Source organism: Pseudomonas sp. MYb13, from assembly GCF_002980075.1.
Taxonomy (GTDB): Bacteria; Pseudomonadota; Gammaproteobacteria; order Pseudomonadales; family Pseudomonadaceae; genus Aquipseudomonas; species Aquipseudomonas lurida.
The window spans coordinates 397,578-509,040 of record NZ_PCQI01000001.1 but is presented as its reverse complement, the minus strand read 5'-3'; the positions used below and the strand labels follow the sequence as shown (position 1 = coordinate 509,040).

General features: G+C 61.3%; 111 protein-coding genes and 1 other RNA gene (2 of these 112 only partly in view). 45 read left to right on the top strand and 67 right to left on the bottom strand.

Annotated elements, in window-relative coordinates:
* Positions 1-665, top strand: the 3' portion of a protein-coding gene (gene hemW, locus CQ002_RS02380) for a radical SAM family heme chaperone HemW (protein ID WP_034109961.1). It extends 538 nt beyond the left edge of the window; the window shows 665 of its 1,203 coding nt (coding positions 539-1,203); its start codon lies beyond the left edge, outside the window; the stop codon is at positions 663-665.
* Between the two features lie 17 nt (positions 666-682).
* The gene (locus CQ002_RS02375) at positions 683-1,006 is read left to right on the top strand and encodes a DUF3392 domain-containing protein (RefSeq protein ID WP_016972961.1); all 324 of its coding nucleotides are present in this window, start codon (positions 683-685) and stop codon (positions 1,004-1,006) included.
* Positions 1,007-1,144: 138 nt separating this feature from the next.
* Here the strand turns inward: CQ002_RS02375 and trmB are convergent, their stop codons facing one another.
* The 4 genes from trmB to CQ002_RS02355 form a co-directional block, all read right to left on the bottom strand.
* The gene (gene trmB, locus CQ002_RS02370; RefSeq protein WP_034109962.1) at positions 1,145-1,870 is read right to left on the bottom strand and encodes a tRNA (guanosine(46)-N7)-methyltransferase TrmB; all 726 of its coding nucleotides are present in this window, start codon (positions 1,868-1,870) and stop codon (positions 1,145-1,147) included.
* A 9-nt stretch (positions 1,871-1,879) separates the two neighbouring features.
* The gene (locus CQ002_RS02365) at positions 1,880-2,674 is read right to left on the bottom strand and encodes a thiazole synthase (protein ID WP_034109963.1); all 795 of its coding nucleotides are present in this window, start codon (positions 2,672-2,674) and stop codon (positions 1,880-1,882) included.
* Between the two features lie 52 nt (positions 2,675-2,726).
* Positions 2,727-2,927: a sulfur carrier protein ThiS gene (gene thiS / locus CQ002_RS02360; protein WP_015886354.1), complete on the bottom strand. Its 201-nt coding sequence runs from the start codon at positions 2,925-2,927 to the stop codon at positions 2,727-2,729.
* A gap of 91 nt (positions 2,928-3,018) precedes the next feature.
* Positions 3,019-3,396 carry a DUF423 domain-containing protein gene (locus CQ002_RS02355; protein ID WP_105163008.1) on the bottom strand — a complete coding sequence of 126 codons (378 nt, stop codon included), beginning with the start codon at positions 3,394-3,396 and terminating at the stop codon, positions 3,019-3,021.
* Between the two features lie 74 nt (positions 3,397-3,470).
* Between CQ002_RS02355 and mtgA the strand changes: the two genes are divergently transcribed.
* On the top strand, positions 3,471-4,193 hold the full coding sequence (gene mtgA, locus CQ002_RS02350) for a monofunctional biosynthetic peptidoglycan transglycosylase (RefSeq protein WP_105163009.1): 723 nt from the start codon (positions 3,471-3,473) through the stop codon (positions 4,191-4,193).
* A gap of 119 nt (positions 4,194-4,312) precedes the next feature.
* Here the strand turns inward: mtgA and rpoH are convergent, their stop codons facing one another.
* From rpoH to ftsY, 4 genes are all read right to left on the bottom strand, one after another.
* Positions 4,313-5,167, bottom strand: a complete 855-nt coding sequence (rpoH, locus tag CQ002_RS02345) for an RNA polymerase sigma factor RpoH (protein ID WP_003176698.1) — start codon at positions 5,165-5,167, stop codon at positions 4,313-4,315.
* Positions 5,168-5,296: 129 nt separating this feature from the next.
* A complete protein-coding gene (gene ftsX / locus CQ002_RS02340; RefSeq protein ID WP_034109968.1) occupies positions 5,297-6,322 on the bottom strand; it encodes a permease-like cell division protein FtsX in 1,026 nt (341 codons plus the stop codon).
* On the bottom strand, positions 6,319-6,990 hold the full coding sequence (gene ftsE, locus CQ002_RS02335) for a cell division ATP-binding protein FtsE (protein ID WP_034109970.1): 672 nt from the start codon (positions 6,988-6,990) through the stop codon (positions 6,319-6,321). Before ftsE ends, ftsX begins: the two co-directional genes overlap by 4 nt.
* Positions 6,987-8,378, bottom strand: coding sequence for a signal recognition particle-docking protein FtsY (gene ftsY / locus CQ002_RS02330; RefSeq protein ID WP_105163010.1), 1,392 nt, complete (start codon positions 8,376-8,378; stop codon positions 6,987-6,989). The genes ftsE and ftsY overlap by 4 nt, the downstream gene beginning before the upstream one ends.
* A gap of 232 nt (positions 8,379-8,610) precedes the next feature.
* On the opposite strand from ftsY, the gene CQ002_RS02325 reads away from it, so the two are divergent.
* From CQ002_RS02325 to CQ002_RS02310, 4 genes are read left to right on the top strand one after another with little or no spacing between them, the layout of a single operon-like run.
* Positions 8,611-9,966 carry a pitrilysin family protein gene (locus tag CQ002_RS02325; protein ID WP_034109974.1) on the top strand — a complete coding sequence of 452 codons (1,356 nt, stop codon included), beginning with the start codon at positions 8,611-8,613 and terminating at the stop codon, positions 9,964-9,966.
* Positions 9,959-11,449 carry a pitrilysin family protein gene (locus CQ002_RS02320; RefSeq protein ID WP_098467520.1) on the top strand — a complete coding sequence of 497 codons (1,491 nt, stop codon included), beginning with the start codon at positions 9,959-9,961 and terminating at the stop codon, positions 11,447-11,449. Before CQ002_RS02325 ends, CQ002_RS02320 begins: the two co-directional genes overlap by 8 nt.
* Complete coding sequence (rsmD, locus tag CQ002_RS02315; RefSeq protein ID WP_034109978.1) at positions 11,449-12,057, top strand: 16S rRNA (guanine(966)-N(2))-methyltransferase RsmD; 609 nt, start codon at positions 11,449-11,451, stop codon at positions 12,055-12,057. The genes CQ002_RS02320 and rsmD overlap by 1 nt, the downstream gene beginning before the upstream one ends.
* A 39-nt stretch (positions 12,058-12,096) precedes the next feature.
* Entirely contained in the window at positions 12,097-13,092 is a 996-nt protein-coding gene (locus CQ002_RS02310) for a hydrolase (RefSeq protein ID WP_034109979.1), read from the top strand.
* A 120-nt stretch (positions 13,093-13,212) separates the two neighbouring features.
* Here the strand turns inward: CQ002_RS02310 and CQ002_RS02305 are convergent, their stop codons facing one another.
* Both CQ002_RS02305 and CQ002_RS02300 read right to left on the bottom strand, forming a co-directional pair.
* Positions 13,213-14,067 carry a sulfurtransferase gene (locus CQ002_RS02305; RefSeq protein WP_034109981.1) on the bottom strand — a complete coding sequence of 285 codons (855 nt, stop codon included), beginning with the start codon at positions 14,065-14,067 and terminating at the stop codon, positions 13,213-13,215.
* Positions 14,068-14,100: 33 nt separating this feature from the next.
* Positions 14,101-14,772, bottom strand: coding sequence for a TetR/AcrR family transcriptional regulator (locus CQ002_RS02300; RefSeq protein WP_034109983.1), 672 nt, complete (start codon positions 14,770-14,772; stop codon positions 14,101-14,103).
* Positions 14,773-14,918: 146 nt separating this feature from the next.
* Here CQ002_RS02300 and CQ002_RS02295 point away from each other — a divergent pair, with 146 nt between their 5' ends.
* The 5 genes from CQ002_RS02295 (at position 14,919) to CQ002_RS02275 (ending at position 19,675) form a co-directional block, all read left to right on the top strand.
* Positions 14,919-16,346 (top strand): coniferyl aldehyde dehydrogenase, encoded by a 1,428-nt coding sequence (locus tag CQ002_RS02295; protein ID WP_034109985.1) that lies wholly within the window; start codon positions 14,919-14,921, stop codon positions 16,344-16,346.
* Between the two features lie 28 nt (positions 16,347-16,374).
* Positions 16,375-16,920 carry a twin-arginine translocation pathway signal protein gene (locus tag CQ002_RS02290; RefSeq protein WP_105163011.1) on the top strand — a complete coding sequence of 182 codons (546 nt, stop codon included), beginning with the start codon at positions 16,375-16,377 and terminating at the stop codon, positions 16,918-16,920.
* A 148-nt stretch (positions 16,921-17,068) separates the two neighbouring features.
* Positions 17,069-18,664 (top strand): GMC family oxidoreductase, encoded by a 1,596-nt coding sequence (locus tag CQ002_RS02285; RefSeq protein ID WP_105163012.1) that lies wholly within the window; start codon positions 17,069-17,071, stop codon positions 18,662-18,664.
* A gap of 114 nt (positions 18,665-18,778) precedes the next feature.
* Entirely contained in the window at positions 18,779-19,258 is a 480-nt protein-coding gene (gene coaD / locus CQ002_RS02280; RefSeq protein WP_003176711.1) for a pantetheine-phosphate adenylyltransferase, read from the top strand.
* Between the two features lie 165 nt (positions 19,259-19,423).
* Positions 19,424-19,675: a YfhL family 4Fe-4S dicluster ferredoxin gene (locus CQ002_RS02275; RefSeq protein ID WP_003195146.1), complete on the top strand. Its 252-nt coding sequence runs from the start codon at positions 19,424-19,426 to the stop codon at positions 19,673-19,675.
* Between the two features lie 94 nt (positions 19,676-19,769).
* On the opposite strand, the gene mutM is transcribed toward CQ002_RS02275, so the two are convergent.
* The gene (gene mutM, locus CQ002_RS02270) at positions 19,770-20,582 is read right to left on the bottom strand and encodes a bifunctional DNA-formamidopyrimidine glycosylase/DNA-(apurinic or apyrimidinic site) lyase (protein WP_034109992.1); all 813 of its coding nucleotides are present in this window, start codon (positions 20,580-20,582) and stop codon (positions 19,770-19,772) included.
* A 21-nt stretch (positions 20,583-20,603) separates the two neighbouring features.
* Positions 20,604-21,416, bottom strand: coding sequence for an HDOD domain-containing protein (locus tag CQ002_RS02265; protein ID WP_174555888.1), 813 nt, complete (start codon positions 21,414-21,416; stop codon positions 20,604-20,606).
* A 277-nt stretch (positions 21,417-21,693) separates the two neighbouring features.
* Between CQ002_RS02265 and CQ002_RS02260 the strand changes: the two genes are divergently transcribed.
* From CQ002_RS02260 to ilvD, 3 genes are all read left to right on the top strand, one after another.
* Positions 21,694-22,890 carry a class I SAM-dependent rRNA methyltransferase gene (locus CQ002_RS02260; RefSeq protein WP_003195152.1) on the top strand — a complete coding sequence of 399 codons (1,197 nt, stop codon included), beginning with the start codon at positions 21,694-21,696 and terminating at the stop codon, positions 22,888-22,890.
* 204 nt (positions 22,891-23,094) lie between these two features.
* Complete coding sequence (locus CQ002_RS02255; RefSeq protein ID WP_105163013.1) at positions 23,095-24,294, top strand: MFS transporter; 1,200 nt, start codon at positions 23,095-23,097, stop codon at positions 24,292-24,294.
* 304 nt (positions 24,295-24,598) lie between these two features.
* Positions 24,599-26,440: a dihydroxy-acid dehydratase gene (gene ilvD, locus CQ002_RS02250; protein WP_034109998.1), complete on the top strand. Its 1,842-nt coding sequence runs from the start codon at positions 24,599-24,601 to the stop codon at positions 26,438-26,440.
* Between the two features lie 119 nt (positions 26,441-26,559).
* On the opposite strand, the gene CQ002_RS02245 is transcribed toward ilvD, so the two are convergent.
* Complete coding sequence (locus CQ002_RS02245; protein ID WP_034110000.1) at positions 26,560-27,618, bottom strand: hypothetical protein; 1,059 nt, start codon at positions 27,616-27,618, stop codon at positions 26,560-26,562.
* Between the two features lie 241 nt (positions 27,619-27,859).
* Here CQ002_RS02245 and CQ002_RS02240 point away from each other — a divergent pair, with 241 nt between their 5' ends.
* Entirely contained in the window at positions 27,860-29,251 is a 1,392-nt protein-coding gene (locus tag CQ002_RS02240; protein ID WP_034110002.1) for an L-cystine transporter, read from the top strand.
* Positions 29,252-29,345: 94 nt separating this feature from the next.
* Here CQ002_RS02240 and CQ002_RS02235 read toward each other — a convergent pair whose 3' ends face one another.
* Positions 29,346-29,858, bottom strand: coding sequence for a dihydrofolate reductase (locus tag CQ002_RS02235; RefSeq protein WP_105163014.1), 513 nt, complete (start codon positions 29,856-29,858; stop codon positions 29,346-29,348).
* Between the two features lie 69 nt (positions 29,859-29,927).
* Here CQ002_RS02235 and CQ002_RS02230 point away from each other — a divergent pair, with 69 nt between their 5' ends.
* On the top strand, positions 29,928-31,307 hold the full coding sequence (locus tag CQ002_RS02230; RefSeq protein WP_069078492.1) for a DUF2868 domain-containing protein: 1,380 nt from the start codon (positions 29,928-29,930) through the stop codon (positions 31,305-31,307).
* On the top strand, positions 31,300-32,667 hold the full coding sequence (locus tag CQ002_RS02225; RefSeq protein WP_105163015.1) for a DUF3482 domain-containing protein: 1,368 nt from the start codon (positions 31,300-31,302) through the stop codon (positions 32,665-32,667). Before CQ002_RS02230 ends, CQ002_RS02225 begins: the two co-directional genes overlap by 8 nt.
* On the opposite strand, the gene CQ002_RS02220 is transcribed toward CQ002_RS02225, so the two are convergent.
* The 7 genes from CQ002_RS02220 to CQ002_RS02190 all read right to left on the bottom strand — a co-directional run bounded on the left by CQ002_RS02220 (position 32,664) and on the right by CQ002_RS02190 (position 41,570).
* Positions 32,664-33,218 carry a phosphonate degradation HD-domain oxygenase gene (locus tag CQ002_RS02220; protein ID WP_105163016.1) on the bottom strand — a complete coding sequence of 185 codons (555 nt, stop codon included), beginning with the start codon at positions 33,216-33,218 and terminating at the stop codon, positions 32,664-32,666. The genes CQ002_RS02225 and CQ002_RS02220 overlap by 4 nt on opposite strands.
* Positions 33,218-34,351 (bottom strand): TIGR03364 family FAD-dependent oxidoreductase, encoded by a 1,134-nt coding sequence (locus tag CQ002_RS02215; RefSeq protein WP_034110012.1) that lies wholly within the window; start codon positions 34,349-34,351, stop codon positions 33,218-33,220. Before CQ002_RS02215 ends, CQ002_RS02220 begins: the two co-directional genes overlap by 1 nt.
* Before the next feature lie 126 nt (positions 34,352-34,477).
* Positions 34,478-35,500, bottom strand: a complete 1,023-nt coding sequence (locus tag CQ002_RS02210) for a putative 2-aminoethylphosphonate ABC transporter substrate-binding protein (RefSeq protein ID WP_034110014.1) — start codon at positions 35,498-35,500, stop codon at positions 34,478-34,480.
* A gap of 18 nt (positions 35,501-35,518) precedes the next feature.
* Entirely contained in the window at positions 35,519-37,225 is a 1,707-nt protein-coding gene (locus CQ002_RS02205) for a putative 2-aminoethylphosphonate ABC transporter permease subunit (protein ID WP_105163017.1), read from the bottom strand.
* A gap of 1 nt (position 37,226) precedes the next feature.
* On the bottom strand, positions 37,227-38,291 hold the full coding sequence (locus CQ002_RS02200; RefSeq protein ID WP_105163018.1) for a putative 2-aminoethylphosphonate ABC transporter ATP-binding protein: 1,065 nt from the start codon (positions 38,289-38,291) through the stop codon (positions 37,227-37,229).
* Positions 38,292-38,437: 146 nt separating this feature from the next.
* Positions 38,438-39,301, bottom strand: coding sequence for a LysR family transcriptional regulator (locus CQ002_RS02195; protein WP_034110021.1), 864 nt, complete (start codon positions 39,299-39,301; stop codon positions 38,438-38,440).
* 16 nt (positions 39,302-39,317) lie between these two features.
* Complete coding sequence (locus tag CQ002_RS02190; RefSeq protein WP_069078498.1) at positions 39,318-41,570, bottom strand: heavy metal translocating P-type ATPase; 2,253 nt, start codon at positions 41,568-41,570, stop codon at positions 39,318-39,320.
* An 85-nt stretch (positions 41,571-41,655) separates the two neighbouring features.
* Between CQ002_RS02190 and cadR the strand changes: the two genes are divergently transcribed.
* A complete protein-coding gene (cadR, locus tag CQ002_RS02185) occupies positions 41,656-42,096 on the top strand; it encodes a Cd(II)/Pb(II)-responsive transcriptional regulator (protein ID WP_034110025.1) in 441 nt (146 codons plus the stop codon).
* Between the two features lie 134 nt (positions 42,097-42,230).
* On the opposite strand, the gene CQ002_RS02180 is transcribed toward cadR, so the two are convergent.
* The 3 genes from CQ002_RS02180 to CQ002_RS02170 all read right to left on the bottom strand — a co-directional run bounded on the left by CQ002_RS02180 (position 42,231) and on the right by CQ002_RS02170 (position 44,787).
* Positions 42,231-43,064 carry a thymidylate synthase gene (locus tag CQ002_RS02180; RefSeq protein ID WP_034110026.1) on the bottom strand — a complete coding sequence of 278 codons (834 nt, stop codon included), beginning with the start codon at positions 43,062-43,064 and terminating at the stop codon, positions 42,231-42,233.
* A 51-nt stretch (positions 43,065-43,115) separates the two neighbouring features.
* The gene (lgt, locus tag CQ002_RS02175; RefSeq protein ID WP_034110028.1) at positions 43,116-43,928 is read right to left on the bottom strand and encodes a prolipoprotein diacylglyceryl transferase; all 813 of its coding nucleotides are present in this window, start codon (positions 43,926-43,928) and stop codon (positions 43,116-43,118) included.
* 76 nt (positions 43,929-44,004) lie between these two features.
* Positions 44,005-44,787, bottom strand: coding sequence for a sulfite exporter TauE/SafE family protein (locus CQ002_RS02170; protein WP_034110030.1), 783 nt, complete (start codon positions 44,785-44,787; stop codon positions 44,005-44,007).
* A gap of 120 nt (positions 44,788-44,907) precedes the next feature.
* On the opposite strand from CQ002_RS02170, the gene CQ002_RS02165 reads away from it, so the two are divergent.
* On the top strand, positions 44,908-45,654 hold the full coding sequence (locus CQ002_RS02165) for an NRDE family protein (protein ID WP_105163019.1): 747 nt from the start codon (positions 44,908-44,910) through the stop codon (positions 45,652-45,654).
* A 98-nt stretch (positions 45,655-45,752) separates the two neighbouring features.
* Here the strand turns inward: CQ002_RS02165 and ptsP are convergent, their stop codons facing one another.
* Positions 45,753-48,032 (bottom strand): phosphoenolpyruvate--protein phosphotransferase, encoded by a 2,280-nt coding sequence (gene ptsP / locus CQ002_RS02160; RefSeq protein WP_034110035.1) that lies wholly within the window; start codon positions 48,030-48,032, stop codon positions 45,753-45,755.
* Positions 48,033-48,054: 22 nt separating this feature from the next.
* Positions 48,055-48,534 (bottom strand): RNA pyrophosphohydrolase, encoded by a 480-nt coding sequence (locus CQ002_RS02155; RefSeq protein WP_003176750.1) that lies wholly within the window; start codon positions 48,532-48,534, stop codon positions 48,055-48,057.
* Between the two features lie 143 nt (positions 48,535-48,677).
* Between CQ002_RS02155 and CQ002_RS02150 the strand changes: the two genes are divergently transcribed.
* Positions 48,678-49,334: an HAD family phosphatase gene (locus tag CQ002_RS02150; protein ID WP_069078501.1), complete on the top strand. Its 657-nt coding sequence runs from the start codon at positions 48,678-48,680 to the stop codon at positions 49,332-49,334.
* Positions 49,335-49,435: 101 nt separating this feature from the next.
* On the opposite strand, the gene CQ002_RS02145 is transcribed toward CQ002_RS02150, so the two are convergent.
* Together CQ002_RS02145 and ilvA are read right to left on the bottom strand one after the other, a co-directional pair.
* A complete protein-coding gene (locus CQ002_RS02145) occupies positions 49,436-49,858 on the bottom strand; it encodes a DUF2269 family protein (RefSeq protein WP_105163020.1) in 423 nt (140 codons plus the stop codon).
* 41 nt (positions 49,859-49,899) lie between these two features.
* Positions 49,900-51,414 carry a threonine ammonia-lyase, biosynthetic gene (gene ilvA, locus CQ002_RS02140; protein ID WP_034110040.1) on the bottom strand — a complete coding sequence of 505 codons (1,515 nt, stop codon included), beginning with the start codon at positions 51,412-51,414 and terminating at the stop codon, positions 49,900-49,902.
* Positions 51,415-51,550: 136 nt separating this feature from the next.
* On the opposite strand from ilvA, the gene rpiA reads away from it, so the two are divergent.
* Positions 51,551-52,222: a ribose-5-phosphate isomerase RpiA gene (gene rpiA, locus CQ002_RS02135; protein ID WP_034110042.1), complete on the top strand. Its 672-nt coding sequence runs from the start codon at positions 51,551-51,553 to the stop codon at positions 52,220-52,222.
* A 19-nt stretch (positions 52,223-52,241) separates the two neighbouring features.
* On the opposite strand, the gene CQ002_RS02130 is transcribed toward rpiA, so the two are convergent.
* The 4 genes from CQ002_RS02130 to CQ002_RS02115 form a co-directional block, all read right to left on the bottom strand.
* Positions 52,242-53,156: an SdiA-regulated domain-containing protein gene (locus CQ002_RS02130; RefSeq protein ID WP_105163021.1), complete on the bottom strand. Its 915-nt coding sequence runs from the start codon at positions 53,154-53,156 to the stop codon at positions 52,242-52,244.
* Between the two features lie 120 nt (positions 53,157-53,276).
* Positions 53,277-54,203: an SdiA-regulated domain-containing protein gene (locus tag CQ002_RS02125; RefSeq protein ID WP_034110047.1), complete on the bottom strand. Its 927-nt coding sequence runs from the start codon at positions 54,201-54,203 to the stop codon at positions 53,277-53,279.
* Between the two features lie 244 nt (positions 54,204-54,447).
* A complete protein-coding gene (locus CQ002_RS02120; protein ID WP_034110048.1) occupies positions 54,448-55,113 on the bottom strand; it encodes a fumarylacetoacetate hydrolase family protein in 666 nt (221 codons plus the stop codon).
* Positions 55,114-55,135: 22 nt separating this feature from the next.
* A complete protein-coding gene (locus tag CQ002_RS02115) occupies positions 55,136-56,530 on the bottom strand; it encodes an FAD-binding oxidoreductase (RefSeq protein WP_034110050.1) in 1,395 nt (464 codons plus the stop codon).
* A 346-nt stretch (positions 56,531-56,876) separates the two neighbouring features.
* Between CQ002_RS02115 and serA the strand changes: the two genes are divergently transcribed.
* The gene (gene serA, locus CQ002_RS02105; RefSeq protein WP_003195214.1) at positions 56,877-58,106 is read left to right on the top strand and encodes a phosphoglycerate dehydrogenase; all 1,230 of its coding nucleotides are present in this window, start codon (positions 56,877-56,879) and stop codon (positions 58,104-58,106) included.
* 63 nt (positions 58,107-58,169) lie between these two features.
* Here serA and CQ002_RS02100 read toward each other — a convergent pair whose 3' ends face one another.
* Positions 58,170-58,610, bottom strand: coding sequence for a DUF4399 domain-containing protein (locus CQ002_RS02100; RefSeq protein WP_034110052.1), 441 nt, complete (start codon positions 58,608-58,610; stop codon positions 58,170-58,172).
* A gap of 134 nt (positions 58,611-58,744) precedes the next feature.
* Here CQ002_RS02100 and CQ002_RS02095 point away from each other — a divergent pair, with 134 nt between their 5' ends.
* The gene (locus CQ002_RS02095; protein WP_034110055.1) at positions 58,745-59,239 is read left to right on the top strand and encodes a transporter substrate-binding domain-containing protein; all 495 of its coding nucleotides are present in this window, start codon (positions 58,745-58,747) and stop codon (positions 59,237-59,239) included.
* Positions 59,240-59,359: 120 nt separating this feature from the next.
* Here CQ002_RS02095 and CQ002_RS02090 read toward each other — a convergent pair whose 3' ends face one another.
* Both CQ002_RS02090 and CQ002_RS02085 read right to left on the bottom strand, forming a co-directional pair.
* Positions 59,360-59,854, bottom strand: coding sequence for a DUF523 domain-containing protein (locus CQ002_RS02090; protein WP_105163022.1), 495 nt, complete (start codon positions 59,852-59,854; stop codon positions 59,360-59,362).
* A 2-nt stretch (positions 59,855-59,856) separates the two neighbouring features.
* Positions 59,857-60,489 (bottom strand): 2OG-Fe(II) oxygenase, encoded by a 633-nt coding sequence (locus CQ002_RS02085; RefSeq protein WP_034110059.1) that lies wholly within the window; start codon positions 60,487-60,489, stop codon positions 59,857-59,859.
* Positions 60,490-60,620: 131 nt separating this feature from the next.
* Here CQ002_RS02085 and CQ002_RS02080 point away from each other — a divergent pair, with 131 nt between their 5' ends.
* On the top strand, positions 60,621-61,373 hold the full coding sequence (locus tag CQ002_RS02080; RefSeq protein ID WP_034110061.1) for a DUF2059 domain-containing protein: 753 nt from the start codon (positions 60,621-60,623) through the stop codon (positions 61,371-61,373).
* Positions 61,374-61,416: 43 nt separating this feature from the next.
* Here CQ002_RS02080 and CQ002_RS02075 read toward each other — a convergent pair whose 3' ends face one another.
* Positions 61,417-62,358, bottom strand: coding sequence for an alpha/beta hydrolase (locus CQ002_RS02075; protein ID WP_105163023.1), 942 nt, complete (start codon positions 62,356-62,358; stop codon positions 61,417-61,419).
* A gap of 99 nt (positions 62,359-62,457) precedes the next feature.
* On the opposite strand from CQ002_RS02075, the gene CQ002_RS02070 reads away from it, so the two are divergent.
* Positions 62,458-63,033 carry a DUF6436 domain-containing protein gene (locus CQ002_RS02070; protein WP_105163024.1) on the top strand — a complete coding sequence of 192 codons (576 nt, stop codon included), beginning with the start codon at positions 62,458-62,460 and terminating at the stop codon, positions 63,031-63,033.
* A gap of 31 nt (positions 63,034-63,064) precedes the next feature.
* Positions 63,065-65,419 (top strand): penicillin acylase family protein, encoded by a 2,355-nt coding sequence (locus CQ002_RS02065; protein ID WP_105163025.1) that lies wholly within the window; start codon positions 63,065-63,067, stop codon positions 65,417-65,419.
* A 54-nt stretch (positions 65,420-65,473) separates the two neighbouring features.
* Here the strand turns inward: CQ002_RS02065 and CQ002_RS02060 are convergent, their stop codons facing one another.
* On the bottom strand, positions 65,474-66,376 hold the full coding sequence (locus CQ002_RS02060) for an AraC family transcriptional regulator (RefSeq protein ID WP_034110069.1): 903 nt from the start codon (positions 66,374-66,376) through the stop codon (positions 65,474-65,476).
* A 101-nt stretch (positions 66,377-66,477) separates the two neighbouring features.
* Between CQ002_RS02060 and CQ002_RS02055 the strand changes: the two genes are divergently transcribed.
* Complete coding sequence (locus CQ002_RS02055) at positions 66,478-66,831, top strand: carboxymuconolactone decarboxylase family protein (protein WP_105163026.1); 354 nt, start codon at positions 66,478-66,480, stop codon at positions 66,829-66,831.
* Here CQ002_RS02055 and CQ002_RS02050 read toward each other — a convergent pair.
* Positions 66,809-67,774: a GlxA family transcriptional regulator gene (locus CQ002_RS02050; protein WP_105163027.1), complete on the bottom strand. Its 966-nt coding sequence runs from the start codon at positions 67,772-67,774 to the stop codon at positions 66,809-66,811. The genes CQ002_RS02055 and CQ002_RS02050 overlap by 23 nt on opposite strands.
* 275 nt (positions 67,775-68,049) lie before the next feature.
* Between CQ002_RS02050 and CQ002_RS02045 the strand changes: the two genes are divergently transcribed.
* Positions 68,050-68,691: an HD domain-containing protein gene (locus CQ002_RS02045; protein WP_034110076.1), complete on the top strand. Its 642-nt coding sequence runs from the start codon at positions 68,050-68,052 to the stop codon at positions 68,689-68,691.
* Between the two features lie 132 nt (positions 68,692-68,823).
* On the opposite strand, the gene CQ002_RS02040 is transcribed toward CQ002_RS02045, so the two are convergent.
* The 7 genes from CQ002_RS02040 to CQ002_RS02010 all read right to left on the bottom strand — a co-directional run bounded on the left by CQ002_RS02040 (position 68,824) and on the right by CQ002_RS02010 (position 77,247).
* The gene (locus CQ002_RS02040; RefSeq protein WP_003195236.1) at positions 68,824-69,708 is read right to left on the bottom strand and encodes an ABC transporter permease subunit; all 885 of its coding nucleotides are present in this window, start codon (positions 69,706-69,708) and stop codon (positions 68,824-68,826) included.
* Positions 69,705-70,625: an ABC transporter permease subunit gene (locus CQ002_RS02035; protein WP_034110078.1), complete on the bottom strand. Its 921-nt coding sequence runs from the start codon at positions 70,623-70,625 to the stop codon at positions 69,705-69,707. Before CQ002_RS02035 ends, CQ002_RS02040 begins: the two co-directional genes overlap by 4 nt.
* Positions 70,622-71,764: an ABC transporter ATP-binding protein gene (locus CQ002_RS02030; protein WP_033897564.1), complete on the bottom strand. Its 1,143-nt coding sequence runs from the start codon at positions 71,762-71,764 to the stop codon at positions 70,622-70,624. The genes CQ002_RS02035 and CQ002_RS02030 overlap by 4 nt, the downstream gene beginning before the upstream one ends.
* 73 nt (positions 71,765-71,837) lie before the next feature.
* Positions 71,838-72,932, bottom strand: a complete 1,095-nt coding sequence (locus CQ002_RS02025; protein WP_034110080.1) for a polyamine ABC transporter substrate-binding protein — start codon at positions 72,930-72,932, stop codon at positions 71,838-71,840.
* A 242-nt stretch (positions 72,933-73,174) separates the two neighbouring features.
* Positions 73,175-74,269: a polyamine ABC transporter substrate-binding protein gene (locus CQ002_RS02020; RefSeq protein WP_069078777.1), complete on the bottom strand. Its 1,095-nt coding sequence runs from the start codon at positions 74,267-74,269 to the stop codon at positions 73,175-73,177.
* A 195-nt stretch (positions 74,270-74,464) separates the two neighbouring features.
* On the bottom strand, positions 74,465-75,829 hold the full coding sequence (locus CQ002_RS02015; RefSeq protein ID WP_034110083.1) for an aspartate aminotransferase family protein: 1,365 nt from the start codon (positions 75,827-75,829) through the stop codon (positions 74,465-74,467).
* A gap of 59 nt (positions 75,830-75,888) precedes the next feature.
* Positions 75,889-77,247 (bottom strand): glutamine synthetase family protein, encoded by a 1,359-nt coding sequence (locus CQ002_RS02010; protein WP_034110085.1) that lies wholly within the window; start codon positions 77,245-77,247, stop codon positions 75,889-75,891.
* A 609-nt stretch (positions 77,248-77,856) separates the two neighbouring features.
* On the opposite strand from CQ002_RS02010, the gene CQ002_RS02005 reads away from it, so the two are divergent.
* On the top strand, positions 77,857-79,233 hold the full coding sequence (locus CQ002_RS02005) for a glutamine synthetase family protein (RefSeq protein ID WP_010207341.1): 1,377 nt from the start codon (positions 77,857-77,859) through the stop codon (positions 79,231-79,233).
* Here CQ002_RS02005 and CQ002_RS28085 read toward each other — a convergent pair.
* Positions 79,230-79,454 carry a hypothetical protein gene (locus CQ002_RS28085; RefSeq protein ID WP_034110088.1) on the bottom strand — a complete coding sequence of 75 codons (225 nt, stop codon included), beginning with the start codon at positions 79,452-79,454 and terminating at the stop codon, positions 79,230-79,232. The genes CQ002_RS02005 and CQ002_RS28085 overlap by 4 nt on opposite strands.
* On the opposite strand from CQ002_RS28085, the gene CQ002_RS02000 reads away from it, so the two are divergent.
* A complete protein-coding gene (locus CQ002_RS02000) occupies positions 79,453-80,094 on the top strand; it encodes a TetR/AcrR family transcriptional regulator (protein ID WP_105163028.1) in 642 nt (213 codons plus the stop codon). The genes CQ002_RS28085 and CQ002_RS02000 overlap by 2 nt on opposite strands.
* A gap of 119 nt (positions 80,095-80,213) precedes the next feature.
* Here the strand turns inward: CQ002_RS02000 and CQ002_RS01995 are convergent, their stop codons facing one another.
* From CQ002_RS01995 to CQ002_RS01960, 8 genes are all read right to left on the bottom strand, one after another.
* Positions 80,214-80,429: a molybdopterin-binding protein gene (locus tag CQ002_RS01995; RefSeq protein ID WP_003213899.1), complete on the bottom strand. Its 216-nt coding sequence runs from the start codon at positions 80,427-80,429 to the stop codon at positions 80,214-80,216.
* Positions 80,430-80,457: 28 nt separating this feature from the next.
* Positions 80,458-81,264, bottom strand: coding sequence for an aliphatic sulfonates ABC transporter ATP-binding protein (ssuB, locus tag CQ002_RS01990; RefSeq protein ID WP_034110092.1), 807 nt, complete (start codon positions 81,262-81,264; stop codon positions 80,458-80,460).
* Positions 81,261-82,049 (bottom strand): aliphatic sulfonate ABC transporter permease SsuC, encoded by a 789-nt coding sequence (ssuC, locus tag CQ002_RS01985; RefSeq protein ID WP_034110094.1) that lies wholly within the window; start codon positions 82,047-82,049, stop codon positions 81,261-81,263. The genes ssuB and ssuC overlap by 4 nt, the downstream gene beginning before the upstream one ends.
* 9 nt (positions 82,050-82,058) lie before the next feature.
* Positions 82,059-83,207 (bottom strand): FMNH2-dependent alkanesulfonate monooxygenase, encoded by a 1,149-nt coding sequence (gene ssuD / locus CQ002_RS01980; RefSeq protein ID WP_003176786.1) that lies wholly within the window; start codon positions 83,205-83,207, stop codon positions 82,059-82,061.
* 25 nt (positions 83,208-83,232) lie between these two features.
* Complete coding sequence (locus tag CQ002_RS01975; RefSeq protein ID WP_105163029.1) at positions 83,233-84,201, bottom strand: sulfonate ABC transporter substrate-binding protein; 969 nt, start codon at positions 84,199-84,201, stop codon at positions 83,233-83,235.
* 94 nt (positions 84,202-84,295) lie between these two features.
* Positions 84,296-84,889, bottom strand: coding sequence for an NADPH-dependent FMN reductase (gene ssuE / locus CQ002_RS01970; RefSeq protein ID WP_034110099.1), 594 nt, complete (start codon positions 84,887-84,889; stop codon positions 84,296-84,298).
* Positions 84,890-85,183: 294 nt separating this feature from the next.
* Positions 85,184-85,822, bottom strand: a complete 639-nt coding sequence (locus CQ002_RS01965) for a peroxiredoxin (protein ID WP_034110101.1) — start codon at positions 85,820-85,822, stop codon at positions 85,184-85,186.
* 291 nt (positions 85,823-86,113) lie between these two features.
* The gene (locus CQ002_RS01960) at positions 86,114-87,484 is read right to left on the bottom strand and encodes an OprD family porin (RefSeq protein WP_105163030.1); all 1,371 of its coding nucleotides are present in this window, start codon (positions 87,482-87,484) and stop codon (positions 86,114-86,116) included.
* Positions 87,485-87,853: 369 nt separating this feature from the next.
* Between CQ002_RS01960 and tauA the strand changes: the two genes are divergently transcribed.
* The gene (gene tauA / locus CQ002_RS01955) at positions 87,854-88,840 is read left to right on the top strand and encodes a taurine ABC transporter substrate-binding protein (protein WP_105163031.1); all 987 of its coding nucleotides are present in this window, start codon (positions 87,854-87,856) and stop codon (positions 88,838-88,840) included.
* 110 nt (positions 88,841-88,950) lie between these two features.
* On the opposite strand, the gene argA is transcribed toward tauA, so the two are convergent.
* Complete coding sequence (gene argA / locus CQ002_RS01950) at positions 88,951-90,252, bottom strand: amino-acid N-acetyltransferase (protein ID WP_034110104.1); 1,302 nt, start codon at positions 90,250-90,252, stop codon at positions 88,951-88,953.
* Between the two features lie 135 nt (positions 90,253-90,387).
* On the bottom strand, positions 90,388-91,536 hold the full coding sequence (argE, locus tag CQ002_RS01945) for an acetylornithine deacetylase (RefSeq protein WP_098467542.1): 1,149 nt from the start codon (positions 91,534-91,536) through the stop codon (positions 90,388-90,390).
* Between the two features lie 158 nt (positions 91,537-91,694).
* On the opposite strand from argE, the gene CQ002_RS01940 reads away from it, so the two are divergent.
* Positions 91,695-93,062 carry an inorganic triphosphatase gene (locus CQ002_RS01940; RefSeq protein WP_105163032.1) on the top strand — a complete coding sequence of 456 codons (1,368 nt, stop codon included), beginning with the start codon at positions 91,695-91,697 and terminating at the stop codon, positions 93,060-93,062.
* 67 nt (positions 93,063-93,129) lie between these two features.
* On the opposite strand, the gene CQ002_RS01935 is transcribed toward CQ002_RS01940, so the two are convergent.
* A complete protein-coding gene (locus CQ002_RS01935; RefSeq protein ID WP_034110110.1) occupies positions 93,130-93,600 on the bottom strand; it encodes an Lrp/AsnC family transcriptional regulator in 471 nt (156 codons plus the stop codon).
* Positions 93,601-93,727: 127 nt separating this feature from the next.
* Between CQ002_RS01935 and CQ002_RS01930 the strand changes: the two genes are divergently transcribed.
* The 6 genes from CQ002_RS01930 (at position 93,728) to CQ002_RS01905 (ending at position 98,988) form a co-directional block, all read left to right on the top strand.
* Entirely contained in the window at positions 93,728-94,066 is a 339-nt protein-coding gene (locus CQ002_RS01930) for a hypothetical protein (RefSeq protein ID WP_034110112.1), read from the top strand.
* An 84-nt stretch (positions 94,067-94,150) separates the two neighbouring features.
* Positions 94,151-95,830 carry a GspE/PulE family protein gene (locus CQ002_RS01925; RefSeq protein ID WP_105163033.1) on the top strand — a complete coding sequence of 560 codons (1,680 nt, stop codon included), beginning with the start codon at positions 94,151-94,153 and terminating at the stop codon, positions 95,828-95,830.
* A 77-nt stretch (positions 95,831-95,907) separates the two neighbouring features.
* On the top strand, positions 95,908-96,828 hold the full coding sequence (locus CQ002_RS01920; RefSeq protein WP_010207363.1) for an SPFH domain-containing protein: 921 nt from the start codon (positions 95,908-95,910) through the stop codon (positions 96,826-96,828).
* Positions 96,829-96,838: 10 nt separating this feature from the next.
* Positions 96,839-97,285: an NfeD family protein gene (locus tag CQ002_RS01915; RefSeq protein ID WP_034110117.1), complete on the top strand. Its 447-nt coding sequence runs from the start codon at positions 96,839-96,841 to the stop codon at positions 97,283-97,285.
* Between the two features lie 69 nt (positions 97,286-97,354).
* Positions 97,355-97,669 (top strand): DUF2388 domain-containing protein, encoded by a 315-nt coding sequence (locus CQ002_RS01910; RefSeq protein WP_003176799.1) that lies wholly within the window; start codon positions 97,355-97,357, stop codon positions 97,667-97,669.
* Positions 97,670-97,845: 176 nt separating this feature from the next.
* Positions 97,846-98,988, top strand: coding sequence for a DegT/DnrJ/EryC1/StrS aminotransferase family protein (locus tag CQ002_RS01905; RefSeq protein ID WP_069078521.1), 1,143 nt, complete (start codon positions 97,846-97,848; stop codon positions 98,986-98,988).
* A 127-nt stretch (positions 98,989-99,115) separates the two neighbouring features.
* On the opposite strand, the gene gcvH is transcribed toward CQ002_RS01905, so the two are convergent.
* The 9 genes from gcvH to CQ002_RS01860 all read right to left on the bottom strand — a co-directional run bounded on the left by gcvH (position 99,116) and on the right by CQ002_RS01860 (position 108,696).
* Entirely contained in the window at positions 99,116-99,499 is a 384-nt protein-coding gene (gene gcvH, locus CQ002_RS01900; protein ID WP_034110119.1) for a glycine cleavage system protein GcvH, read from the bottom strand.
* A gap of 53 nt (positions 99,500-99,552) precedes the next feature.
* Complete coding sequence (gene gcvT / locus CQ002_RS01895; RefSeq protein ID WP_034110121.1) at positions 99,553-100,635, bottom strand: glycine cleavage system aminomethyltransferase GcvT; 1,083 nt, start codon at positions 100,633-100,635, stop codon at positions 99,553-99,555.
* A 156-nt stretch (positions 100,636-100,791) separates the two neighbouring features.
* Entirely contained in the window at positions 100,792-102,408 is a 1,617-nt protein-coding gene (locus tag CQ002_RS01890) for an iron ABC transporter permease (RefSeq protein ID WP_034110124.1), read from the bottom strand.
* A gap of 163 nt (positions 102,409-102,571) precedes the next feature.
* Positions 102,572-103,576, bottom strand: a complete 1,005-nt coding sequence (locus CQ002_RS01885; RefSeq protein WP_034110126.1) for an extracellular solute-binding protein — start codon at positions 103,574-103,576, stop codon at positions 102,572-102,574.
* A 327-nt stretch (positions 103,577-103,903) separates the two neighbouring features.
* Positions 103,904-105,124, bottom strand: coding sequence for a 2-octaprenyl-3-methyl-6-methoxy-1,4-benzoquinol hydroxylase (locus CQ002_RS01880; RefSeq protein WP_164403475.1), 1,221 nt, complete (start codon positions 105,122-105,124; stop codon positions 103,904-103,906).
* Between the two features lie 9 nt (positions 105,125-105,133).
* A complete protein-coding gene (locus tag CQ002_RS01875; protein ID WP_034110130.1) occupies positions 105,134-105,619 on the bottom strand; it encodes a DUF4442 domain-containing protein in 486 nt (161 codons plus the stop codon).
* Complete coding sequence (gene ubiH, locus CQ002_RS01870; protein WP_034110132.1) at positions 105,612-106,799, bottom strand: 2-octaprenyl-6-methoxyphenyl hydroxylase; 1,188 nt, start codon at positions 106,797-106,799, stop codon at positions 105,612-105,614. The genes CQ002_RS01875 and ubiH overlap by 8 nt, the downstream gene beginning before the upstream one ends.
* Positions 106,796-108,118, bottom strand: coding sequence for a Xaa-Pro aminopeptidase (gene pepP, locus CQ002_RS01865; protein ID WP_034110134.1), 1,323 nt, complete (start codon positions 108,116-108,118; stop codon positions 106,796-106,798). The genes ubiH and pepP overlap by 4 nt, the downstream gene beginning before the upstream one ends.
* Positions 108,119-108,138: 20 nt before the next feature.
* Positions 108,139-108,696 (bottom strand): YecA family protein, encoded by a 558-nt coding sequence (locus CQ002_RS01860; protein ID WP_025857400.1) that lies wholly within the window; start codon positions 108,694-108,696, stop codon positions 108,139-108,141.
* A 138-nt stretch (positions 108,697-108,834) separates the two neighbouring features.
* On the opposite strand from CQ002_RS01860, the gene CQ002_RS01855 reads away from it, so the two are divergent.
* The 4 genes from CQ002_RS01855 to CQ002_RS01840 all read left to right on the top strand — a co-directional run bounded on the left by CQ002_RS01855 (position 108,835) and on the right by CQ002_RS01840 (position 110,254).
* Complete coding sequence (locus tag CQ002_RS01855; RefSeq protein WP_007982902.1) at positions 108,835-109,044, top strand: TIGR02449 family protein; 210 nt, start codon at positions 108,835-108,837, stop codon at positions 109,042-109,044.
* Positions 109,041-109,358, top strand: coding sequence for a cell division protein ZapA (locus tag CQ002_RS01850; protein ID WP_010207385.1), 318 nt, complete (start codon positions 109,041-109,043; stop codon positions 109,356-109,358). Before CQ002_RS01855 ends, CQ002_RS01850 begins: the two co-directional genes overlap by 4 nt.
* Before the next feature lie 30 nt (positions 109,359-109,388).
* Positions 109,389-109,567, top strand: a non-coding RNA gene (gene ssrS / locus CQ002_RS01845) — 6S RNA.
* Between the two features lie 57 nt (positions 109,568-109,624).
* Positions 109,625-110,254 (top strand): 5-formyltetrahydrofolate cyclo-ligase, encoded by a 630-nt coding sequence (locus tag CQ002_RS01840; RefSeq protein WP_034110138.1) that lies wholly within the window; start codon positions 109,625-109,627, stop codon positions 110,252-110,254.
* A gap of 7 nt (positions 110,255-110,261) precedes the next feature.
* On the opposite strand, the gene CQ002_RS28270 is transcribed toward CQ002_RS01840, so the two are convergent.
* Positions 110,262-110,411 carry a hypothetical protein gene (locus tag CQ002_RS28270; protein WP_010207387.1) on the bottom strand — a complete coding sequence of 50 codons (150 nt, stop codon included), beginning with the start codon at positions 110,409-110,411 and terminating at the stop codon, positions 110,262-110,264.
* Between the two features lie 195 nt (positions 110,412-110,606).
* Here CQ002_RS28270 and CQ002_RS01835 point away from each other — a divergent pair, with 195 nt between their 5' ends.
* The gene (locus CQ002_RS01835) at positions 110,607-111,056 is read left to right on the top strand and encodes an EVE domain-containing protein (protein WP_034110140.1); all 450 of its coding nucleotides are present in this window, start codon (positions 110,607-110,609) and stop codon (positions 111,054-111,056) included.
* A gap of 69 nt (positions 111,057-111,125) precedes the next feature.
* Positions 111,126-111,463, top strand: the 5' end (the start) of a protein-coding gene (locus CQ002_RS01830) for an HlyD family secretion protein (RefSeq protein WP_105163034.1). It continues 628 nt past the right edge of the window; the window shows 338 of its 966 coding nt (coding positions 1-338); its start codon is at positions 111,126-111,128; its stop codon lies beyond the right edge, outside the window.

The following is a 111,463-nucleotide window of genomic DNA, read 5'->3' as shown; positions in this document are numbered from 1 at the left end:
ACTTCAACCTGGACCTGATGCACGGTTTGCCCGATCAGTCACTGGATGACGCCTTGGGTGACCTGCGCCAGGCCATCGCGCTGAAGCCAACGCACCTGTCGTGGTACCAACTGACCCTGGAACCCAACACCGTGTTCTGGAACCAGCCGCCCGCGCTGCCGGAAGACGACACGCTCTGGGACATCCAGGAAGCCGGCCAGGCGCTGCTTGCCGAACACGGCTATGCACAATATGAAGTGTCGGCCTATGCCCAACCGGGTCGCCCTGCGCGACATAACCTCAATTACTGGAGCTTCGGTGACTTCATTGGCATCGGCGCAGGCGCCCACGGCAAGCTCAGCCATCCTGATGGGCGCATCGTGCGCACCTGGAAGACCCGCGCACCGAAGGACTACCTCAACCCGGCTAAAAGCTTTCAGGCCGGCGCGAAGGAACTGACCAACGAAGAACTGCCATTCGAGTTCCTGATGAACGCCCTGCGCCTCACCGAAGGCGTCGACGCCAGGCTCTACGCCGAGCGTACCGGCCTCGACCTGGCAAGCCTCGATGAAGGCCGACGCGAGGCAGAACAAAGTGGCTTAATGCAGGTCGAACCGTCACGCCTGGCGGCGACCGACCGCGGGCAACTCTTTCTCAATGACCTGTTGCAGAAGTTTTTGAGCTGACGCTCTAAGGAAATCGAATGGATTTGGTACTCGACCTGCTCGCCACCGTATCCCGCTGGAGCCGTAGCAACCTGTCGGAAATCTCCCTGGCTCTCGTCGGCTGCCTGCTGGTGCTGTTTGGTGCCGATATCAAAGGTTGGGTGGAAGCGCGCTTGGGCAGCATCGCGGGTGCGTTGCGCGTACCGTTGATGGCATTGGTGTGCATGATCGGCAGCGGCGCGGCGTTGATCTATGCCACGCCGTGGATTGTGCGGGGGTTGAGCCAATTCAATAACTACAGCCTGGCACCGGTGTTGGTGGTGGTGCTGGTATTGATTGGCGTCGTTGCCGACCGTCGCTGACCCCAGGCACACCACAAAACAAACGTGGGAGCTGGCTTGCCTGCGATAGCATCACCTCGGTACCACTGATGCACCGAGGTATCCGCATCGCAGGCAAGCCAGCTCCCACACTGGATCGTATTTCAAGTCAGTGGCGAATTAAGCCAGCTTCTCGAACTTCAGATCCCACACCCCATGCCCCAACCGCTCGCCGCGACGCTCAAACTTGGTGATCGGGCGCTCAGCCGGGCGTGGCACGCACTTGCCGTCTTCCGCCAGGTTGCGATAGCCAGGGGCGACGTTCATCACTTCCAGCATGTATTCCGCGTACGGTTCCCAGTCGGTGGCCATGTGCAGGATGCCGCCGACCTTGAGCTTGCTGCGCACCAGCTCCGCGAAGGAGGCCTGGACGATGCGACGCTTGTGGTGACGGGCTTTGTGCCATGGGTCGGGGAAGAACAGCATCAGGCGGTCGAGGCTGTTGTCGGCGATGCAGCGGTTAAGCACTTCGATGGCGTCGCAGTCGTAGACCCGCAGGTTGGTCAACCCTTGGGTCAACACGCCATTGAGCAGAGCGCCAACACCAGGGCGGTGGACTTCCACGCCGATGAAGTCCTGGTCCGGCGCGGCAGCGGCCATCTCCAGCAGGGAGTGGCCCATGCCAAAACCGATTTCCAGAGATCGCGGGGCCGAACGGCCGAACACCTGGTCGTAATCCACCGGCGCATCGGCCAATGGCAGCACGAACAGCGGCGTACCTTGCTCCAGGCCCTTTTGCTGGCCTTCGGTCATGCGACCGGCGCGCATCACAAAACTCTTGATGCGGCGGTGCTTGGACTCGTCGCCTGCGTCCACGGTGTTCGGCGTTTCGTTTGATTCAGTCATCAATGGCTCTTACTTGATCAGACCATCCAGCGGCGAGGAGGCGCTGGCGTAGAGTTTTTTCGGCATGCGACCGGCGAGGTAGGCCAGGCGGCCCGCGACGATGGCGTGGTTCATGGCTTCGGCCATCAGGATCGGTTGCTGGGCATGGGCGATGGCCGAATTCATCAGCACCGCGTCGCAGCCCAGTTCCATGGCGATGGTCGCGTCGGAGGCAGTGCCCACGCCGGCATCCACCAGCACCGGGATCTTCGCTTCTTCGAGGATGATCTGCAGGTTGTACGGATTGCAGATACCCAGGCCGGACCCGATCAGACCCGCCAGCGGCATCACGGCGATGCAGCCGATTTCCGCCAGTTGGCGCGCGATGATCGGGTCATCGCTGGTGTAGACCATCACGTCGAAACCTTCTTTGACCAGCGTTTCAGCGGCCTTGAGGGTTTCAATCACGTTGGGGAACAGGGTTTTCTGATCAGCCAGCACTTCCAGCTTCACCAGGTTGTGGCCGTCGAGCAGCTCACGAGCCAGGCGGCAGGTGCGTACGGCTTCGATGGCGTCGTAGCAACCGGCAGTGTTCGGCAGGAAGGTGTAGCGATCCGGCGACAGCACTTCGAGCAGGTTCGGCTCGCCTTCGATCTGGCCGAGGTTGGTGCGGCGTACGGCGAAGGTGACGATCTCTGCGCCCGAGGCTTCGATGGCCAGGCGGGTTTCTTCCATGTCGCGGTACTTGCCGGTGCCGACCAGCAGACGGGACTGGTAGGTACGACCGGCCAGGACGAAGGGCTTGTCGTTACGAACGATGCTCATGGGAAATCCTCGAAATGGGGTGAGGTTCTGCAGAATTCAGGAAGCTGCGCGATCAGCCGCCACCAATGGCGTGGACCACTTCGACCTGGTCACCTTCGGTGAGCGCAGTCTCGGCGTGCAGGCTACGCGGGACGATATCCAGGTTGAGTTCCACTGCGACGCGACGCCCGGTAAGGTCCAGGCGGGTCAGCAGGGCCGCAACGGTTTCACCGTCGGGCAGTTCAAAGGATTCGCCGTTCAACTGAATGCGCATGCCACGGGCCGCCATCGTTTTTAGGGGCCAGCATTCTAGCGTGATCGGCGGTGATGACCCAAGTCCTCCGGTCCGCTTCAAACAGAAAGCTTCAGGCCGCTTGAAGGCGCCACGCCGCCAAGCCAAGGAAGAACCAACCCAACAGGAACGCCAGGCCACCGAACGGCGTGATGATCCCGAGCTTGCTGATCCCGGTCATGGTCAACACGTACAGGCTACCGGAGAACAGCAGGATACCGACGACAAACGAAATACCCGCCCAACCGACCAGCCGGCCAGGGATATGTGCCGCCAGCAGCGCCACGCCGAACAGCGCCAGGGTGTGCACCAGTTGGTAGGTCACGCCGGTGTGGAAGATCGCCAGGTACTCGGTGCTCAGGCGGTTTTTCAGCCCGTGAGCGGCGAAGGCGCCAAGGGCAACGCCGGTGAAGCCGAAAAAGGCAGCCAACATCAGAAAGCCACGCAGCATGATGAACTCCAGTCAGACTCAAAGGGCCGGGTCTGTATAATGGCCCGCTCAACGGGTTCGGCCAAGCCATCTCTATGCTGCGTCTCATCTTCAAACGCTTTCTCAACGTCGTGAAATGGTTTGCCATCGGCAGTGTGCTGCTGGTGCTGCTGTTTCGTGTCGTCCCGCCCCCCTTCACCGCGCTGATGGTTGAGCGCAAGGTCGAATCCTGGTTCGACGGCGAACCCATTGACCTGCAGCGCAGCTGGGTGCCGTGGGACGAGATCTCCGATGACCTCAAGGTGGCGGTGATGGCCGGTGAAGACCAGCGGTTCCCGCAGCATTGGGGTTTTGACTTCGGTGCGATCCAGGCCGCCATCCTGCACAACGAACGCGGTGGCTCGATTCGCGGCGCCAGCACGTTGAGCCAGCAGGTGTCGAAGAACCTGTTCCTGTGGGCGGGCCGCAGTTATTTGCGCAAGGGCCTAGAAGCCTGGTTTACCGGCCTGATCGAGGTATTGTGGCCCAAGCAACGGATCCTTGAGGTCTACCTCAACAGCGTTGAATGGGATGAAGGGGTGTTTGGCGCGGAAGCGGCTGCACGGCATCACTTTGGGGTCAGTGCCAAGGGCCTTTCACGGCAGCAGGCCAGCTATCTGGCGGCGGTATTGCCGAACCCGCGGGTGTGGAGTGCCAGCCATCCGACGGCGTATGTGGCACGGCGGGCGGCGTGGATTCGCCAACAGATGAGTCAGTTGGGTGGTGATGGCTACCTGATGGAGCTGAACAATTCCCGCAAGGCTCCCTGGTCCGACTGATACAGCACAAAACAAAAGTGGGAGGGGGCTTGCTCCCGATAGCGGTGGATCAGTCACTGTGATGTCGACTGATACTCTGCTATCGGAGGCAAGCCCCCTCCCACATTTTCAGGCGGTGTTTAGGCCGCGATCGACAGTTTCAGCTTGTTCATCGCGCTTTTCTCGAGCTGACGAATCCGCTCGGCCGACACGTTGTACTTCTGCGCCAGGTCATGCAGCGTGGCTTTTTCTTCCGCCAGCCAGCGCTGGTAGAGGATGTCACGGCTACGGTCGTCCAGCACTTCCAGCGCTTCGTGCAGGTTGTGGTTGGAGTTGTCGCTCCAGTCAGCGTCTTCCAGTTGACGCGCCGGGTCGTACCGGTGGTCTTCCAGGTAGTTGGCCGGCGATTGGAAGGCGCTGTCGTCGTCCGCTTCGGCGGCCGGGTCGAAGGCCATGTCATGGCCGGTCAGGCGGCTTTCCATCTCGCGCACTTCACGGGGTTCCACGCCAAGGCTTTCGGCCACGCGGTGGACTTCCTCGTTGTTCAGCCACGCCAGGCGTTTTTTCTGGCTGCGCAGGTTGAAGAACAGTTTGCGCTGGGCCTTGGTGGTCGCGACTTTCACAATGCGCCAGTTGCGCAGGATGAACTCGTGGATTTCCGCCTTGATCCAGTGCACGGCAAACGACACCAGGCGCACACCCATCTCAGGGTTGAAGCGCTTGACAGCCTTCATCAGGCCGACGTTGCCTTCCTGGATCAGGTCAGCCTGGGCCAGGCCGTAGCCGCTATAGCTACGGGCGATATGTACAACAAAACGCAGGTGGGCGAGCACCATCTGCCGAGCCGCCCCCAAATCCTGCTCATAGTAGAGACTCTCGGCCAGTTCACGCTCCTGCTCGGGCGTCAGCAATGGGATGCTGTTTACCGTGTGCACATAGGCTTCCAGGTTCGCACCCGGGACCAAGGCATAAGCAGGTTGCAAAGAAGTGGTCATACGAAAAAACCTCCGACTCACATAACTCGTGCAGTGAAGCACTGCGAAAATTGACCGGGAACCGTAGGACAAGTTCCCTAAACCACCAATACGGTCAATACAAACGAAACCACATTAATCTGACATTAACTACTTCGGTGCCAGCTCACGTAAATGCCGTGCGACCGCAATCCAGGCACCGATATACCCCAACAATACCGCGCCAAGCAAGAGACTCAGACCATCGGCTACCGGCACACCGGCCAGCGCGAAATCACTGCCGTAGAGTCCGGCAAGCCCGACAACCGCGTCGTTCAGCCAGTCCAGGCCAAATGCCAGCACGCCCCAGGACAAAATCCCGGCACCAAAGCCATAAAGCGCGCCCATGTACAGAAAAGGACGACGCACATAGCTGTCCGTGCCGCCGACCAGTTTAATCACTTCTATCTCGGTGCGGCGGTTTTCAATATGAAGACGAATGGTATTACCTATCACCAAAAGTAATGCAGACACCAACAGCACTGTCAGGCCGAACACAAAACGGTCGCCCAGCTTGAGGATGGCCGCCAAGCGCTCTACCCAGACTAGATCAAGCTGCGCCTGCTGTACCTTGGGCATCTCTGCGAGTTTTTGCCGCAGGGCTTCCAAGGCGGCCTTGTCGACTTCATTCGGCGTTACCAGCACGACGCCCGGCAACGGGTTCTGCGGCAGCTCCTTGAGCGCCTCGCCCAGGCCGGACTGTTGCTGGAACTCTTCCAGCGCCTGGTCACGGCTGATGTACTCGGCCTGCGCCACGCCCGGCAGGTTCTTGATGTCATCGCGCAGGGTTTCGCCGTCTTTGGCACTGGCATCGATGTTCAGGTACAGCGAGATCTGCGCTGCGCGCTGCCAGGAACCGCCCAGTCGCTCCACATTGTTAAGCAGCAGCGACAGGCCCATCGGCAGGCTCAGGGCCACTGCCATCACCAGGCACGTGAAGAAGCTGCCAATCGGCTGCTTGCCCAGGCGCCGCAGGCTGTCGAGCAGGCTCGCACGATGGCTTTCGATCCAGGCGCGCAGCAAGGTGCTGAAGTCCGGGCCGTCATCATCGTGATCGTGCTTTTTCTTTTGGGGTTGCGGGTCGGCCGGTTTCGGCGCCACGCGCTCGGAAACTTTAGGGCTGCGTGTAGCACTCATGCGCCGGCCTCCCCGTCACCGATCAGGCGGCCGCGTTGCAGGGTCAGCATGCGATGGCGCATGCGGGCGATCAGTGCCAGGTCGTGACTGGCGATCAGCACGCTGGTGCCCAGGCGGTTGATGTCTTCGAACACCCCCATGATCTCGGCCGCCAGGCGCGGGTCGAGGTTACCGGTCGGTTCATCCGCCAGCAGCAGTGCCGGGCGGTGGACGATGGCGCGGGCAATGCCGACGCGCTGTTGCTGGCCGGTGGAGAGGTCGCCGGGGTAGAGATCGGTCTTGTCCGACAACGCCACGCGCTCCAGGGCCGAATCCACGCGCTTGACGATCTCGGCCTTGGACAGCCCGAGGATCTGCAACGGCAGTGCCACGTTATTGAACACGGTGCGATCGAACAGCAGTTGGTGATTCTGGAACACCACGCCGATCTGGCGGCGCAGGAACGGGATTTGCGCGTTGCTGATGGTTGCCAGGTCCTGGCCCGCCAGCAGCAGTTTGCCGGTAGTCGGGCGCTCCATGGCCAGCAGCAGGCGCAGCAACGTACTTTTGCCGGCACCGGAATGCCCGGTTACAAACAAGAATTCGCCGCGACGCACTCGAAAGCTCAGCTCATGCAAGCCGACATGCCCGTTGGCATAGCGTTTACCGACCTGTTCGAATCGAATCATGAACGCTCCCGCTCGGCAAACAGTGCCTGTACAAAGGGTTCGGCCTCAAAGGTGCGCAGGTCGTCGATGCCTTCACCGACGCCGATATAACGAATCGGCAACCCGAACTGTTTGGCCAGGGCGAAGATCACGCCGCCCTTGGCCGTGCCGTCGAGCTTAGTCAATGCCAGGCCGGTCAGTTGTACCGTCTGGTTGAATTGTTTGGCCTGGCTGATGGCGTTCTGGCCGGTCCCGGCGTCTAGCACCAAGAGAACCTCGTGCGGCGCGTCTGCGTCCAGCTTGCCGATCACGCGGCGGACCTTTTTCAGCTCTTCCATCAAATTGTCTTTGGTGTGCAGGCGACCGGCGGTATCGGCGATCAGCACGTCGATGTTCCGGGCCTTGGCGGCTTGCACGGCATCGAAGATCACCGAGGCGGAATCGGCACCGGTGTGCTGGGCGATAACCGGGATCTTGTTGCGCTCGCCCCAGACCTGCAGCTGTTCAACCGCAGCGGCACGGAATGTATCACCCGCCGCCAGCATGACTTTCTTGCCCTCGGACTGCAGCTTTTTGGCCAGCTTGCCAATGGTGGTGGTCTTGCCGGCGCCGTTGACGCCCACCACCAGGATCACAAAGGGTTTTTTCGGGGTGATCACCAGAGGCGCTTCCACCGGCTTGAGCATGGCAGCCAGCTCAGCTTGCAGGGACTTGTACAGTGCATCGGCGTCGGTCAGCTGCTTGCGCGCGACCTTCTGGGTGAGGCTCTGGATGATCACGGCGGTGGCTTCGACGCCTACGTCGGCGGTGAGCAAACGGGTTTCGATGTCTTCCAGCAGTTCGTCATCGATGACCTTTTTGCCCAGGAACAGGCTGGCCATGCCTTCGCCGATACTGGCGCTGGTCTTGCTGAGGCCTTGTTTGAGACGGGCGAAGAAGCCGGTCTTGCCGGTTTCAACAGGGGCAGCAGGTTCTTCGATGATGGCGGGAGCAGCCATCACTGGCTCGACCGCCACGGGTGCTGGTGCTGGTGCTTCAGCGACAACCGGCTGCGGCTCAATGACCACCGGAATCGGCGGAACCACATGCTCGGCCTGCACATCTTCAACCAGTGCCACGGGCTCTTCAGCTACCGGCAGTTCCGGCCACGGCTTGTGCGCGGGTTCCGGCTCAGGTTCAGGCTCTACCTCGGCGAGCGGCTGCAGAACCGGCTCAGCCATCGGCAACACCACCGGCGCAGGCGTTTCGGCGACCGGTTCGGCTTCTACTATAGGTTCAGGGACCGGTTCAGTTTGAACCTGTGGCTGTTCGTCGACGGTTTCCTGCGGCTTTTTGCGCAGCCATCCGAACAGGCCTTTTTTCTCGCCAGCCGCAGCTGGGGTCTTCTTGTCGTCGTTGGAACCAAACATGGAGACGGCTATCTCAAGGTAGCGACGCGCCACGGGGCGCGTCGGTAAATAAAATTCGATGCGTAACAGACTGTTTTTTAGCCAGCTCGTTCATGCGCAACATTTTGTAAGGCCAAAATGGGGCCTTAACAGGACAGCCGCAGTGGCCGTCCCTAAGTCGGATCAGTATCCTAGCACCTCCTCGCCCGCCGACGCTAAGACCAAGCGGGCAGCCCAACAGGTTTAAAAACGAATGAATGCTCTAGCCCGCCGCGCCGCAGGCCTGCTGTTCAGTACAGTTTGTCTGCCTCTTTCAGCCTTGGCTGCCGACCCACAACCCACCCACGAATTCACCCTCGACAACGGCCTCAAGGTCGTCGTACGTGAAGATCATCGCGCGCCGGTGGTGGTTTCCCAGGTCTGGTACAAGGTCGGTTCGAGCTACGAAACCCCGGGCCAGACCGGTTTGTCCCACGCCCTGGAGCACATGATGTTCAAGGGCAGCGCCAAGGTCGGCCCCGGCGAAGCCTCGCTGATCCTGCGCGACCTGGGCGCTGAAGAGAACGCCTTCACCAGCGACGACTACACCGCTTACTACCAGGTACTGGCCCGTGACCGCCTGGGTGTCGCCTTCGAGCTGGAAGCCGATCGCATGGCCAGCCTGCGCCTGCCGGCCGACGAGTTCAGCCGCGAGATCGAGGTGATCAAGGAAGAGCGCCGCCTGCGCACTGACGACAACCCGATGTCCAAGGCCTACGAGCGCTTCAAGGCCATGGCGTTCCCGGCGAGCGGCTACCACACGCCGACCATCGGCTGGATGGCCGACCTGGATCGCATGAAAGTCGAAGAACTGCGCCACTGGTACCAATCCTGGTACGTGCCGAACAACGCCACCCTGGTGGTGGTCGGCGACGTCACCCCGGACGAGGTGAAAAACCTGGCCCAGCGCTACTTCGGCCCAATCCCCAAGCGCGACGTGCCACCGGCAAAGATCCCGATGGAACTGGCCGAGCCCGGCGAGCGCCTGCTGACCATGCATGTGCAGACCCAACTGCCGAGCGTAATCCTGGGTTTTAACGTCCCTGGCCTGGCCACTGCCGAAGACAAACGCTCGGTGCAGGCCCTGCGCCTGATCTCGGCCTTGCTGGACGGCGGCTACAGCGCACGCATCTCCGAGCAGCTGGAACGCGGTGAAGAACTGGTCTCTGCCGCGTCGACCAACTACGACGCCTATACCCGCGGTGACACCCTGTTCATGCTGACCGCGACGCCCAACCAGCAGAAGAAAAAGACCGTTGCCCAAGCCGAAGCAGGCCTGTGGCGCCTGCTGGAAGAGCTGAAGACCAAGCCGCCGACCGCCGAGGAACTGGAGCGCATCCGTGCCCAGGTCATCGCCGGCCTGGTCTACCAGCGCGACTCCATCACCAGCCAGGCCACGGCCATTGGCTCCCTGGAGACCGTCGGCCTGTCCTGGAAATTGATGGACACCGAGCTTGCCGACCTGCAAAGCGTGACACCGGAAGATATCCAGAAAGCCGCGCGCACCTATTTCACCCGCGAACGTCTCAGCGTCGCCCATGTCCTGCCTGAGGAGACCGCTCATGAGTGATCGCAAAAGCAGCCGCCTGATCTTCCCCGGCCTGATCGCAGTCACCCTGATCGCCGCCAGTGCCGTGTACTTCCTGCGCCCGAGCGAGTCCGTCGCCAGCCCGGCGCTGGAAAAAGCCCAATCGAGCAACAAGCTGCAATCCCTGGCTGAACTGGACGGCAAGGCGCCGACCAATCGCACGCTCGACGTGCAGACCTGGACCACCGCCGAGGGCGCCAAAGTGCTGTTCGTCGAGGCCCATGAACTGCCGATGTTCGACGTGCGCATCCTGTTCGCCGCCGGCAGCAGCCAGGACGGCAACGTCCCAGGCCTGGCGCTGATGACCAACGCCATGCTCAATGAAGGCGTGCCGGGCAAGGACGTGAGCCAGATCGCCCGTGACTTCGAAGGCCTGGGCGCGGACTTTGGCAATGGAGCGTACCGCGACATGGCGCTGGTGTCCCTGCGCAGCCTCAGCGACAGCGACAAACGCGACGCCGCGCTCGCGTTGTTTGACGATGTGATCGGCAAACCCACCTTCCCGGCCGACTCCCTGGCACGGATCAAGAACCAGATCCTCGCCGGCTTTGAGTACCAGAAGCAGAACCCTGCCAAGCTGGCGAGCCTTGAGCTGTTCAAGCGCCTGTACGGCGACCACCCTTACGCGCACCCGACCGAAGGCACACCGGAGAGCGTCCCGAAGATCACCCTGGCGCAATTGCAGGCATTCCACGCCAAGGCTTACGCAGCGGGTAACGCGGTGATTGCAGTGGTTGGCGACCTGACTCGTGCCGAAGCCGAAGCCATGACGGCCAAGGTGTCCGCATCGCTGCCCAAGGGCCCGGCCCTGCCAAAAATCGCCCAACCGACCGAACCCAAGCCTGGCTTGAGCCGTATCGAGTTTCCGTCCAAGCAGACGCACTTGCTGTTCGCGCAACTGGGCATCGACCGCGCCGACCCGGACTATGCCGCCTTGTCGCTGGGTAACCAGATCCTCGGCGGCGGTGGTTTCGGCACCCGCCTGATGAGCGAAGTGCGCGAGAAACGCGGCCTGACCTACGGCGTGTACTCCGGCTTCTCGCCGATGCAGGTACGCGGCCCTTTCATGATCAACCTGCAGACCCGCGCCGAAATGAGCGGCGGCACCTTGCGCCTGGTCGAGGATGTCGTGGCCGACTACCTCAAGACCGGCCCGACGCAAAAAGAGCTGGATGACGCCAAGCGCGAGCTGGCCGGCAGCTTCCCGCTGTCGACCGCCAGCAACGCCGATATCGTCGGACAGTTGGGCGCCATGGGTTTCTATAACTTGCCGCTGAGCTATCTGGAAGATTTCATGAAACAATCCCAGGCCCTGACTGTAGAGCAGGTCAAGGCTGCATTGAACAAACACTTGAGCGCCGACAAGATGGTCATCGTGACCGCCGGCCCGACGATTGCGCAAAAGCCACTACCGCCCCCCACTGATAAACCTGCCGAGCAGCCGCTCGGGGTTCCGGAGCATTAATGGCCAGTTCATCTCGCCCGAAAAAACCTGTCCACAACGTCCATAACGGCGTGGGCCAGCTGCGCATCATTGGCGGCGAATGGCGCAGCCGCAAGCTGAGCTTCCCCGACGTCGTAGGCCTGCGCCCGACGCCGGACCGCGTGCGTGAAACCCTGTTCAACTGGCTTGCGCCCTACATTGCAGGCGCCAAGGTACTGGACCCGTTTGCCGGCAGTGGCGCGCTGTTCCTGGAGGCGCTGTCCCGTGGCGCCGCCCTGGGGCAGGCGCTGGACGCCAGTAATGTGGCGGTTTCCAGCTTAAAGGAACACCTGGGCACCCTGCGCTGCACCACCGGCCAGGTGCAAACCGCCGATGCGTTGCGCTACCTGGAAACCCAGCCTGCCAGCGAGTTCGACGTCGTATTCCTCGACCCGCCGTTCAACCAGAACCTGCTGCCGACCGTGTGCGCATTGCTGGAAGAACGCCAATGGCTGGCGCCGGATGCGTGGATCTACACTGAAAGCGAGACGGCGCCCTCCACCCTGGGCTTGCCGGCTTCATGGCGCCTGCACCGGGAGCAGAAGTCCGGGCGGGTGTACTACGCGTTGTGGCAACGCAGCGCCGCCTGACCTGCAGGCGAGAGCTTTTGTGGTACCACCGAGATCTGCATGAACCCTTGCGCTAACAACTTCACCCCCGCCTTTGGCCTCGGCAACCCTCACCTGCAAACGCTGTGGGGGCCGCTGTGGCGCCCCACCACCCACATCGAACGCCAACGCGAACGCCTGTGGCTGGCGGATGGCGACTTTCTCGATATCGACTGGCACGGCCCGCATGACGCGCAAGCGCCATTGGTGCTGGTGCTGCACGGGTTGACCGGCTCCTCCAACTCGCCCTACGTGGCCGGCCTGCAAAAGGTACTTGCCGCTCAAGGCTGGGCCAGCGCCGCGTTGAACTGGCGCGGCTGCTCGGGCGAACCGAATCTGTTGGCACGCAGTTATCACTCCGGCGCAAGCGAAGACCTGGCTGCGACGATTGCCCACCTGCAGGCCAAGCGGCCGTTGGCCCCCCTGTATGCCGTGGGTTATTCACTGGGCGGCAATGTGCTGCTCAAGCATCTGGGAGAAACCGGCGCGGCCTCCGGGCTCAAAGGCGCGGCGGCCGTGTCGGTGCCCTTTCGCCTCGACCAGTGTGCGGACCGTATCGGCCTGGGCTTTTCGCGGGTTTACCAGAAGCATTTCATGCGTGAAATGCTGGCGTATATCCGCGTCAAGCAAAGCCGTTTTCTGCAGGACGGGCGGGCAGATGGGCTCAAGACCCTCGAAGCCCTGGGCTCACTGGAGAAAATGCGTACGTTCTGGGACTTCGACGGTCGGGTCACTGCGCCGTTGCACGGATTCTTGAGTGCCGAGGACTATTACCGCCGCGCGTCGAGCCGCTATTACCTGGGTGACATCCGCGCGCCAACCCTCATCATCCAGGCGGCCGATGACCCGTTTGTGTTTGCCCACAGCCTGCCCGAAGCGAGTGAACTGTCGGCGTGCACTGAGTTTGAGTTGCTGGCAAAGGGGGGGCACGTGGGGTTTGTGGAGGGTTCGTTGAGACGCCCGGGTTACTACCTGGAACGTCGCATTCCTCAATGGCTGCTGGCACAACACGGTTAAACAATGTGCACGCTGGCCTGCCTGCGATGAGGGAGTGCCAGCAAGCTCATGGTTGGCTGACACGCCGCTATCGCAGACAAGCCAGCTCCCGCCTTTGATTGGGTCTACCCCTCAATCGACTCAGTCGCCTGTGGCGATTTCACGCTGTGGATCGGTAATCCACTCGCTCCACGACCCCGCATACAACTTGCCCAACGGATATCCCGCCAGGCTCAGGGCGAACAGGTTGTGACACGCCGTCACGCCCGAACCGCAATACGCCACCAGATCATCCGGCGAGCGCCCCTGCAATTGAGCGACGAAGCGTTGCTTGAGCTGCTCGGCTGGCAGGAAGCGGCCGTCACTGCCGAGGTTTTCATTGAAAGCCGCGCACTGCGCACCCGGAATGTGGCCGGCAACCGGGTCGATGGGCTCCACTTCCCCGCGAAAGCGCGGTTGGGCGCGGGCATCGATCAGGGTCAAGCCAGGTTGGCCCAGGCGTTTTTGCAGATGCTCGGCATCCAGCACCAGGCGATTGTCCGGTGTACCGACAAAGCTGCCCGGCTCGATCACCGGCGCGTCCAGGCTCAACGGAAAACCCGCCGCGTGCCAGGCCTTGAGGCCGCCATCCAGGATAAACACGCCGTCACGCTTGCCCAGCCAGGCCAGCAACCACCAGGCGCGGGCGGCATAGGCGCCGGGGCCGTCATCGTAGAGCACCACGTCGGTGTCGGCGTTGATACCCCAGGCGCGCAATTGCCCGGCGAAGGTGTGGGCGGCTGGCAACGGGTGACGGCCAGTCACGCCCTTGGTCACCGGGCCGCTGAGGTGGCGCTCCAGGTCGGCATACTGCGCGCCCTCGATATGCCCTTCGGCATAGCTGCAGAGTCCGTAATCCGGGTCCTCCAGGGCAAAACGGCAATCCAGTATCACCCACCCGCCGGCCTTCTGGCGTTCGGCCAGTTGCTGGGGGCTGATCAGTTGGGCAAGCGGCATGACGGACTCCTATGAACAGATTCGGGAAAGGTCCTACTTCACTTCTTCCAATGCCTGATTCAACGGCACGTAAAATTCTTTGAACAAGGCATCCACTGCATCCTTCGCCTGGGGCGTGACGAAACCCGCCTCCAGTACCAGCACCTGATACACCCCACGCTTGATCGCCTCGGCGCTCAAGTGAGCGGAATTTTCATTGGTGGTGCACAAAAAACGCACCCAGGAGGTGAGGATGATCCAGGCATTGAGGGTCAGGGCCTCGGTTTGCACCGGGTCCATGTTGAGAATGCCGGCGTCGACAAACCCTTGGTAGATAGCGCCGCCCTGGACCAGGCAGCGCTGGGAAAAACGCCGATAGCCGGTAGCCAGTTCCGGGTCGCTTTCCAGCAGGTGCTCAAGGTCGCGATGCAGGAAGCGGTAGCGCCACATGCCGGCCAATACCGCCTGCAGATAGAAGCGCTTGTCTTCGACCGTGACCGCGCGGCCCTGGGGCGGGCGCAGGAAACTGTCCACCAGGGCTTCGTATTCGCGAAACAACACGGCGATGATCGCCTGCTTGTTGGGGAAGTGGTAGTACAGGTTGCCCGGCGAAATTTCCATATGGGCGGCAATATGGTTGGTGCTCACACTGCGCTCGCCCTGCTGGTTAAAAAGCTCCAGGCTGGTTTGCACAATGCGCTCGCTGGTCTTTACTCGTGGTGCCATAGGGGATCAGCTTCTGTACACGTGATGGGGCATCTTACGGGCTATTCTTGCAGGGATAAATCCGCATATCGGCGTAATGCCATTTGACAATTTAGAGTATTAACTCTAAAAATCCAGGCAGACCTATAACAATCGGGAACGCCGCCATGTCTGCCAACGTTGCCTACCTGCAAGATTCACAGGCGCTGGATCAACTCCAGGCCCTGTTCGACACCCAGCGTCGTGCCTACGCTGCCAACCCCATGCCGCCGGCCGCACAGCGCCAGCAATGGCTCAAGGCCCTGCGCGACCTGCTCAGCGACGAGCGCCAGGCGCTGATCAATGCGATCAGCCAGGATTTCAGCCACCGCAGCGCAGACGAAACCCTGTTCGCCGAACTGATGCCCAGCCTGCACGGCATTCACTATGCCAGTAAGCACCTGAAGGGCTGGATGAAACCCTCCCGGCGCGCTGTAGGCATCGCCTTCCAACCCGCTTCGGCCAAGGTTATCTATCAACCGTTGGGCGTGGTCGGGGTGATCGTGCCCTGGAACTACCCGTTGTACCTGGCCATTGGCCCATTGGTCGGCGCCCTCGCCGCCGGCAACCGGGTGATGCTCAAGCTCAGCGAATCCACCCCCGCCACCGGCGAGTTGCTCAAGTCACTGCTGGCAAAAATCTTCCCCGAGGACCTGGTGTGCGTGGTGCTGGGTGAAGCCGAAGTGGGCATGGCCTTCTCCAAGCTGCCCTTCGATCACCTGTTGTTTACCGGCGCCACCAGCATTGGCAAGCACGTGATGCGCGCGGCGGCAGAACATCTCACGCCGGTCACTCTGGAGTTGGGCGGCAAGTCGCCCGCCATCGTGTCTGCCGATGTACCGCTCAAGGACGCCGCCGAGCGTATCGCCTTCGGCAAGGCGTTGAATGCAGGCCAGACCTGCGTCGCCCCCGACTATGTGCTGGTGCCGGAAGACCGTGTCGACGCGTTCGTTGAGGCCTACACCAACGCTGTTCGCGGGTTTTACCCGACCCTGGCGGACAACCCGGACTACACCGCTATCATCAACGAACGGCAACTCTCGCGACTGAATGCCTACGTCAAGGACGCCACCGATAAAGGCGCCACCCTGATCCCGCTGTACGACCAGGGCCAGGCGCGGCGCATGGCCCACAGCCTGTTGCTGAATGTCAGCGATGACATGACCGTGATGCAGGACGAGATCTTCGGCCCAGTGCTGCCGATCGTGCCGTATCGAGGGCTCGACCAGGCCTTTGCCTACATCAACCAGCGCCCTCGCCCGCTGGCCCTGTATTACTTCGGCTACAACAAGGGCGAGCAAAACCGCGTGCTCCACGAAACCCATTCCGGTGGCGTGTGCCTGAACGACACCCTGCTGCACGTGGCCCAGGACGACATGCCATTTGGCGGCATCGGCCCGTCGGGCATGGGCCACTACCACGGCCATGAAGGCTTCCTCACCTTCAGCAAAGCCAAGGGCGTGCTGGTGAAACAGCGCCTGAACGCCGCGAAGTTGATCTACCCGCCCTACGGCAAATCGATCCAGAAGTTGATCCAAAAGCTGTTCATTCGCTGAAACCGCCACCCACGGGATAACAATAACAATGAACCCTAGCCTGACTGATTCACCCGCACTGTCGCGGCGCGGCGTCTTGAAAATCGGCCTGTGCGCCAGCGCGTTCCTGGCCACCGCCGGGTTGGGCGCCAGCCTCAGCGGTTGCTCCAGCAGTACCCCGGCCAGTGGCTTTGCCATGTTGCGCAGCAGTGACTTGCCGTTCTTGCGCGCGGTGATCCCGGTGCTGCTAGAGGGCGTGGCCAGCGCCCAGGAAGTCGCCAGTGGGATTGAAGACACGCTTGAAAAGCTCGACTTCAGCCTGCAACGCCTGTCGCCGGAGATGTTCAAGCTCACCCAGCAACTGTTCGATGTACTGGGCATGGGCATCACCCGAGGACCGTTGACCGGGATCTGGGGCAGTTGGGAAAACGCCAGCAGTGAACAGATCCGCAACTTCCTGCAGCGCTGGGAAAACAGCTACCTGAACCTGCTGCGGATGGGCCAGGGCTCGTTGCTCAAGCTGGTGATCATGGCCTGGTACTTCCAGCCGGCGTCCTGGGCCCATTGCGGCTACCCCGGGCCGCCGAAGGTCTAGCCTTGATAACCCGATCAAAAATGTGGGAGCGGGTTCGCTCGCGAAAGCGGTGGATCAGCCACACCGGTGTCGACTGACACGCTGCATTCGCGAGCAAGCCCGCGCCCACATTGACCACAACTTCGTACAAAAATAAGAGTGCATTCCTATGCCCGTACCCGACCTGTTCCGCGATGGCATGGCCCGTGGCTGGAAAACCCACAATGGCGCCGCCCTCGACAACGACCTGACCCTGGAAGCCGACGTCGTGATCATCGGCAGCGGCGCCGGTGGCGGCACCACCGCCGAAATCCTCAGCGCAGCAGGCTACAAAGTGCTCCTGATCGAAGAAGGCCCGCTCAAGACCAGCAGCGATTTCACGCTGCTCGAAGACGAGGCCTACACCAGCCTGTACCAGGAGGGCATCGGCCGCATGAGCAAGGATGGCGCGATCACCATCCTGCAGGGCCGGGCAGTAGGCGGCACCACGCTGATCAACTGGACGTCGAGCTTTCGCACCCCCGACGCCACGCTCGCCCACTGGGCCAGCGAATACGCCGTGAAGGGCCACAGCAGCGCCGAGATGGCGCCCTGGTTTGAACAGATGGAGCAGCGCCTGGGCATCGCACCCTGGGCCATGCCGCCCAACCCCAACAACGATGTCATCCGCAAAGGCTGCGAAAAGCTTGGTTACAGCTGGCATGTGATCCCACGCAATGTGCGCGGCTGTTTCAACCTGGGCTATTGCGGCATGGGCTGCCCAGTCAATGCCAAGCAGTCGATGCTGGTGACGACGATTCCGTCCACCCTTGAAAAGGGCGGCGAACTGCTCTACCTGGCACGCGCCGAACGCCTCATCTACAGCGGCGACACCATCAGCAGCCTGGAATGCGTGGCCATGGACACCCTGTGCGTGGCACCGACCGGACGCAAGATCACCGTAAAAGCCAAGCATTACGTACTCTCGGGCGGCGGCATCAACAGCCCGGCGCTGCTGATGCGCTCCGACGCTCCCGACCCGCATTCGCGGCTGGGCAAACGCACCTTCCTGCACCTGGTGAATTTCTCCGCCGGGTTGTTCGACGAGGTGATCAACCCGTTCTACGGCGCGCCGCAATCGATCTATTCCGACCATTTCCAATGGCAGGACGGCACCACCGGGAAAATGTCCTACAAACTGGAGGCGCCACCCCTGCACCCCGCGTTGGCCAGCACATTGTTAGGCGGCTACGGTACCCAGAACGCCCTGGACATGAGCCAATTGCCGAACACCCACGCGATGCTCGCCCTCCTGCGTGACGGCTTCCACCCCGACAGCCCGGGCGGCAGCGTGGAGTTACGCGGCGATGGCACGCCGGTGCTCGACTATCAGGTGTCGGACTACGCCTGGGATGGCTTGCGCCGTGCGTTCCACAGCATGGCCGAGATCCAGTTCGCGGCCGGCGCCAAGTCGGTCAAGCCGCTGCATCATGATGCGCGCTACGTCAAAACCCTGGGCGAAGCCCGCACCATGATCGAAGGTTTGAACCTGGAACTGCACCGCACCTGCCTGGGCAGCGCCCATGTGATGGGCGGTTGTGCCATGGGTGAAGACCCGAGAAACGCAGTAGCCGACAGCCTCGGTCGCCACCACCAGTTGCGCAACCTGTCGATCCACGATGGCTCGCTATTCCCCACCAGCATTGGGGCCAATCCACAATTATCGGTGTACGGCTTGACCGCCCAACTGGCGACAGCGTTGGGCGAACGTCTGAAAACAGCGTGAAAAAACACGGTATTCGTGCTGTCTATAGTGCTTTCTTCTGCATAAGTTGACTTGGCCGACCGGGATGGCTGCGATACCATCCGGTTCCCCAACGGACTCCGCCAGGACGACGCGATGAACCGAGTGTTGTACCCAGGTACCTTCGACCCGATTACCAAAGGCCATGGCGATCTGGTCGAACGTGCCTCACGCTTGTTCGACCATGTGATCATCGCGGTCGCTGCCAGCCCCAAGAAAAACCCGCTGTTTCCCCTGGAACAGCGCGTGGAGCTGGCGCGCGAGGTCACCAAACACCTGCCCAACGTGGAAGTGGTGGGCTTTTCCACACTGCTGGCGCACTTCGCCAAGGAGCAGAACGCCAACGTGTTCCTGCGTGGCCTGCGCGCGGTGTCGGACTTCGAATACGAATTCCAGTTGGCCAACATGAACCGCCAACTGGCGCCGGACGTTGAAAGCCTGTTCCTCACGCCGTCAGAGCGTTATTCGTTCATTTCCTCGACGTTGGTGCGTGAAATCGCCGCATTGGGTGGAGATATCACCAAGTTCGTGCATCCGGCCGTGGCAGATGCACTGACCCTTCGCTTCAAAAAGTAATCTGGCTGGACGGGGTCGTTATGACAGAACGGCCTCCTGTGGCCCCTGACACGACCATGCCAGTGGGCCGCAGGTCATGTGCGCTCGCACTGCGGGCGCCAATGCGGCACAATTGCGCGCATTCGTTTTCAGATGCCTTGGCTGACTGCCCTGGCAGGAGTTCCCATGTCCCTGATCATCACCGACGATTGCATCAACTGCGACGTCTGCGAACCCGAGTGCCCGAACGCCGCGATTTCCCAAGGCGAAGAGATCTACGTGATCGACCCGAACCTGTGCACCCAATGCGTCGGCCACTATGACGAGCCTCAGTGCCAACAGGTGTGCCCGGTGGATTGCATTCCACTGGATGAGGCTCATCCGGAGACCGAAGAGCAGTTGATGGAGAAATACCGGAAGATTACCGGCAAGGCTTGAGGGCCTTATCGCAGGCAAGCCCGCTCCCACACTGCACAGATCAAAAGGTGGGAGCGGGCTTGCTCGCGATGGCGGCATCAACCATCACACAGAATCAGCGCTGGCACTTGGGGCAAAACACACTCGCCCGCTGCCCCAGCACCACATTGCGCAACTCGGTCCCGCAGACCTTGCACGCCTCGCCTCCACGGCCATAGACGAACAGTTCCTGCTGGAAATACCCCGGCTGCCCGTCGCCGCCGATAAAGTCCCGTAATGTGGTACCGCCGCGCTCGATGGCGGCGGCCAGCACACGCTTGATCTCGATCGCCAGCTTCAGGTAGCGCCCGCGCGAAATGCCACCAGCCGCTCGACGCGGATCAATCCCCGCCGCAAACAGCGCTTCCGTCGCGTAGATATTGCCCACGCCCACCACCACCGCGTTGTCCATGATGAATGGCTTCACCGCCATCGATTTGCCGCGGGACAGCTGGAACAGGCGCTCGCCGTCAAACAGATCGGTCAGCGGCTCCGGCCCGAGGCGGATCAGCAGTTCGTGGTTGTACGGGTCCTGGCTCCAGAGCATGGCGCCGAAACGGCGCGGGTCGGTGTAGCGCAGGGCCAGGCCGGATTCAAGTTCGATGTCCACGTGTTCATGCTTGGCCGCTGGCATGCCGATTTCCACCAGGCGCAGGTTGCCCGACATGCCCAGGTGGCTGATCAAGGTGCCCACTTCGGCATTGATCAACAGGTACTTGGCTCGCCGCTCCACCCGCACGATACGCTGCCCGGACAGGCGCACATCGAGGTCTTCCGGGATCGGCCAGCGCAGGCGCCGCTCACGCACCACCACGCGGCTGACCCGCTGGCCTTCCAGGTGCGGCGCAATCCCGCGCCGGGTGGTTTCGACTTCTGGTAACTCGGGCATGTTTACCTCTTGAAGGAAGGATCAGTGGGCGCCCAACTCGCGAATCGACAGCTTCAGACTCTCGAAGTCGTAGTCCGACAGCCCTACGTAGTCCAGCACCAGGTGGCCAATAGCATTCCACTCGTAATCCGCTGCCTGGTTGCCCAGCACGCGGTAGGACGAGCAGATGTGCTCGGCCATTTTCAGGATCGCCAGCAGGTTCTTGAGTGCCGGGTTGCGCGTCGACTCATCACTGAAAATCGCCAGGGCGTTATGGTGGTTGGCAATAGCATCGGTCACATGCTCCGGCAGGCGCCAGGACTTGGCCGTGTAGTAGCCAACGACCGCATGGTTAGTGTTGAACGCGTTGTTCTCGGTGTCGACCACGCGGCAGTCGGGGCCGGCATTGGCATAGGCCTGCTCGAGCACCGACATGTAGTTGGGGAAGCGCTTGAGCATCAGCGGCACGCCACAGTCATGGAACAGCCCCAGCGCGTAGGCTTCGTCCACCGCCTGGGAGCCCGTGCGCTTGGCAAGCGTAAGGCACGTCATGGCCACATCCTGGGCGGTGTCCCAGAAGCGGTTGAGCGTGACGATGGTGTCATCACTCATCTCGCCCTTGATCGACAGTGCGTTGATCAGGTTGATGATCGAACGGCTGCCCAGCAGGTTCACCGCGCGCTGGATCGAGGCGATCTTGTTGCTTAGCCCGTAATACGACGAGTTGACGATCTTCAGCAACGCACCGGACAGGCCCGGGTCCTGGGAGATCAGCCGCGCGATCACCTCGAGGTCCGGGTCGGGCATGTATTGCTCCATCTGCAAATCCACCATGATTTGCGGCTGGGGCGGCACGCTGATGCCTTGCAGGGCCTGTTGGATCTGTTCGGCGGAAAGCTCTTGGGACATAAGTACACACTCTGGGCTAGGGGGCGATTCTAACCTCTATAGGAACCTGACCGACACCTCAAAACCCGATTGGAACCGGACCAAATGTGGGAGCTGGCTGGCCTGCAACCACATCACCGCCGTACGTCAGATACACCGCGCCGCCCGCATCGCAGGCAAGCCGGCGCCCACATGAACCCGTGCGCAAAGGGTATACTCCCGCTCTTTTTTCCGGAGCGACGTCATGTCCCTGCCAAGCCTGCGTCTCAAAGCCAACGCCGATCGTCGTTTGCGCAACGGCCACCTGTGGGTCTACAGCAACGAAATCGATGTGGCCGCCACCCCACTCCACGGCTTCCAGGCGGGCGACCAGGCCATCCTCGAAGCGGCCGGCGGCAAGACCCTGGGCATCGTGGCCATGAGCCCGAACAACCTGATCTGCGCCCGCCTGCTGTCGCGCGACATCAAGTTGCCGCTGGACAAGTCGCTGCTGGTGCACCGCCTCAACGTCGCCCTGTCCCTGCGCGACCGCCTGTTCGACAAGCCGTTCTACCGCCTGGTCTACGGCGATTCCGACCTGCTGCCAGGCCTGGTCGTCGACCGTTTCGGCGACATCCTGGTGGTGCAGATCGCCTCGGCGACCATGGAAGCCCATAAAGAAGACGTGATCGCCGCCCTGACCCAAGTGCTCAAGCCAAGCGGGATCCTGTTCAAGAACGACTCCGCCGCGCGCGATGCCGAAGGCCTCAACCGCTACGTCGAAACCGTGTTCGGCCTGGTGCCGGAGTGGGTCGCGCTGGAAGAAAACGGCGTGAAGTTCGAAGCCCCGGTGATCCAGGGCCAGAAGACCGGCTGGTTCTACGACCACCGCATGAACCGCGCCCGCCTGGCCCCGTATGCCAAAGGCAAGCGCGTACTCGACCTGTACAGCTACATCGGCGGCTGGGGTGTGCAAGCCGCAGCCTTCGGCGCCAGTGAAGTGTTCTGCGTCGACGCCTCCGCCTTCGCCCTCGACGGCGTGGAGCGCAACGCCGCGCTGAATGGCTTTGCCGAAAAAATGACCTGCATCGAAGGCGACGTGTTCGAAGCCCTCAAAGAGCTGAAAGCCAGCGAAGAGCGCTTCGACGTGATCGTCGCCGACCCACCGGCCTTCATCAAACGCAAGAAAGACATGAAGAATGGCGAGGGCGCCTACCGCCGCCTCAACGAGCAAGCCATGCGCCTGCTCAGCAAGGATGGCATCCTGGTCAGCGCCTCGTGCTCCATGCACTTGCCGGAAGATGACCTGCAAAACATCCTGCTGACCAGCGCTCGCCACCTGGACCGCAATATCCAGATGCTGGAGCGTGGTGGCCAGGGTCCGGACCATCCGGTGCACCCGGCGATTGCCGAAACCCGGTATATCAAGAGCATTACGTGCCGATTGTTGCCGAATAGCTAAGTAACACCCCGTGTTCTAATCGAACGCGGGCTAAATGTGGGAGCGAGCTTGCTCGCTCCAACATCTTTTGGGCGCTGCATCAGACACCTTTTCCTAGCGCAATCAGCCACATCAAGCCAAGAAGTCTCTCACAGCAATTCTGGTTGAATTCCATTTTTCACAGACTAGTATCGGTTCCTGGAATTACTCCGGAAAACAAAAACAATGTCTGAGTCCACTTGTTCGCCCCCTCTCAGTGGCGAGATAAAGCGCCAACAACTGTCTCGCTTCATCCTCATCACCTGCATCTCCCTGATCAGTTTTTTCCCGATCAATATCCTGCTGCCCTCCTTTCCCGCCCTGGCTGAAAGGTTCGATACGCCCACCGCCGAGGTCGCGCTGTCCATCAGCCTGTTCACCCTGGTCTTTTCCATTTCCCAACTGATCACCGGCCCACTGTCGGATAAATGGGGGCGCAAGGAAGTCCTGCTCGGCTGCATCACGCTGTCGATCCTGGGCGCTATCGGTTGTGCACTGGCGACGGACTACCTCGCCTTTCTGCTGTTTCGAGGCGTCCAGGCCATGGGTTGCGGGTTCTTTGTACTGGGCCACGCGCTGGTGGAAGACCTGTTCGACGAGCAAGACCGCGCTCGAGTGCGCCTTTATTACATGACACTGAGCGGCTCATTCGTCGCGCTGTCACCGTTGATCGGCTCCTGGCTGCAAACCACGTTCGACTGGCAAGGCAGCTTCTACGGCTTTGCGCTGATGGCTGCGGGCATGCTGATCCATGCGGTGTGCATACTGCCTTCCAAGTCCGCCAGCCCGCACTGTGAGCCGGTGTCCATCCTCGGCACGCTCAAGGCTGTCGCCCGCAACCGCGACTTCATACGCCACTGGTGGATCGCCGCGCTGGTGTTCGCCTGTTACTTCGCCTTGATCAGCGTGACGCCGTTGATTTTCATGGATGCGCTAAAGCTCTCCGAATATCAGTACGCGCTGGTGCTGATGGTGTATGGCATGGCCTATCTACTGGGCGGTGTGGCGGCCTCGTACCTGCAAAAGCGGATTTCGCTGTCCAGGCAGATCAATATCGGGCTGGGACTGTTGTGCGTCGCTGGTGTGCTGTTAACGCTGATCGTCAGCCTGGACGCCATCACCACTGTGACGTTGCTCATGCCGATGTTGATCAGTGCACTGGCTGTGACCCTGGTTCGACCGGCGGCGATTTCTGCGGCGATGCGGCTGTTCTCAAGCAGCGCGGGCACTGCCGCCTCGGCGGGCAACAGCATCATGTTCCTGACGGCTGCCTTCAGCAGCGCCGCCCTGGCACAAACCGGGTCCAACCTATTGATCACCATCGCCCTGAGCTTCATCGCCTTTAGCGTGTGGGGCTGGCTCACCAATGCCAGAACCGGACACTGACCCATCGCTATCGTCGGCAAGCCGGCGCCTGCAGTGGGTCGTGCGCCTCCCGCATGTCCCGTAAGCGCCATCTTCACGGTTCCGGCCATTCCCTCCCGGCGCCAGCGGTGTAGAATCGACCCTATTCATCGCCAGTCATCCCCCGGCGGGTTTATGAGCTCGAGGCCCAAGCAAGCGGCGATCCCGCGACGCGAGTGGCAACTTCCGGACACACGGCCATTTTTCGGGTGTTCCAGACGTCAATAGAAGCTCACTTCCCCTTTAGCACCTGATTAGCACCTGATTAGCCGCCCGGAGAGCTCCAATGCCCGATTACCGCTCGAAAACATCCACCCATGGCCGCAACATGGCCGGCGCGCGCGCACTGTGGCGTGCCACGGGGATGAAAGATGACGACTTCAAGAAGCCGATCATCGCGATTGCCAACTCATTCACCCAATTCGTACCCGGCCACGTCCACCTCAAGGACCTGGGCCAACTGGTCGCCCGCGAGATCGAACGCGCCGGCGGCGTCGCCAAGGAATTCAACACCATCGCCGTCGATGACGGCATCGCCATGGGCCATGATGGCATGCTGTATTCCCTGCCGAGCCGCGAGATCATCGCCGACTCCGTGGAGTACATGGTCAACGCCCACTGCGCGGACGCCATCGTGTGCATCTCCAACTGCGACAAGATCACCCCTGGCATGCTGATGGCCGCCCTGCGCCTCAACATCCCGGTGATCTTCGTGTCCGGCGGCCCGATGGAAGCCGGCAAGACCAAGCTCGCCTCCCATGGCCTCGACCTGGTCGACGCCATGGTCATCGCCGCCGATTCCAGCGCTTCTGACGAGAAGGTCGCGGAATACGAGCGCAGCGCATGCCCTACCTGCGGTTCGTGCTCCGGCATGTTCACCGCCAACTCGATGAACTGCCTGGTGGAAGCCCTGGGCCTGGCCTTGCCGGGCAACGGCTCGACACTGGCCACCCACAGCGACCGCGAGCAACTGTTCCTGCAGGCCGGCCGCACCATTGTCGAGTTGTGCAAGCGTTACTACACCGAGAACGATGAGTCGGTGTTGCCGCGCAACATCGCCAACTTCAAGGCGTTCGAAAACGCCATGACCCTGGACATCGCCATGGGCGGTTCCACTAACACCATCCTGCACTTGCTCGCTGCGGCCCAGGAAGCCGAGATCGATTTCGACCTGCGCGACATCGACCGCCTGTCCCGTCACGTGCCACAACTGTGCAAGGTCGCGCCAAACATCCAGAAGTACCACATGGAAGACGTGCACCGCGCCGGTGGGATCTTCTCGATCCTCGGCTCCCTGGCCCGTGGCGGCCTGTTGCACACCGACCTGCCGACCGTGCACAGCAAGTCCATCGCTGAAGGTATCGCCAAGTGGGACATCACCCAGACTGACGACGAAGCCGTGCACACCTTCTTCAAGGCCGGTCCGGCGGGCATCCCGACCCAGACCGCCTTCAGCCAGTCGACCCGCTGGGACACCCTGGACGACGACCGTGAAAACGGCTGCATCCGCAGTGTCGAGCATGCCTACTCGCAAGAAGGCGGCCTGGCCGTGCTGTACGGCAACATCGCGCTGGATGGCTGCGTAGTGAAAACCGCCGGTGTCGACGAATCGATCCACGTATTCGAAGGCCGCGCCAAAATCTACGAAAGCCAGGACAGCTCGGTACGCGGCATCCTCGCTGACGAAGTGATGGAAGGTGACATCGTCATCATCCGCTACGAAGGCCCGAAAGGCGGACCGGGCATGCAGGAAATGCTGTACCCGACGTCTTACCTGAAATCCAAAGGCCTGGGCAAAGCGTGCGCCTTGCTGACCGACGGCCGCTTCTCCGGCGGCACCTCGGGCCTGTCCATCGGCCACGCTTCCCCGGAAGCCGCTGCAGGTGGCGCCATTGGCCTGGTGCAGGATGGCGACAAAGTGCTGATCGACATTCCGAACCGCTCGATCAACCTCTTGATCAGCGATGAAGAACTGGCGGCACGCCGGGTCGAGCAGGACAAGAAGGGCTGGAAGCCGGTCGAGAAGCGTCCGCGCAAAGTTACCACCGCGTTGAAAGCCTATGCCCTGCTGGCCACCAGTGCCGACAAGGGTGCTGTGCGTAACAAAGCGATGCTCGACGGTCTGTAAGCCTCGCGCATAAAAATGCCCCGCCAGGTGCGGGGCATTTTTTTGCCTCAAGAAAACCTCCAGGGCAATGAGAACCTAGATGTGGGAGCGGACTCGCCCGCGATGCAGGCGAGTCGGTCTTACTGAATCTCGTCCGGCTTGACGATCACCCAATTTTTATCCGCCGTTACCGGCAACCCTTCCTTGGCCTGCGCCGCGGCATGCTTGGCAATCATGCCGTTGAGCTGGGTCATGTATTTGTCCTTGCGGTTGATCCACAGGTGGATGCCGCCCTTGGCCACGTCCACATCATGGAACAGCATGTAGCCGTCGCTGGTCGGGGTATCGCCACCGACGATCACCGGCTTTTTCCACTCGTCGATGTAGGTCAGGATCGCCGCATGCTTGCCCGCCATCCAGGTGGCTGGGGTCCACAGGTACGGGGTCAGTTCGAGGCCGAGGTTGGCCTTCTCGTCATAGTTGCCGGCGGTGATCTGCTTGCGCGCGGTAGTCAGTTCGCCGGTCTTGCGGTCCTTGAGCAAGGTGGTCACGCCGATGACGTTCTGGGGTTTGACGTTGTAGCCGTACTTCGGATCGGCGGCGACCATGCGCACCAACTCCTCCGAGGCGGCGGTCATCACATACACCTCGATGCCGTTTTCCATCAGCTTGTTGTACAGCTCGGCCTGGCCGGTGAAGACCTTTGGCGGCTGCACTTCGGACTGCTTTACCACGTCGCCTTCGAAATAGCTGACGGGCACGGGCTTGCCGGAGGCCATCAGCTCATCGACCTGCACTTTGAGCTCCTTGAGGGTGAACCCCGAGAACACCTGGGCGACCCATGGGTAGCAGACCATGTCGTCCACTTCGCAGAGGCGATAGTAGTAACTGAACAGACTTTCCTTATGGTCGGCGGTGTCTTTGAACGGCATAAGCTTGAGCGACGGATCAAGGCTGTCGCGGGTGATCAGGCCCTTGTTTTCCATGTAGGGCAGCAAGGACTCTTCGAGGTCGTAGCGGTAGCTGGTGTTGTCCATGTCGAACACCGCGTAATTACCCTTGTTGGCGTTGGCGGCGATCATTTTGTTCAGTTGCTCGGCGGCGGGAGCCGGCCAGTGTTTCAGCTCGGTGGCGGCCATGGTTTGTCCGGCAAGGCCCAGACACAGCGCGGCGGCAAACAATCTCGAAGCGAGCTTCATATGCGTTTTCTCCCTGAGTTGAAAACATCGACGCTAACAAATCCCTGTGACAGTTACCGCCCGAGCACGACCGCCTGCGTCGTGATTGCGCCAGAATCATGCGCGTGAGCGTCAAATGCTTATTCCAAAAACGACAGTCAACATTCCATATCGGTATTAAATCAATATATTTCAAGCTGTTAGGCTTGCCGGTTCGCAATCGCAGGCTCACGCGATTGGCTGCCTTCTCAACGGAGCTTCAATGAATCTGCCCCTGATTCTCAACTTACTGGTGTTCGTGGCCCTGCTGCTGGGCCTGGCACAAACCCGTCGCACTCATTGGAGCCTTGCCAAGAAGGTGCTACTTGCCCTCGTCCTTGGTGTGGCATTCGGGACCGTCCTGCATACGATCTACGGCGATGGCAACCCGGTGCTCAAAGCCTCCATCGGTTGGTTCGACCTGGTCGGTAACGGCTACGTACAACTGCTGCAAATGATCGTGATCCCGCTGGTGTTCGCCTCGATCCTCAGCGCCGTGGCGCGCCTGCACAACGCCTCGTCCCTGGGCAAGATCAGTTTCCTCACCATCGGCACCCTGCTGTTCACCACCGCAATTGCAGCGCTGATCGGCATCGGCCTGACCAACCTGTTTGGCCTCACCGCCGAGGGGCTGGTGGCCGGCACCCAGGAAATGGCGCGCCTGCAGGTGATCCAGAGTGATTACGCCGGCAAGGTTGCCGACCTGAATATCCCGCAACTGCTGCTGTCGTTCGTGCCAGCCAACCCGTTCGCCGACCTGGCGCGGGCCAAGCCGACCTCGATCATCAGCGTGGTGATTTTCGCTGCCTTCCTGGGGGTTGCCGCGCTGCAGCTGCTCAAGGATGACGTGGAAAAAGGCCAGAAAGTGCTCAATGCCATCGACACCCTGCAAGCCTGGGTGATGCGCCTGGTGCGCCTGGTGATGAAGCTGACGCCTTACGGCGTACTGGCGCTGATGACCAAGGTGGTCGCCGGCTCCAACCTGCAGGACATCATCAAGCTCGGCAGTTTTGTCGTGGTGTCGTACCTGGCCCTGGGCCTGATGTTTGTGGTCCACGGCCTGCTGCTGTCGCTGGCCGGGATCAATCCGCTGCGCTTCTTCCGCAAAGTGTGGCCGGTGCTGACCTTCGCCTTTACCAGCCGCTCCAGCGCGGCGGCGATCCCGCTGAGCATTGAAGCGCAGACCCGTCGCCTGGGCATCCCGCAATCCATCGCCGGCTTCGCCGCTTCGTTTGGTGCGACCATCGGCCAGAACGGCTGCGCCGGTCTTTACCCTGCAATGTTGGCGGTGATGGTCGCGCCGACCGTGGGCATCAACCCGCTGGACCCACTGTGGATCGCGACCCTGGTGGCGATTGTGACCCTGAGTTCGGCCGGTGTGGCCGGGGTGGGTGGCGGTGCGACCTTCGCCGCGCTGATCGTGCTGCCGGCCATGGGCTTGCCGGTGTCACTGGTGGCACTGCTGATTTCCGTGGAGCCGCTGATCGACATGGGCCGTACGGCGTTGAACGTGAATGGTTCGATGACGGCAGGCGCGATTACCAGCCAGGTCATGGGGCAGACGGATAAAGAGCTGCTCAATGCCGATGAGCATGCGGAATTGGCGCAGGCCTGACAGACCGCTATCGCAGGCAACCCAGCGCCCACATTGAACCGGTTTTTTCAGTAGTACTCGGTCAACTGTGGGCGCTGGCTTGCCTGCGAGGCGCTTAGGCTTTTTCCCAGACTTCGAAGTTATACGCCGGCTTGTCACCCTCAGCCGCATTCTCGACATTCGACACCAGCGTCCACTGGTTCAAATCAAACTCGGGAAACCACGCATCGCCGTCCGGGCTCAACGCCACCCGCGTCAAATACAGGCGATCCGCCTGCTCCAGCCCTTGGGCATACAACTGCGCCCCGCCGATCAGCATCAGCTCATCCACGCCCTGCGCCTTGGCCCATTCCTCAGCCCGCTCCACTGCTGCGTCGAGGGACGGAAAAACTTCCGCACCTTCCAGCGCCAAGCCGGTCTGACGGCTGACCACTATGTTCAAGCGCCCCGGCAGCGGTCGGCCCAGGGAATCCCAGGTCTTGCGCCCCATGATGATGGGCTTGCCCAGGGTGGTGGCCTTGAAATACTTGAAATCCCCCGGCAAATGCCAGGGCATGCTGTTGTCGACGCCGATCACACGGTTTTCACCGAGGGCTGCGATCAGGCTTAAAGGGAGAGTTTTTTTCATGGCGACGAGAATACCAGAGGTGCGAGTCAGCGGTTATGCTCCAGGCTCACTGATACGACAGGATGGCGCGTGACTGCACTGACCCCGCTGCACACACTTTGGCTGACAGAAACCGTGCGCCTGCGTGAAGAACACGCCGGCCCCCTGGAAGACCTGGAAGCCAACCGCCTGGCCCGCACGGCCGGCGGCGACCTGCCGACGCGCATCCAACAGCGCGCCCTGCACTTGGCCGAACGCGACGGGCTCACGTCCGCCCTCACCCGCTGGCTGCAGGGCGCACGCCTGGCGCTGGTGCTGCTGGCCATCGTCGCCGTGATCAGCGGCGCCGGCCTGGGCTTTGCTGCACTGGGTAATGGCTTGGCCCCGGTGAATGTGTTCTGGGCCCTGGGCAGCCTGCTCGGCTTGAACCTGATCCTGCTGATCAGTTGGACGCTGGGCCTGCTGTTTGCCGGCGAACACAGCGCCAGTCTCGGGCGCCTGTGGTTGTGGCTCAGCGAAAAGCTCGCCCGTGACGCCAAGGCCGCCCAACTGGCGCCCGCGCTGTTGCTGTTGCTACAGCGCCAGAAACTCAATCGCTGGGCGGTGGGTGTCCTGGTCAACAGCCTGTGGTTACTGGCGTTGCTCAGTGCGCTGGTGATTCTGCTGACACTGCTCGCCACCCGCCGCTATGGCTTTGTGTGGGAGACCACGCTCCTGGGCGCCGACACCTTCGTTGCCGCGACCCAGGCGCTCGGTGCCCTGCCCGCGCTGCTCGGTTTCAATGTGCCAACGGTGGAGATGATCCGCGCCAGCGGCGACTACGCCTTGAATATCGAAAGCGCCCGCCAAGCCTGGGCCACCTGGCTGGTGGGCGTGCTGCTGGTCTACGGCCTGCTGCCACGATTGATCCTCGCGCTGCTGTGCCTGTGGCGCTGGCAGCGTGGGCGCGCAGCCCTGCGCCTGGACCTCAACCTGCCCGGCTACAGCCAATTGCGCGAACGCCTGATGCCCAGCAGCGAGCGCCTTGGGGTCAACGATGCTGCGCCCGAACAGCTGCACCACGTCAGCGGCGGGGTCAGTGAACTGGAAAGCGACGGCGCCCTGCTGGTCGCCATCGAACTGGACGACCAGCACGCCTGGCCACCCAAACTGCCAGCCAGTGTGAAGAACGCTGGCATCCTCGACAGCCGCGAATCACGCAACAAACTGCTGGAACAACTGACGCGCTTTCCGCCGGCACGCCTGGCCATCGCCTGCGACCCACGGCGCTCGCCCGACCGCGGCAGCCTGGCCCTGATCGCCGAACTGGCACGCAGCGCCACCGCCACCCGCGTGTGGTTGCTGCAAGCGCCGCCGGGCCAGGCCCTGGACGCCGAACGCCTGGGCGACTGGCACGCCGCGCTGCAACAGCTTGAACTGCCGTTCGCTGATTGCGCGCCGCTGAACTGGCTGGAGACCGGTCATGACTAAGCCCCTGAAACTCGCCGTGGTCGGCCATACCAACGTCGGCAAGACCTCGCTGCTGCGCACCCTCACGCGTGACGTGGGCTTCGGCGAAGTCTCCCATCGCCCCAGCACCACGCGGCATGTCGAAGGCGCGCGGTTGTCAGTGGATGGCGAGGCCTTGCTGGAGCTGTACGACACGCCAGGCCTTGAAGACGCCATCGCCCTGCTCGATTACCTGGAGCGCCTGGACCGCCCCGGCGAACGCCTCGACGGCCCGGCACGCCTTGCGCGCTTCCTTGAGGGCAGCGAAGCCCGCCAGCGTTTCGAACAGGAAGCCAAGGTGCTGCGCCAACTGCTGGCCTCGGACGCCGGCCTGTACGTGATCGACGCCCGCGAGCCAGTACTGGCCAAGTACCGCGACGAGCTGCAAGTGCTGGCCAGTTGCGGCAAACCGTTGCTGCCAGTGCTCAACTTCGTCAGCAGCAGCGACCACCGCGAGCCGGACTGGCGCGAAGCCCTGGCCCGTCTTGGCCTGCACGCGCTGGTGCGATTCGACAGCGTGGCACCGCCGGAAGACGGCGAGCGGCGCCTGTATGAAAGCCTCGCCTTGCTGCTGGAACACGCGCGGCCACAGCTGGAGCGGTTGATTCTTGACCAGGAGGCTCAACGCCAGGCGCGCCAGCAAAGCGCCGCGCGGTTGATCGCCGAACTCTTGATCGACTGCGCCGCCTGCCGCCGCAGCGTGGTCACCGAGGATGAACAGCAAGCCATCGGCGACCTGCGTAAAGCCGTGCGTCAACGCGAACAAAAATGCGTGGAAGCCTTGCTCAAACTGTTCGGCTTTCGCCCGCAGGATGCCGCCGCCAGCGACTTGCCCTTGCTCGATGGGCGCTGGGGCGATGACTTGTTCAACCCCGAAACCCTCAAGCAACTGGGCGTGCGCGTCGGCGGTGGTATCGCCGCAGGCGCGGCCGCGGGTGCCGGTGTGGATCTATTGGTCGGCGGCCTGACGCTCGGCGCCGCCGCCCTCGCGGGTGCGATTGCCGGGGGCGCGCTGCAAACCGCGCGAAGCTATGGCAGCCGGCTGCTGGGCAAGATCAAAGGCCACCGAGAGTTGACCGTCGACGACAGCGTATTGCGCCTGCTCGCCCTGCGTCAGCGCCAGTTGCTCAAGGCGTTGAACCTGCGCGGCCATGCGGCGATGCACAGCATCAAGGTCGATACGCCCCAGGACAAAACCTGGCGCGAAGGTAAATTGCCCGATGCGGTGCACAAGGCCCGCGCCCACCCGCAATGGTCGTCGCTCAACCCCCACGCCAAACTCAGCCAGGCCGAGCGCCAGGAACAGGTCCAAGCATTGGCCCTGCGCCTGGACGAAACCTAAGCCGCCAGCACCTGCCGAGCCTTGGCCTTGAGCACTTCAAGGTCGAGCACCGGCACGTGCATTTCCTTGGCCTGCTCGTCCCACTGACGCAGGCGCAAACTCACGGCGTACAGCGGGTCCTGTTCGAATGCCTGGGCTTCCCTGGCACTCATCACACCGCCCTGATAAGCCAGGGTACGGCGGCTGGCTTCGCTCAAACGCGCGTAGTAGTCGGGCTGGCTGTAGGTCAGGTAGCGTTTGGCCTGAACGTGGTATTCCACCAGCGTGGCCATGCGCTCGCTGAACCCTGCGCGGCGCAGGTAATCCGCGCCCAGCCGCTCATGGCTGACCACGCCATAGCCCCCCATGTTCTCGCCCCCGTGGCCGCAGAGGTGGCCGATATCGTGGAAAAACGCTGCCAGCACCACTTCATCATCAAACCCCTCGGCCATGGCCAACTGCGCCGCCTGGGACATATGCTCGAGCTGCGACACCGGCTCGCCGATGTAGTCCGCCGTGCCGTGTTTCTCGTACAAGCCGAAGACGTCGGCGATCGCCTGCTCTGGGTTCATCACGCGGCCCCCCACAATGCGGTGATATTGCGCTCGGCCATCGCTGGCCCCACGCTCATGCCTACGCCAGTATGCATCAACGCCGCGCTCACCCCTGGAGCAGCCCGCAGGAAGGAAAACGGTCGCGGCCCGCGCGAGCCGTAGACGCCCTGCCAGCGTTCGACCACCTGGATCTTGCAGCCCAGGGTGTGCTCGGCCAGTTCGATCATCCAGTCGTCGATCTGCTCGGCATTGAACGGCGATGCATCGCTGCCGTAATCATGGGAGTCGCCAATGATCAGTTCGCCATAGGGCGTCGGGCTGATCAGCAGGTGGATGCCGTGTTCGTGCAGATGCGGCGACTCCCGCAGGATCTGCGCCTGCACGGGCGCGGCCTGCGGCAGGTCGGCAAAAGCGCCGTAATGCACACAGCTCAGGCCGGTGAGCAAGGCGTGTTGCAGGTTCAGGTTCACGGCTGGCCGCGCGCGGAGCATTTGCAGGCGGCAGATGCCTGGGTTGAGTTCGGCGATCGATTCAGCCAGCAGGGTTTGGTAATCGTGGCCGGAACACACGATGATCTGCTCGCCGCGAAAACTGCCCGCCGTGCTGTGCAACTGGCCCGGTTCAACGTCACGCACCAGGGTGGAGAAGTGAAACTCCACCTTGAGTTCACGGCGAAGATAGTCGATCAGCGCCGGGATCGCCTCGCGGGAATACAGCTGCTGATCGTCCTTGCCGTGCAGCGCGGCGCGATGATGACGGAACTGGCCGCCGTAGAGATCCTTCATCGCTGCACCTTGCAGCAGTTCGACGTTGTAGCCGTGCTCTACGGCGCGACCGGCGCAGAAGGCTTCCAGCAGATGCTCCTGCGCTTCGGTGCGGGCGAACAGGTACGAGCCGTTGCGCTTGAGCTGCAGACCCGAGCGCTCAGCCCATTGCCCCCAGATATCACGGCTTTCCCGTGCCAGGTCGAGCATCGGCCCCGGCGGTTGGCCGGTGACCAGTGCCTGGCCAAAGTTGCGCACGGACGCGCCCAGTGGCGTGGCGCTGCGCTCGAACACCTTGACCTTGAGGCCGCGCCTGGCGGCGGCGTACGCATGGGACAGGCCGAGTATGCCGGCGCCGATGATCAGCAGGTCGCTGTGGTGTGTCATGTCGTGATGTCCTGTATTCGAGACCGCCATCGCGGGCAAGCCCGGCTCCCACAGTTTGATGGGTGAATACCTGCCAACGTGGGAGCTGGCTTGCCTGCGATGAGGCCATCAGCCCTGACGAAAGCCTTACTGGCCCGCCACTTTTTCCGACTTGCCGTCATAGCGCTTGCGCCACTCGGCCAGGATGCTGTCGCGGTTCTTCGACGCCCAGGCGAAGTCATTCTTGATCAGGCGCTGTTCATAGTCGGCCGGCAACTCGGTCTGCGGCTTGGCAATGCCGGGCTGGGCGAGGACGGCGAAGTTGTCCTTGTACAGGTCCATGGCCGCTGTGCTCGCGGAGAAGTCGGCGAGTTTTTTTGCCGCGTCGGCGTGGGCGGTACCCTTAATCACGGCAGTTGCTTCGATGTCCCAACCCAGGCCTTCTTTTGGCAGGATGATGTCCAGCGGCGCGCCCTGGCGCTTGAGTTGAACGGCCGGGTATTCGAAGGAAATCCCGATCGGGAATTCACCTGAAGCCGCCAGCTTGCACGGCTTGGAGCCGGAGTGAACGTACTGGCCGATGTTCTGGTGCAGGTCGTCCATGTACTGCCAGCCTTGTTGCTCGCCGTAGGTCTGCAACCAGGCGCTGACGTCCAGGAAGCCCGTGCCGGAGGAGGCGGGGTTGGGCATGACGATCTTGCCCTTGTACTCCGGCTTAGTGAGGTCCTGCCAGCTCACCGGCTTGGTCAGGCCCTGTTTCTCGGCTTCGACGGTGTTGAAGCAGATGGTCGCGGCCCACACGTCCATGCCGACCCAGGCGGGTGGGTTGGCGGCGTCGCGGTAGTTTTTGCCGATCTTGTCCAGATCCTTCGGCGCGTAGTTGTCCAGCATGCCTTGCTGGTCGAGGATCGCCAGGCTGGAGGCGGCCAGGCCCCAGACCACATCGGCCTGCGGGCGAGCTTTCTCGGCCAGCAGCTTGGCGGTGATAATGCCGGTGGAGTCACGCACCCATTTGATCTCGATGTCGGGGTTGGCCTTTTCGAACGCCTGCTTATAGGTCTTCAACTGCTCGGCTTCGAGGGCCGTGTACACGGTCAATTCGGTCTTGGCGAAGGCATTCAGGCTGAATGCAGTGAGTACGGCAGCGACCAGCGCCAGGGGCTTGAACATGGAACACCTCCTTCAGGATTATTGGCCTGGCGCGGTCTGGCGCCAGGCTTGGGAGCGGCGCAACGCGCCTCGTGAAGCCCACGCCAGCAGCAGCGAGACGCCGGCCGAGGTGAACAGGATCAAAGTGGACATGGCCGCCGCACCGCCGACGTTGCCGGCGTCATCCATGTTCAGCACGGCAACGGCGGCGAGGATGGTGTCGGGGCTGTAGAGGAAGATCGCGGCGGACACCGTCGTCATCGCCGACACAAACAGGTAGCGCACGATGTCCAGCAACGCCGGCAGGCAGATCGGCACCGTGACCTTCAGGTAATGGCGGTACAACGGCGCCTTGAGGGACAAGGCCGCGGCTTCGAACTCGGCATCCAATTGGCGCAACGCCGTGGTCGCGGTCATCTGTGCAGTGGTCAAATAGTGCGCAATGGTGCACACCACCAGCAGGGTCATGCTGCCGTAGAACACATGCAGCGGGTTGCCGTTGAGGTTGAAAAAGAACACGTAGCCCAGGCCCAGTACCAACCCAGGTACGGCCATCGGCACGAAACTGAGCAGGCGCAGCGCCAGGTTCAGGCCTTTCTGCCCCTGGGTCTTTTCCATCAGGTACGCCCCGGTAAAAATCAGCACGCTGCCGACCAACGCCGTGCACAACGCCATGGTCAGGCTGTTGCGGTAGGCCAGCCAGCCGCCGCCCGCCGTGTCTTCGAACTGATAGTGGTTGAGCGACAGCGAGAGGTTGTACGGCCAGAACTTCACCAGCGACGAATACACCGCCATGCCGAACACCAGCAGCAACACGGCACAAATCAACAGCACGATAGCCAGGTAGCAGCCGTCTCTAAGGCGCGATGGCGCCGGTTGGAACACTTGGGCACGCCCGCTCATCGAATCGCCGTGACGACGGCGCAGCCAGGCATCCACGCCAAAGCTGAACAGCGCCGGCAGCAGTAGCACCATGCCGATCAAGGCGCCACGCCCGAACTGTTGCTGGCCGACCACGGCTTTGTAGGCCTCCAGCGCCAGCACCTGATAATCGCCCCCTACCACCACGGGCACGCCGAAGTCGGTGATGGTCAGGGTGAACACCAGGCAAAACGCGGCGAATACCGCCTGGCGCGTCGCCGGCCAGGTGATGCTGCGAAACGCCCGGGCCGGGCTGGCGCCCATACTGGAAGCCGCATCAAACAGCCGCGCATCCGCCAGGGACAGCGCCGACAGCAGAATCATCAGGGCGTGTGGGAAGGTGTAGATCACCTCACCCAGCACAATGCCCCAGAAGCCGTAGATATTCTCCGAGAGCAGCCCGCGCAGCATGCCCTGGTTACCGAACAGATAAACCAGCGCAATGCCCGGCAACATCGACGGTGCCATCAGCGGCAGCAGCGACAGGCCGCGCCAGATCGCCTTGCCAGGAATCAACGTGCGTTGCAGGGCGTAGGCAAACAGATAGGCAATCGGTACGACGATGGCCGCCACGCTGAGCGAAACTTTGAGGCTATTACCCAGCAACCAATGGAAGTTGTCACTGGTGACCAGCTCCCGCGCAGCCACCAAGCCACCGCCCTGGCCGGCTTCGCTGCTGAAACCGCGCCAGAAGATCGCCAGCAATGGCAGCAGCACGGCGACGCCCAGCAGCAATAGCCACAACCACTTACCGCCAAGCACGAAAATTCGGTCGCCCGTTTCCGCGCGGCTAACCTGATGCGGCAGAGTCATCACCGTAACCATCTCAGGCAAACACCTGCAGGCTGCGTGGCGGCAAGGCCACCCAGATATCCTGGGCACCCAGGCGTGGCATAGCCTCCGGAGCCAGTTCCGCCAGCAACGGGTGGCCGGGCAACTGCTCCAGTTCGAAGCTCATGCGGCAGCGGTTGCCGAGGAAGGTGATCTCGCGGACCTTGGCCGGGAACAGGTTCTCTTCGTGCACCGGCGGGTTGACGCTGATCGCCTCTGGGCGGCAGAACAGGCGCCCGGAGCTGGCCACGCCGGCGTCATCGGCCAGGCGCATGTTCATCCCGCCCACCTGGGCATGGCTGGCGCTGTTGCGGCTGAACGGCAGCCAGTTGCCCTGGCCGACAAACTCCGCCACGAACGGCGTGGCCGGGCGGTCGTAGATCTCCTGGGGCGTCGCGTACTGCTCGACCTTGCCGTTGTTCATCACGGCGATGCGGTCGGCCATCAGCATGGCTTCGTCCTGGTTGTGGGTGACCATCAGGGTGGTAATGCCCAAGCGGCGTTGCAGCTGGCGCAGCTCGGTGCACAGGTGCTCGCGCACCCGGGCGTCGAGGGCCGACATGGGCTCATCGAGCAGCAATAGCGACGGTGCCGAGGCCAGGGCACGGGCCAGGGCAACCCGTTGCTGTTGGCCACCCGAGAGCTGGCCGGGGTATTTCTTTTCGCTGCCCACCAGGCCGACGAGCTCAAGCATCTGGCCGACGCGCTTGCGCACTTCATCACGACCGCTGCCGGTGAGGCCGTAGCCGATATTCGCTTCGACGGTAAGGTTGGGGAACAGCGCGTAGGACTGGAAGAGAATGCCGTAGTCCCGCGCCTGGGGCGGCAGCAGGGAAACATCACGCTCGCCCAGGTACAGCTCGCCGCTGTCCTGGCGTTCCAGGCCGGCGATGCAGCGCAGCAAGGTGGTCTTGCCGCAACCGGACGGGCCCAGCAGGCACACCAGCTCGCCGGCGGCGACGTCCAGGGAGACGTTATCCAGTGCGGTAAAGGCGCCAAAGCGCTTCTGGATACCGCGCACCTTCATGGGCGCGCCGGGTTGGGTCAGGGCTGTGTTCATGCAAGGCACCTCATCGAACGGATGAAGGCCATGCTAGGCAGGCAATGCGTCCCTCGTGTGGCAGAAAGGCAAAACCCAGCGATAGTGGTATTGATGGATTTGGGAAGGCATCTGTTGCCTGGGCGAGTCCAAAACCACCCGTCGCGTCAGAGCGGCGACATCTCCTGCGCCAACCCTAGAAACGCCGCCGGCAACCGCGCGCCTTTGCGCTCCTTGAGGCAGTACAGGTACTCGGGGATCTGCGGTGCATTTTCGATGGTCAGCACCCGCAGTTGCGGGTCGTGGGGCACTTCCTGACGGGCGATGATGCTGATGCCGATATTGCGCAGCACCGCTTCGCGGATCGACTCGCGGCTGCCGATTTCCAGCAGTGGGCCATAACTCACGCCAGCGCCCTGCAGCATTTCTTCGGTGAGGCGCCGCGTGGTGGAACCCGCTTCACGCATCAACAAGGTGTGCCCGGCCAATGCATTGAGGGGCACATGGTCGAGCTTGGCCAGGGGATGGTTGCGGTGCACCGCCAGCACCAGGGGGTCGGTGCCCAATACACGCCGAATCAGGCGCGAGTCTTCCAGCAGTTGCGAGGAGGCGGCAACGTCGACGCGGTAGTCATCCAGGGCTTCCAGCACTTGCTGGGAGTTGCCGATTTCCACCGACACGTCCACTTGCGGCAAGCGCTCGCGAAACGCTTTGACCAGGTCGAGGATGTAATACGGTGCTGTCGCGGCAATTCTCAGTGCGCCCTGGACCTGGCCATTGTTGCGCAGGAAGAACTCGATATCCGCCTCCTGCTGCAACAGCGCCTTGACCATCGGCAGCAGGCGCGCGCCGTCGTCGCTGACGGTGAGGCGGCGGCCGCCTCGGTAGAACAGTTCGACACCGTACTGGCTTTCCAGGTTACGGATCTGGGTGGTGACCGTGGGCTGGCTCAGGCCGAGTTTTTTCGCCGCCTGGGTAATGCTGCCCTGGCGGGCCACCATGTAAAACGCCTTCAACTCGGCACTCAGCACACCACCCTCTCATCGTTTATTTGCGCAACAGGCGCAGGCCATTGAACACCACCAGCAGGGCCACGCCCATGTCGGCAAACACCGCCATCCACATGGTGGCCAGGCCCAGGAAGGTGACCACCAGGAAGATCGCCTTGATCACCAGCGCCAGGGCGATGTTTTGCTTGAGGATACTCGACGTTTGTCGCGACAGACGAATGAATGCCGGAATCTTGCGCAGGTCATCATCCATCAGCGCCACGTCGGCGGTCTCGATGGCAGTGTCGGTACCGGCGGCGGCCATGGCAAAACCGATCTCGGCGCGGGCCAGGGCCGGGGCGTCGTTGATCCCGTCGCCGACCATGCCCACGCGATGGCCTTGGCCGTAGAGGGTTTCGATGGCTTGCAGTTTGTCGGTAGGCAACAGGTCGCCCTGGGCCCGGTCGATGCCGACCTGAGCGGCAATCGCCTGGGCGGTGTGGGTGTTGTCGCCGGTAAGCATCAGGGTCTTGATGCCCAGCTCATGCAATTGCTGGATGGCTTCACGGCTGCTGTCCTTGACCGTGTCGGCCACGGCGAACAGCGCCAGGGGGCCAGACTTGTCGAGCAGCAGCACCACCGATTTGCCCTGTTTTTCCAGGGCGAAGAGTTTTTCTTCCAGCTCCGGCGAGCACAGGCCCAGGTCTTCCACCAGGCGATGGTTGCCCAGGTAGTAGGTTTCACCGTTGATATCGCCGCGTACGCCGCGACCGGCCAGGGCCTCGAAGTTATCCACAACGTCAACCGGCAGGTTTTTATCCACAGCCGCATTCGCAATCGCCAGCGACACCGGGTGATCGGAACGCCCGGCCAGACTGGCGGCCAACGCCGGCGCGCGGTCTTCGACAGTGGGGAACAGGGCCAGGTAATCGGTCTGCACCGGCTTGCCGTGGGTGATCGTGCCGGTCTTGTCGAGGGCCAGGTAGTCGAGCTTGTAACCGCCCTCCAAATACACGCCGCCCTTGATCAGGATGCCTTTGCGCGCAGCGGCCGCGAGACCACTGACGATGGTCACTGGGGTGGAAATCACCAGCGCACACGGGCAGGCGACCACCAGCAGTACCAGGGCACGGTAGATCCAGTCAAACCAGGCGCCAGCGATGAACAGCGGCGGAATCAGCGCGACACCCAGGGCGAACAGGAACACGGCCGGGGTGTAGATCTTCGAGAAGCTGTCGACAAACCGCTGAGTCGGCGCCCGCGCGCCTTGGGCCTGTTCCACCGCGTGAATGATGCGCGCCAGGGTCGAGTTGTTGGCAGCTGCGGTGACGGTGTATTCCAGGGAACCGGCCTGGTTGATGGTGCCCGCGAAGACTTTATCGCCCACGGTCTTTTCAATCGGCAGGCTTTCACCGGTGATCGGCGCCTGATCGATGGTGGATTGGCCGGCAGTGACTTCACCGTCCAGGCCGATGCGCTCGCCGGGCTTGACCCGCACGATGGCGCCCAGCTCAATGCTTTTTACCTCTTTTTCAACCCATGTCCCATCCGCCTGCTGCACCGTGGCCTGCTCGGGCGTCATCTGCATCAAGCCACTGATGGCATTGCGCGCACGGTCCAGGGATTTGGCTTCGATCAACTCGGCCACGGTGAACAGGAACATCACCATCGCGGCCTCCGGCCACTGGCCGATCAGGATCGCACCGGTCACCGCAATGCTCATCAACGCATTGATGTTCAGGTTGAGGTTTTTCAGGGCAATCCAGCCCTTTTTGTAGGTGGTGAGGCCGCCGCTGAGGATCGACACCAGCGCGACCACCGCGATGACCCAGGTGGGCGCGGCGTTGGTGAAGTGCAGCACTTCGGCGCCCAGCGCGCCGACGCCGGACACCGCCAGCGGCCACCAGTGTTTCTTGGCAGGAGGCTCGGCGGCAGGCGTGCCTTCTTCGATGGGGTCGGCCTGCATGCCCAGGGATTTGACCGCGTCGATGATCGGCGCAGTGCTCGGCAAGTCATGGGTGACACCCAGGATACGGTTGATCAGGTTGAATTCCAGCTGCTGCACGCCCGCAAGCTTGCCCAGTTTGTTCTGGATCAGCGTCTGCTCGGTGGGGCAGTCCATGGCTTCGATGCGAAAGGTGCTCAGCCGCGAGCCCGCGGTAGGCGCTTCGCTCAATTGAACGAGCGCTGGCGCAGGAGCGCCGGAACAGCACGAGCCGCCGTGCCCGTGGTCATGCACGGGAGTCAATTTCTTCGGGGCATGGTCGTGGTCGTGGTCATGCTTGTGCGGGGTGTGGATGGAATCGCTCATTCTGTCGCGTCCGTAAAGGTGCCTGTTGCCAAGTAAAGACCCTGTAGCCACTATAGGGTCAAGCACCCATTTGGAGATTGCTGCGATGAAGATCGGCGAATTGGCCAAACTGACCGACTGCCCGGTGGAAACCATCCGTTACTACGAGAAGGAAGGCCTCCTGCCACCCCCGGCGCGCACGGACGCCAACTACCGCGTGTATACCCAGGCGCACACCGAGCGGCTTATCTTTATCCGCAACTGCCGCAGCCTCGACATGACCCTGGAAGAAATCCGCAGCCTGTTGGGCCTGCGGGACAGCCCCCAGGACCAGTGCGAAAACGTGAATGCGCTGATCGACGAGCATATCCACCATGTGAAAGCGCGGATCGATGGGCTGCTGGCGTTGCAGGAACAATTGCTGGACCTGCGCCAGCGCTGTGGTGGCGGGCCGGAGTGCGGGATTCTGCAGCGGCTGGAGGTCAGCGGGAGTGTGCAGGCCAGTGAGGCTGAGCCTTCACATGTGGGCCGAAGCCACGGGCACTGATGCCGCCTTGTTAACCTTATCGAAAATGTGGGAGCGGGCTTGCTCGCGAAGGCGGTGTATCAGCCGATCAATCGGGTGACTGACACTGCGCTTTCGCGAGCAAGCCCGCTCCCACATTTCGAACGCGATAGCCTTTAGATGGCGACGTCGGCCTTGATGCTTGGGTCGGCGTCGTAGCCCACGATTTCGAAGTCTTCGAACGTGTAGTCGTAGATCGATGCGGGTTTGCGCTTGATCACCAGTTCCGGCAGTTTCTTCGGCGTACGCGCCAGTTGGGTGCGGATCTGTTCCATGTGGTTGCTGTAGGCGTGGGTGTCGCCGGTGGTGACGATGATCTCGTGCGGGATCAGGTCGCACTGCTGGGCTAGCATATGAGTGAGCAATGCCAGCGCGGCAGTGTTGTACGGCAGGCCGAGGAAGACGTCGGAGCTGCGGATGTACAACTGCATCGACAGGTGACCGTCGTGCACGAACGCCTGGTACAGCAGGTGGCACGGTGGCAGGGCTTGCTTGCCGTTGCGCGCGTTTTCCTGCGGGCTCTTGGTTTCGTCGGGCAGGTACTCGACGTTCCAGCCGTGGAACAGGATGCGGCGGCTGTTAGGGTTGGTCTTGAGGGTGTGGACCATGTAATCGATCTGGTTGATCGTGCCGCCGTCCTTGGTTGGCCAGGCAGTCCACTGTTCACCGTAGACCGGGCCCAGGTCACCGTCTTCGGTGGCCCATTCGTCCCAGATTTTCACGCCATTTTCGTTGAGCCACTTAATGTTGGTGTTGCCGCTCAACATCCAGATCAGCTCGTTGGCGATGCTTTTGAAGTGAAGCTTCTTGGTGGTCAGCAGTGGGAAGCCGTCGGCCAAGTTATGCCGATACTGACGGGCGAACACGGCCTTGGTGCCGGTGCCGGTGCGATCGCCCTTGGTCAATCCATTGGTCACGACGTCGTTCAGTAGTTCGAGATATTGCTTCATTTTGGTACCTGTATCGGTGAAGCCGAGGCTGGCGAGCCTCGGCATTCGAATTTAAAGCGCAGCGTTCTTCAGGGGTTGCGGGCGATTGTAAGCCCACCACAGCAGGCCCAGGCCTACCAATATCATCGGAATACTGAGGACCTGACCCATGGTCAGCCAGCCCCACGCCAGGTAACCCAACTGGGCATCCGGTACGCGTACGAATTCGACGATGAAGCGGAAGATCCCGTAGAACAGCGCGAACATGCCCGACACCGCCATGGTGGGGCGCGGCTTGCGCGAGAAGAGGTACAGGATAAGGAACAGTGCCACGCCTTCCAACGCGAACTGGTAAAGCTGCGACGGGTGGCGCGGCAATTGCGCCGGGTCGCTGAACGGCGGGAACACCATGGCCCACGGCACGTCGGTCGGCTTGCCCCATAACTCGGCGTTGATGAAGTTACCGATCCGCCCGGCGCCCAGGCCAATCGGCACCATCGGAGCAACGAAGTCCATCAGTTGGAAGAACGACTTGCCGTTGCGGCGGCCAAACCACCAGGCGGCAATCATCACGCCGATGAAGCCACCGTGGAATGCCATGCCGCCCTTCCACACTTCGAAGATCAGCGTGGGGTTGGCGATGTACGCGGAAAGATCGTAGAACAGCACATACCCCAGGCGTCCGCCAACAATCACCCCCATCGACAGCCAGAAGACCATGTCGGAGAGTTTCTCCTTGGTCCAGGTCGGGTCGAAGCGGTTCAGGCGCCGGGAGGCCAGCAACCATGCACCGCCGATGCCGATCAGGTACATCAACCCGTACCAGTGGATTTTCAGCGGACCGATGGCCAGGGCCACCGGGTCGATCTGCGGGTAAGGCAGCATTGCGACTCCTCGTTAATCATTCGTTATTGCGCAGGACCATGCCCGGGCGCGATTAAGACTGTATTACTCAAGTTTTTCAAAGCAAAAAGTTTAGGCCGACACAGAACAACAACCCGGCGAACAACCGCTTGAGCATACGCGGCGACAACCGGTGCGCCAGGCGCGCGCCAAAACGCGCAAACACCATGCTGGTCAGGGCAATGCCCAGCAGCGCCGGCAAATACACGAACCCTAGACTATGAGCGGGCAACAGTGGGTCATGCCAGCCCAGAATCATGAAACTTGATGCACTGGCCAACGCAATTGGCAGGCCACAGGCCGATGAAGTGGCGACCGCCTGCTGCATCGGCACGCTGCGCCAGGTCAAAAACGGTACGGTCAGCGAGCCGCCGCCAATCCCGAAAATCGCCGAGGCCCAGCCAATCACGCTGCCGGCGAGGGTCAGGCCGACCTTGCCCGGCACCGTCCGGCTGGCCTTGGGCTTGACGTCCAGGGCCAATTGCAGGGCCACCAGCAAGGCAAACACTCCGATGATTTTTTGCAGGTGCGGGCCGGAAATCGCCTCGGCGGTCAATGCACCAAAGCCCGCGCCGATCAGGATCCCCAGGGTCATCCACACAAAGATCGGCCAACGCACCGCGCCACGCCGGTGGTGCTCACGCACGGCGTTCACCGAGGTAAAGATGATCGTCGCCAGGGACGTGCCCACGGCCAAATGGGTCAGCACCTGCGGGTCGAAGCCCTGCAAGGTGAAGCTGAACACCAGCACCGGCACGATGATGATCCCGCCGCCCACGCCAAACAGCCCGGCGAGCACGCCCGCACAGGCGCCAAGCAGCAAATACAGCAGAAATTCCATGGGAGCCCCCGAACCAAGTCCGGCATGTTAACGGATGGAAGGCATGCGACCCAACTGGATACGATGGAACGCCGCTGCGGGTGTGGGTAGAGTGGGGGAAAACACAAAAGGGATCGCCTGATGTGCCTGATTGTTTTCGCCTGGCGGCCGGGCCACGCCCAGCCGTTGATCGTCGCGGCCAACCGCGATGAGTTCTACGCCCGCCCGAGCCTGCCGCTGGCCCAATGGGCGGATGCGCCTCACGTCTACGCCGGTCGCGACCAGGAAGCCGGCGGCACTTGGCTGGGGGTCAGTGCCGAAGGGCGCTTTGCCGCCCTGACCAATATCCGCGACCCTCACCAGCCGCCGGCCCGCAAGTCCCGTGGGGAACTGGTGGCGCGCTTTCTCAGCGGTTCACTGCCGATTGACGAGTATCTGGCCGACGTTAACGGCCGCTCGATTGAATACGCCGGGTTCAACCTGCTACTGGGCACACGGGATGAGTTGTGGCACTACAACGCCAACCATACCGAACCGACACGGTTGAAGGCCGGGGTGTACGGGTTATCCAATGCAGGGCTGGATACGCCGTGGCCCAAGTTGCTCAAGGCCAAGGCGGCGCTGAGCGAAATACTCGAAGATCCTCAGCCGCACGCCTTGCTGGATATCCTGAGCGATCCCCAGACCGCGCCCTTTGCCGAATTGCCGGATACCGGCGTGGGATTGGCGACCGAGAGCCTGCTGTCGAGCGTATTCATTGCCAGCCCCAGTTACGGGACTCGGGCGAGCACGGCGTTGATTGTGAATGCGGATGGATCGCGGCGGATGGTGGAGCGCAGTTTTGGGCCGCTGGGTGGGCGGTTGGGCGAGGTAGAACTCACGATTTAGCGGTGTTTTGACTGACGCTATCGCAGGCAAGCCAGCCCCCACATTTGAAATGCATTCCAATGTGGGAGCTGGCGTGCCTGCGATAGCCGCGCCTCGGTCTAGAGGGTTTTTGCCGACCCTGGGTTGATCATCCGCGTCAGCCCCAGGTTCTTCAGCGCCAATTGCAACGAGCTGTGGATAACTTGCGGGTTGTCGATGGTCATCAACTCCGCCAGCAGGTCCTTGGCCATGCTCAGTTCAACCTGGCGCAACATCCACTTCACCTTTGGCAAGTTGGTGGCGTTCATCGACAGGCTGTCAAAGCCCATCGCCATCAACAGCACCGCCGCCGCCGGGTCGCCGGCCATTTCACCGCAGATGCTCACCGGCTTGCCTTCGGCATGGGCGTCGCGCACCACATGTTGCAGCGCTTGCAGCACGGCCGGGTGCAGGTAGTCGTAGAGGTCGGCCACCCGTGGGTTGTTACGGTCCACGGCCAGCAGGTATTGGGTCAGGTCGTTGGAGCCCACCGACAGGAAGTCCACCTGCCGCGCCAGCTCCTTGGCCTGGTAGACCGCCGCCGGGATTTCGATCATCACGCCAATCGGCGGCATCGGCACGTCGGCGCCTTCGTCGCGTACCTCGCCCCAGGCCCGGTGGATCAGGTGCAATGCCTCTTCCAACTCATGGGTGCCGGAGATCATCGGCAGCAGGATGCGCAGGTTGTTCAGGCCTTCGCTGGCCTTGAGCATGGCGCGGGTCTGTACGAGGAAAATTTCAGGGTGGTCGAGGGTGACGCGAATACCGCGCCAGCCGAGGAAGGGGTTGTCTTCCTTGATCGGGAAATAAGACAGTGACTTGTCGCCGCCGATGTCCAGGCTGCGCATCGTCACCGGCAACGGGTGGAAGGCTTGCAGTTGCTCGCGATAAATCGCCAGCTGCTCCTTCTCACTCGGGAAACGCTGGTTGATCATGAACGGCACTTCGGTGCGGTACAGCCCCACCCCTTCGGCGCCGCGCTGCTGCGCACGGGCGACGTCGGCCAGCAGGCCGGTATTTACCAGCAGCGGCACACGATGGCCGTCGGTGGTCACGCACGGCAGTTCGCGCAATGAGTCGAGGCCCAGCGCCAGTTGCTTCTCTTCTTCAACCACTTCGGCGTACTGCTTGCGCAGCACTTCACTGGGGTTGGTAAACACTTCGCCGCGATGGCCATCGACGATCATGTCGATACCATCCACCTTGGAATACGGCAGGTCCACCAGGCCCATCACCGTCGGGATGCCCATGGCCCGGGCCAGGATCGCGACGTGGGAGTTACCCGAACCCAGTACCGACACCAGGCCGACCAGTTTGCCTTCCGGCACTTCGCCGAGCATGGTGGCGGTCAGTTCTTCACTGATCAGGATGGTGTTGTCGGGGTAGACCAGGTTGGTGGTGCGGTCTTCCTGCAGGTAGGCCAGCAGACGGCGACCGAGGTCACGCACATCCGAGGCACGCTCGCGCAGGTAGGCGTCGTCCATCAGTTCGAATCGGTTGACGTGATCGGTGACCACCTGGCGCAGGGCGCCCTGGGCCCATTGGCCGGTCTTGATCACGGTCTTGACTTCATTACCCAGCGACGCGTCATCCAGCATCATCTGGTACACGTCGAACAGCGCGCGCTCTTCGGGCCGCAGTTGCGTGGCCAGCTTGGTCGACAGGTTGCGCATGTCGGCGCGCACGCCTTCCAGGGCGGTCTTGAACAGTTTGATTTCAGCGTCGATGTCATCGACGGTCTTGTCCGGCACCACATCGAGATCGGCCGGCGGCAGCATGACCACGGCGGTACCGACCGCCGCACCCGGCGAACCCGGCACGCCGACGAACTTGGCTTCCTGGATCCCCTTGCCCTGGCGTCCCAGGCCGCGAATCGAGCCGGTGGCTTCGGCGTGGGCAATAACCCCGGCGAGCTGCGCGCTCATGGTCACGAGGAAGGCTTCTTCACCTTCGTCGAACTGACGGCGCTCTTTTTGCTGGATGACCAACACGCCGACGACGCGGCGGTGGTGAATGATCGGCGCGCCGAGGAACGAGGCGTAACGCTCCTCGCCGGTTTCGGCAAAGTAGCGATAACGCGGGTGATCGGCCGCGTTTTCAAGGTTCAGGGGTTCTTCACGCGTCCCCACCAGGCCCACAAGACCTTCATTGGGCGCCATGCTGACCTTGCCGATGGAGCGCTTGTTCAAGCCCTCGGTGGCCATCAGCACAAAACGGTTGGTCTCGGGGTCCAGCAGGTAAACCGAGCAGACCTGGCTGCCCATGGCTTCCTTGACGCGCAACACAATAATCCCCAACGCCGCCTTGAGATCCTTGGCGGAGTTAACTTCCTGGACGATCTTGCGCAGCGTATTGAGCATGGCTCGGGGTCGAACTCCGTCGTCAGTCGCGCGCTAAAAGGCGCGGGGCAAGCTCTTTGAGAGCGCGACGATAAACCTCGCGCTTGAATGTCACCACCTGGCCCAACGGGTACCAATAGCTGACCCAGCGCCAGCCATCGAACTCCGGTTTACCGGTCAAATCCATCCGCACCCGCTGCTCGTTGGAGATCAGGCGCAGGAGAAACCATTTCTGCTTCTGGCCGATGCACAGCGGTTGGCTGTGGGTACGCACCAGGCGTTGCGGCAAACGATAGCGCAACCAGCCACGGGTACAGGCCAGAATTTGTACATCTTCGCGCTCAAGGCCGACTTCTTCGTTCAACTCACGGTACAAGGCGTCTTCAGGGGTTTCGTCGGGGTTGATTCCACCTTGAGGAAACTGCCAGGCATCTTGGTTGATTCGGCGAGCCCATAGCACCTGTCCGGCATCATTCGTAAGAATAATCCCGACATTAGGACGGAAACCATCGGGGTCGATCACGGCAACAACCTCGCAAACGCATGTCGCCGCATTGTTCCACAAAGGTTGATGAAGCGGCAACGAGGCTTCTTACCTTATGTGCACTCTTGTGAAAAGACCGTATTCTGGACGCCTTTTTACAGACTTTTCAGCGAGTAACTGCAATGCGCCTGGCTTTATTCGACTTGGACAACACCCTTCTCGGCGGTGACAGCGACCACGCCTGGGGCGATTACCTCTGTGAACGCGGGATTCTCGACCCGGTTGCCTACAAGGCCCGCAACGACGAGTTCTACCAGGACTACCTGGCCGGCACGCTGGACAACGCCGCCTACCTGAACTTTTGCCTAGAAATCCTCGGCCGCACCGAGCGGGCCCAACTGGACGAGTGGCACAACGACTACATGCGCGACTGCATCGAGCCGATCATGCTGCCGCTGGCCTTGGAACTGCTGGCCAAGCACCGCGCCGCCGGTGACAAGCTGGTGATCATCACCGCCACCAACCGTTTTGTCACCGCACCGATTGCGGCACGGCTGGGTGTGGAAACCCTGATCGCCACGGAGTGCGAGATGGAAAACGGCCGCTACACGGGGCGCAGCACCGATGTGCCGTGTTTCCGCGAAGGCAAGGTGACACGCCTGAACCGTTGGCTGGAAGAAACCGGCTACACCCTGGAAGACAGCTACTTCTACAGCGATTCGATGAACGACCTGCCGTTGCTGGAGCAGGTCACCCACCCGGTGGCGGTGGATCCGGACCCGAACCTGCGGGCCGAGGCCGAGAAGCGCGGCTGGCCAGTGATCACGCTGCGCAGCTGATGGCCCTAGCGCAGGCAAGCCAGCGCCCACCTTTGACGGTGTTCACCGTTCAAAATGTGGGCGCTCGCCTGCCTGCGATGAAGCCGACTCGGTCTTGAGCCTTAAACCGGCTTGGCCCCCATCAACCCGGCAATCGCCACAAACCCGACGAGGCTGACCACCGCCAGCACCAGGGTAAAATTCAAGCTACCGCCATCGCCCTTGCGCAGGCGATTCAGCCGCGCCACCAGCCAGAACCACGCCAGTGCCGCCACGGTATAGAGGATGCTGGAACCCAGGATCCAGGTCTGCCCCAACGGCCAGCCAACCAGATGGACCAGCCACCAGCCGGTAAACGGCATGCTGACCACGCACAGTCCCATCAACAGCCATACAAACACCCACGGGCGTTGCACGGTCACCGCCGGGCCTGCACTGCGTTTGCGCCACGCCAGTAACGCCAGCGCCAGGCCGCTGAGCAGCAACAACACAGTGGCTGCGATGTGGATAACTTTCAGGGTTGCCAGGGTGGAGAGGGTTTCCATGTGTCGTCTTCCTTAAAGGCCGCCCCAATCAGCGTAGTCGCTCAACCGAGGAACAGTTTGTAGGCCGGGTTATCGCTTTCGTCCCAATACGGGTAGCCAATGGCCTCCAGGGCTGCCGGTACCAGGTGGCGCTCGTCCGCCGGCACTTGCAGGCCGGCGACCACACGGCCATCTGCGGCGCCGTGGTTGCGATAGTGGAACATCGAGATGTTCCAGCGCCCGCCCAATTTGTTAAGAAAGTTGAACAGCGCTCCCGGACGTTCCGGGAATTCGAAACGCAATACCACTTCATCGCTGACCTTGGCCGCATGCCCACCGACCATATGACGAATGTGCAACTTGGCCAGTTCGTTCTCGGTCAGGTCCAGCACCGGGAAGCCCTGGCTGGTGAGGCTGGCGATCAAGGCGCTGCGCGGATCGTTTTCCGGGTGGGTCTGCACGCCGACGAAGATGTGCGCCTCGCTGCCAGAGTGGTAGCGGTAGTTGAATTCGGTGATCTGGCGCTTGCCCACGGCCTCGCAGAACGCCTTGAAGCTGCCGGGCTTCTCGGGGATGGTCACGGCAATGATGGCTTCGCGGCCTTCACCCAGCTCGGCGCGCTCGGCGACATGGCGCAGGCGGTCGAAGTTGACGTTGGCACCGGAGTCGATGGCCACCAGGGTCTGCCCGGTCACGCCACGGGTCTCCACGTATTTCTTGATACCCGCCACGCCCAAGGCGCCCGCAGGCTCGGTGATGGAGCGGGTGTCGTCGTAGATGTCCTTGATCGCCGCACAGATTTCATCGGTGCTCACGGTGATCACTTCATCCACGTAGTCCTTGCAGATGTCGAAGGTGTGCTGGCCGATCTGCGCCACCGCCACGCCATCGGCAAACAGCCCGACGGTCGGCAACACCACGCGCTCGCCGGCGGCCATGGCGGCTTGCAGGCAGTTGGAGTCGTCCGGCTCGACGCCGATGACCTTGATCTCCGGGCGCAGGTATTTCACGTACGCCGCAATACCGGCGATCAGCCCGCCGCCGCCCACCGGCACGAAAATCGCGTCCAGCGGCCCCGGGTGCTGGCGCAGGATTTCCATCGCCACGGTTCCCTGCCCGGCAATGGTGTGTGGATCATCGTAGGGGTGGATGTAGACGTAGCCTTTTTCGTCGACCAGTTTCAGCGAGTAGGCCAGGGCTTCCGGGAAGGAATCGCCATGCAGCACCACTTTGCCGCCCCGGGAGCGCACGCCTTCGACCTTGATCTCGGGGGTGGTCTTGGGCATCACGATGGTGGCTTTGACCCCCAGCACCTTCGCCGCCAGGGCCAGGCCCTGGGCATGATTGCCGGCCGACGCCGTGACGACGCCACGCGCACGCTCTTGCGCAGTCAATTGGGTCAGCTTGTTATAGGCGCCGCGAATCTTGAACGAGAACACCGGCTGCAAGTCTTCACGCTTGAGCCAGACCTTGTTGCCCAGACGCTCCGAGAGCTGGCGGGCGGTCTGCAACGGGGTTTCTACGGCAACGTCGTAAACGCGCGAGGTGAGGATCTTTTTGACGTACTGTTCAAGCATCGGCGGAAATCACTGGGCGAGTTGGGCAGGGCCAAGGAGTCTAACCCAGCGTTTGGGCGGGCGACCACACGAATCCCGAGGTTTTGTTGGGTTATACTCGCGCCCCTCTTTACTCCCCGCCCGTTCCGGAGCCCGCATGACCCAGGATCAACTCAAACAGGCAGTGGCCCAGGCCGCCGTCGATTTAATCCTTCCTAAACTCGACGACAAAAGCATCGTCGGTGTCGGCACCGGCTCCACCGCCAACTGCTTTATCGATGCGCTGGCCCAGCACAAGGGCGCATTCGACGGCGCCGTGGCCAGTTCCGAAGCGACTGCTGCACGGCTCAAGGGGCACGGCATTCCGGTGTACGAGCTCAACACCGTGAGCGACCTGGAGTTCTACGTCGACGGCGCCGATGAGAGCGACGAGCACCTGAACCTGATCAAGGGCGGCGGCGCCGCCCTGACCCGCGAGAAAATCGTCGCGGCCGTGGCCAAGACCTTTATCTGCATCGCCGACGCCAGCAAGTTGGTGCCGGTACTCGGGGCCTTCCCGCTGCCGGTAGAAGTCATTCCGATGGCCCGCAGCCACGTGGCCCGCGAGCTGGTGAAACTGGGCGGCGACCCGGTGTACCGCGAAGGTGTGTTGACCGACAACGGCAACATCATCCTCGACGTGTTCAACATGCAGATCACCAACCCGGTGGCGCTGGAGACTCAGATCAATGCGATCGTCGGCGTGGTCACCAACGGTTTGTTCGCTGCACGCCCGGCTGATGTCCTGCTGCTGGGCACCTCCGAAGGCGTGAAAACCCTCAAGGCTTGATGCACATGCCTGTGTTGCTTCAAGGCGTGGGTTTTTTGAACACGTAGAACAGGTTCGGCTCGCTGACGAGGTACAACGTGCCCTCGTCATCCATGGCGATCCCTTCGGCCTGCGGCACCCGCTTCGTCAGGCCATGGCGCCCGTTGAGCAGTGACAGACTGCTCAACGGGCGACCGTCGATATCCAGCTCCAGCACCAGGAACGACTCATCCGACAGCGCCAGCAAATGCCCGCTGCGCTCATCGTATTGCAGGCTCGACAGGTCACGCACAAACAAGCCGGCATCACGCTTGGGGTTGTTGACCACGTGCACCGAGTAGGTTTTTTCCGGTTTGAAATGCGGGAAGCCGTGGACCTCGTAGATCAGCATCGGGTCGCGCTCCTTGGCCACGAACAGGCGCTTGCCCTCCGAGTCATAGGCCAACCCTTCAAACCCCTTGTTGCCACCGACGTGCAGGCCCAGGGTCATTTGCTCCGCATCGGCGGCGTCGAGGAATTGCGTGTCATCGTCCACATGCACCTTGATCAGCCGCTGCTGGCGCTCATCGCTGATGACATAAATGTTGTCGCTGATAAATTCCACCGCCTCGGCATCGCCAAAGCCCACCAAGGGGATACGCCGCAGGATCTTGCCCTGGAGGGACAGTTCGATCAGCTCGGCGTTTTTGTTGGTGACGGTAAACAGGCTTTTGCGCACGGGGTCGTAGGTCAGGGCCGACACATCGTCATCAAGCCCTTCGATGACCTGGGCCTCCAGGGTCACCCGGTAATCCGCCAGGCCGATGGAGCGCTGGTCCATCGGCTGGCGCCACGCCTGCCAGTTGAACCAGGCGCGCTCGAACAGGCGAAAATGCTGTGCAACGGCCCCGACGCTGACCAGGGCGATCAGCACAAGCATAAAGAAGAGCGGTTTGGGGCGGGCTAGTCGTTGCATCGGGCGGGCTCAAAGTCAAAAGTGGCGAATGAATATCACGCCTGTCTGAATTTAAACTTAAACATGCCCTGATGTCTGGCGAATGCCGCTCATGGAGAAATATCCGACGTAATTTGTCTGCTATTTCTGCTTTTCGAACCGATAGAACAGGTTGGGCTCACTGACCATGTACAACGTGCCGTCCTCGTCCATGGTCACCCCTTCGGCACGAGGAATCGTGTCTTTGAGGCCATTGAAGCCGCCAAGCAACGTCATGAAGCTGACTTGCTCGCCCTTCTCGTCCAACTCCAGCAACAGATGGGAGTCGGCCGACAACGCCAGCAGATGCCCAGTGCGCGGGTCGACGGCCAGTGCGGAGAGGTTGCGCATGTCCAGCTCGCTGCTGGCCAGCTTGACCTTATCGCCCGCGAGGGTCGGGCCGCCGTCGCTTTTCCAGGTAAACAGCGCCGCTGGGCGCTCTTCGCCCAGGATCAACTGCTGATGACGCTTGTCCCAGGTGATGGCTTCAAAGGCTTTGTTCTGGTCTTTGGACGGGCCCAGGTCATAACTCGAGAAGTCAGCCTTGTTCAATGCCGTGGTAGTCGCGTCGATCTTGATGATCGTCAGGCTGTGCTGGCGCTCGTCGACCACGGCCATCAGGCCGTTTTCCATCACCGTCAGCCCTTCGGGGTTGTTCCAGCCATTGAGTGGCATCTTGCGCAGCACATCGCCTTGCAAGGTCAGCTCGACAAGGAACGGGTTCTTGCCCATAACGGAGAACAGCGTCTTGGTCTGGGGGTTGTACGCCAGGTCCGAGGCTTCGTCCTTTTCCATGCCCGGCAGCAACTTGGCGTCGATGACGGCGTGGTAGTCCGGTAGCCACACGCTTTCCTGGCGTTCGGCGGGCGTCTCAAAACGTTCCAGTACCCACAACATGCCGCGATCATCCCAGTGCATGGCCCAGGCAATGCCATACACAACGGCACCGGCGAGAAACAGCCAGGAATACCAGCGCAGGGCAAATCGGGAACGCAACTTGGGGGTGACGGTAGGCAGGGGCACGGCCATTGGGCACTTTATCCGGGAAATCAGCGTTAGGTGATAGCACAGGTTCCGCGGAACCGCGCGCTCGAGCCCGAAGGATTATCCGGATGGCGTGTGAAAAAAATGCAAAAGCACGGAATTTGCGGCTGCACGTACACCCCTGTGAGCGCCGGGCTTGCCCGCGATGCAGGCAACGCGGTGTGCTATTGACACCCCGCTGCTGCTATCGCAGGCAAGCCAGCCCCCACCTGTGAGCGGCGTGCTGCTTTTAGCGCACGCTGCTTTCGAAGCGGTTCACGCCCGACAGTTCCAGCACCAGCTCATCACCCACATTCAGCGGGCCCACGCCGGCTGGGGTGCCCGTGAGGATCACATCGCCGGCCTGCAGCGAGAAGCAGCCGGCCATGTACTGGATCATCGGGATGATCGGGTTGAGCATGATCGCGCTGTTGCCGTCCTGGCGGACTTCGCCATTGATGGTCAGGCGGATGCCGATGTCAGTGACGTCCGGGAAGGTGCTGCCCACCACAAACGGTGCAATCACCGCCGCGCCGTCGAACGACTTGGCGATTTCCCACGGCAGGCCCTTGGCTTTCAGCTCGGCCTGTTTGTCACGCAGGGTCAGGTCCAGGGCCGGGGCGAAGCCGGAGATGGCATCCAGCACTTCTTCACGGCTGGGCTTGGTCGACAGCGGTTTGCCGATCAACACCGCGATTTCCGCCTCGTAGTGCACAGAACCGCGTTCGGTGGGGATGCTGAAACCGCCTTCCAACGGCACCACGCAACTGCCCGGCTTGATGAACAGCAACGGTTCGGTCGGTACCGGGTTGTCCAGTTCCTTGGCATGTTCGGCGTAGTTACGCCCGATACACACCACTTTACCGACCGGAAAGTGGATGTTGGTGCCGTCGACATACTTGTGCTGGTAGCTCATGGAACGACTCCTTCAGGGGCGATTAAACAGCGAAGATCTTGCCTGGGTTCATGATCCCGTTCGGGTCGAACACCGCTTTAACTGCCTTCATGTATTCGATTTCAACCGGCGAGCGACTGTAGGTCAGGTAATCCCGCTTGGTCATGCCCACGCCGTGTTCAGCCGAGATCGAACCGTTGTACTTCTCGACGGTTTCGAAGACCCACTTGTTCACGGTGGCGCACTTGGCGAAGAACTCGTCCTTGCTCAGGTTTTCCGGCTTGAGGATGTTCAGGTGCAGGTTGCCGTCGCCGATGTGGCCGAACCAGACAATTTCGAAATCCGGGTAATGTTCGCCGACGATGGCGTCGATTTCCTTCAAGAACGCCGGCACTTTGGAGACCGTGACCGAAATATCATTCTTGTACGGCGTCCAGTGGGAAATGGTTTCGGAGATGTACTCGCGCAGTTTCCACAGGTTGTGCAGCTGGGTTTCGCTCTGGCTCATCACGCCGTCCAGCACCCAGCCCTGCTCGACGCAGTGTTCGAAGGTTTCCAGCGCGTGGTTGGCAACCTCTTCGGTGGTGGCTTCGAATTCCAGCAGCGCGTAGAACGGGCATTCGGTTTCGAACGGCGCCGGAACGTCGCCACGGCCCATGACCTTGGCCAGGGCCTTGTCGGAGAAGAATTCGAAGGCGGTCAGGTCCAGCTTGCTCTGGAACGCGTGCAATACCGGCATGATCGAATCAAAGTCGGTAGTGCCCAGCACCATGGCAGTGAGGTTTTTCGGCGCACGGTCCAGGCGCATGGTGGCTTCGACCACAAAGCCCAGGGTGCCTTCGGCGCCGATGAACAGCTGGCGCATGTCGTAGCCGGTAGCGTTCTTGATCAGGTCGCGGTTCAGCTCCAGCACGTCGCCCTTGCCGGTGACGACCTTCATGCCCGCCACCCAGTTGCGGGTCATGCCGTAGCGAATGACCTTGATCCCGCCGGCATTGGTACCGATATTGCCGCCGATCTGGCTGGAACCCGACGAAGCGAAGTCCACCGGGTAGTACAGGCCTTTTTCTTCGGCTACGTTCTGCAATTGCTTGGTGACCACACCCGGCTGGCACACGGCGGTGCGGTCGGTGAGGTTCACGTCGAGGATCTGGTTCATGTAGTCGAACGACACCACCACTTCGCCATTGGCCGCCACCGCGGCTGCCGACAGGCCGGTACGCCCACCGGAGGGCACCAGTGCCACTTTGCGGGCATTGGCCCAGCGCACAATGGCCTGGACCTGCTCAGTGGTCTTGGGGAAGACGATGGCGGTCGGCGCGGGCGCGAAGTGCTTGGTCCAATCCTTGCCGTAAGCCTCCAGTGAGTCCGCATCGGTCAGCACTTTGCCGGGCTCAACCAGGGTCTTTAGCTCATCAATCAGGGCAGGATGGGTCATCGACAGAACTCTCGAACAATTCATGGTCATCCTGAGAACGCTTCACGTCGCAGGAATGAGTGTTAGCGGGGCGCGTATGCTAGCATACCGCCCCCGCAGGACAGAGCCCAAAGGCGTTTCTGCGGTGACGGCTTTCCTGCCGTCCGGGTCAGCTCTGTGCCCTGATTTACCCATACGTTTGTGTTTGACGAGTGGCTGTTGCCGTCAGGCAAGGCGCCGCGACGACTCATAGCTGGCGCAGCATGACGGCAACAGACGCCGTCAAACGGGAACGGTATGGGTGAATCAGGGCACATCCGGCTATTCGATTCCCTGCCATTTTTCTCCGGGATACAGGTTTACGCAGATGAGCAAGACTTCTCTCGATAAGAGCAAGATCAAGTTCCTTCTTCTGGAAGGCGTCCACCCATCGGCTGTCGACGTTCTGAAAGCCGCCGGGTACACCAGCATTGAGTACATCACCAGTTCTCTGCCGGAAGCCCAGCTAAAGGAAAAGATCGCCGACGCGCACTTTATCGGCATTCGCTCCCGCACTCAGCTGACCGAAGAGATCTTCGATCACGCCAAGAAACTCGTGGCGGTCGGCTGTTTCTGCATCGGCACCAACCAGGTCGACCTCAACGCAGCGCGCGAGCGCGGCATCGCGGTATTCAACGCACCGTACTCCAACACCCGCTCCGTTGCAGAATTGGTGCTGGCCGAGGCGATCCTGTTGTTGCGCGGCATTCCTGAGAAGAACGCTTCCTGCCACCGTGGCGGCTGGATCAAAAGCGCGGCCAACTCCTTCGAAATCCGCGGCAAGAAGCTGGGTATCGTCGGTTACGGCTCGATCGGCACTCAACTGTCGGTCCTGGCTGAAGGCCTTGGCATGCAGGTGTTCTTCTACGACACCCTGACCAAGCTGCCATTGGGCAACGCTACGCAAGTGGCCAGCCTGACCGAGCTGCTGGGCATGTCCGACATCGTGACCCTGCACGTTCCGGAAACCGCCGAGACCCAGTGGATGATCGGCGAGAAGGAAATCCGCGCCATCAAGAAAGGCGGCATCCTGATCAATGCCGCACGCGGCACCGTGGTCGAGCTGGATGCACTGGCCGACGCGATCAAGGACAAGCACCTGATCGGCGCCGCCATCGACGTGTTCCCGGTAGAGCCTCGCTCCAACGACGACATCTTCGAAAGCCCGCTGCGTGGCCTGGACAACGTGATCCTGACCCCCCACATCGGCGGTTCCACCGCTGAGGCACAGGCCAACATTGGCCTGGAAGTGTCGGAGAAGCTGGTCAAGTACAGCGACAACGGTACATCGGTGTCGTCCGTGAACTTCCCGGAAGTGGCCCTGCCGGCTCACCCTGGCAAGCACCGCCTGCTGCACATCCACCAGAACATCCCTGGCGTGATGATGGAAATCAACAAGGTCTTCGCGGAAAACGGCATCAACATCTCCGGTCAGTTCCTGCAGACCAACGAGAAGGTTGGCTACGTGGTCATCGACGTCGACGCCGAGTACTCGGACCTGGCGCAAGAGAAGCTGCAGCACATCAACGGCACCATCCGTAGCCGCGTGTTGTTCTAAGGTTTCGACGCGGCACAAAAAAGGGAGCCCTTCAGGGCTCCCTTTTTTTCATCTGAACAAATCTTACTTAACGTTAACCGTGATCACTTTCGAGGCTACAGTCGGGTTGAACTGCATGTGCAGTTTGTCACCGGCAACCAGCTGCAAGGTGTGCTTGCCTGGGGTGAGGGTCAGTTCGGTTTCGGTCTGGGCCTTGCCGTAGTGAATCACGGTGTCGGTGGCCGGGATAGGCACGCTGGCGTCAGGCAGGGCTTTCTGGTCGATCAGCAGATGGTGGTGACCCGTGCCTGGATCCTGGCTGGTGGCCGGGGCCAGTTTCAAGCCTTCCATGCCGAACTTCACGGTGAAGGTTTTATCCACCGTGGCGCCGTCCTTCGGCGAGACGATAAATACTTTGGCATCTGCAGGTGGAGCGCTGCGCGGGATACCGTCCGCGGCGGTAGCCAACATGGAAGCACCCAGCATCAGGGAGGCCAGGGTGACACGGGACAAAAAGGCGTTCATTCACTTCTCCAGTTTTTCTATGAAATCTGTAGGGTTATGACAACTTCGCGACAAATTGCTGTCCAAGGCACTCAACACCATAGCAAAGCGATGCTGAACGGCGCCTCGCACATTCGAATTCTTTAGGAGTGACCATGCGCTTTTCGCCTGGCCTGTTACTGTTGCTTCCCCTTCTGAGCCCCCTGGCTCATGCCGAACTGATCGATGATGTCTTCGACCGTGGCGAACTGCGCATCGCCCTTGAAGCCAACACCCCGCCGTTCAACTTCAAGGAAGGTGACAAACTCACCGGCTTCGAAGTTGACCTCGGCGAGCAACTGGCCAAGGAGATGGATGTGCGACCTTCATTCATCACCACCGATGACACCGACCTGCTGCAAGGCGTGGAAACCGGCAAGTACGACGTGGCCATCAACCATATCGCTATGACTGCCGAGCTGCAGGATCGGTTCGATTTGAGTGAGGCTTACAACGAGAAGCCGGAACTGGTGATCCCGTTCCAAAAGGGCAATCCGGCGTTCAAGGCGAGTTTGGACAAGGCATTGCAGCGCGTGAAGGCTGATGGGCGGTTGAAGGCGTTGGCGCAGAAGTGGCTTGAGACCGAGCCCCCGGTTCCCAAGGCACAGTGATTTTTCGGATTTGACTCAGTCAATGTGGGAGCTGGCTTGCCTGCGATAGCGGTGGACCAGTAACAGAGATGCTAGCTGACACGCTGCCATCGTAGGCAAGCCAGCCTCCCACATTTTGACCTACACAGGTTTCGATAGCTGCGCCAGCGCTACTAACGCCTCAGGCAACTCCAACTCACTGAACACCAGCACCCCATGCTGCTTGAGCAGCGCCGCCGTCACGCCCTCGCCGCGGACCTTCACGCCCGTGAAGGTGCCGTCATAGGTCAGCAGGTTGCCACACGACGGGCTATTGGCCTTGAGCACAGCGATGCGGATGTTGTGACGCTGCACCAGCGCCAAGGCCTGGCGCGCACCGTCGAGGAAGGCGGCGCTGAAGTCCTCGCCCTCGGCGGTCAGCACCTGGGCACGGCCTTCCCACACCGCCACGCCCTGCCCGCCCGGAATTTCCGCCGCCGGGCGTGGCGTCGGCAAGCCACCCGATACTTCCGGGCAGATCGCAACCACCCGCCCTTCGGCCTGCCACGCGGCCAATTGGTCGAACGGCCCGCTGGCCCCGCCGTCGTAGCGCACTTTGTGGCCAAGCAGGCAGCGGCTGATCAGAATTTTTTGCATAATTAAAACGGCTCGTTGCCCCGCCGGCGGAACCAGCCAGTCAGGGACAGGCGTTCGCGCGTAGCGGGCAGGACTTCGTGGGGCACTTCGCCCGACAGGAACACCACCAGGCAACCGCCGGTGGGCACCACATCGTATTCGACGCCGTCCTTGAGGTACATGCGCAACTGGCCGCCATGCTCGGGCAGCCAGGCGTCGTTCAAGTAAATCACCGCCGAGACCATGCGTCGGTCATCGTCGCGAAAACGGTCCAGGTGCTTGAGGTAAAACGCCCCTGGCGGGTACATCGCGAAGTGGCTTTCGAAATCTTCCAGGCCCAGGAAGAGGCTGCGGTTCATGGCCAGGCGCAGGCTGTCCATCAAAGCCATATAGGTGCCGCAGACCGCTGCATCGCCCTCTTCCAGCCACTGGATGTGGTCGCCGCGAATGCCTTCACGAATCTCCTGGGCCGGGCCGCGTCCCACCGCTGCCGGGGCCAGCTCACCCTCGGCTGCACGTTTATGGCACTCAGCCGCCAGTTCCAGGGTCAGAGCCTGGGGCAGGAAGCCGTCCTGCCGGGACCAGCCCTTTTCGGCCAGGTCGTCGACAATACGTTGCAGCAAGGGGTGATCGAGGGGTATTTGCATGGCGCGCATAGTATCCATACGCCTTTGAATCCGACAGAGCCGCCGAGCGTCTGAATACACTTTAGTCAGGTGACTGATAGGACTTCTCGACAAATCCTACGCCCGACACGGACAATAGTGGCCGACTGACAGGAGTCCATATGCGTCGTTTGTTTTTTTCCTTGCTGATGTTCTGCGTTTTGCCCGCCTGGGCAGACGGCCATGACCAGTTGTACAAGGTCGCCGGCTGGGCCGAACAACGTGCGCATTTCAATGACGCCCTCAGTGCCGCCCAGCAACGCTACCGCAATAGCCTGCCGCCAGCAGTGTTCCAGGCGCTGGTAGACAACAGCAACAAACGCTTTGCCGCCCAGGCCGTGGACCAACGCGCCGAGGCGCAATTGCGCAAGAACCTGGCGGACCCGAAGCCTGCCCTGGCATTTTTCCAATCGCCCCTGGGCCGCAAGATTGTGGCCGCCGAGTTGCTGGCCACCCGCCGCGACCAACTGGCGAAGAACGCTCAGGGCCTGCCGAAAATCGAGGCCGACGCCACCCGCAGCCTGATCATCGGCCACCTGGCCCAGGCACTGCCCGCTCGTGAAGCCGGTGCGGAAGTCAGCCTGGCGATTGCCGGCGTGGCGGCTGACAGCCTGAGCCAGATGATCCCCGGCCTGTTGGGCGGCGGTCAGGCCCAGGGCATGCTGAATGGCCAGCGCGAGCGGCTGATGCAGCAGATCGATAAGGACCTGAATAACACGCTGCTGTATGTCTATCGGGATCTGTCCGACCCGGAGCTGGAAGAATTCGCTACGTTTGCTGAGTCGCCGGAAGGCAAGGCGTATTACCAGGCAGCGCTGGCGGCAATCCGCGCCGGCCTGGCGGTCGGCCAAAGCACCTCAAGCCTGGCGCAGTAGAAAATGTGGGCGCGGGCTTGCTCGCTGCCACATCTGGACGGCGTTACTTCAGTTGATCCGTGAGGAAACTGAAGTACTCAGCGCGAATCTGCGGAATCTCATTTGCCAAATGATGCCTGCCCCGCGGCAGCATCAACACCTGCGGCTGGTCGAACTTGCTGCGTAGCACCTGCAGGTTGTGCTGCCAGTCCACCGTCATGTCTTCCTCGCCCTGCACGATCACCGGCCGCCTTGGACTGCGCGGTGCAGCTTCGATGCGTTTGATCCAGCGCGCCAAGGCCCCCACCCACGCGGTAGGCAGTTGGCGCGGCTGCAGCGGGTCGGCCTCAAGGAAGGGTTTGAACGCCGGATCGTTGGTGTTCTCGCTGAACCGCCGTGCAATGCCTTTGACGAATGGACGCAGCAGGTAATAACTGACTTGCGACCAGCCCCAGGCCCGTGGCCGCACCAAGGGTGAAAGCAGGAAGGTCCTGCCCTGGGCCGGGCTGTCGGCTCCCTGGTTGAGCAAGTGGTCCACCACCACCGCCCCGCCGGTGCTTTGCCCGAACAGATGCCAGGGTTGCGGCAATTGCAGGGCTTCGGCCTGCGTAAACAGCGCCTGCACCACATGCTGGTACACCGCAAAATCATCGATGCTGGCGCGCGCGCCGCTGGACAGGCCGTGCCCGGGCAAATCGCAGGCGATCACCACGAAGCCCTGGTCCAACGCCCAGTCCACCACATGGCGATACAACCCCATGTGGTCGTAGAAGCCATGGAACATGAACATCGTTGCCACCGGCACGGGCGGCCACCACACCTGCGCGACCACATTGAACCCGTCCACCTCGAAGCAACCCAGGCGACTCACCACCGGGGTTTTACGCGCCGCCAGGTCCAGCCCATAAAAACGCTGGTAGACCCGAGCCTCGGCGCTGAGCGGTTGCGCATCCACCAGGGGCCGCAAGCTTTCGCGCAGATGATCGGGGTCAAAGGTGACAGGCATAAAGGGTTCCAGACTGACGGTGAAGATGAATATCGAGCTGCGATATTCATCTGTCAGGACAAGCATGGCAAGCTACGCGACCTTCGAGGATACATCTGAATGCGACAGCCCTACCGCACCGCCCTGTTCGCCAGCCTGATCCTGGTTATCTGCGCCGGCGTGCTGTGGGCGGCCTATGACTGGTTCCAGGGGCGCTACCTGCGCGCCTTCAGCGAACACACGGCGGTGTTTTCCGGCGACCCCTTAACACTGCCTGCTGACCTCGCCGGGCCCGGCCCGATTCGCCTGGTGCACTTCTGGGACCCGGCCTGCCCCTGCAACGTCGGCAACCAGCAGCACCTGGGTGAGCTGATCGAGCACTACGCGCCCCGGGGCGTCGAGTTCTATGCCCTGCAAAAACCCGGCAGCCACGGCCAATTGCCCGATAACCTGCGCAGCATGAAATCCCTCGCTACCCTGCCCGGCGCCGACCAGGTTCCGGCCAGCCCGGCCGTGGGTATCTGGGACCGCAGCGGCAAGCTCGCGTATTTCGGCCCCTACAGCGAAGGCCTCACGTGCAATTCCAGCAACAGCTTTATTGAGCCGATCTTGAAGGCCCTTGAAGCGGGACGCGCGGTGAATGCCACGCACACCCTCGCGGTGGGCTGCTATTGTTCGTGGCCAAAAGGCTCGTAACTCGCCACCCCACTCTTGGTAAGGAATGTTCATGAAGCGCGTCTTGCAGGTTCTCGCGGTTCTGGTGGTGCTGGTCGCCCTTGGCGCCAGCTGGTACGTCTACAGCAAGCAACCCACCCGCCAGGGCACGGTGACACTGGCCAACCTGCAAGGCTCGGTCACGGTCCGCTACGACGACCGGGGCGTGCCGCACATTCGTGCCGAGAATGAAACCGACCTGTACCGCGCCCTGGGCTACGTGCACGCCCAGGACCGCCTGTTCCAGATGGAAATCATGCGCCGCCTGGCCCGTGGCGAACTGGCCGAGGTGCTGGGGCCCAAGGTGCTGGAGACCGACAAGCTGTTCCGCAGCCTGCGCATCCGCGACCGCGCGGCCACCTATGTGGCGCAACTGGACCATGAGTCGGCGCACTGGAAGGCCCTGCAAGCCTATCTGGACGGGATCAACCAGTATCAGGACAGCCACGCCCGCCCGATGGAGTTCGACGTACTGGGTATCCCCAAGCGGCCGTTTACCGCCGAAGACACCATCAGCGTCGCCGGGTATATGGCCTACAGCTTTGCCGCCGCGTTTCGTACCGAGCCCCTGCTGACTTACATCCGCGACCAGTTGGGCAGCGATTACCTGAAAGTCTTCGACCTCGACTGGCAACCCAAGGGTGCCCTCAACCTGGCTGCCAGCGATTGGCAGACCCTCGGCGCCATCGCGTCCCTGAGCGAACAGGCCTTGGCCGACAACGGCCTGCCGCAGTTCGAAGGCAGCAACGCCTGGGCCATCAGCGGCAACCGCACCAAGAGCGGCAAACCGTTGCTGGCCGGTGACCCGCATATCCGTTTCTCGGTGCCGTCGGTGTGGTACGAAGCGCAGCTGTCGGCGCCAGGGTTTGAGTTGTACGGCTACCACAATGCACTGGTGCCGGTGGCGTTCCTGGGGCACAACCTGGACTTCGGCTGGAGCCTGACCATGTTCCAGAACGATGACCTCGACCTGATCGCCGAGAAGGTCAACCCGGACAACGCCAACCAGGTCTGGTACCACGGCCAATGGGTCGACATGACCCGCACCGAGCAGCAGATTGCGGTGAAGGGCCAGGCGCCGGTGACGTTGACCCTGCGCCAATCACCCCACGGCCCGATCATCAACGATGTGCTGGGCGAAAACGCCGGCAAGACACCGATTGCCATGTGGTGGGCGTTCCTCGACACCCAGAACCCGATCCTCGAAGGTTTCTACCAGCTCAACCGCGCCGACACCCTGGTCAAGGCGCGCGCGGCGGCCGCCAAGGTGTCCGCGCCGGGGCTGAACATCGTGTGGGCGAATGCCAAGGGCGATATCGGCTGGTGGGCAGCGGCGCAGTTGCCGATTCGTCCGGCCGGGGTCAACGCCGGGTTTATCCTCGACGGCAGCAGTGCCCAGGCCGACAAGCTCGGCTTCTACCCCTTCAGCGCCAACCCGCAGGAAGAGAACCCCGCGCGGGGTTATGTGGTATCGGCCAACGCCCAACCCGTGTCGTCCACTGGCATGGAGATCCCCGGCTATTACAACCTGGCCGACCGTGGCCAGCAGTTGAACGCCCAATTGAGCGACAAGAGCGTGAAGTGGGACGTGAACAACAGCCAGGCGTTGCAACTGGGCACCACCACCGCCTTCGGCCCACGCCTGCTGGCGCCGCTGCTGCCGGTGCTGCGTGAGGGGGTCAGGGACCCGGCGCAGTTGAAACTGGTGGAGCAACTGGCCGCCTGGAAAGGCGACTACCCGCTGGACTCGACCAGCGCCACGCTGTTCAACCAGTTCCTGTTCAACCTGGCTGACGCTGCGTTCCACCCCAAGCTCGGCGATGGCATGTTCAAGACCCTGCTCAGCACCCGCGTCATTGACGCCGCCCTGCCGCGCCTGGCCGCCGCACCGGATTCGCCGTGGTGGGGCGGTAAGCGCGCCGACACCGTCAAGCTCGCCTGGGACAACAGCCTCGCGCACCTCAAGGCCACGTTGGGTGATGACCCAAGCCAATGGCAATGGGGCAAGGCCCACACCCTCACCCATGGCCACCCACTGGGCTCGCAGAAGCCGTTGGACCTGATCGTCAATGTCGGCCCGTTCCCGGCGCCCGGCACCCATGAAGTGCCGAACAACCAGTCCGCCAACATCGGTCCGGCGCCCTGGCCCGTCACGTACGGGCCGTCTACCCGCCGCCTGATCGACTTCGCCGATGTGGCTCACGCGCTGACCATCAACCCGGTCGGGCAAAGTGGTGTGCCGTTCGACCGGCACTATGCCGACCAGGCGGAGACTTATATCGAGGGCGGCTACGAACAAGCGCACTTCACCGATGAAGAAGTGACGGCCAATACGCGCGGGACGCTCAAACTGTTGCCTGCCCGATAGCCGCTTGGAACTCGGTCAATCAGGTGGGCGCGGGCTTGATCTGTGTTGTGACAACTACCTGGCCCGCAAACGCCCTGGCGCCTCGCCATAGGTGTCCTTGAACTTCTTGCTGAACGCCGCCTGGGACTGGTAACCCACCTGGGCGGCGATATCCAGCAGGCTCAGGCGCGACTGACGCACCAGGTTGAACGCCAGCTCCATGCGCAACTGAGTCAGCAACACCCACGGCGATACGCCCGCCACCTTCACAAACGCGCGCATGAACGTGGCACGCGACATCGTCGCGGCAGCTGCCAGGCTGTCGATGGTCCACTCATGCCCCGGATCGGCCAGCATCACTTGCCAGGCTTTGCCCAGCCGCTTGTCGGCAAGCAGTGCAAAGGTGCCGGCAACCGGTGCCTGGCGAGTCAGCCAGGTGCGCAGGATCAGGGTGAACAGTGCCGACGACAGCGCATCGATAAACGAGCGGGCGCCCAGTTGCTGGCCGTCCGCCTCGCTGCGCAATAACGCGATCAACGCCGCCAACTGCCCGTCACCCTGCCACTCGCGGCTGGACACCACCAGGTACTCTGGCAACGCGCCGAACAGCAACGACTGCCGGTTGTAGTGAAAACTGCCGCAGAGCATGTCCAGATCCGGGCGGTCGCCGCCCAGGCGATGCACCGTGAGCACACCGCCTTCGATCACCCTGGGTTGCATCGTCCGAGCCCGCGCGCCGTGGCTGCGCAGCAAGTGCGCGGCACCGCCCGGCATCAGCAGGATATCGCCCTCCTCCAGGCTCACCTGCTGCCCGCCCGACAACTCGGCACGGCAGGTGCCGCTGAGCACGATGTGATAAGGCGCCACACCGAAATCTTCCGGAGCGTGGTCCAAGGCCCACTCGCCCTGGAGCTGGCAACGCAAATCCAGACTGCCGCGCAGGTTGGCCAACGCGATAAGCGTGTCGATCGAATTCATTTGCGAGCATCGGTCAAAAAGATGAGCGGATTGAACAATAACGACGCCCCCGAACGGAAGAGACTGGCTTCACACCCCCCACCTGTTCAGGAGTTACCGCAATGTTCAATAACTGGTCCGACTTGCTGCCTACCGTGAAGAAAGCCTTTGGCGCACTGGGCAAGAGCAACCCGAAGATGGTCAAAGCGTACATGGCACTGGGCGAAGCTGCCGAGGAAAACAACGTCCTCGACGCCAAGACCCGTGAGCTGATTTCCATCGCCGTGGCCATCACCACCCGCTGCGACGGTTGCATCGGCGTGCACGCTGACGCGGCGATCAGGGCCGGCGCCACCCGCGAGGAAGTCGCTGCAACACTGGCGACCGCGATCTCCCTGAATGCCGGCGCGGCGTATATCTACTCGCTGCGCGCGCTGGAAGCCTACGACACCCTCAAACCAGTGCCGCAAAGTTGAGTCGGAACTGTTGCGGCGTCACGCCCAGCCGGCGATTGAACACACTGCGCATGTGCTGGGCATCGCGAAAGCCGCATTGATAGGCCACGGTCTTGAGCGGCGCGAGGCTGCCTTCGAGCATGACCCGCGCCGCGTCCACCCGCGCCCGCTCGACAAACTCCGCCGGCGTGATCCGCGCCTCACGGGCAAACACCCGGGAGAAATTGCGCGCGCTCATATTGGCCGCCTTGGCCAGGTCGGCAATGGTCAGGTCGCCGGTCAGGTTGGCCAACACATACAGCTGCACCAGCGCCACCGCTGACGTGGTCTCGGCGTGGGGGGTCAGAAACGGGCTGAACTGCGACTGCCCGCCCGAACGCTGGGTAAACACCACCAGGCGCTTGGCCACGCTCAAGGCGACTTCCGGGCCGTGATCCTGGGCCAGCAAATACAGCGACAGATCGATGCCCGCCGTGACCCCGGCCGAGGTGTAGAGGTTGCCGTCCTGCACGTAGAGGCGGTCGGCCTCGACCTGGGCGCTGGGGCACAGGCGCGCCAGATCTGCGGCATCGTTCCAATGGGTGGTGACGGTTTTCCCGTCCAGCAGCCCGGCCCGGGCCAGCATGAAGGCGCCGTTGCAGATCGAACCGAAGCGTCGTGCCCGTGCGGTGGCGCCACGCAGCCAATCATCGAACTGGGCGCCGAAGTCCTCGAAGGGTAACCGCGGCCCGCCGGCGACCAGCAGCAGGTCATAGGCTTGCAGGGCTTCGCTGTAATGCCGGTGGGCCTGCAATGACAGGCCGTTGGAGGCAGCCATGTTGCCGTGGCCGAAGCCGATGACGTCCAGCTGGTAATGATCCTGGGGCGACAAAAAGCGGTTGGCTTCGCAGAACACGTCCATGGGGCCGGTCACGTCGAGTGACTGGACGCCGGGGAAGATCAGGATGGCGACGGTTTTTTGCATGGGTACACCTTTATGTCCGGGCGAACGCAAACCCTGTGGGAGCTGGCTTGCCTGCGATGCAAGCGACTCGGCCCATCAGGTATACCGAGGGGATGATATCGCAGCGATGCGGCGATCCGACAAGCCAGCTCCCACATTTGACCGAGCACACCCTTGGCGCGATATGGCGGCACATTGGCCGGGATCGCCTCCTCGCCGCGATAGCCCCTTCGCGGGGGCGCGACCAGACTGGACACCTCGGCGCCACCCCCGGCGCTTTCTTGAGGAGAACGACCATGAGTACCACCATCGCCGGCATCAAGATCCCGGACAGCGCCCTGGCCAAGGCCACCACCGAATACGTGCGCGACATCGAGTCCGACCTGCTCTACCACCATTCCCGCCGGGTATTTCTGTTCGGCGCATTGAGCGGTGAGCGCAAGCAACTCGCGTACAACCCGGAACTGCTCTACGTCGGCGCGATGTTCCATGACCTGGGCCTGGTGGAAGGCCATCGCAGTGACGACGAGCGCTTCGAAGTCGACGGCGCCAACGCCGCCGCCGCGTTCCTCAAGCCCTACGGGCTGAGCGATGACGATATCGAACAGGTGTGGTTGTCCATCGCCCTGCACACTACGCCAGGCGTGCCGCAGCACCTGCGCCCGACCGTTGCACTGGTGACCGCGGGTGTCGAAATGGACGTGCTGGGCATGGACTACGCTGCGTTCAGCAACGTGCAGCGCGAAGCCGTGGTGCATGCGCATCCACGCGGCGAAGGGTTCAAGGAGTGCATCATCTGCGCGTTTGCCGACGGCTTGCGCCATCGTCCGCAGACCACGTTTGGCAACGTGAAAACGGATGTGCTGGTGGATCAGGAGCCGGGGTTCAAGCCGATGAACTTTGTGGAAGTCATCCGCAAATCGCCGTGGACTGCGTAGTCGACCTGAAATGCAATCAACTGTGGGAGCGGGCTTGCCTGCGATGAGGCTCTGCCAGTCGACTCATCTGTCGACTGATAGACCGCTATCGCAGGCAAGCCCGCTCCCACATTTTTTACCGCGTTCCTTCAGTCAGACCGGTGCAGGCGCCCGACGCTTGTCCGGCTGCTGCCAGCCATCGGCAGCGGCTTCTTCAATCGCTTGCTGGATGGCTTTCTTGCGATGCTCTTCGGCACGGCGGCTGAAGAACCACACCAGGAACGTCACCAGCGACACCGCCAGCAGAATCAGGCTGGCCACGGCATTGATCTCGGGTTTAACCCCAAGGCGCACCGCCGAGAACACTTCCATCGGCAAGGTCGTCGACCCCGGCCCCGACACGAAACTCGCCAGTACCAGGTCATCCAGCGACAACGCGAACGACATCATGCCGCCCGCCGCCAACGACGGCGCGATCATGGGGATGGTGATCAGGAAGAACACCTTCCACGGCCGTGCGCCCAGGTCCATCGCCGCTTCTTCGATCGACAGGTCCAGCTCACGCAAGCGCGCCGACACCACCACCGCCACATACGCCGCACAGAACGTGGTGTGGGCGATCCAGATGGTGACAATGCCACGTTCCTGGGGCCAGCCAATCATCTGCGCCATGGCCACGAACAGCAGCAACAGCGACAGACCCGTGATCACTTCCGGCATCACCAACGGCGCGGTCACCAAGCCGCCGAACAGGGTACGGCCCTTGAACTGGCTGATGCGCGTCAGCACGAATGCCGCCAACGTACCCAATGCCACCGCGGCCACCGCCGTATAGCAGGCGATTTCCAGGGACCGGGCTACCGAGCCCATCAACTGGGTGTTGTCCAGCAGGCCCACGTACCACTTGATCGACCAACCGCCCCATACCGTTACCAGTTTGGATTCGTTGAACGAGTAGATCACCAGGATCAGCATCGGCAGGTAGATGAACAACAACCCCGCCACCAGCATAAAGCTGGAGAATCTGAAGCGCTTCATATCTTGCCCTCCATCTCTTTGGCTTGGCTGCGGTTGAACAGGATGATCGGCACGATCAGGATCGCCAGCATCACCACCGCCAAGGCAGAGGCCACCGGCCAGTCACGGTTATTGAAGAATTCTTGCCACAACACTTTACCGATCATCAGGGTTTCCGGGCCGCCGAGCAGTTCCGGGATCACGAACTCACCCACCACCGGAATAAACACCAGCATACAGCCGGCGATGATGCCGTTCTTGGACAACGGCACGGTGATCTTCCAGAAGCTGTTGAAGGTGCTTGAGCCCAGGTCCGACGCGGCCTCCAGAAGGCTCTGGTCGTGCTTCACCAAGTTGGCATACAACGGCAGGATCATGAACGGCAGGTACGAATAGACCACGCCGATATACACCGCGATGTTGGTGTTGAGGATCTGCAGCGGCTCGTTGATCAACCCGATGGACATCAGGAAGCCATTGAGCAAGCCGTTGTTGCTCAGAATGCCCATCCACGCATACACGCGGATCAGGATCGCGGTCCAGGTCGGCATCATGATCAGCAGCACCAGCACGGTCTGCATCTCTTTGCGTGCAGTCGCGATGGCATAGGCCATCGGATAGCCGATCAGCAGGCACAGCACCGTGCTGAAGAACGCCATTTTCAGCGAGCCCAGGTACGCGGCGATGTATAGCTCGTCGTCGCCGAGCATCGCGTAGTTGGCCAGGTTCAGCACCAACTGCAGTTTCTGCTCAACGAAGGTGTAGATCTCGGTGTATGGCGGGATCGCCACGTCGGCTTCGGCAAAGCTGATCTTCAGTACGATAAAGAACGGCAAGGCGAAGAACAGGAACAACCAGAGGAATGGAATCCCGATGACCACCTGTTTGCCATTGGGGACGATGCGTTGCAGCCGCCGCTTCAGTTTCCTCGTGTTCATGAGCGAAGTACCACGCCGCTGTCGTCTTCCCACCAGACGTAGACCTGGTCACCCCAGGTCGGACGCTGGCCACGGCGTTCGGCGTTGGCGACGAAGGATTGCACCAGCTTGCCGCTCGGCAGCTCCACGTAGAACACCGAATGGCCGCCCAGGTAGGCGATGTCGTGCACCTTGCCGCTGGACCAGTTGTGCTCGCAGGTCGGCATTTCGGTGGTGACCAGCAGCTTTTCCGGGCGGATGGCGTAGGTCACCGACTTGTCTTCCACCGAGGTGGCGATGCCGTAGCCCACGTAGATGTCGCGGTCCAGGTCAGCGCACTTGAGCACCGCATGGCCTTCGGCGTCATCCACCACTTGGGTGTCGAAGATGTTGACGTTGCCGATGAATTCGCACACCAGGCGGCTGGTAGGCGTTTCGTAGATGTCGATCGGGCTGCCGATCTGGGCGATCCAGCCCAGGTGCATGATCGCGATGCGCTCGGCCATGGTCATGGCCTCTTCCTGGTCGTGGGTCACCATCACGCAGGTCACGCCTACACGCTCGATGATCTCCACCAGCTCCAGTTGCATCTGCGAGCGCAGCTTCTTGTCGAGGGCGCCCATCGGCTCATCGAGCAGCAGCAGTTTCGGGCGCTTGGCCAGGGAACGCGCCAGCGCCACACGCTGGCGCTGACCACCGGACAACTGGTGCGGCTTGCGCTTGGCGTACTGGCTCATTTGCACCAGCTTGAGCATCTCGGCCACGCGGGCATCGACCTCGGCCTTGGGGATCTTGTCCTGTTGCAGGCCGAACGCGATGTTCTGCGCCACGGTCATGTGCGGGAACAGGGCGTAGGACTGGAACATCATGTTGATCGGCCGCTCGTAGGGCGGCATGTCAGTGATGTCTTCTCCGTCGAGGTAGATACGCCCCTCGGTCGGGCGCTCAAAACCTGCGAGCATACGCAGCAAGGTGGACTTGCCCGAACCCGAACCGCCGAGCAGGGCGAAGATCTCGCCCTTCTTGATTTCCAGGGACACATCGTCCACGGCAATCGTCTCGTCGAACTTCTTCGTGACCCGGTCGATTTTGACCAGCACCTTTTTCGGTGTCTGGTCGCCCTCGAGGGCTTTCTTATAGGCGCCGGAGGCAACTGCCATTTACGAAACTCCCCAAAAAAAGAGTGCAGTTCGCCCGAGGCGGGCGAACCCAGGATAGTTTGAGCTTTAAGCCTTACTTGCCCGTCTTGACCTTGGTCCAGCTACGGGTCATCAAACGCTGCACTTTCGGGGGTAGCTCGAAGTTGACGAATGTCCTGTCGAGCACCGCCTGCGGTGGGTAAACCGCTTCGTCCGTGCGTATCGATTGCTTCATCAGTTTGTCCGCCCCTGGGTTAGGGTTGGCGTAACCGACGTAATCACTGACCTGAGCGATCACCTCAGGTTGCAGCAAATAGTTGATGAAGGCGTGGGCCTCTTTGACGTTGGTCGCATCCTTGGGGATGGCCAGCACGTCAAACCACAGGTTGCCGCCTTCTTTCGGAATCGCGTAGGCGATGTTCACGCCCTTGCCCGCCTCGGCCGCGCGGGCCTTGGCCTGGAACACATCACCGGAGAAGCCTGCCGCCACGCAGATATTGCCGTTGGCCAGGTCCGAGATGTATTTGGAAGAATGGAAATAGGTCACGTAGGGCCGCACTTTGAGCAGCTTCTCCTCGGCCTTCTTGTAGTCTTCAGGGTTGGTGCTGTTGGGGTTGAGGCCCATGTAGTTGAGCACCGCCGGCAGCATTTCATCCGCCGAATCCATGAATGACACACCGCAGGTAGCCAGCTTCTTCATGTTTTCCGGCTCGAACAGCACGGCCCAGGAGTCGATATGGTCGACGCCCAGCACTTCCTTCACTTTATCGACGTTGTACCCGATGCCATTGGTGCCCCACAGGTACGGCACGGCGTACTGGTTGCCCGGGTCGTTCTTTTCCAGGCGCTTGAGCAGCACCGGATCGAGGTTGGCATAGTGGGTCAGCAACGACTTGTCGAGCTTCTGGAACGCCCCGGCCTTGATCTGCTTGCCGAGGAAATGGTTGGACGGCACCACCACGTCGTAACCGGTACGCCCGGCCAGCAACTTGCCTTCCAGGGTTTCGTTGGAGTCAAACACGTCATACACGGGCTTGATGCCGCTGGCCTTTTCGAAGTTGGCCAGGGTGTCGGCGCCGATGTAATCGGACCAGTTATAAATATGCACAGTCGGTGCGGCCTGCACGCTGACGGCCAGCGTGATACCTGCACCCACCAGCATGGCTTTGCGAAATAAAGAAATTGGCAAGTGGAGGTCCTCTTAAATAGTTGGGCCTTACAGTTGTTGCCCGACAACAAAACCGGCGCGCAACTTACCCTCGATAAACCGATCCGGCAAAACTTTCTGTCATTTAATTTGTGGGAGCCGGTTTTGGTGGGAGCGGGCTTGCTCGCGAAAGCGGTGTATCAGTTGATACATAGGCTGGCTGACACACCGCCTTCGCGAACAAGCCCGTTCCCACACAAGCCCCCTCCCACAGGTTTTAAGGCTTATTTGCCCGATTTGATCTTGGTCCAGCTGCGTGTCATTTCACGCTGGGTTGCAGCCGGCAAATCCGCAATGGCGTAGAGCTTGGCTTGCACATCCGCTGGCGGGTAGATGCCTGGATCGCTGGTGATGTCTTTGTCGACCAGCGCGGTGGCTTTCGCGTTACCGTTCGGGAAACGTACGCTGTTGGTGATCGATGCCATGACTTCAGGCTTCAACAGGTAGTTCATGAACGCGTAGGCAGCGTCGACGTTTTCGGCATCTTTAGGGATGGCAACCATGTCGAAGAAGCTACCTGCGCCTTCTTTCGGAATGTCGTAGGCCACCTTGACCTTGCCACCGGCTTCAGCCGCGCGAGACTTGGCCTGCTGGATGTCACCCGAGTAACCCACGGCCACGCAGATGTTGCCGTTGGCCAGGTCGGAGATGTACTTGGACGAATGGAAGTAGCCGATCGAAGGACGGATCTTGAGGAACAGGGCTTCGGCCTGCTTGAGGTCGTCTTTCTTCTGGCTGTCGGTCGGCAGGCCCAGGTAATGCAACGCCACCGGGAGCATTTCGGTTGGCGAATCGAGGAAGCTCACGCCGCAGCTTTTCAGCTTGGCAATGTTTTCAGGCTTGAGCAGCACGTCCCACGAATCGATCTTGTCCACGCCCAGTGCGGCCTTGACCTTCTCCGGGTTGTAGCCGATGCCGATCGAGCCCCACATGTATGGGAAAGCGTGCTTGTTGTCCGGGTCGCTGACCGACACGGCCTTGAGCAGCGATTTGTTCAGGTTGTCGTAGTTGGACAGCTTGGACTTGTCCAGCTCCTGGTAGACACCCGCCTTGATCTGCTTGGCGAGGAAGTTGTTCGACGGTACGACGATGTCGTAGCCGGACTTGCCTGCCAGCAACTTGGCTTCCAGGGTTTCGTTGCTGTCAAAAACGTCGTACACCACTTTGATGCCCGACTCTTTTTCAAAGTTGGCGATGGTGTCCGGTGCAATGTAGTCGGACCAGTTGTAGACGTGCAGCACTTTATCGTCGGCCTGGGCCGCGCCCGCCATTGCGCCCATCAGGGACAAGGCGAGGAGGGTCTTGCCAGCGTTCTTCAAACCTAATGCCTTCATTTGGTGATGCTCCAATTTTTCTTTTTTGGGCCACAAGCTTTTTATGTTTTGCGGCCCAGCCAAAGGGCAACAAAACAGGGCGACAGTCTGGCAAGTTCCGAGGCCGGCTTTCAACCAAAGCCTCATTTATAACCGCTCAGAAGGCAGCGCCCGAAAGCCGCTGCGTCCTGAGCCTAGCACTTAGCCCTGCAATGCCGCCAAAGTCAGGTCCAGGCACTGCCGCGCCTTGGTGACCAGTTCGTCGATTTCAGCCTTGCTGATCACCAGCGGCGGCGAAATGATCATGGTGTCGCCCACGGCGCGCATGATCAGGCCATTCTCGAAGCAGAAGGTGCGGCAGATCATGCCAACGCCCTTGCCTTCATACCGCTTGCGCGTCGCCTTGTCCTGGACCAGCTCGATCGCACCGAGCATGCCGACACCACGCACTTCACCCACCAGAGGGTGATCAGCCAGTTCCCTCAGACGTTTCTGCAAATAGGGTGCCGTTTCGTCGTGCACACGTTTAACAATTTGTTCATCGCGCATGATGCGGATGTTTTCCAGCGCCACCGCAGCGGCTACCGGGTGACCGGAGTAGGTGAAGCCGTGGTTGAAGTCACCGCCTTCGTTGAGGACCTTTACCACCTCATCGCGCACGATCAGGCCACCCATCGGGATGTAACCCGAGGTCAGGCCCTTGGCGATGGTCATCATGTGTGGCTTGAGGTCGTAGAAGTCGCTACCGAACCACTCACCGGTACGGCCGAATCCGCAGATGACTTCGTCGGCGATAAACAGAATGTCGTACTTGGCGAGGATTTCCTTGATGCGCGGCCAGTAGGTGGCGGGCGGTACGATCACGCCACCGGCACCCTGGATCGGTTCGGCAATAAAGGCACCGACGTTGTCCACGCCCAGTTCCAGGATCTTCTCTTCCAGCTGGTTGGCAGCCCACACGCCGAATTCTTCGGGGCTCATGTCGCCGCCTTCGCCAAACCAGTACGGCTGGGCAATGTGGGTGATGCCCGGAATCGGCAAGTCGCCCTGCTCGTGCATATAAGTCATGCCGCCCAAGCTGGCGCCGGCTACGGTGGAGCCGTGGTAGCCATTCTTGCGGCTGATGATGGTTTTCTTGTTCGGCTGGCCCTTGATCGCCCAGTAGTGGCGGACCATGCGCAGCATCGTGTCGTTGCCTTCGGAGCCGGAGCCGGTGAAGAACACGTGGTTCATGCCGGCAGGCGCGATGTCGGAAATGGCCTTGGCCAGTTCCAGCACCGGCGGGTGAGCGGTCTGGAAGAACAGGTTGTAGTACGGCAGTTCTTTCATCTGCTTGGCGGCGGCGTCGGCCAGTTCATCGCGACCGTAACCGATCGCCACGCACCAGAGGCCGGCCATGCCGTCGAGGATCTTGTTGCCTTCGCTGTCCCACAGGTAGACACCGTGGGCTTTGGTGATGATCCGTGGGCCTTTCTCTTTCAATTGCTTGAAGTCGCTGAACGGCGCCAGGTGGTGATCGCTGCTCAAGGCTTGCCATTCACGGGTTTGCGGGTTGTTGCTGGACATACCAATCTCCTAGACTTTTCAGTGAAGGGCGCGCCGTTTCAACCGGCGCGCCCGGCGCATCAGACGGCAAAGAGCAGGAATTCCCGCTCCCACGAACTGATCACGCGCTTGAAGTTTTCATGCTCGGCCCGCTTGACCGCGACGTAGCCTGTAATGAATTTTTGACCCAGGTATTTCTCGATGGTCTTGCTGTTTTCCATGCGCTCGAGGGCGTCCTCGATGGTCAACGGCAGGCGCAGGTTGCGCCGCTCGTAACCACGACCCACCACCGGCGCGCTCGGGTTATGGCCTTCGACCATGCCGATGTAGCCACACAGCAGGCTGGCGGCAATCGCCAGGTACGGGTTGGCATCGGCGCCCGGCAGGCGGTTCTCGACACGGCGGTTCTGCGGGCCGGCATCCGGTACGCGCAGGCCGACTGTGCGGTTCTCTTCGCCCCACTCCACGTTGACCGGCGCCGAGGTGTCGGGCAGGAAGCGGCGGAACGAGTTCACATTGGGAGCAAACAATGGCAGCAGTTCAGGGATGAATTTCTGCAGGCCGCCAATGTGGTTGAGGAACAGATTGCTCATGGTCCCGTCTTCATTGGAGAAGACGTTCTTGCCAGTGGCGATGTCGATGATGCTCTGGTGCAGGTGCATCGCGCTGCCAGGCTCGCCGGTCATCGGCTTGGCCATGAAGGTGGCGGCCACGTTGTGCTTGAGCGCGGCTTCACGCATGGTGCGCTTGAACACCAGGATCTGGTCGGCGAGCGACAGCGCATCGCCGTGACGGAAGTTGATTTCCATCTGCGCCGTGCCGTCTTCGTGGATCAGGGTGTCGAGGTCCAGCTCCTGCAGTTCGCACCAGTCGTAGACGTCTTCGAACAACGGGTCGAATTCGTTGGCCGCTTCTATAGAGAAGGACTGGCGACCGGTTTCAGGGCGGCCGGAACGGCCAATCGGCGGTTGCAACGGGAAGTCCGGGTCTTCGCAACGCTTGGTCAGGTAGAACTCCATCTCCGGTGCCACGATGGGCTGCCAGCCTTTGTCGGCGTAGAGCTTGAGGACTTTCTTGAGCACGTTGCGCGGCGACAGCTCGATCGGGTTGCCTTGCTTGTCGTAGGTGTCGTGGATCACCTGGGCGGTCGGCTCTATGGCCCACGGCACCAGGAATACGGCGTTCTGGTCGGGACGGCAGATCATGTCGATGTCGGCCGGGTCGAGCAATTCGTAATAGATGTCGTCTTCGACATAGTCCCCGGTCACGGTCTGCAACAGCACGCTCTCGGGCAAGCGCATGCCTTTTTCGGCGATGAACTTGTTGGTCGGCGAGATCTTGCCCCGGGTGATGCCGGTGAGGTCGCCAATCATGCATTCGACTTCTGTGATCTTGTGGTCTTTCAACCAATCGGTGAGCTGGTCGAGGTTGTTACTCATAAATGCCTCTGGGCTGGGTTTCCTGACATCCATTAAAAGGTCAGGCGTTGTTTGACGCAGCATCCGCGTCGTCTCTTCGTTCAGGGTAGGAGCTTACCTGCCATTTGCTGCAGCGTTGCATTCCTCACGCCAAAGTCGTGCAGAATCATGAGCAGCACCTCGCGCGGGCGCCGTTCTGGGACATCGTCGAGGGCAGTGCAAGGGCAAAGAAGAGGTCCGCCCGAGCGTCAAAAATATTGGCCGGGGCGCAGGTGTTCACGCAGGACGAGTGAACGGATGACACAGCCTGTCTGAAGCAGGCCAAGACGCCAAGTGGCGGCAGGAGACACATGAAGCACCCCGGTATTATTGCTGTTATGGGTTTGAATCGAGCTTAGCCTTGTTCATTTTTTTACACAACACCCCCGTAAAAAATACAACACGGCCCGCTCAAGCCTGCTAGTCCCAAGCCCTTCAAACCCAAAAAACCGCCCCAAAAAGCCCCGAAAAAGCCTCCATGGCGCTTTTTTAGGGCAAAAAAGGCCTCGCTTGACTTCGGCATGCCGTTCGGGTTGACTGAAACCAGAAAAGATCAATGATTGATATTTTTAACAACAAAGGTGTTGCATCATGTCGGTACCCCCGCGTGCCGTTCAGCTTAACGAAGCGAACGCGTTCCTTAAGGATCATCCTGAGGTTCTGTACGTAGACCTTCTAATTGCGGATATGAATGGTGTGGTGCGCGGCAAGCGCATCGAACGCACCAGCCTCCACAAGGTTTACGAGAAGGGCATTAACCTGCCTGCCTCTTTATTTGCCCTGGATATCAACGGCTCTACGGTGGAAAGCACCGGCCTGGGCCTGGACATCGGTGATGCTGACCGAATCTGTTATCCAATCCCCGACACCCTGTGCAATGAACCCTGGCAAAAGCGCCCAACCGCGCAACTGCTGATGACCATGCACGAACTTGAAGGTGAACCTTTCTTCGCCGACCCGCGCGAAGTGCTCCGCCAAGTTGTAAGCAAATTTGACGACCTTGGCCTGACGATCTGCGCCGCCTTCGAGCTTGAGTTCTACCTGATCGACCAGGAGAACGTGAACGGCCGCCCACAACCGCCCCGCTCGCCGATCTCCGGCAAACGCCCGCACTCGACACAGGTCTACCTGATCGACGACCTCGACGAGTACGTCGACTGCCTCCAGGACATCCTGGAAGGTGCGAAGGAGCAAGGCATCCCGGCTGACGCCATCGTCAAGGAAAGTGCCCCGGCGCAGTTCGAAGTGAACCTGCACCACGTGGCCGACCCGATCAAGGCTTGCGACTACGCCGTACTGCTCAAGCGCCTGATCAAGAACATCGCCTACGACCATGAGATGGACACCACCTTCATGGCCAAGCCTTACCCAGGCCAGGCAGGCAATGGTTTGCACGTACACATTTCGATCCTGGACAAAGACGGCAAGAACATCTTTGCCAGCGAGGATCCCGAGCAGAACGCCGCATTGCGTCACGCGATCGGCGGTGTGCTCGAGACCCTACCCGCTCAAATGGCGTTCCTGTGCCCCAACGTCAACTCCTACCGCCGATTCGGCGCACAGTTCTACGTGCCGAACTCGCCGTGCTGGGGCCTGGACAACCGCACCGTGGCGATTCGCGTACCGACTGGCTCGTCCGATGCCGTCCGTATCGAACACCGCGTGGCCGGTGCCGACGCCAACCCTTACCTGCTGATGGCTTCGGTCCTGGCAGGCGTGCACCACGGCCTGACCAACAAGATCGAGCCTAATGCACCGGTGGAAGGCAACAGCTACGAACAGAACGAGCAAAGCCTGCCGAACAACCTGCGCGATGCCCTGCGCGAGTTGGACGACAGTGAGGTTATGGCCAAGTACATCGATCCCAAGTACATCGATATCTTCGTCGCCTGTAAGGAAAGTGAGCTGGAAGAGTTCGAACACTCCATCTCCGACCTTGAGTACAACTGGTACCTGCATACCGTCTAAATGGCGGCAGCGATAAAAAACGCCGCAGGCTTTATGACCTGCGGTTTTTTTTGGTTTTTTTCCAGGAACACCGAGGTGGATTCATCCCAGGCAAGCCAGCGCCCACATGTTGATTTGTGAACACATTCAAAGGTGGGACCAGGCTCGCCTGCGATGGCGCCCTGGAAGACAACACACACGCCTGCTCTTACAATGCCCGCTGCCTTGTAGGAGACGTCCATGACCACCCGCCCCGCCGCCCCTCGCAAACCCCGTGCCCGCAGCCAGGCCCGGATCGATGCGATTCTTGACGCCGCCCGCACCTTGCTGGCAGCCGAAGGCGTGGCGAGTTTGTCGATCTACAGCGTGGCCGAGCGTGCGCAGATCCCACCGTCATCGGTGTATCACTTCTTCGCCAGCGTACCCGCGCTGCTGGAGGCACTGACTGCAGACGTCCACGCAGCCTTCCGGGCGGCGATCCAGGCGCCCATCGAGCACGACTCTCTCAAGCACTGGCGTGACCTGTCCTGCATCGTCGAGCAACGCATGCTCACCATCTACGAACACGACGCCGCCGCACGCCAGTTGATCCTGGCACAGCACGGGCTGGCCGAAGTGACCCAGGCGGACCGCCAGCATGACCTGGAGTTGGGGGATCTGATGCTGGACGTGTTCAATCGTCACTTCGAAGTGCCGACACTGCCCAGTGATGTGGATGTGTTTGCGCTGGCGTTGGAGCTGAGCGACCGCGTGTATGCGCGCTCGGTGCATCAGCACGGGCTGATCACCCCGCGCATGGCCGAGGAAGGCATGCGGGTGTTCGATGCATATGTAGGGCTTTACCTGCCGCCCTATCTGCCTAAGCGGATGGCTGCTCGCTGATTTCCCGGCTGCCTGTGCAGGCCCCATCGCAGGCAAGCCAGCTCCCACTTTTGACGGTGTTCACACATCAAAATGTAGGTGCAGGCTTGCGCGCGATGAGGGCCCAAGGGCAGCGCTGATCACAACTTGGCGATCGACACCTCGGTGGACTTCACGAAGGCAATCACTTCGCTGCCAATCACCAGTTCCAGCTCTTTGACCGAGCGGGTGGTGATCACGGAAGTGACGATCCCGGATGCGGTCTGCACGTCGATTTCCGACAGCACGTCGCCTTCGACGATTTCCTTGATGGTGCCTTTGAATTGGTTGCGCACGTTGATGGCTTTAATAGTCATGGTGTTCTTCCTTCATGGGACAAGTGAGTTATTGAGCCCAACGCAATTGCGTAGGCAGCGGTGAAACGGGTTCGGGTTCTGGCGGCGTGCCGGGCAACGACAACACACGGTTGAGCACTTCGGCTTCCAGCGCGGCCAGGCGATGTGAGCCCCGGGCGCGTGGGCGCGGCAGGTCGACGATGAGGTCAAGGCCGATTTCGCCGTCTTCGATCAGGATGACGCGGTCGGCAATCGCCACGGCTTCGCTGACGTCATGGGTCACCAGCAACACGGTGAAACCGTGCTTCTGCCACAGGTTTTCGATCAGTTGCTGCATTTCGATGCGGGTCAGCGCATCCAGCGCGCCCAACGGCTCGTCCAGCAGCAGCAAGCGCGGTTGGTGGATCAGCGCGCGGGCCAGGGCCACGCGTTGCTTCTGCCCACCGGACAGCGCCGCCGGCCATTCATTGGCCCGTTCGGCCAGGCCAACCGCCTCCAGGGCTTGCAGCGCGTTGGGGCGCCAGTTGCCTTTAAGGCCCAGGCCCACGTTGTCGATAATCTTTTTCCACGGCAGCAGGCGTGCTTCCTGGAACATCAGCCGCGTGTCTTCAATCGCTTCGCTCAGCGGTGCGGAGCCGGCCAGCAGCTCGCCACCGCTGGCTTTGTCCAGGCCGGCCAGCAGGCGCAGCAAGGTACTTTTACCGCAACCACTGCGACCGACCACCGCGACGAATTGGCCGGCAGGAATGTGCAGGTCGATATCCTTGAGCACTTCGCGCGCGCCGAAGGCCTTGCGCAACTTGCGTACCGCCAGGGGAATGCCCTTCAGCAGGCGCGGGGGTTGTTGAGCTGTCATGCCGCACCTCCTTTATTCACTTGATAGGCCGGGTGCCAGCGCAGCCACACACGCTCCAGACCGCGAGCGGCCAGGTCGGCAAGCTTGCCGAGGATGGCGTACATGACGATGGCCAGCACCACCACGTCGGTTTGCAGGAATTCACGGGCATTCATCGCCAGGTAGCCGATACCCGAGCTGGCGGAGATGGTTTCCGCCACGATCAGCGTCAACCACATGAAGCCCAGGGCAAAGCGCACGCCCACCAGGATCGACGGCAGCGCGCCCGGCAGGATCACCTGGCGGAACAGGCTGAACCCGGACAAGCCATAGCTGCGCGACATCTCCACCAGCGCCGGGTCGACGTTGCGGATGCCGTGGTACGTGTTGAGGTAGATCGGGAACAGCGTGCCAAGGGCGACCAGGAAAATCTTCGCCGTCTCGTCGATGCCGAACCACAGGATCACCAGCGGAATCAGCGCCAAATGCGGCACGTTGCGGATCATCTGCACCGAGCTGTCCAGCAGGCGTTCGCCCCACTTCGACAGGCCGGTGATAAAGCCCAGGGCCAGGCCGATGCTGCCGCCGATCACAAAACCCAGGCCGGCACGCCAGCCGCTGATAGCCAGGTGGGTCCAGATTTCACCACTGGCGACCAGCTTGATACCGGCTTCAATTACCGCGCTCGGGGCCGGCAGGATACGGGTCGACAACCAACCCGCCGACACCGACAACTGCCACACCGCCAGCAATAGAACCGGCAGTATCCAGGGCGCCACACGGTGGCTCAGTTTTTCATAGTTCATGGCGCCGCCTCAGCTCTGTGACGCAGCTTTGGGAAGGATGTCGTTGGCGACCATTTCGCCGAACGGGCTCACGTAGCCGGCGCTTTTCGGCAGCTCGGGACGTTCGATATCCAGGTGAGGGAACAGCAGTTCTGCGACGCGATACGACTCTTCCAGGTGGGGATAACCGGAGAAGATAAACGTGTCGATACCCAGCGCTGCGTACTCCTTCACGCGTGCCGCGACGGTTGGGCCATCGCCCACCAGCGCGGTGCCCGCACCGCCACGCACCAGCCCGACGCCGGCCCACAGGTTGGGGCTGACTTCGAGGTTGTCGCGGTTACCGCCATGCAAGGCCGCCATGCGTTGCTGGCCGACGGAGTCGAAGCGCGCCAGGGAGGCCTGGGCACGGGCGATGGTGTCGTCGTCCAGGTGAGAGATCAGTTTGTCGGCGGCTTTCCATGCTTCGTCGTTGGTTTCACGCACGATCACATGCAGGCGAATACCGAAGCGCACGGTGCGCCCAAGCTTCGCGGCCTTGGCCCTAACCTGTTCGATTTTTTCTGCGACGGCCGCCGGCGGCTCGCCCCAGGTCAGGACCATTTCCACCTGTTCGGCTGCCAGGTCCTGGGCCGCTTCGGAAGAACCACCGAAGTACAGCGGCGGACGTGGTTGCTGGATCGGCGGGTACAGCAACTTGGCGCCTTTGACGCTGATGTGCTCGCCGTCGTAGTCCACGGTTTCGCCTTCCAGCACACGGCGCCAGATGCGGGTGAATTCCACCGAGGCCTGGTAGCGCTCTTCGTGGCTGAGGAACAAGCCATCGCCGGCCAATTCTTCCGGGTCACCACCGGTGACCAGGTTGAACAACGCCCGGCCACCGGACAGGCGGTCCAGGGTCGCGGCCTGACGCGCCGCTACCGTCGGGGAAATGATCCCGGGGCGCAGCGCGACAAGGAATTTCAAACGCTGGGTCACCGGGATCAGTGAGGCGGCCACCAGCCACGAATCTTCGCAAGAGCGTCCGGTCGGGATCAGCACCCCGCCGAATCCGAGGCGGTCGGCAGCCTGGGCCACTTGCTGCAGGTAACCGTGGTCAACGGCGCGAGCGCCTTCGGCGGTGCCAAGGTAATGGCCGTCGCCGTGAGTAGGCAGGAACCAGAAAATATTGAGGCTCATGGAGTTGTCTCCTGAAGAAGTCGGATTACGGCGCTTTGGCCACGGTGGCGGGTGGCGTCCAGATCACGTCCTTGATGTTCAAGGGCTTGGGGATCAGTTTGAGTTGGTAGAAGCTGTCGGCGATCTTCTGCTGGGCCGCCACCACTTCAGGGGTCAGGAACAGTGCGCCGTAGCCTTGGCGTTTCACCGAGGTCAGGGTGATGTCAGCCGGCAGGCCGAGCAGCGGCGCCACTTGTTCAGTCACTTCCTGTGGGTTGGCCTTGGACCATTCGCCCACGGCGCGCACCTCTTCGATCAAGGCCTTGATCACCTGCGGGTGATGTTCGGCGTACGGCTTGGTGGCCAGGTAGAACTGATGGTTGTCGGCGATGCCGGTGCCGTCACGCAGGGTGCGGGCTTGCACCTGTTTCTCGGCGGCGGCCTGGTACGGGTCCCAGATCACCCAGGCGTCCACGCTGCCACGTTCGAACGCGGCACGCGCGTCGGCAGGTGGCAGGAAAACAGTCTGCACGTCGGTGTATTTCAGGCCGGCGTCTTCCAGGGCACGGACCAGCAGGTAGTGCACGTTGGAGCCTTTGTTGAGCACGATTTTCTTGCCCTTGAGCTCGGCCACGGAGTTGATCGGTGAATCCTTTGGCACCAGGATCGCCTCGCTGGTCGGCGCTGGCGGTTCATAGGCCACGTAGAGCAAGTCGGCCCCGGCTGCCTGGGCGAAAACCGGTGGGGTTTCACCGGTCACGCCAAAATCGATGGAGCCGACGTTCAGGCCCTCCAGCAATTGCGGGCCGCCGGGAAACTCGGTCCATTGCACGTTCACACCCTGGGCCGCGAGGCGTTTTTCCAGGGTGCCCTTGGCCTTGAGCAGGACCAGCGTGCCGTACTTCTGATAACCGATACGCAGGGTCTCGGCCGCGTGAGCTTGAACAATGGCGCCGAAGGACACAGCCGCAGCAAACAGTGCGACCAGACCACGACGCAAGATGACAGTGCGCATGGCGCTCTCTCCAAATAATGCGATGAGGGGGTTGGCTGCACCTGCTTGGCCGTTGGCGGCTGAGTAAGGTGAGTACTACAAAATGCGGTAAGGCTCAGATGCTCCAGCGAGCACTCAACAGACGTTCATTCAACACATGGGGGTCCAGCGGTTTCGGGCGACGGGCCATGGCGTCGTAAAGCGTCTCCAGTGCCTCGTGCAGACGGTGTTCGAGCACCGGCACCAATTGCGCCTGGGCGCTGCCTTCGCCATAAGCGATCTGGCTGTCCTCGGCAAAGATGCCGTGGAGCAATTCCTGGGCCTTCAGCGCCGACAGCACAGGCTTCAAGGCGTAGTCCACCGCCAGCATGTGGGCAATGCTGCCGCCGGTGGCCATCGGCAACACGACCTTATGGGCCAGGGCACGCTCGGGCAGCAGGTCCAGCAGGGTTTTCAGCGCGCCGGAGAACGAGGCCTTGTACACCGGGGTCGCGATCACCAAGCCATCCGCGTTAGCCACTTGTTGCAGCAGGTCAATGACCTTGGGGCTGTCGAAGCGCGCGTGCAGCAGGTCTTCAGCCGGGAAGTCCCGTATCTGGTAACTCACCACTTCTACGCCTTTGTCTTGCAACCACTGACGGGTTTTATCCAGCAACACCCCGGAGCGGGAACGCTGGCTGGGACTGCCTCCAAGTGTTACGACCAACATGCAGGAATTCCTTGAGCAGGTGTCGACGGTTCGCTGTGTGGCGATGGCGCCAAGATGGAACAGACCTTATCAGCAGATTTATATATCTTTAAATCTTATTTTTTCATGTGTTTATTCTTTAAATGCATATACGACAGATCAAAACGCAGGCGAAAAAAAAGGCCGTCAAAACGGCCTGAAAACCCCTGCTATGTGATTGGGTTCTGGCTCAATAGAGGTAGTGGCCATCGCGCGCAAGCCCGACTCCCACAGGGGAATGCGCAGCCGGGCTCGCCCGCGATGGCGCTATCAGCCTCAGCGATTGGGCTGTGGGGTCAACCGCAGGTACGGCTTGACCGCCCGGTAACCCTTGGGAAAGCGCTTCTTGATCTCGTCCTCATCCTTGAGCGACGGCACGATCACCACCTCATCACCGTCCTGCCAGTTGGCGGGCGTGGCGACCTTGTGGTTGTCGGTCAGCTGCAGCGAATCGATGACCCGCAGGATTTCATGGAAGTTGCGCCCGGTGCTGGCCGGGTAGGTGATGGTGAGGCGGATCTTCTTGTTCGGATCGATTACGAACAGGGAACGCACGGTGAGGGTGTCACTGGCGTTGGGATGGATAAGGTCATAGAGGTCCGAGACCTTACGGTCGGCGTCCGCCAGGATCGGGAAATTGACGACGGTGTGCTGGGTCTCGTTGATGTCTTCGATCCACTTGTGGTGCGAGTCCACCGGGTCTACCGACAGGGCGATAGCCTTGACGCCACGCTTGGCGAATTCGTCCTTGAGCTTGGCAGTGAAACCCAGTTCGGTGGTGCACACCGGGGTGAAGTCCGCCGGATGGGAAAACAGCACACCCCAGCTATCGCCCAGCCATTCGTGGAAACGAATCTTGCCGGCGCTGGAATCCTGTTCGAAGTCGGGGGCGATATCGCCCAGTCTTAGGCTCATGGTGTGGCTCCTGGTGAGTGCTTATGGAGCCCACTGTGCATGGATTGTGGATTATTTAAAAAGAATAAATATCGATCTATCTAGACGATAAGGGAATATTAAAAATCTGTTCATTGGACGCGGGCACAGGCGAGGAGCAACATCGCTTCCAAGGTTCGAGAAGGCCTTGAGACGCTGTACACAGAGGGGTTCGGGAAGGGCCTGCGGGGGTTTGGCCCGACTTGAAAGCAAGACACCTTGCCCGGCGTTGCGCCGGGCAAGGTTTTACAGACTTACAACAGCTTCACGCTACTAGAACAGTGGCAGCGAGTAGCTGACGATCAGGCGGTTTTCGTCCTGGGAACGGGTGTTCGCCAGGTCGGTACGCCACATCGCATTTTTCCAGGCAACACCGAGGTTTTTCAGCGGGCCTTCTGGAATCACGTAGGCAACGGTGATGTCGCGCTCCCACTCGGACTGGCCGGTGATTTCAGTACGTGCGGCGTTGGTGCCGACGGTGTCAATGTCGCTACCTTTGAGGTACACAACACCAGCAGTCAGGCCAGGCACACCCACTTTTGCGAAGTCATAGGCGTAGCGAGCTTGCCAGGTACGCTCGCCAGCGCGGGCGAACTTCTGGATTTGCATATCGGTAGTGATGTAAGCCGACGAACCATCACCCTGGTTCAACCAAGGGAAGTCGCTGCTGCCATTGCTGACCTGGTAACCACCACCGAAGGTGTGACCGCCAACGGTGTACAGGAAAAGACCACTGTACAGATTGTTGTCGACTTTGCCTCGACCACCAGTGAAACCGTTGTAGTTACCGGTAGTGTAGTAAGTGGTGGTGTCACCGTTCTTACCATCGTCAGAGCTGTTGAAATAACGCAGGTCAGATTTCAATACACCCGGGCCGATAGCCCAGTTGTGGGTCAGACCCAGGAAGTGTTGCTTGTAGAAATCTTCCAGATTGCCGTAGTAGTACTGGGCAGTCAGGTCCTTGGTCAGCTTGTAGTCACCACCAGCGTAGTAGAATTTGTTGCTGAACTTGCCTGTCTTGTAGTTGGAGCTGTTGTTGGCACCAGCGATCGACAGATTTTCGTTGTTGCTGGAGTTACGGCCCTTGGCCTTTTCCACCTGACCGGCGACCAAGGTCAAATCCTTGATGTCGTTGGTAGTGATCTGGCCACCTTGGAAGGTTTGCGGCAGCAGACGACCATCGTTGGTCACGATAACTGGCAGCTTAGGCTGCAAGGTGCCCAGCTTCAGTTCTGTTTGGGAGATCTTCACCTTACCGGTCACGCCCAGGCTGGCGTAATCGTTGACAGCTTTGTTGCCGTCGCTTGGGAAGACGGTGCCGCCAGAAGCGGTGCCAGTGTAGTTACCATGATCAGCTTTGCTCGAATCCAGACGCACGCCGTACAGACCGATCGCATCAACACCAAATTGAACAGTGCCTTGGGTGTAACCCGAGATGAAACGCAGGTCAAAGCCTTGGCCCCACTCGGCGTTTTTGCTGCGAGTGTTGGACGTGGCGTTAGGATGACCATCACGGTTATCAGTGTTGATATAAAAGTTACGCAGCCCCAGTGTTGCCTTGCTGTCTTCGATGAAACCGGCGGAGTTTGCCTGTTGGGCAATCGCAGCTACAGCCACGGCCAACGCCAATGTTGACTTCTTCATGTACCGCTCCTCTCATTTCTAATTTTTGTATTTCTTTGGTCTCGGGTCTGACGCCCTCGATCCACAGATGCGCGATTAGCGCCAGATAGTGACTACCAAGTCAATCGTAACCTTGTATGTCTACTACCTTCGTCTAACCGCAGTTGATTTGGTCCCTGCAGGGTAATGAGTTTTTCATACACCCAAAAAGAATTGTTTCATTCTTTTTCATACGATTTGGGAATAAGCCTTTCGATGACGCGGGCAAGTCGGGTAGACGAACCGCTCCATAAGCTAATTCCTAAACGGTATTTATTAGCGCTTTTTTAGATCGAATAGTGTGATCGTACTGCTGCATACGTCACCCACGATCAAAAAGGCGACGCCATCATGGCCAAACGCACATCCTCCCGTCAATTTGTTACAGTTTTTGTGTCACTAATACTTTCTTTTGGTGTCAAAGCGGCCGATTTGACCATCGGCTACCAAACTGGCATCGATCCCAGCAAAGTCCCACAGGCCGATGGCCTCTACGAAAAGGCCATTGGCGAGAAGATCGCGTGGCGCCGGTTCAACAGTGGGCCGGAAGTCGTAACGGCTATCGCCTCCGGCGATGTGCAAATCGGTAACCTCGGTTCCAGCCCCCTCGCCGCGGCAGCTTCGCGCAATCTACCCATCGTCGCGTTTATCGTATCGGCCCAGATCAACACTTCTGAAGCCTTGGTGGTGCGTAACGGCAGCGGCATCGAAAAACCCGAAGACCTGGTCGGCAAGACCATCGCCACGCCGTTTGTCTCAACGTCTCATTACAGCCTGCTCGGCGCGCTGAAGCACTGGGGCCTGGACACCAGGCAAGTCAAGGTAGTGAACCTGCAGCCGGCCGAAATTGCCGCCGCGTGGAAACGTGGCGACATCGACGGTGCATTCGTGTGGTCGCCGGCCCTGGGCGAAATCCGCAAGACCGGCAAGACCCTGACAGACGCGGCCCAGGTGGGTCAGTGGGGCGCACCAACGTTTGAGGTGTGGGTGGCACGCAAGGATTTTGCGCAAAAACATCCTGACGTAGTGGCCAGGTTTGCCAAGGTCACGCTGGACGCTTTCGCCGACTATGCCGACCATAAAGAGCAGTGGACAGTGGATTCTGAGCCGGTGCAGAAAATCGCGAAACTGACAGGTTCAAACGCCGCCGATATCCCAGAGCTGTTGGCCGGTACCACGTTCCCGGATGCGCAGGCACAGCAAACCGGCGCGCTGCTAAAGGGCGGCACGGCGAAGGCGATTGGGGAGACGGCGAAGTTCTTGAAGGAACAAGGAAAGGTTGAGGCAGTGTTGCCAGACTATTCAGGGTACGTGACCGATAAATTCGTCAAACCCTGAACCCTGTAGGAGCCGGCTTGCCGGCGATGCTAGCGACTCGGTCTTGCACATAACCGAGGTGATGCAATCGCAGGCAAGCCAGCTCCCACAAGAGCCAGCCTTGCGGTAAGTCAGAGAGCCTTCTCGAAAATCTTCGAATTACGCTGATAGTTGTACAGCGAAGCCCGCGCCGACGGCAAACGGTCCACACTGCTCGGCACAAAACCCCGCTCACGGAACCAGTGGGCGGTGCGTGTGGTGAGGACAAACAGAGTCTTCAACCCTTGGGCCCTGGCACGTGATTCGATACGCTCCAGCAACACATCGCCGCGCGCGCCGTGGCGATATTCCGGGTTCACCGCCAGGCACGCCAGCTCGCCCGCATCCGAATCCGCGATCTGGTACAGCGCCGCGCAGGCGATGATCATGCCTTCGCGCTCCACCACGCTGAATTGCTCGATCTCGCGCTCCAATACTTCCCGCGAACGGCGCACCAGGATGCCCTGCTCTTCCAACGGGCTGATCAGGTCGAGCAAACCACCAACGTCTTCAATCGCCGCTTCACGCACCAGTTCGAATTGCTCCTGGGCCACCAGCGTGCCGCCGCCGTCGCGGGTGAACAGTTCGGTGAGCAACGCGCCGTCTTCGGCGTAGCTGACAATATGACTGCGCCCTACTCCGCCACGGCAGGCCTCGGCGGCCGCATCCAACAACTCAGCCTGGTAGTTGCTGCTGCCCAGGCGCTGCAGGTGCGCAGGCACTTGTTGCGGGCGCAGTTCGCGCACCAGGCGACCGTTTTCATCGATCAGGCCCATGTCTGCGCCAAACAGCAGCAGCTTGTCGGCACCCAGGTCGATGGCAGCGCGGGTGGCGACGTCCTCGCAGGCCAGGTTGAAGATCTCACCCGTGGGTGAATACCCCAGCGGCGAAAGCAGCACGATGGAGCGCTCGTCCAGCAGGCGGTTGATACCCTTGCGGTCGACGCGGCGCACTTCGCCGGTGTGGTGGTAGTCCACGCCTTCCAATACGCCGATAGGACGCGCGGTCACCAGGTTGCCACTGGCCACCCGCAGGCGCGAACCCTGCATTGGCGACGACGCCATGTCCATGGAAAGGCGCGCTTCAATGGCGATACGCAGTTGGCCGACCGCGTCGATCACACACTCCAGCGTGGCCGCATCAGTGATGCGCAAGCCTTCGTGGTAAGCCGGGGTCAGGCCACGCGCTTCAAGGCGTGCCTCGATCTGTGGACGCGAACCGTGGACCAGCACCAGTCGCACACCGAGGCTGTGGAGCAACACCAGGTCGTGGACGATATTGCCGAAGTTGGGATGTTCCACGCCATCGCCAGGCAGCATGACAACGAAGGTGCAGTCCCGGTGGGCGTTGATGTACGGCGAAGCGTGACGAAGCCAATTAACGTAGTCGGGCATTGAACCTGGGCCTGTAATAAAAAGCAGCCGAAAAAGGATGAGTCGTGAAAACGCACAGCTGGCTGATGGTTATCGTCGGAACAGGCTTGGCGACACGCTCACTCTCCTTCTATGTACGAACAGGCAGGGGTTAATTTATGCAGGCTTCAGGCAGTAATGTTCGATCAGTTCCCGCAATAGACGCACTGTAGGCGTCAAGCGTGACATTTCGAGGTACTCGCCCGGCTGGTGGGCGCAGGCGATGTCGCCGGGGCCCAGCACCAGGGTTTCACAACCCAGGCGCTGAAGATAAGGCGCTTCGGTGCCGAACGCTACTGCTTCGGCACGATGGCCGGTCAATCGTTCCGCAACCCGCACCAGTTCGGCATCTTCCGGTTGCTCGAAAGGGGGGACCGCGGGGAACAGTGGCGCGTAGTCAATCTTGACCTGATGGCGCTCGGCGAGCGGTTCAAGCTTCTGCCGGATCGCGGCGCGCAGCACCTCGGGATCCATGCCCGGCAAAGGCCGCAGATCAAACTCCAGGGAGCACTGGCCGCAAATGCGGTTGGGGTTGTCACCACCGTGGATACAGCCAAAGTTCATGGTTGGCTGCGGCACGCTGAATTGCGGGTTACGGTACTCGCGCTGCCAGGCCAGGCGCAGGCCGCGCAATTCGCCGATGGCGTCGTGCATGGCTTCGAGCGCACTGTGGCCCAGGCTTGGGTCCGACGAATGGCCACTTTGGCCAAGGATGTCGATGCGTTCCATCATCACACCTTTATGCAGGCGAATCGGCCTGAGCCCGGTCGGCTCGCCGATCACCGCTGCGCGGCCCAGCGGGCGCCCCGCCTCGGCCAGTGCGCGCGCACCGGACATGGAGCTCTCTTCATCGCAGGTCGCGAGGATCAGCAGCGGCTGCTTGAATGGCTGTTCCAGCAGCGGTAGCACGGCGTCGATGACCAGGGCGAAAAAACCCTTCATGTCGCAACTGCCCAACCCTACCCAGCGGCCGTCAACTTCTGTCAGCTTGAGCGGATCGGTCTTCCACAGCGCGGCGTCATAGGGAACGGTGTCGCTGTGGCCCGCCAGCACCAGGCCACCGGGACCACTGCCGAAGCTGGCCAGCAGGTTGAACTTGCCGGGGCTGACGGTCTGGATGTCGATGGAGAACCCCAAGTCGCCCAGCCAAGTGGCGAGCAAATCGATGACCGGGCGGTTGGTCTGGTCGAGAGACGCTTGGGTGCAACTGACCGAAGGCGCGGCAATCAATGCGGCGAACTGCTCTTTCATGGACGGTAACGGCATGCGCGGTCTCTCAACTTCCCGGATGAGCCTCACTATAGAGCCATCTGCACGACACAATAAACCGTTGCGGCACGTTGCCGGGCTCAGTCCTGTACACTGCACGACCTTGGCAGCCACTCTTTTCCCCGGCTGCGCTCCCGATCCTGGATTTTCCGGCCATGCAGAAAGAAACCGAAATCAAGCTCCGTGTCAGCCGCGAGACCCTCGCCGCGCTGCGTGAGCACCCGCTCCTGAAAAAACGCAACAAAAGTGGCTGGGAACGCCGTGAGTTGATGAACCAGTACTTTGACACCCCCGAACGCGACCTGGCCCAGGCCAAAGTCGCCCTGCGCCTGCGCAAGGACGGTGACGACATCATCCAGACCCTCAAGACCCGTGGCCAAAGCGTCGCCGGCTTGTCGGAACGTAACGAATACAACTGGGAACTGCCCAAAGCCAAGCTCGACGTGAAGAAACTCGATGGTGAGTGCTGGCCCGAGCAACTGGCCGAGCTGGACAAAAAAACCCTCAAGCCGATCTTCACCACCGATTTCGTGCGTGAACGCGCCGAAATCGCTTGGGGCCGTGGCAAGGCCAAGGTGGTGATCGAAGCGGCCCTGGACCTGGGCCATGTGGTGGTCGGCAAGCAGAAGGAAGAAATCTGCGAGCTGGAACTGGAACTGCGCGAAGGTGAGCCGGCCGCGTTGCTGGAACTGGCCGCCGAACTGGCCGCGACCCTGGCGCTGATGCCCTGTGACATCAGCAAGGCCGAACGCGGCTACCGCCTGTACGACGCCAGCAGCTACTCCCTGAGCCTACCGGCGCCGCAGTTGCACGCCGAAATGCCATTGGACGATGCCTTCGCCGCAATCATGTGGCACCTGCTGGGCAGCAGCCAGCGCCTGGCCGAGCAATACCGCTTCAACGGCCACTGGCGCCTGCTGCAAGACTGGGTCGACAACCTCGGCGAACTGCGCGCCCTGGTCGGCAGCCTCGGCCAGGCCGCACCGCGTCAATCCACCAGCGAACTGCGCAGCGCCCTCGATGCCCTGCTGGAAGACTGGCGCCCCTTGGTGCAGGCTGGCGACGACGATGAAGACATTCGCAAAGCCGCCCCCGAACAGTTCATCGAAGAACTGAATGACGTGCGCTGGGGCCTGTTCTCACTGAATGCTTCGCGCTGGCTGCTGGCCCGTACCTGGACCGCTGACCGCAACGTACGTGGCAACCGCCAGGGCGCCGCGCAAATCACCAACTGGCTGCCACGCCTGCTGGCCGACGACGCCGTCGCCCTGCAACTGCCGCGCTACCAGCAACAGCCGGAAGACCTGGCTGAACAGTTGCCGCGCATCGAACGCATCCAGGCTTGGCTGCACCATGCCCGTCAGGTGGTCGACATCCCGGAACTGGACCGCCTGTATGGCGAGCTGAACAAGTTGGCGCAACTGGCCAACCAGCCGATCACCGATGAGTCACTGGACGCGCGGATGCATCAGGCGATTGCGGTGTATCAGAACCGTGCCTGGAAGACCTTGTTGCGTCTGTAAGTTCGCTATCGCCGGCTCCTGCACTGTCCCTGTAGGAGCCGGCTTGCCGGCGATAAGGCCATCCCTGTCAGCGCAATACTGGCAGGCTGGTGGTGGACTTGATCTCGGACAACGCCACAATCGAGTTGACCTCCTGAATCCCCGGCACCATCGACAGTTTCTCGAAGAAAAACCGCTCATACGCCTCAATGTCCGAGGTGACGATGCGCAGCAGAAAATCCACCGCCCCCATCAGCACATAACACTCCAACACTTCCGGAAACCCACGAATTGCGTCGGTGAACTCGTTGAAGTTGGAACGGCCGTGGGCGTTGAGTTTTACCTCGGCGAAAATCTGCGTATTGAGGCCGATCTTCTTGCGGTCCAGCAGGGTCACCTGGCCACGAATCACGCCCTCTTCTTTCAGCCGCTGGATCCGCCGCCAGCACGGGGATTGAGACAGCCCCACCTGTTCGGCGATCTGCGCGCTGGAAAGCGAGGCGTCTTCTTGCAACAGAGCCAGGATACGGCGGTCGTAGGCGTCCAGCTCGCTGTGCATATAAATACCCGTTATGGCGCTTATCTTGAATTGAATGAGTCGATTAATCGAATAATAGGCTCATCTTAGATAAGAAATCTCCCGAGGCGAATGTAAAAATTTCTCCAGCCGATTTAGGAGAGCCTGCATGCACGCCGTCGAAACCACCCACCCTGTTACCCGCGTTGATGCGTGGGCCGTGAATAGCGCCCATTGCCAGGCGCACTACCGGATCGTCGCGGAGGCGGAGCCGGACGTGTTGTGCCGGGTACTCAACTTTTTCGCCCTGCAGTTCCTCACGCCTCAGCAGGTCACAGCGTGCCGGGAAGACGACCTGCTGCACCTCGACATCGTGATCGATGGCTTGAGCTGGCACCGCGCCCAGGTGATCGGTGAAAAGATTCGAAACCTGATCAGCGTTTGCACACTGGATCTGCGGCCCGCCGATTCCGTGGGGCCTGCGGCGGTGGTGGCCGTCGCCCAGTAAAAACCTGCAATACACGCGGGGAGGTGGATAGCCAGAGCCTGGCTAGCCTGGGATTTATGCCTACTGCCTCCCAGGAAATCCACCATGCTTGTCGATCAACGATTGGAACTGCATCAGCTGTTGCCGGCTTTGGTCGAAGGGCGACTCATCCCCCCCGACATTGCGCAAAGCTTGCTGGCGTTACCGGCCAGCAACACCCAGCATCCGCTGGAGACCATCGCAGCCCATGGCCCCGACCTGGAAACCCTGACCGCATGGCTCGCCCAGCATGCCGGGCAACCTTATCTGCGCATCGACCCGTTGAAGATCGATGTGGCCGCGGTGGTGCCGTTGATGTCCCACGCGTTCGCCCAACGCCATGCCATCCTCGCGGTGGCGGTAGACGCCCACACGGTTACCGTTGCGAGCGCCCAGCCCCTTGTCTCCAGTTGGGAAGCAGGGCTCGCGCAGGTGCTCAAGCGTTCGATCAAGCGCGTAGTCGCCAACCCCCAAGACATTGCGCGTTGTATCAGCGAGTTCTACCGTTTGGCCAAGTCCGTCAGCGGTGCCGACCAAAAGGTCGCGGCGCCTGGCAATGTCGAATGGCTCAACCTCGGCGCCGGCGAGCAAGAGCCGGATGCCAATGACGCGCATATCGTCAATATCGTCGACTGGTTGTTGCAGTACGCCTTCGGCCAGCGCGCCAGTGATATCCACATCGAGCCGGGCCGTGAACAGGGCCGCGTACGCTTTCGCATTGATGGGTTGCTGCATGACGTCTATCAGTTTCCGCCTCAGGTCACCATGGCGGTGGTCAGCCGCCTGAAAAGCCTGGGCCGCATGAACGTGGCGGAAAAACGCAGGCCTCAGGATGGCCGCATCAAGACTAAAAGCCCTGCGGGGGCGGAGGTAGAGCTACGCCTGTCAACCTTGCCCACGGCGTTTGGCGAAAAACTGGTGATGCGGATTTTCGACCCGCAGGTGCTGCTCGAAGGTTTTGACCAACTGGGCTTGTCGGTGGATGACCAACAGCGCTGGCACGCCATGACGAGCCAGACCAACGGCATCATCCTGGTCACTGGCCCGACCGGTTCGGGCAAGACCAGCACCCTCTATAGCACGCTCAGGCAATTGGCGACCCGGGAGGTCAACCTGTGCACAGTTGAAGACCCGGTCGAGATGGTCGAGCCGGCGTTCAACCAGATGCAGGTGCAGCACAACATCGACCTGACCTTTGCGGCCGGCATCCGCGCCCTGCTACGCCAGGACCCGGACATCATCATGGTCGGCGAGATTCGCGACCAGGAGACCGCCGAAATGGCGATCCAGGCCGCGTTGACCGGGCACCTGGTGCTGTCGACCCTGCATACCAACGATGCACCCAGCGCGATCAGTCGCTTGCAGGAATTGGGCATCGCTCATTATTTGATCAAAGCGACGTTGCTGGGCGTGATGGCGCAGCGATTGGTGCGGGTGTTGTGCCCTCACTGCAAGCGTGCACGGGGTGACGTCCACGAGGCCGTCGGATGTGTCGAATGTCGACACAGTGGTTACCGCGGGCGAGCCGGCGTTCACGAAATCATGGTGTTGAACGATGCGATCAAGGCACTGATCACGCCGGGTGCCGACGTGCAGGCCCTGCGCCAGGCGGCAATCGCCCAAGGCATGTGCAGCCTGCGCAGGGCTGGCCTGCAAAAAGTCGAGGCGGGGCTGACCACGATGTCGGAAGTAGTGCGCGTGACCCCCGGGGATTCAGTAACAAATCCTTTGTTTGTTACTCGGTGAAACCGTTCTTATCGATGACAACACCGTTACAATCGGCCGAACGTCGTTTCACTGACACCATCAGATAGGGAATCGCTATGCAGATCGGAACCGTACTGCTTCTTTTCGTGGGCTTGGCCATCGCCATCCTGTTCATGGGTTTCAAGGTCGTCCCCCAGGGTTATCAATGGACGGTCGAGCGTTTCGGCCGCTACACCAACACCCTGAAGCCTGGCCTGAACATCATCATCCCAGTCATGGATCGCATCGGTCGCAAGATCAACGTGATGGAAAGCGTGCTGGATATTCCGCCCCAGGAAGTCATCACCGCCGACAACGCCACTGTGCAGATCGACGCCGTGTGCTTCTTCCAGGTCGTCAACACTGCCCAGGCGGCCTATGAGGTCAACAACCTCGAACACGCCATCCGCAACCTGCTGCAAACCAACATCCGTACCGTGCTCGGCTCCATGGAGCTGGATGCGATGCTCAGCCAGCGTGACGGTATCAACGAAAAACTGCTGAAAACCGTGGACGAAGCGACCGCGCCGTGGGGCATCAAGATCACCCGTATCGAGATCAAGGACATCAGCCCGCCCGCCGACCTGATGGCTGCCATGTCCGGCCAGATGAAAGCCGAACGGATCAAGCGTGCGCAAATCCTCGAAGCCGAAGGCCTGCGCGCCTCGGCGATCCTGACCGCCGAGGGTAAAAAGCAGGCGCAGATCCTTGAGGCGGAAGGTAGCCGGCAGGCAGCGTTCCTTGAATCCGAAGCCCGTGAGCGCCAGGCCGAAGCAGAAGCGCGTGCGACACAGGTGGTGTCGGAGGCGATTGCGTCAGGCAACGTGCAGGCGGTCAACTACTTCGTCGCGCAAAAATACATCGACGCACTGGGCAAGCTGGCCTCGGCCAACAACAGCAAGGTCATCCTGATGCCGCTGGAAGCGAGCCAAGTCATCGGCGCGGTCGGCGGTATTGGCGAGATCGTCAAGGCAACGTTCGACAACAAGAAAGGCTGAGGCCAGCGCCATGTGGGATTTCCTGCAGCATTTGTCGTTCTGGGATTGGCTGGCACTGGGTACCGTGCTGTTGATTCTCGAGGTATTTGGCGCTGGCGGTTACCTGTTGTGGATGGGTATCGCAGCGGCCGCCGTGGGCGTGATCAAGTTCCTGGTGCCGCCCTTGGGGCTGGAATGGCAGCTCCTGCTGTTCGCCGTGTTGTCGATCCTGACAGCGGTGTACTGGTGGAAGCGCCAGCGCAGCAGCGCCAAGGCCAGCGACCAACCGGGGCTGAACGAGCGGGGCTCGGAGCTGATCGGCCGCACCTTCATGGTGCACCAGGCCATCGTCGATGGGCGGGGCAAGGTAAAAGTCGGCGATGGCGTGTGGATGGTGACCGGCCCGGACAGCCCTGTAGGCGCTCAAGTCCGGGTGGTTGGCCAGGAGGGCGTGGTTTTGAAGGTAGAAACTGTTTAGTCAGTGATGGAACTCGGTTGGGTTATCTACAATCATAAAGTACAGATAACCCACCCGGAGTCACCCATCATGCGTCTCAAATATGCTGTCGCAACCCTCGCTGTGCTTTCCCTCCCTGTCGGTTCAGCCATGGCCGACAGCTTCTGGCGCAATGTCATCTCGTCGGGTGCCACTACCGGCTCGACGTACCTGACCTTCAAGGACCACAAGCTGGTGGTCGCCGCGCAAGACGACGCAGGCAGCTTCGTTGCCAGCGACGGCGGCATCCGTGGCCCGTACCTGGAAGCCGCGATGCAGAAAGTCCGCGCTGACAACCCTGGCCTGCAGGCCACGGATATGGAACTGGCCAACGCCATCCTTGCGAAAAACGCAGTGACCGAATAACCGTTACCGAATATCACCAGCCCCAAGAAAAATGCCGCTTCACAGCGGCATTTTTTTGTCCGATGCGCGACGATTCATTCACAGGCGACAGGCTATATTCAGTCAAGCCGTGCAACCATGCCGGTACTGATACCTTGCTTACTCATCGCCAATCTGAAACGGATGCCTTCGTCGTCATGAGCCAACAGCCCTTCCTGCCGTTTTCCAAACCCACCATTGATGAAGCCACCATTTCGGCAGTAGGCGACGTATTACGCTCAGGCTGGATCACCAGCGGGCCGAAAGTGCAGGCCTTCGAGGCACAGCTGTCGGAATACTTTGGCGGCCGGCCGGTGCGCACCTTCAACTCGGGCACTTGCACCATGGAGATTGCCTTGCGCATCGCCGGTATCGGCCCGGGTGATGAAGTCATCACCACGCCGATCTCTTGGGTTGCCACAGCCAACGTCATTCTGGAAGTGGGTGCTACGCCCGTATTTGCCGATATCGACCCGGTGACGCGCAATATCGACCTGGCCCAGGTAGAAGCTGCCATTACCCCGCGCACCAAGGCGATCATCCCGGTATACCTGGCCGGCCTGCCGCTGGACATGCCGATGCTGTATGCCCTGGCGAACAAGTACAACCTGCGCATCGTCGAGGATGCTGCCCAGGCGCTGGGTTCCAGTTGGGATGGCGAGCGTATCGGCGCCACTGGCGATTTTGTCTCGTTCAGCTTCCAGGCCAACAAGAACATCACGTCTTCCGAGGGCGGTTGCCTGGTATTGAACAATGCCGAAGAAGCGCGGCTGGCCGAGAAATATCGCCTGCAAGGCGTTACCCGCACCGGCTTCGACGGCCTGGACGTAGACGTGCTGGGCGGCAAGTTCAACATGACCGACATCGCCGCCGCCATCGGCCTGGGGCAATTTGCCCATATCGAGAAGATCACCGCGCATCGCCAGAACCTGGCGCGACACTATTTCAAATGCTTTGGCGGTGACTTTGAAGAACAATACGGCGCACAGTTGCCGCCGGCTGATTTCGAAAACAGCAACTGGCACCTGTTCCAGCTCGTGCTGCCGGAGCGTCAGGACGGCCTGCCTGCCCGCGCGACCTTCATGGAGCAGATGCAGGCTCATGGCGTAGGCATTGGCTATCACTACCCGCCGATCCACCTGCTGAGCCTTTATCGGGCACAGGGGTTCAAGGAAGGCATGTTCCCGGTGGCGGAGAGGGTTGGGCGTTTGATCGTGTCGCTGCCGATGTTTACGGCGATGACAGAGGCGGATGTGGAGCGATCGGTAGCGGCAGTCAAAGCGGTGCTCAAGGCCGGCTAACCACAACCAACTGTGGGAGCTGGCTCGGCTGCGATTGCGTCACCTGGGTATCACTGATACGCCAAGGTGCCCGCAACGCAGGCGAGCCAGCTCCCACATTGTTTTGAGCCGTTGCAGCCCTTGGCGTTTACTCGCCGATGGCGGCTTTGTAGCCAGCGGCATCCAGCAGTTTTTCCAGGTCAGCCGGGTTGCTTGGCTTGAGCTTGAAGATCCACGCGCCGTACGGGTCGGAGTTCAGCAGCTCAGGGCTACCACCCAGCTCTTCGTTGACGGCGATCACTTCGCCTGCAACCGGGGCGTAGATATCCGAAGCGGCCTTGACCGACTCAACCACACCCGCCTGATCTGTCGCGCCAAACTGGGCGCCAACTTCGGCCAACTCAACGAATACCACGTCACCCAACGCTTCCTGAGCATGGTCGGAAATACCGACGGTCACGGTGCCGTCAGCTTCCAGGCGCGCCCATTCGTGGCTTTCGGCAAAACGCAGGTCGGCAGGGATATCGCTCATAGTCTGTGTCCTCAAGAAGTAATGTCAGCGGCCATTGGCCTGCCGGAAATAGGTTAGATCAAGGTTTTGCCATGGCGCACGAAGGTCGGTTTGACCACTCGAACCGGGTACCACTTACCGCGGATTTCCACTTCGGCCCGATCAGCGGTTGCCGTCGGTACACGCGCCAGGGCAATGGATTTGCTCAGCGTAGGAGAGAAACTACCACTGGTGATCTCCCCTTCGCCAATATTGGCGATACGAACCACCTGGTGAGCGCGCAAAACCCCGCGCTCTTCCAGTACCAGCCCGACCAGTTTCCACTGCACGCCGGCGGCTTTTTCCGCTTCCAGCGCGGCACGACCAATGAAATTGCGCTCGACAGGCTCCCAGGCGATGCTCCAGGCCATGTTCGACGCCAAGGGCGAAACATCCTGATGGATATCCTGGCCGTACAGGTTCATGCCGGCTTCCAGGCGAAGGGTATCGCGGGCGCCGAGGCCGATGGGTGAAATACCAGCGCCCACCAGGTCGTTGAAAAAGCCCGGCGCCTGATCGGCCGGCAAGACAATCTCCAGGCCGTCTTCGCCGGTGTAGCCCGTACGAGCGATAAACCAATCGCCATCGGCCTGACCCTCGAAGGGCTTGAGCTGGTGAATCAGGGTGCCGCGAGACTGGGTCACCAACTCGGCAATCTTCTGCCGGGCGTGGGGCCCCTGGATGGCCAGCATGGCCAACTCGGACCGCTCATGCAGGTGCACCTGATAGTCGCCCAGTTGCGCGTGCATCCAGGCGATGTCCTGATCGCGGGTGGCAGCATTGACCACCAGCCGATAGGCCGCCTCGGTGCGGTAGACAATCATGTCGTCCACCACGCCGCCCTTTTCGTTGAGCATGGCGCTGTACAACGCACGGCCGCAGCCATGCAGACGTTCGACATCATTGGCCAGCAGGTGCTGGAGCCATTCCTTGGCCTGGGGGCCGGTGACATCGATCACGGTCATATGAGATACATCGAACACCCCGCAGTCGCGTCGCACCTGATGGTGCTCTTCAACTTGCGAGCCGTAGTGCAAAGGCATATCCCAACCGCCAAAATCGACCATTTTCGCGCCGAGGGCGAGATGCAGGTCATACAGAGGCGTACGCTGTCCCATGGGTTTCTCCTTCCGGGCTTGGCGAAGGTGCGCAGCCTTGCCGTTCGTGCCGGACACCTTGAATTACAAGGCCTGCAGCCACGCCCAGCGACTCGATCCGAAAGACGGACCGCACCGAATGCCGCGCATTGTAGCTGCAAGCCGTAGGACTGGCACCTAACCGATTTGCCGGGCGGAGCGTCGGATCAGCCCGATCACCGGTAACAGGCCCACAAGCACCAGGGTCAACGCCGGCAAAGAGGCCCGTGCCCACTCGCCTTCGCTGGTCATTTCAAAGATCCGCACCGCCAGGGTGTCCCAGCCAAATGGGCGCATCAGCAGGGTAGCGGGCATTTCCTTGAGCACATCGACAAACACCAGCAGCGCCGCGCTCAAGGCCCCCGGCATCAGCAACGGTAGATACACTTTGCAAAACAGTCGTGGGCCACTGACGCCAAGACTGCGTGCAGCCTCCGGCAAGGACGGCCGGATACGCGCCAGGCTATTTTCCAGCGGCCCATAGGCCACCGCCAGGAAACGCACCAGATAAGCCAGCACCAAGGCCGACAGGCTGCCTAACAGCAACGGCTTGCCCGCACCGCCGAGCCAACCGGACAGCGGCACCACCAGTTCACGGTCCAGGTAGCTGAACGCCAACATGATCGACACTGCCAGCACCGAGCCCGGCAGCGCGTAGCCGACATTGGCCAGGCTGATGCCGGAGCGGATCGCTCGGGTCGGCGCCAGGCGATTGGCGAAGGCCAGCACCAGTGCCACGCTGACGGTAATCAAGGCGGCGATACCCCCCAAGTAAAGGGTATGGATGATCAAGCCAAAATAACGCTCGTCCAGATCGAAGCGGCCGCGCTGCCAGAACCAGGCCACCAGTTGCAGCATCGGGATGACAAAGGCGCAGGCGACCACCAACCCACACCAGCTCGTGGCCGCTGCAGCCTTGAGTCCGCGCAGGTGATACAGCGCCCTGCCCCGTGGTCGCTCATTGCTCGGTCGGCTCGCGCCCCGGGCACGCCGCTCGCCATACAACACCAGCATCACCACCAGCAGCAACAGGCTGGCCAATTGGGCGGCGCTGGAAAGGCTGAAAAAGCCGTACCACGTCTTGTAGATGGCCGTGGTGAACGTGTCGAAGTTGAACACCGAAACCGCGCCGAAATCCGCCAGGGTTTCCATCAGCGCCAGCGCCACTCCGGCACCAATCGCCGGCCGTGCCATGGGCAGGGCCACGTGCCAGAACGCTCGCCAGGGTGATTGCCCAAGCACCCGCGCCGCTTCCATCAAGCCTTTGCCCTGGGCCAGGAATGCGCTGCGCGCCAGCAAGTAGACGTAGGGGTAGAACACCAGCACCAGCACGATGATCACACCGCTGGTGGAACGCACCCGCGGCAGCCTCAAGCCGGAGCCGAACCATTCGCGCAGCAGGGTTTGCACAGGCCCTGAGAAGTCCAGCAGGCCGACAAACACGAACGCCAGCACATACGCAGGAATGGCGAAAGGCAGCATCAGCGCCCAGTCGAGCCAGCGACGGCCGGGAAACTCGCAGAGGCTGGTCAGCCAGGCCAGGCTGACACCCAGCACAGTCACGCCGACACCGACACCCACCACCAGGGTCAGCGTATTGCCCAGCAAGCGCGGCATCTGGGTTTCCCAGAGGTGCGACCAGATCTGGTTGTCGATACTTTGCCAGGACAGCAACAGCACGCTCAGCGGCATCAGCACCAAGGCGGCGACGGTGAAGACCGGCAGGTACCAACGGCGTTGGGCGGGGTGGGCCAAAGGTTATTCTCAGTGGATGAATATCTTGAAGTCGCCGCTAGCCAATGTGGGAGCTGGCTAGCCTGCGATGCAGACACCTCGGTATATCCGTGTCATACCGAGGTGATGCTATCGCAGGCTAGCCAGCTCCCACATTTGGACTGCAGTGTTTTTTAAATGTGTATCAGTTCCAGCCAGCCCGATCCATCAACCGAATCGCCTCAGCCTGGCGTTTGCCCGCCACTTCCACCGGCAAGGTATCCGCCACGAACTTGCCCCAGGTCGCCACTTCGGCCGACGGCGGCACCGCTGGGTTGGCTGGGAACTCCTGGTTCACGTCGGCGAAGATCTTTTGCGCCTCAGGCGTGGTCATCCACTCCACCAGCGCCTTGGCCGCTTCCGGGTGCGGCGCGTGCTGGGTCAGGCCGATACCCGACAGGTTCACGTGCACGCCACGGTCGCCCTGGTTCGGCCAGAACAGCTTCACCGCCAGGTCCGGCTTCTGCTTGTGCAGGCGCCCGTAGTAGTAGGTGTTGACGATGCCCACGTCGCACTGCCCGGCGTTGATGGCTTCGAGCACGGCAATGTCATCGGAGAACACGTCAGTGGACAGGTTGTTGACCCAGCCCTTGACGATTTCCTCGGTCTTGGCCGCGCCGTGGGTTTCGATCAGGGTGGCAGTCAGCGACTGGTTGTAGACCTTTTTCGCCGTGCGCAGGCACAGGCGGCCTTCCCACTGCTTGTCGGCCAGGGCCTCGTAAGTCGTGAGGTCACCCGGTTTGACCCGGTCGGTGGAATAGGCGATGGTCCGGGCACGCAGGCTCAAGCCGGTCCAGGTGTGTTTGGAAGAGCGATATTGCAGGGGAATATTCTTGTCGATCACCGCCGAGGTGAACGGTTGCAGGATACCCATTTGCTCGGCCTGCCAGAGGTTCCCAGCATCAACAGTGAGCAGCAGGTCGGCAGTGGCGTTTTCGCCCTCGGCCTTGATGCGCTGCATCAGCGGGGCTTCCTTGTCGGTGATGAACTTCACCTGCACGCCGGTCTTCTTGGTATAGGCATCGAACACCGGCTTGATCAGTTCGTCGATGCGCGAGGAGTAGACCACCACTTCGTCGGCCGCCTGCACAGTGGTGCTGCCGATCAGGGTGAGTGCCAGAGCAGTCAGGAGCCGCTTGGGTGCCAACATGGGGACGGTCTCTCATTTGCAAAAAGAGGGCAAATGATAAGGACTCACATTTAGTGGCGCTTGGTGGAGGCGTTACTAGATGTTGCAGCCCGGATTTGCACTGTGAACGCCCTGACAACGAACGCTAACCACGCTGCGACGCGAGTAGCTCTTGAGCTTGATCCTGCTTTTGATCCAAGGCGCCCCCCAGGAACCCAAAGTGGCCGTTACCTGGATAACAGGTATGTACTCGATCTGATCCAATACCCAGGTCGCCCGTCAGGCCGCTTTCGCGGGCAAGCCCGCTCCCACATTTCTGGATCGTGGGGTTACGCTGTCGGGCCGCGCCTATAGGGGTTTGGCGAGATCGGGCAAGTCACCGGTCAAGCCCAAGGCTTGGCGCACGAACACCGCCTTGGCTTCGGGCATCTGGTCGACGAGCTTCAGGCCGGCATTGCGCAACCAGCGCAGCGGCAGTTGATCGGCCTGGAACAGGCGCTCGAAACCTTCCATCGCTGCCATCAACGCCAGGTTGTGCGGCATGCGTCGACGTTCGTAACGGCTCAGCACCTTCACGTCCGCCAGTCGTTCACCCCGCTCGGTCGCCGCCAACAGCACTTCGGCCAACACCGCGGCATCCAGGAAACCCAGGTTCACGCCCTGCCCCGCCAAGGGGTGGATGACATGGGCCGCGTCGCCAATCAACGCCAGGCCTTCGGCCACATAGCGCTTGGCATGTCGCTGACGCAACGGCACGCAGACACGCGGGTCGGCGCTGATCACGTGACCCAGTTGCCCTTCGAAGGCGCGCTCCAGTTCACGGCAAAAGCTTTCATCGTCCAACGCCATCAAGCGTTCAGATTCGGCCGGCGTGGTCGACCAGACGATCGAGCACCAATCCTCCTGTCCATCCCGCACCAGCGGCAAAAACGCCAGTGGGCCGGTATCGGTAAACCGTTGCCATGCCGTGCGCTGATGCGGCTGGCTGCTGCGCACGCTGGTAACGATGGCGTTATGCAGGTAATCCCATTCGCGGGTCGCGGTGCCGGTCAGGCGGCGCACAGCGGAATGGGCGCCGTCTGCGGCCACCACCAGGGGCGCGCGCAATTTGCGCCCATCGGCCAACGTCAGCAGCCAGTCATCGCCGGAGCGGCGCATCTGTTCCAGGCGTGCATTGGCAAGCAGGCCCAGGTCGCAGTCATGCAGGCGGTCAAGCAAGGCATCCTGAACCACGCGGTTCTCGACGATGTGCCCGAGCACCTCGGCATGCACGCTGGCCGCCGAGAAGTGGATCTGCCCGGTGCCGCTGCCGTCCCACACCTGCATCTCGCCGTAGGGGCTGGCGCGCCGTGAGACGATGCCGTCCCATACACCCAGGCGCTCGAGGATGCGCTGGCTGGCGGCGGACAAGGCACTCACCCGGGGCTCGAAGGCCGCGTCGCGGTCGAACGGCTTGACACTCAGCGGGCTGCCGTCGAGCAGCAGCACCTGCAAGCCACTGCCCTGCAACGCCAGCGCCAGGGCGCTTCCGACCATTCCGGCCCCGACAATCAGCACATCTGCGCGCATGTCCATGCTTTAAGCCTGTCTCACTGGCGGCTTGCGCCGCACGTAAAGGGTTTTATCGACCCGCGCCACCAGGGTGCCGGAGCCGTCATGAATCTGCACCTCGAGGTGGGGCAAATATTTCTCGCCACCTTCGGTCTGTCGACGAATCTCGTCCAGCAAGGCCTCGTCGATGGAAAATTCGGCATACACCGGGCCTTTGCCCGGCGAAACGAAGTCGATACTCGCGGCCTTGTCCCACACGATGTAATCGCGCCCCAGGTTCTCCATCAGCATCAGCATGTAGAACGGGTCGACCATCGAATACAGGCTGCCGCCGAATTGCGTGCCGACATAGTTGCGGTTGTACCAGCCCAGGCCCATGCGCACTTTGACGTGACGAAAGTCGGCGCTCATGTGCCGGACGCTGACCCCCGCCCCCAGGTAGGGCGGATACAGGGTCATGACCCAACGCAACAACCGCGCCTTGCCCAGGCGCTCGATCAACCCCTTACGCATCGGGTCGCGTGCCCAGGCCCATGGCCTGGCGGGCGAACCAGCGCTTGGCCGGTGGCAACAGGTCCAGGCCCAGCAGGCCCATGTTGCGGCCTAGCGCGACCAGCGGCTGGGCGCTGCCAAACAGTCGGGTGACCTGGTCGGAGAAGCCCACGGTGAGTTTCTGATCCAGGCGCTGGCGCTCGCGATAGCCTTGCAAGGTTGCCAGGTCACCCGGCACCTGCGGCCCTGCCAGCAAGGCCTCGGCCAACGCATGCGCATCGCGCAGGGACAGGTTGAAGCCCTGCCCGGCGATCGGATGCAGGCTGTGGGCGGCGTTGCCGAGGACGGCCAGGTGGGAACGCACTTGTTCCTCGGCTTCCACCAGCGTCAACGGGTACAGGTGGCGGGCCCCCACTTGCTTGAGCGTGCCCAGGCGGTAGCCAAACACGCCCTGCAATTCGCTCAAGAAGCTACGCTCGTCGAGGTTGGCCAGGCGCTGCGCATCCATGCCAATACGGGTCCAGACCAGCGCGCAGCGGTTGTCCGGCAGCGGTAACAGGGCCATCGGGCCTTCGTCGGTGAAGCGCTCGAACGCTTCGCCGTTATGCGATTCGCTCGGGGTAATGTTGGCGATCAGCGCGCTCTGGTTGTACGGACGGGTTTTCACGCCAATGCCCAGCTGTTCGCGCAGTCCGGAGCGGCCACCATCGGCCAGTACGGCGAGGTCGCAGTCCAGCACGGTTTCATCGTTGAGGACCAGGCGGTAGCCATCGGGCAGCGGCTCCATGCGCGTGACTTCCGCCGGGCAACGCCAACTGACCACGTCTTTGTCCAGGCCTTGCCACAGGCATTGGCCCAGCCAGGCGTTTTCCACCACGTAACCGAGGGCCGGCACGCCCTCCTCCATGGCGGACAAACGCGCGGTGGAGAAACGCCCACGGTCCGACACGTGGATCTGCTTGATCGGCTCGGCGCGGCGGGAAATGTCCTGCCACAGGCCCAGGCGCTGATAGATCTGCCGGGCGCCAAAGGACAGCGCTGAAGAGCGCGCATCGTAGCTCGGCTGGTAGCTGTCGCCCGGCGCGAAGGGTTCGATCAGCACGATCTTCCAGCCTCGCGCCTTGGCCCCGGCCTGCAACGCCAGCGCCAGGCTGGCGCCCACCAGGCCACCACCGATGATCGCCAGGTTGACCCGGCTCATCGGGCGGCCGCCATCAGCGCTTCGATGTCAGCGACGGTCTTGGGCACGCCGCCGGTCAGGATTTCACAGCCTTGCTTGGTCACTACCACGTCGTCCTCGATGCGTACGCCAATGCCACGCCATTTCTTTGCCACGTTCTGGTTGTCCGGCGAAATGTAGATCCCCGGCTCCACGGTCAATGCCATGCCGACTTCCAGCACACGCCATTCACCGCCGACTTTGTACTCGCCCACATCATGCACATCCATGCCCAGCCAGTGCCCGGCGCGGTGCATGTAGAAGGCGCGGTACGCTTCGCTGGCGATCAGTTCGTCGACGTCACCCTGGAGCAGCCCCAGCTCGACCAGCCCGGAGGTAATCACGCGCACCGTCGCTTCATGGGCCTGGTTCCAATGTTTGTTCGGCGCGATCTCGGCAAAGGCGGCTTCCTGGGAAGCCAGCACAATCTCGTAGATCGCCTTCTGTTCCGGCGAAAACTTGCCGTTGACCGGCCAGGTGCGCGTGATGTCGCTGGCGTAGCAATCGATCTCGCAACCGGCGTCGATCAGCACCAGGTCGCCGTCCTTGAGCACTGCGTCATTCTGCTGGTAATGCAGGATGCAACTGTTGCGCCCGGCGGCGACGATGGAGCCATAAGCAGGCATCTTCGCGCCACCCTTGCGGAATTCATAATCCAGCTCGGCTTCCAGGCTGAATTCGCGCAAACCGGCGCGGCTGGCCTGCATTGCCCGCACATGGGCGGCGCAGGAGATTCGTGCGGCCTCGCGCATCACCTTCACTTCTGCCGCCGATTTATACAGGCGCATGTCGTGGAGCAGATGATCCAGGGCAACGAATTCATTCGGCGGCTGCGCGCCCAGGTGCGCTTTAGAGCGGATCACATTGATCCACTCCATCAGGTGCCGATCGAATTCAGCGTTGCTGCCCATGGCCGAATACACCCGGTCGCGGCCTTCGATGAGGCCGGGCAGGATGTCGTCGATATCAGTGATGGGGAAGGCATCGTCGGCGCCGAAGTCACGGATCGCGCCTTCGGTGCCGGCGCGCAGGCCATCCCACAGTTCGCGTTCGGCATTGCGCTCGCGGCAGAACAGCACGTACTCGCCGTGCTGGCGACCGGGCATCAGCACGATCACCGCTTCGGGCTCGGGGAAACCGCTCAGGTACTGGAAGTCACTGTCCTGGCGGTACACATGCTCGACGTCACGGTTGCGGATCGCCACGGCCGCGGCCGGCAGGATCGCGATGCTGTTGGGTTCCATCTGCGCCATGAGCGCCTTGCGGCGTCGGGTGTATTCCGCTCTGGGGATATGGATCATGGGCAGATGGGCTTCCTTTCTTAATGCAGCGACGGCTTGGGTGCAGCAGGCTCAGCGGACTTCTTGGTCTCGGTGAACAGCAGCAGCGGCGCGACGCGCAGGTATTCCATCACTTCCATGTAGTCGCTTTCGCCGTCTTCGGATTCTTCCAGGGCATCTTGCACCTGGGAGATGGCTGCCAAATCCTGCAACACTTCCTGGGCATCGGTGCTCAGCTCCAGGCCGCCGGCGTTTACGCCGAAACCGTGGAGGAAACCTTGGCACCATTGGCCCAGGGCGGCAGCGCGTTCGGTGAGCGGCGCATCGTCGGTCGGCAGCAGCAAGACCACGGTGACGTCATCACCGGTCAGCTCGCCCTTGACCATTTCTTGCAGGCCGATCAGCGCGTTACGCACGTTCTCGGTCGGTTCGGTTTCCAGCAGCTCGGCCACATCGGCCAGCCAGTTGTCGGCATCAAAGCCAACGCCGGTGCAGCTGCGACCCAGCAACACGCCGTGCAGTTCGGCAGGCGAGCAGGGGTGGCCGCTGGCGCTCAGCAGTTTGGAGAAAGCATCGTACGGGGAGTTCTGAATGGGCATGGTGAGCTAGGCGCCAGACGGCGCAATGTCTAGAATGGAGCGCTGTATCCTAGCACCGGCAGACGTACCAAGACTATCAAGGGCGTCAGATCGTTTATCCTGCAGTTGCCATTCATCAGACAAATCCAGTGGAACCCAATGGAAGACACCGACCTGCAAGCGCTGATGGCCAGACTCGAATTGCTAATTACTCGGGTCGAGCAACTTAAGAGTCAAAACGGACTCCTATTAGCTCAGGAAAAGACCTGGCGCGAGGAACGCGCTCACCTCATTGAAAAAAACGAAATCGCCCGGCGTAAGGTCGAATCGATGATTTCGCGCCTGAAGGCCCTGGAGCAAGACTCATGAGTTCAAGCAATAGCGTCACCGTGCAGATCCTCGATAAAGAGTATTCGATCATCTGCCCCCAGGAAGAGCGCAGCAACCTGGTGAGCGCCGCCCGCTACCTGGATGGCAAGATGCGTGAGATCCGCAGCAGCGGCAAAGTGATCGGTGCCGATCGCATCGCCGTGATGGCCGCGCTGAATATCACCCACGATTTGCTGCATAAGCAGGAACGCCCTGACGTGCAGGCCAGCGGCTCGACGCGCGAGCAGGTGCGTGACCTGCTGGAACGTGTCGACCTGGTGCTTTCCAGCGATTCAGACGCACCCAAGGGCTGATTGCCGCGACTGTTTAAGGTATACTCGCCCCACTCCCTGGCGTGTTTGCCAGTCGGCGATGTCCCTGAGCCGATTCGCACTACCCTGGAAGTTGCACGTTGGGCTGGTGTGCATGTCCGCTAGACGGAAAGCCTTAAAGCCTACTGCATCTTCCACCTTGAACTTTCGGGTTCAAGGGCTAAGTCGACAGCGGCTCTGTCGGGGAGCCTGAATTCCCAAACTCAATGCCAGTCCTCGGACTGGCATTGTTTTATGAGCCGAAAACCATGACCGAACCTGCGCCGCTTTCCCGTCCGCAACTTCGACGCATGTTGCGCAATGCCCGCCGCGCCCTCACGCCGAGCGAGCAGCGCAAGGCCGCCCACGGCCTGTATCGGCAACTGGCACAGCACCCGCTGTTTCGCCGGGCCAAACATATCTCGTTGTATCTACCGACGGACGGCGAAATCGACCCGCGACTGCTGCTGCGCGCTGCCCAGCGCCGGGGCAAGGCCACCTACCTGCCGGTGCTCAGCGCCTGGCCGCGGACCAAGATGGTGTTCCAGCGCGTACGGCCTGGGGAAAAGCTGCTGCCCAATCGCTTTCGCATCCTGGAACCACGGGTGAATATCAGCCGGCAACGCAAGGTCTGGGCACTGGACCTGGTGCTGCTGCCATTGGTGGGGTTCGATGATGCGGGGGGACGCCTGGGCATGGGCGGCGGGTTCTACGATCGCAGCCTGGCGTACCTGGCGCGTCGTCAGAGCTGGCGCAAGCCGACGCTGCTGGGGCTGGCCCATGAATGTCAGAAAGTCGAACGATTGGCGCAGGCGAGCTGGGATGTGCCCTTGGCAGGCACCGTCACCGATAAGCATTGGTATATTGCGAAGACGCCACTGGAGTCAGCGGCGCCTTGAAGAAGGGTCAGCGCTTGAACGGTTGTGGCTGCTGCTGAGCCAGTTCAACGGGAGCATCGGTCTTGTTCGACCACAAGCTTTGGGCATACCCGGTGGTCACGACGCCCAGACCAAACAAAATCACCAAAATCCATAGTAAATCCGGTTTACGTTGCATCGATTGCCCCCCTTCAGGCACCTCGTACACGATGACAACAACGTTCCAAAGTAGTCCGTTGCAGCTGCGTCAAGCTTTAAAAGCCGGCATTCTGCGGTAACGTGAACCAACACGCAAACCTTGGCGCCAACCGACTGTCGGTTTGTCATCAAATTGCCTGACAACTTGCCCACGCCCTTTTTCAGGAGCCCAAAAATGGCCTACTGGCTGATGAAATCCGAGCCCGACGAACTCTCCATAAAAGGCTTGGAAAAGCTCGGCGAAGCGCGTTGGGACGGGGTGCGCAACTACCAGGCGCGCAACTTCCTGCGTGCCATGGCAGTGGGTGACGAATTTTTCTTCTACCACTCCAGTTGCCCCGAGCCGGGCATCGCCGGCATCGGCAAAATCGTCGAGGCGGCCTACCCGGACCCTACGGCACTGGAGCCAGAAAGCCACTACTTCGACGCAAAGGCCACCCCGGAAAAGAATCCGTGGAGCGCGATCAATGTCGCCCACGTCCAGACCTTCCCCAAGGTTCTCGGACTGGGTTACCTCAAGCAGCAAACCGCCCTTGCCGAACTGCCCCTGGTGCAAAAAGGCAGCCGGCTATCGGTGATGGCCGTCACGCCCGAGCAATGGGCCGCCGTGATCCATTTGCTTTAACTGACCGGTATCAACGCCCCGCCGGGGCAAACCGTTCAAACTAGGACGCTAATGCCGCAGGAAGCAGCCATGTCGACGAATCACCGCACCTCCCGCCTTTTCGCCAGCGCACTGATCGTCCTGTTACTGGGCGCAGGCGCCTTCGGTTACTGGCGCTCCACCCAGGACCGCCTGCCCGACGGCCTGAGCATGGGCAATGGCCGCCTGGAATCTACTGAAGTGCAGATCGCTGCGAAGATCCCCGGGCGCCTGGCCGACGTGCGCGTCGACGAAGGCGACAAGGTGCTCAAGGGCCAACTGCTCGCACGCATGGACACCCGCACCCTCGAAGCCCAGCGCGCACAGGCCGAAGCCGAAGTACTGCGCGCCAAGGAAAACTTCGCCGCCGCCGAAGCCAACGTGCAACT

Coding starts and splice junctions, on each gene's coding strand:
- CQ002_RS02375 (WP_016972961.1), top strand. CDS start 683: ATGGATTTGGTACTCGACCTGCTCGCCACCGTATCCCGCTGGAGCCGT.
- trmB (WP_034109962.1), bottom strand. CDS start 1,870: ATGACTGAATCAAACGAAACGCCGAACACCGTGGACGCAGGCGACGAG.
- CQ002_RS02365 (WP_034109963.1), bottom strand. CDS start 2,674: ATGAGCATCGTTCGTAACGACAAGCCCTTCGTCCTGGCCGGTCGTACC.
- thiS (WP_015886354.1), bottom strand. CDS start 2,927: ATGCGCATTCAGTTGAACGGCGAATCCTTTGAACTGCCCGACGGTGAA.
- CQ002_RS02355 (WP_105163008.1), bottom strand. CDS start 3,396: ATGCTGCGTGGCTTTCTGATGTTGGCTGCCTTTTTCGGCTTCACCGGC.
- mtgA (WP_105163009.1), top strand. CDS start 3,471: ATGCTGCGTCTCATCTTCAAACGCTTTCTCAACGTCGTGAAATGGTTT.
- rpoH (WP_003176698.1), bottom strand. CDS start 5,167: ATGACCACTTCTTTGCAACCTGCTTATGCCTTGGTCCCGGGTGCGAAC.
- ftsX (WP_034109968.1), bottom strand. CDS start 6,322: ATGAGTGCTACACGCAGCCCTAAAGTTTCCGAGCGCGTGGCGCCGAAA.
- ftsE (WP_034109970.1), bottom strand. CDS start 6,990: ATGATTCGATTCGAACAGGTCGGTAAACGCTATGCCAACGGGCATGTC.
- ftsY (WP_105163010.1), bottom strand. CDS start 8,378: ATGTTTGGTTCCAACGACGACAAGAAGACCCCAGCTGCGGCTGGCGAG.
- CQ002_RS02325 (WP_034109974.1), top strand. CDS start 8,611: ATGAATGCTCTAGCCCGCCGCGCCGCAGGCCTGCTGTTCAGTACAGTT.
- CQ002_RS02320 (WP_098467520.1), top strand. CDS start 9,959: ATGAGTGATCGCAAAAGCAGCCGCCTGATCTTCCCCGGCCTGATCGCA.
- rsmD (WP_034109978.1), top strand. CDS start 11,449: ATGGCCAGTTCATCTCGCCCGAAAAAACCTGTCCACAACGTCCATAAC.
- CQ002_RS02310 (WP_034109979.1), top strand. CDS start 12,097: ATGAACCCTTGCGCTAACAACTTCACCCCCGCCTTTGGCCTCGGCAAC.
- CQ002_RS02305 (WP_034109981.1), bottom strand. CDS start 14,067: ATGCCGCTTGCCCAACTGATCAGCCCCCAGCAACTGGCCGAACGCCAG.
- CQ002_RS02300 (WP_034109983.1), bottom strand. CDS start 14,772: ATGGCACCACGAGTAAAGACCAGCGAGCGCATTGTGCAAACCAGCCTG.
- CQ002_RS02295 (WP_034109985.1), top strand. CDS start 14,919: ATGTCTGCCAACGTTGCCTACCTGCAAGATTCACAGGCGCTGGATCAA.
- CQ002_RS02290 (WP_105163011.1), top strand. CDS start 16,375: ATGAACCCTAGCCTGACTGATTCACCCGCACTGTCGCGGCGCGGCGTC.
- CQ002_RS02285 (WP_105163012.1), top strand. CDS start 17,069: ATGCCCGTACCCGACCTGTTCCGCGATGGCATGGCCCGTGGCTGGAAA.
- coaD (WP_003176711.1), top strand. CDS start 18,779: ATGAACCGAGTGTTGTACCCAGGTACCTTCGACCCGATTACCAAAGGC.
- CQ002_RS02275 (WP_003195146.1), top strand. CDS start 19,424: ATGTCCCTGATCATCACCGACGATTGCATCAACTGCGACGTCTGCGAA.
- mutM (WP_034109992.1), bottom strand. CDS start 20,582: ATGCCCGAGTTACCAGAAGTCGAAACCACCCGGCGCGGGATTGCGCCG.
- CQ002_RS02260 (WP_003195152.1), top strand. CDS start 21,694: ATGTCCCTGCCAAGCCTGCGTCTCAAAGCCAACGCCGATCGTCGTTTG.
- CQ002_RS02255 (WP_105163013.1), top strand. CDS start 23,095: ATGTCTGAGTCCACTTGTTCGCCCCCTCTCAGTGGCGAGATAAAGCGC.
- ilvD (WP_034109998.1), top strand. CDS start 24,599: ATGCCCGATTACCGCTCGAAAACATCCACCCATGGCCGCAACATGGCC.
- CQ002_RS02245 (WP_034110000.1), bottom strand. CDS start 27,618: ATGAAGCTCGCTTCGAGATTGTTTGCCGCCGCGCTGTGTCTGGGCCTT.
- CQ002_RS02240 (WP_034110002.1), top strand. CDS start 27,860: ATGAATCTGCCCCTGATTCTCAACTTACTGGTGTTCGTGGCCCTGCTG.
- CQ002_RS02235 (WP_105163014.1), bottom strand. CDS start 29,858: ATGAAAAAAACTCTCCCTTTAAGCCTGATCGCAGCCCTCGGTGAAAAC.
- CQ002_RS02225 (WP_105163015.1), top strand. CDS start 31,300: ATGACTAAGCCCCTGAAACTCGCCGTGGTCGGCCATACCAACGTCGGC.
- CQ002_RS02220 (WP_105163016.1), bottom strand. CDS start 33,218: ATGAACCCAGAGCAGGCGATCGCCGACGTCTTCGGCTTGTACGAGAAA.
- CQ002_RS02215 (WP_034110012.1), bottom strand. CDS start 34,351: ATGACACACCACAGCGACCTGCTGATCATCGGCGCCGGCATACTCGGC.
- CQ002_RS02210 (WP_034110014.1), bottom strand. CDS start 35,500: ATGTTCAAGCCCCTGGCGCTGGTCGCTGCCGTACTCACTGCATTCAGC.
- CQ002_RS02205 (WP_105163017.1), bottom strand. CDS start 37,225: ATGGTTACGGTGATGACTCTGCCGCATCAGGTTAGCCGCGCGGAAACG.
- CQ002_RS02200 (WP_105163018.1), bottom strand. CDS start 38,291: ATGAACACAGCCCTGACCCAACCCGGCGCGCCCATGAAGGTGCGCGGT.
- CQ002_RS02190 (WP_069078498.1), bottom strand. CDS start 41,570: ATGAGCGATTCCATCCACACCCCGCACAAGCATGACCACGACCACGAC.
- cadR (WP_034110025.1), top strand. CDS start 41,656: ATGAAGATCGGCGAATTGGCCAAACTGACCGACTGCCCGGTGGAAACC.
- CQ002_RS02180 (WP_034110026.1), bottom strand. CDS start 43,064: ATGAAGCAATATCTCGAACTACTGAACGACGTCGTGACCAATGGATTG.
- lgt (WP_034110028.1), bottom strand. CDS start 43,928: ATGCTGCCTTACCCGCAGATCGACCCGGTGGCCCTGGCCATCGGTCCG.
- CQ002_RS02170 (WP_034110030.1), bottom strand. CDS start 44,787: ATGGAATTTCTGCTGTATTTGCTGCTTGGCGCCTGTGCGGGCGTGCTC.
- CQ002_RS02165 (WP_105163019.1), top strand. CDS start 44,908: ATGTGCCTGATTGTTTTCGCCTGGCGGCCGGGCCACGCCCAGCCGTTG.
- ptsP (WP_034110035.1), bottom strand. CDS start 48,032: ATGCTCAATACGCTGCGCAAGATCGTCCAGGAAGTTAACTCCGCCAAG.
- CQ002_RS02150 (WP_069078501.1), top strand. CDS start 48,678: ATGCGCCTGGCTTTATTCGACTTGGACAACACCCTTCTCGGCGGTGAC.
- CQ002_RS02145 (WP_105163020.1), bottom strand. CDS start 49,858: ATGGAAACCCTCTCCACCCTGGCAACCCTGAAAGTTATCCACATCGCA.
- ilvA (WP_034110040.1), bottom strand. CDS start 51,414: ATGCTTGAACAGTACGTCAAAAAGATCCTCACCTCGCGCGTTTACGAC.
- rpiA (WP_034110042.1), top strand. CDS start 51,551: ATGACCCAGGATCAACTCAAACAGGCAGTGGCCCAGGCCGCCGTCGAT.
- CQ002_RS02130 (WP_105163021.1), bottom strand. CDS start 53,156: ATGCAACGACTAGCCCGCCCCAAACCGCTCTTCTTTATGCTTGTGCTG.
- CQ002_RS02125 (WP_034110047.1), bottom strand. CDS start 54,203: ATGGCCGTGCCCCTGCCTACCGTCACCCCCAAGTTGCGTTCCCGATTT.
- CQ002_RS02120 (WP_034110048.1), bottom strand. CDS start 55,113: ATGAGCTACCAGCACAAGTATGTCGACGGCACCAACATCCACTTTCCG.
- CQ002_RS02115 (WP_034110050.1), bottom strand. CDS start 56,530: ATGACCCATCCTGCCCTGATTGATGAGCTAAAGACCCTGGTTGAGCCC.
- serA (WP_003195214.1), top strand. CDS start 56,877: ATGAGCAAGACTTCTCTCGATAAGAGCAAGATCAAGTTCCTTCTTCTG.
- CQ002_RS02100 (WP_034110052.1), bottom strand. CDS start 58,610: ATGAACGCCTTTTTGTCCCGTGTCACCCTGGCCTCCCTGATGCTGGGT.
- CQ002_RS02095 (WP_034110055.1), top strand. CDS start 58,745: ATGCGCTTTTCGCCTGGCCTGTTACTGTTGCTTCCCCTTCTGAGCCCC.
- CQ002_RS02090 (WP_105163022.1), bottom strand. CDS start 59,854: ATGCAAAAAATTCTGATCAGCCGCTGCCTGCTTGGCCACAAAGTGCGC.
- CQ002_RS02085 (WP_034110059.1), bottom strand. CDS start 60,489: ATGCGCGCCATGCAAATACCCCTCGATCACCCCTTGCTGCAACGTATT.
- CQ002_RS02080 (WP_034110061.1), top strand. CDS start 60,621: ATGCGTCGTTTGTTTTTTTCCTTGCTGATGTTCTGCGTTTTGCCCGCC.
- CQ002_RS02075 (WP_105163023.1), bottom strand. CDS start 62,358: ATGCCTGTCACCTTTGACCCCGATCATCTGCGCGAAAGCTTGCGGCCC.
- CQ002_RS02070 (WP_105163024.1), top strand. CDS start 62,458: ATGCGACAGCCCTACCGCACCGCCCTGTTCGCCAGCCTGATCCTGGTT.
- CQ002_RS02065 (WP_105163025.1), top strand. CDS start 63,065: ATGAAGCGCGTCTTGCAGGTTCTCGCGGTTCTGGTGGTGCTGGTCGCC.
- CQ002_RS02060 (WP_034110069.1), bottom strand. CDS start 66,376: ATGAATTCGATCGACACGCTTATCGCGTTGGCCAACCTGCGCGGCAGT.
- CQ002_RS02055 (WP_105163026.1), top strand. CDS start 66,478: ATGTTCAATAACTGGTCCGACTTGCTGCCTACCGTGAAGAAAGCCTTT.
- CQ002_RS02050 (WP_105163027.1), bottom strand. CDS start 67,774: ATGCAAAAAACCGTCGCCATCCTGATCTTCCCCGGCGTCCAGTCACTC.
- CQ002_RS02045 (WP_034110076.1), top strand. CDS start 68,050: ATGAGTACCACCATCGCCGGCATCAAGATCCCGGACAGCGCCCTGGCC.
- CQ002_RS02040 (WP_003195236.1), bottom strand. CDS start 69,708: ATGAAGCGCTTCAGATTCTCCAGCTTTATGCTGGTGGCGGGGTTGTTG.
- CQ002_RS02035 (WP_034110078.1), bottom strand. CDS start 70,625: ATGAACACGAGGAAACTGAAGCGGCGGCTGCAACGCATCGTCCCCAAT.
- CQ002_RS02030 (WP_033897564.1), bottom strand. CDS start 71,764: ATGGCAGTTGCCTCCGGCGCCTATAAGAAAGCCCTCGAGGGCGACCAG.
- CQ002_RS02015 (WP_034110083.1), bottom strand. CDS start 75,829: ATGTCCAGCAACAACCCGCAAACCCGTGAATGGCAAGCCTTGAGCAGC.
- CQ002_RS02010 (WP_034110085.1), bottom strand. CDS start 77,247: ATGAGTAACAACCTCGACCAGCTCACCGATTGGTTGAAAGACCACAAG.
- CQ002_RS02005 (WP_010207341.1), top strand. CDS start 77,857: ATGTCGGTACCCCCGCGTGCCGTTCAGCTTAACGAAGCGAACGCGTTC.
- CQ002_RS02000 (WP_105163028.1), top strand. CDS start 79,453: ATGACCACCCGCCCCGCCGCCCCTCGCAAACCCCGTGCCCGCAGCCAG.
- CQ002_RS28085 (WP_034110088.1), bottom strand. CDS start 79,454: ATGGACGTCTCCTACAAGGCAGCGGGCATTGTAAGAGCAGGCGTGTGT.
- CQ002_RS01995 (WP_003213899.1), bottom strand. CDS start 80,429: ATGACTATTAAAGCCATCAACGTGCGCAACCAATTCAAAGGCACCATC.
- ssuB (WP_034110092.1), bottom strand. CDS start 81,264: ATGACAGCTCAACAACCCCCGCGCCTGCTGAAGGGCATTCCCCTGGCG.
- ssuC (WP_034110094.1), bottom strand. CDS start 82,049: ATGAACTATGAAAAACTGAGCCACCGTGTGGCGCCCTGGATACTGCCG.
- ssuD (WP_003176786.1), bottom strand. CDS start 83,207: ATGAGCCTCAATATTTTCTGGTTCCTGCCTACTCACGGCGACGGCCAT.
- CQ002_RS01975 (WP_105163029.1), bottom strand. CDS start 84,201: ATGCGCACTGTCATCTTGCGTCGTGGTCTGGTCGCACTGTTTGCTGCG.
- ssuE (WP_034110099.1), bottom strand. CDS start 84,889: ATGTTGGTCGTAACACTTGGAGGCAGTCCCAGCCAGCGTTCCCGCTCC.
- CQ002_RS01965 (WP_034110101.1), bottom strand. CDS start 85,822: ATGAGCCTAAGACTGGGCGATATCGCCCCCGACTTCGAACAGGATTCC.
- CQ002_RS01960 (WP_105163030.1), bottom strand. CDS start 87,484: ATGAAGAAGTCAACATTGGCGTTGGCCGTGGCTGTAGCTGCGATTGCC.
- tauA (WP_105163031.1), top strand. CDS start 87,854: ATGGCCAAACGCACATCCTCCCGTCAATTTGTTACAGTTTTTGTGTCA.
- argA (WP_034110104.1), bottom strand. CDS start 90,252: ATGCCCGACTACGTTAATTGGCTTCGTCACGCTTCGCCGTACATCAAC.
- argE (WP_098467542.1), bottom strand. CDS start 91,536: ATGCCGTTACCGTCCATGAAAGAGCAGTTCGCCGCATTGATTGCCGCG.
- CQ002_RS01940 (WP_105163032.1), top strand. CDS start 91,695: ATGCAGAAAGAAACCGAAATCAAGCTCCGTGTCAGCCGCGAGACCCTC.
- CQ002_RS01935 (WP_034110110.1), bottom strand. CDS start 93,600: ATGCACAGCGAGCTGGACGCCTACGACCGCCGTATCCTGGCTCTGTTG.
- CQ002_RS01930 (WP_034110112.1), top strand. CDS start 93,728: ATGCACGCCGTCGAAACCACCCACCCTGTTACCCGCGTTGATGCGTGG.
- CQ002_RS01925 (WP_105163033.1), top strand. CDS start 94,151: ATGCTTGTCGATCAACGATTGGAACTGCATCAGCTGTTGCCGGCTTTG.
- CQ002_RS01920 (WP_010207363.1), top strand. CDS start 95,908: ATGCAGATCGGAACCGTACTGCTTCTTTTCGTGGGCTTGGCCATCGCC.
- CQ002_RS01915 (WP_034110117.1), top strand. CDS start 96,839: ATGTGGGATTTCCTGCAGCATTTGTCGTTCTGGGATTGGCTGGCACTG.
- CQ002_RS01910 (WP_003176799.1), top strand. CDS start 97,355: ATGCGTCTCAAATATGCTGTCGCAACCCTCGCTGTGCTTTCCCTCCCT.
- CQ002_RS01905 (WP_069078521.1), top strand. CDS start 97,846: ATGAGCCAACAGCCCTTCCTGCCGTTTTCCAAACCCACCATTGATGAA.
- gcvH (WP_034110119.1), bottom strand. CDS start 99,499: ATGAGCGATATCCCTGCCGACCTGCGTTTTGCCGAAAGCCACGAATGG.
- gcvT (WP_034110121.1), bottom strand. CDS start 100,635: ATGGGACAGCGTACGCCTCTGTATGACCTGCATCTCGCCCTCGGCGCG.
- CQ002_RS01885 (WP_034110126.1), bottom strand. CDS start 103,576: ATGTTGGCACCCAAGCGGCTCCTGACTGCTCTGGCACTCACCCTGATC.
- CQ002_RS01880 (WP_164403475.1), bottom strand. CDS start 105,124: ATGCGCGCAGATGTGCTGATTGTCGGGGCCGGAATGGTCGGAAGCGCC.
- CQ002_RS01875 (WP_034110130.1), bottom strand. CDS start 105,619: ATGCGTAAGGGGTTGATCGAGCGCCTGGGCAAGGCGCGGTTGTTGCGT.
- ubiH (WP_034110132.1), bottom strand. CDS start 106,799: ATGAGCCGGGTCAACCTGGCGATCATCGGTGGTGGCCTGGTGGGCGCC.
- pepP (WP_034110134.1), bottom strand. CDS start 108,118: ATGATCCATATCCCCAGAGCGGAATACACCCGACGCCGCAAGGCGCTC.
- CQ002_RS01860 (WP_025857400.1), bottom strand. CDS start 108,696: ATGCCCATTCAGAACTCCCCGTACGATGCTTTCTCCAAACTGCTGAGC.
- CQ002_RS01855 (WP_007982902.1), top strand. CDS start 108,835: ATGGAAGACACCGACCTGCAAGCGCTGATGGCCAGACTCGAATTGCTA.
- CQ002_RS01850 (WP_010207385.1), top strand. CDS start 109,041: ATGAGTTCAAGCAATAGCGTCACCGTGCAGATCCTCGATAAAGAGTAT.
- CQ002_RS01840 (WP_034110138.1), top strand. CDS start 109,625: ATGACCGAACCTGCGCCGCTTTCCCGTCCGCAACTTCGACGCATGTTG.
- CQ002_RS28270 (WP_010207387.1), bottom strand. CDS start 110,411: ATGCAACGTAAACCGGATTTACTATGGATTTTGGTGATTTTGTTTGGT.
- CQ002_RS01835 (WP_034110140.1), top strand. CDS start 110,607: ATGGCCTACTGGCTGATGAAATCCGAGCCCGACGAACTCTCCATAAAA.